This is a genomic window from Sorangium sp. So ce185 (assembly GCF_051526825.1).
In the GTDB taxonomy this organism is placed as follows: Bacteria; Myxococcota_A; Polyangia; order Polyangiales; family Polyangiaceae; genus Sorangium; species Sorangium cellulosum_D.
In genome coordinates this window covers 7,978,147-8,093,489 of record NZ_CP150316.1, presented here as the reverse complement: position 1 = coordinate 8,093,489, position 115,343 = coordinate 7,978,147, and the positions used below count along the sequence as shown (strand labels likewise).

Annotated in this window: 85 protein-coding genes and 1 pseudogene (2 of these 86 only partly in view); 45 read left to right on the top strand and 41 right to left on the bottom strand. The window is 72.3% G+C overall.

Annotation, left to right across the window (positions count from 1 at the left end):
- Positions 1–370, bottom strand: the beginning of a protein-coding gene (locus tag WMF26_RS29650; protein WP_437995432.1) for an SDR family oxidoreductase. 518 nt of this gene lie to the left of the window's left edge; the window shows 370 of its 888 coding nt (coding positions 1–370); the start codon lies at positions 368–370; the stop codon falls past the left edge of the window.
- A gap of 109 nt (positions 371–479) precedes the next feature.
- Between WMF26_RS29650 and WMF26_RS29645 the strand changes: the two genes are divergently transcribed.
- The 6 genes from WMF26_RS29645 (at position 480) to WMF26_RS29620 (ending at position 7,882) form a co-directional block, all read left to right on the top strand.
- Positions 480–1,388, top strand: coding sequence for an AraC family transcriptional regulator N-terminal domain-containing protein (locus WMF26_RS29645; protein WP_437995431.1), 909 nt, complete (start codon positions 480–482; stop codon positions 1,386–1,388).
- A gap of 318 nt (positions 1,389–1,706) precedes the next feature.
- Positions 1,707–2,021 carry a hypothetical protein gene (locus WMF26_RS29640; RefSeq protein WP_437995430.1) on the top strand — a complete coding sequence of 105 codons (315 nt, stop codon included), beginning with the start codon at positions 1,707–1,709 and terminating at the stop codon, positions 2,019–2,021.
- Between the two features lie 130 nt (positions 2,022–2,151).
- Positions 2,152–4,062, top strand: coding sequence for an aldo/keto reductase (locus WMF26_RS29635; RefSeq protein ID WP_437995429.1), 1,911 nt, complete (start codon positions 2,152–2,154; stop codon positions 4,060–4,062).
- A gap of 662 nt (positions 4,063–4,724) precedes the next feature.
- A complete protein-coding gene (locus tag WMF26_RS29630; RefSeq protein WP_437995428.1) occupies positions 4,725–6,023 on the top strand; it encodes a hypothetical protein in 1,299 nt (432 codons plus the stop codon).
- 112 nt (positions 6,024–6,135) lie between these two features.
- Positions 6,136–6,462, top strand: a complete 327-nt coding sequence (locus tag WMF26_RS29625; RefSeq protein ID WP_437995427.1) for a hypothetical protein — start codon at positions 6,136–6,138, stop codon at positions 6,460–6,462.
- A 1-nt stretch (position 6,463) separates the two neighbouring features.
- Positions 6,464–7,882, top strand: a complete 1,419-nt coding sequence (locus WMF26_RS29620; RefSeq protein WP_437995426.1) for a hypothetical protein — start codon at positions 6,464–6,466, stop codon at positions 7,880–7,882.
- 89 nt (positions 7,883–7,971) lie between these two features.
- On the opposite strand, the gene WMF26_RS29615 is transcribed toward WMF26_RS29620, so the two are convergent.
- Complete coding sequence (locus tag WMF26_RS29615) at positions 7,972–8,715, bottom strand: SDR family oxidoreductase (protein ID WP_437995425.1); 744 nt, start codon at positions 8,713–8,715, stop codon at positions 7,972–7,974.
- A gap of 93 nt (positions 8,716–8,808) precedes the next feature.
- Here WMF26_RS29615 and sigJ point away from each other — a divergent pair, with 93 nt between their 5' ends.
- Positions 8,809–9,690 (top strand): RNA polymerase sigma factor SigJ, encoded by an 882-nt coding sequence (gene sigJ, locus WMF26_RS29610; RefSeq protein ID WP_437995424.1) that lies wholly within the window; start codon positions 8,809–8,811, stop codon positions 9,688–9,690.
- Positions 9,691–9,878: 188 nt separating this feature from the next.
- Here the strand turns inward: sigJ and WMF26_RS29605 are convergent, their stop codons facing one another.
- On the bottom strand, positions 9,879–10,634 hold the full coding sequence (locus tag WMF26_RS29605; RefSeq protein WP_437995423.1) for a TetR/AcrR family transcriptional regulator: 756 nt from the start codon (positions 10,632–10,634) through the stop codon (positions 9,879–9,881).
- 100 nt (positions 10,635–10,734) lie between these two features.
- Here WMF26_RS29605 and WMF26_RS29600 point away from each other — a divergent pair, with 100 nt between their 5' ends.
- Both WMF26_RS29600 and WMF26_RS29595 read left to right on the top strand, forming a co-directional pair.
- Positions 10,735–11,835, top strand: a complete 1,101-nt coding sequence (locus tag WMF26_RS29600; RefSeq protein WP_437995422.1) for a Gfo/Idh/MocA family protein — start codon at positions 10,735–10,737, stop codon at positions 11,833–11,835.
- Between the two features lie 192 nt (positions 11,836–12,027).
- Entirely contained in the window at positions 12,028–13,476 is a 1,449-nt protein-coding gene (locus WMF26_RS29595; protein ID WP_437995421.1) for a phospholipase D-like domain-containing protein, read from the top strand.
- Positions 13,477–13,513: 37 nt separating this feature from the next.
- Here WMF26_RS29595 and WMF26_RS29590 read toward each other — a convergent pair whose 3' ends face one another.
- Positions 13,514–14,455 carry a GlxA family transcriptional regulator gene (locus tag WMF26_RS29590; protein WP_437995420.1) on the bottom strand — a complete coding sequence of 314 codons (942 nt, stop codon included), beginning with the start codon at positions 14,453–14,455 and terminating at the stop codon, positions 13,514–13,516.
- A gap of 264 nt (positions 14,456–14,719) precedes the next feature.
- Between WMF26_RS29590 and WMF26_RS29585 the strand changes: the two genes are divergently transcribed.
- Complete coding sequence (locus tag WMF26_RS29585) at positions 14,720–15,496, top strand: glucose 1-dehydrogenase (protein ID WP_437995419.1); 777 nt, start codon at positions 14,720–14,722, stop codon at positions 15,494–15,496.
- Between the two features lie 21 nt (positions 15,497–15,517).
- Here the strand turns inward: WMF26_RS29585 and WMF26_RS29580 are convergent.
- Positions 15,518–15,574 (bottom strand): annotated as a pseudogene (locus WMF26_RS29580) (hypothetical protein); the annotation flags it as partial.
- A 197-nt stretch (positions 15,575–15,771) separates the two neighbouring features.
- On the opposite strand from WMF26_RS29580, the gene WMF26_RS29575 reads away from it, so the two are divergent.
- Positions 15,772–16,920 carry a hypothetical protein gene (locus WMF26_RS29575; RefSeq protein WP_437995418.1) on the top strand — a complete coding sequence of 383 codons (1,149 nt, stop codon included), beginning with the start codon at positions 15,772–15,774 and terminating at the stop codon, positions 16,918–16,920.
- A 78-nt stretch (positions 16,921–16,998) separates the two neighbouring features.
- Here the strand turns inward: WMF26_RS29575 and WMF26_RS29570 are convergent, their stop codons facing one another.
- The 6 genes from WMF26_RS29570 to WMF26_RS29545 all read right to left on the bottom strand — a co-directional run bounded on the left by WMF26_RS29570 (position 16,999) and on the right by WMF26_RS29545 (position 24,938).
- Entirely contained in the window at positions 16,999–17,904 is a 906-nt protein-coding gene (locus WMF26_RS29570; RefSeq protein WP_437995417.1) for a hypothetical protein, read from the bottom strand.
- 76 nt (positions 17,905–17,980) lie between these two features.
- Complete coding sequence (locus WMF26_RS29565) at positions 17,981–19,243, bottom strand: DUF6688 family protein (protein WP_437995416.1); 1,263 nt, start codon at positions 19,241–19,243, stop codon at positions 17,981–17,983.
- A gap of 79 nt (positions 19,244–19,322) precedes the next feature.
- Positions 19,323–19,595: a hypothetical protein gene (locus WMF26_RS29560; protein ID WP_437995415.1), complete on the bottom strand. Its 273-nt coding sequence runs from the start codon at positions 19,593–19,595 to the stop codon at positions 19,323–19,325.
- 12 nt (positions 19,596–19,607) lie between these two features.
- A complete protein-coding gene (locus tag WMF26_RS29555; protein WP_437995414.1) occupies positions 19,608–20,897 on the bottom strand; it encodes a hypothetical protein in 1,290 nt (429 codons plus the stop codon).
- Between the two features lie 66 nt (positions 20,898–20,963).
- Positions 20,964–23,975, bottom strand: coding sequence for an eCIS core domain-containing protein (locus WMF26_RS29550; protein ID WP_437995413.1), 3,012 nt, complete (start codon positions 23,973–23,975; stop codon positions 20,964–20,966).
- A gap of 678 nt (positions 23,976–24,653) precedes the next feature.
- A complete protein-coding gene (locus tag WMF26_RS29545) occupies positions 24,654–24,938 on the bottom strand; it encodes a hypothetical protein (protein ID WP_437995412.1) in 285 nt (94 codons plus the stop codon).
- Here WMF26_RS29545 and WMF26_RS29540 point away from each other — a divergent pair.
- Positions 24,931–25,164, top strand: a complete 234-nt coding sequence (locus tag WMF26_RS29540) for a hypothetical protein (protein WP_437995411.1) — start codon at positions 24,931–24,933, stop codon at positions 25,162–25,164. The genes WMF26_RS29545 and WMF26_RS29540 overlap by 8 nt on opposite strands.
- Before the next feature lie 15 nt (positions 25,165–25,179).
- Here WMF26_RS29540 and WMF26_RS29535 read toward each other — a convergent pair whose 3' ends face one another.
- Complete coding sequence (locus WMF26_RS29535; RefSeq protein WP_061625736.1) at positions 25,180–25,830, bottom strand: response regulator transcription factor; 651 nt, start codon at positions 25,828–25,830, stop codon at positions 25,180–25,182.
- Between the two features lie 595 nt (positions 25,831–26,425).
- On the opposite strand from WMF26_RS29535, the gene WMF26_RS29530 reads away from it, so the two are divergent.
- On the top strand, positions 26,426–30,496 hold the full coding sequence (locus WMF26_RS29530) for an RHS repeat-associated core domain-containing protein (protein ID WP_437995410.1): 4,071 nt from the start codon (positions 26,426–26,428) through the stop codon (positions 30,494–30,496).
- 86 nt (positions 30,497–30,582) lie between these two features.
- Positions 30,583–32,226: a hypothetical protein gene (locus tag WMF26_RS29525; protein ID WP_437995409.1), complete on the top strand. Its 1,644-nt coding sequence runs from the start codon at positions 30,583–30,585 to the stop codon at positions 32,224–32,226.
- A gap of 377 nt (positions 32,227–32,603) precedes the next feature.
- Here the strand turns inward: WMF26_RS29525 and WMF26_RS29520 are convergent, their stop codons facing one another.
- From WMF26_RS29520 to WMF26_RS29505, 4 genes are read right to left on the bottom strand one after another with little or no spacing between them, the layout of a single operon-like run.
- The gene (locus tag WMF26_RS29520; protein ID WP_437995408.1) at positions 32,604–34,244 is read right to left on the bottom strand and encodes an amino acid permease; all 1,641 of its coding nucleotides are present in this window, start codon (positions 34,242–34,244) and stop codon (positions 32,604–32,606) included.
- Positions 34,237–37,911, bottom strand: a complete 3,675-nt coding sequence (gene uca / locus WMF26_RS29515; RefSeq protein ID WP_437995407.1) for an urea carboxylase — start codon at positions 37,909–37,911, stop codon at positions 34,237–34,239. Before uca ends, WMF26_RS29520 begins: the two co-directional genes overlap by 8 nt.
- Complete coding sequence (locus WMF26_RS29510; RefSeq protein ID WP_437995406.1) at positions 37,908–38,579, bottom strand: urea amidolyase associated protein UAAP2; 672 nt, start codon at positions 38,577–38,579, stop codon at positions 37,908–37,910. Before WMF26_RS29510 ends, uca begins: the two co-directional genes overlap by 4 nt.
- On the bottom strand, positions 38,576–39,424 hold the full coding sequence (locus WMF26_RS29505; RefSeq protein WP_437995405.1) for an urea amidolyase associated protein UAAP1: 849 nt from the start codon (positions 39,422–39,424) through the stop codon (positions 38,576–38,578). The genes WMF26_RS29510 and WMF26_RS29505 overlap by 4 nt, the downstream gene beginning before the upstream one ends.
- 385 nt (positions 39,425–39,809) lie before the next feature.
- Here WMF26_RS29505 and WMF26_RS29500 point away from each other — a divergent pair, with 385 nt between their 5' ends.
- Positions 39,810–40,508, top strand: coding sequence for a TetR/AcrR family transcriptional regulator (locus WMF26_RS29500; RefSeq protein WP_437995404.1), 699 nt, complete (start codon positions 39,810–39,812; stop codon positions 40,506–40,508).
- A 97-nt stretch (positions 40,509–40,605) separates the two neighbouring features.
- Entirely contained in the window at positions 40,606–41,169 is a 564-nt protein-coding gene (locus WMF26_RS29495) for an antibiotic biosynthesis monooxygenase family protein (RefSeq protein ID WP_437995403.1), read from the top strand.
- Positions 41,170–41,319: 150 nt separating this feature from the next.
- Here WMF26_RS29495 and WMF26_RS29490 read toward each other — a convergent pair whose 3' ends face one another.
- The gene (locus tag WMF26_RS29490; RefSeq protein ID WP_437995402.1) at positions 41,320–41,784 is read right to left on the bottom strand and encodes a cupin domain-containing protein; all 465 of its coding nucleotides are present in this window, start codon (positions 41,782–41,784) and stop codon (positions 41,320–41,322) included.
- On the opposite strand from WMF26_RS29490, the gene WMF26_RS29485 reads away from it, so the two are divergent.
- Positions 41,738–42,553, top strand: a complete 816-nt coding sequence (locus tag WMF26_RS29485) for a TetR/AcrR family transcriptional regulator (RefSeq protein WP_437995401.1) — start codon at positions 41,738–41,740, stop codon at positions 42,551–42,553. The genes WMF26_RS29490 and WMF26_RS29485 overlap by 47 nt on opposite strands.
- An 85-nt stretch (positions 42,554–42,638) precedes the next feature.
- Here the strand turns inward: WMF26_RS29485 and WMF26_RS29480 are convergent, their stop codons facing one another.
- A complete protein-coding gene (locus WMF26_RS29480; protein ID WP_437995400.1) occupies positions 42,639–43,478 on the bottom strand; it encodes an inositol oxygenase family protein in 840 nt (279 codons plus the stop codon).
- An 87-nt stretch (positions 43,479–43,565) separates the two neighbouring features.
- The gene (locus WMF26_RS29475; protein ID WP_437995399.1) at positions 43,566–44,384 is read right to left on the bottom strand and encodes an aminoglycoside N(3)-acetyltransferase; all 819 of its coding nucleotides are present in this window, start codon (positions 44,382–44,384) and stop codon (positions 43,566–43,568) included.
- Positions 44,385–44,647: 263 nt separating this feature from the next.
- On the opposite strand from WMF26_RS29475, the gene WMF26_RS29470 reads away from it, so the two are divergent.
- Complete coding sequence (locus WMF26_RS29470; RefSeq protein ID WP_437995398.1) at positions 44,648–46,942, top strand: 5'-nucleotidase C-terminal domain-containing protein; 2,295 nt, start codon at positions 44,648–44,650, stop codon at positions 46,940–46,942.
- 9 nt (positions 46,943–46,951) lie between these two features.
- Here WMF26_RS29470 and WMF26_RS29465 read toward each other — a convergent pair whose 3' ends face one another.
- Together WMF26_RS29465 and WMF26_RS29460 are read right to left on the bottom strand one after the other, a co-directional pair.
- Positions 46,952–47,941, bottom strand: a complete 990-nt coding sequence (locus tag WMF26_RS29465) for a hypothetical protein (RefSeq protein WP_437995397.1) — start codon at positions 47,939–47,941, stop codon at positions 46,952–46,954.
- On the bottom strand, positions 47,938–48,492 hold the full coding sequence (locus tag WMF26_RS29460) for a hypothetical protein (RefSeq protein WP_437995396.1): 555 nt from the start codon (positions 48,490–48,492) through the stop codon (positions 47,938–47,940). Before WMF26_RS29460 ends, WMF26_RS29465 begins: the two co-directional genes overlap by 4 nt.
- 199 nt (positions 48,493–48,691) lie before the next feature.
- On the opposite strand from WMF26_RS29460, the gene WMF26_RS29455 reads away from it, so the two are divergent.
- Positions 48,692–49,093, top strand: a complete 402-nt coding sequence (locus WMF26_RS29455) for a hypothetical protein (protein WP_437995395.1) — start codon at positions 48,692–48,694, stop codon at positions 49,091–49,093.
- Positions 49,094–49,235: 142 nt separating this feature from the next.
- Here WMF26_RS29455 and WMF26_RS29450 read toward each other — a convergent pair whose 3' ends face one another.
- Complete coding sequence (locus WMF26_RS29450; protein WP_437995394.1) at positions 49,236–50,330, bottom strand: serine hydrolase domain-containing protein; 1,095 nt, start codon at positions 50,328–50,330, stop codon at positions 49,236–49,238.
- Positions 50,331–50,677: 347 nt separating this feature from the next.
- A complete protein-coding gene (locus tag WMF26_RS29445) occupies positions 50,678–51,760 on the bottom strand; it encodes a phosphotransferase (RefSeq protein WP_437995393.1) in 1,083 nt (360 codons plus the stop codon).
- A 49-nt stretch (positions 51,761–51,809) separates the two neighbouring features.
- Between WMF26_RS29445 and WMF26_RS29440 the strand changes: the two genes are divergently transcribed.
- Positions 51,810–53,009: an acyl-CoA dehydrogenase family protein gene (locus tag WMF26_RS29440; RefSeq protein ID WP_437995392.1), complete on the top strand. Its 1,200-nt coding sequence runs from the start codon at positions 51,810–51,812 to the stop codon at positions 53,007–53,009.
- Positions 53,010–53,094: 85 nt separating this feature from the next.
- Here the strand turns inward: WMF26_RS29440 and WMF26_RS29435 are convergent, their stop codons facing one another.
- Both WMF26_RS29435 and WMF26_RS29430 read right to left on the bottom strand, forming a co-directional pair.
- Positions 53,095–53,958: an N-acyl homoserine lactonase family protein gene (locus WMF26_RS29435; protein WP_437995391.1), complete on the bottom strand. Its 864-nt coding sequence runs from the start codon at positions 53,956–53,958 to the stop codon at positions 53,095–53,097.
- Between the two features lie 59 nt (positions 53,959–54,017).
- Positions 54,018–55,007, bottom strand: a complete 990-nt coding sequence (locus WMF26_RS29430) for an AraC family transcriptional regulator (RefSeq protein WP_437995390.1) — start codon at positions 55,005–55,007, stop codon at positions 54,018–54,020.
- A 69-nt stretch (positions 55,008–55,076) separates the two neighbouring features.
- Between WMF26_RS29430 and WMF26_RS29425 the strand changes: the two genes are divergently transcribed.
- From WMF26_RS29425 to WMF26_RS29410, 4 genes are all read left to right on the top strand, one after another.
- Positions 55,077–56,003 carry a zinc-binding dehydrogenase gene (locus tag WMF26_RS29425; protein ID WP_437995389.1) on the top strand — a complete coding sequence of 309 codons (927 nt, stop codon included), beginning with the start codon at positions 55,077–55,079 and terminating at the stop codon, positions 56,001–56,003.
- On the top strand, positions 56,000–56,716 hold the full coding sequence (locus WMF26_RS29420; RefSeq protein WP_437995388.1) for an SDR family oxidoreductase: 717 nt from the start codon (positions 56,000–56,002) through the stop codon (positions 56,714–56,716). Before WMF26_RS29425 ends, WMF26_RS29420 begins: the two co-directional genes overlap by 4 nt.
- Before the next feature lie 8 nt (positions 56,717–56,724).
- Positions 56,725–57,477, top strand: coding sequence for an SDR family oxidoreductase (locus WMF26_RS29415; protein ID WP_437995387.1), 753 nt, complete (start codon positions 56,725–56,727; stop codon positions 57,475–57,477).
- A gap of 400 nt (positions 57,478–57,877) precedes the next feature.
- Positions 57,878–58,312 carry a YciI family protein gene (locus WMF26_RS29410; RefSeq protein WP_437949493.1) on the top strand — a complete coding sequence of 145 codons (435 nt, stop codon included), beginning with the start codon at positions 57,878–57,880 and terminating at the stop codon, positions 58,310–58,312.
- Positions 58,313–58,466: 154 nt separating this feature from the next.
- On the opposite strand, the gene WMF26_RS29405 is transcribed toward WMF26_RS29410, so the two are convergent.
- From WMF26_RS29405 to WMF26_RS29390, 4 genes are all read right to left on the bottom strand, one after another.
- Entirely contained in the window at positions 58,467–60,038 is a 1,572-nt protein-coding gene (locus WMF26_RS29405; RefSeq protein ID WP_437995386.1) for a glycoside hydrolase family 5 protein, read from the bottom strand.
- A gap of 357 nt (positions 60,039–60,395) precedes the next feature.
- Positions 60,396–60,593, bottom strand: coding sequence for a hypothetical protein (locus tag WMF26_RS29400; RefSeq protein ID WP_437331716.1), 198 nt, complete (start codon positions 60,591–60,593; stop codon positions 60,396–60,398).
- On the bottom strand, positions 60,590–61,564 hold the full coding sequence (locus WMF26_RS29395) for a GAF domain-containing protein (RefSeq protein ID WP_437995385.1): 975 nt from the start codon (positions 61,562–61,564) through the stop codon (positions 60,590–60,592). Before WMF26_RS29395 ends, WMF26_RS29400 begins: the two co-directional genes overlap by 4 nt.
- Positions 61,565–61,776: 212 nt before the next feature.
- Positions 61,777–63,348, bottom strand: a complete 1,572-nt coding sequence (locus WMF26_RS29390) for a PAS domain-containing protein (protein ID WP_437995384.1) — start codon at positions 63,346–63,348, stop codon at positions 61,777–61,779.
- Between the two features lie 568 nt (positions 63,349–63,916).
- Here WMF26_RS29390 and WMF26_RS29385 point away from each other — a divergent pair.
- Both WMF26_RS29385 and WMF26_RS29380 read left to right on the top strand, forming a co-directional pair.
- Positions 63,917–64,444 (top strand): methanogen output domain 1-containing protein, encoded by a 528-nt coding sequence (locus WMF26_RS29385; RefSeq protein ID WP_437949487.1) that lies wholly within the window; start codon positions 63,917–63,919, stop codon positions 64,442–64,444.
- A 9-nt stretch (positions 64,445–64,453) separates the two neighbouring features.
- The gene (locus WMF26_RS29380) at positions 64,454–66,409 is read left to right on the top strand and encodes an ATP-binding protein (RefSeq protein ID WP_437995383.1); all 1,956 of its coding nucleotides are present in this window, start codon (positions 64,454–64,456) and stop codon (positions 66,407–66,409) included.
- 51 nt (positions 66,410–66,460) lie between these two features.
- On the opposite strand, the gene WMF26_RS29375 is transcribed toward WMF26_RS29380, so the two are convergent.
- Complete coding sequence (locus WMF26_RS29375) at positions 66,461–67,048, bottom strand: superoxide dismutase (protein ID WP_437995382.1); 588 nt, start codon at positions 67,046–67,048, stop codon at positions 66,461–66,463.
- A gap of 445 nt (positions 67,049–67,493) precedes the next feature.
- Here WMF26_RS29375 and WMF26_RS29370 point away from each other — a divergent pair, with 445 nt between their 5' ends.
- Positions 67,494–69,329, top strand: a complete 1,836-nt coding sequence (locus WMF26_RS29370) for a sialidase family protein (RefSeq protein WP_437995381.1) — start codon at positions 67,494–67,496, stop codon at positions 69,327–69,329.
- 39 nt (positions 69,330–69,368) lie between these two features.
- On the opposite strand, the gene WMF26_RS29365 is transcribed toward WMF26_RS29370, so the two are convergent.
- A complete protein-coding gene (locus WMF26_RS29365; RefSeq protein WP_437995380.1) occupies positions 69,369–69,950 on the bottom strand; it encodes a MarR family winged helix-turn-helix transcriptional regulator in 582 nt (193 codons plus the stop codon).
- A gap of 401 nt (positions 69,951–70,351) precedes the next feature.
- Here WMF26_RS29365 and WMF26_RS29360 point away from each other — a divergent pair, with 401 nt between their 5' ends.
- From WMF26_RS29360 to WMF26_RS29345, 4 genes are all read left to right on the top strand, one after another.
- A complete protein-coding gene (locus tag WMF26_RS29360) occupies positions 70,352–77,110 on the top strand; it encodes an SDR family NAD(P)-dependent oxidoreductase (protein ID WP_437995379.1) in 6,759 nt (2,252 codons plus the stop codon).
- Positions 77,107–77,841 (top strand): 4'-phosphopantetheinyl transferase superfamily protein, encoded by a 735-nt coding sequence (locus WMF26_RS29355; protein WP_437995378.1) that lies wholly within the window; start codon positions 77,107–77,109, stop codon positions 77,839–77,841. Before WMF26_RS29360 ends, WMF26_RS29355 begins: the two co-directional genes overlap by 4 nt.
- Positions 77,842–77,871: 30 nt before the next feature.
- Positions 77,872–79,440, top strand: coding sequence for an SDR family oxidoreductase (locus WMF26_RS29350; protein WP_437995377.1), 1,569 nt, complete (start codon positions 77,872–77,874; stop codon positions 79,438–79,440).
- Between the two features lie 85 nt (positions 79,441–79,525).
- Positions 79,526–81,001: a cytochrome P450 gene (locus tag WMF26_RS29345; protein WP_437995376.1), complete on the top strand. Its 1,476-nt coding sequence runs from the start codon at positions 79,526–79,528 to the stop codon at positions 80,999–81,001.
- 170 nt (positions 81,002–81,171) lie between these two features.
- Here WMF26_RS29345 and WMF26_RS29340 read toward each other — a convergent pair whose 3' ends face one another.
- The 4 genes from WMF26_RS29340 to WMF26_RS29325 all read right to left on the bottom strand — a co-directional run bounded on the left by WMF26_RS29340 (position 81,172) and on the right by WMF26_RS29325 (position 86,292).
- Positions 81,172–82,011: a GNAT family N-acetyltransferase gene (locus WMF26_RS29340; RefSeq protein ID WP_437995375.1), complete on the bottom strand. Its 840-nt coding sequence runs from the start codon at positions 82,009–82,011 to the stop codon at positions 81,172–81,174.
- A gap of 157 nt (positions 82,012–82,168) precedes the next feature.
- Positions 82,169–82,609, bottom strand: coding sequence for a hypothetical protein (locus WMF26_RS29335; protein ID WP_437995374.1), 441 nt, complete (start codon positions 82,607–82,609; stop codon positions 82,169–82,171).
- A 251-nt stretch (positions 82,610–82,860) separates the two neighbouring features.
- Entirely contained in the window at positions 82,861–84,858 is a 1,998-nt protein-coding gene (locus tag WMF26_RS29330) for an erythromycin esterase family protein (protein WP_437995373.1), read from the bottom strand.
- Between the two features lie 393 nt (positions 84,859–85,251).
- Positions 85,252–86,292, bottom strand: coding sequence for an AraC family transcriptional regulator N-terminal domain-containing protein (locus tag WMF26_RS29325; RefSeq protein ID WP_437995372.1), 1,041 nt, complete (start codon positions 86,290–86,292; stop codon positions 85,252–85,254).
- Positions 86,293–86,464: 172 nt separating this feature from the next.
- Between WMF26_RS29325 and WMF26_RS29320 the strand changes: the two genes are divergently transcribed.
- The 3 genes from WMF26_RS29320 (at position 86,465) to WMF26_RS29310 (ending at position 91,272) form a co-directional block, all read left to right on the top strand.
- Positions 86,465–87,238 carry an SDR family oxidoreductase gene (locus WMF26_RS29320; RefSeq protein WP_437331703.1) on the top strand — a complete coding sequence of 258 codons (774 nt, stop codon included), beginning with the start codon at positions 86,465–86,467 and terminating at the stop codon, positions 87,236–87,238.
- A gap of 156 nt (positions 87,239–87,394) precedes the next feature.
- Positions 87,395–89,206, top strand: a complete 1,812-nt coding sequence (locus WMF26_RS29315) for a hypothetical protein (RefSeq protein WP_437995371.1) — start codon at positions 87,395–87,397, stop codon at positions 89,204–89,206.
- Positions 89,207–89,442: 236 nt separating this feature from the next.
- A complete protein-coding gene (locus WMF26_RS29310; RefSeq protein WP_437995370.1) occupies positions 89,443–91,272 on the top strand; it encodes an ATP-binding protein in 1,830 nt (609 codons plus the stop codon).
- 57 nt (positions 91,273–91,329) lie between these two features.
- Here the strand turns inward: WMF26_RS29310 and WMF26_RS29305 are convergent, their stop codons facing one another.
- Entirely contained in the window at positions 91,330–92,877 is a 1,548-nt protein-coding gene (locus tag WMF26_RS29305; RefSeq protein ID WP_437995369.1) for an ATP-binding protein, read from the bottom strand.
- Positions 92,878–92,989: 112 nt separating this feature from the next.
- On the opposite strand from WMF26_RS29305, the gene WMF26_RS29300 reads away from it, so the two are divergent.
- Entirely contained in the window at positions 92,990–94,018 is a 1,029-nt protein-coding gene (locus WMF26_RS29300) for a LamG-like jellyroll fold domain-containing protein (RefSeq protein WP_437995368.1), read from the top strand.
- A 112-nt stretch (positions 94,019–94,130) separates the two neighbouring features.
- Here the strand turns inward: WMF26_RS29300 and leuA are convergent, their stop codons facing one another.
- Positions 94,131–95,822, bottom strand: a complete 1,692-nt coding sequence (gene leuA, locus WMF26_RS29295) for a 2-isopropylmalate synthase (RefSeq protein WP_437995367.1) — start codon at positions 95,820–95,822, stop codon at positions 94,131–94,133.
- Positions 95,823–96,072: 250 nt separating this feature from the next.
- Between leuA and WMF26_RS29290 the strand changes: the two genes are divergently transcribed.
- From WMF26_RS29290 to WMF26_RS29280, 3 genes are all read left to right on the top strand, one after another.
- Positions 96,073–101,061, top strand: a complete 4,989-nt coding sequence (locus WMF26_RS29290) for an SIR2 family protein (protein WP_437995366.1) — start codon at positions 96,073–96,075, stop codon at positions 101,059–101,061.
- A gap of 344 nt (positions 101,062–101,405) precedes the next feature.
- Positions 101,406–101,966 carry a hypothetical protein gene (locus tag WMF26_RS29285; protein ID WP_437995365.1) on the top strand — a complete coding sequence of 187 codons (561 nt, stop codon included), beginning with the start codon at positions 101,406–101,408 and terminating at the stop codon, positions 101,964–101,966.
- 316 nt (positions 101,967–102,282) lie between these two features.
- Complete coding sequence (locus WMF26_RS29280) at positions 102,283–103,278, top strand: SGNH/GDSL hydrolase family protein (protein WP_437995364.1); 996 nt, start codon at positions 102,283–102,285, stop codon at positions 103,276–103,278.
- Positions 103,279–103,290: 12 nt separating this feature from the next.
- Here the strand turns inward: WMF26_RS29280 and WMF26_RS29275 are convergent, their stop codons facing one another.
- Positions 103,291–104,901, bottom strand: coding sequence for an alpha/beta hydrolase family protein (locus WMF26_RS29275; protein ID WP_437995363.1), 1,611 nt, complete (start codon positions 104,899–104,901; stop codon positions 103,291–103,293).
- 200 nt (positions 104,902–105,101) lie between these two features.
- Between WMF26_RS29275 and WMF26_RS29270 the strand changes: the two genes are divergently transcribed.
- Positions 105,102–105,803: a hypothetical protein gene (locus tag WMF26_RS29270; protein ID WP_437995362.1), complete on the top strand. Its 702-nt coding sequence runs from the start codon at positions 105,102–105,104 to the stop codon at positions 105,801–105,803.
- A gap of 210 nt (positions 105,804–106,013) precedes the next feature.
- Positions 106,014–107,651 carry an IgGFc-binding protein gene (locus WMF26_RS29265; protein ID WP_437995361.1) on the top strand — a complete coding sequence of 546 codons (1,638 nt, stop codon included), beginning with the start codon at positions 106,014–106,016 and terminating at the stop codon, positions 107,649–107,651.
- Between the two features lie 53 nt (positions 107,652–107,704).
- On the opposite strand, the gene WMF26_RS29260 is transcribed toward WMF26_RS29265, so the two are convergent.
- Positions 107,705–108,901: an alpha/beta fold hydrolase gene (locus WMF26_RS29260; RefSeq protein ID WP_437995360.1), complete on the bottom strand. Its 1,197-nt coding sequence runs from the start codon at positions 108,899–108,901 to the stop codon at positions 107,705–107,707.
- 67 nt (positions 108,902–108,968) lie between these two features.
- On the opposite strand from WMF26_RS29260, the gene WMF26_RS29255 reads away from it, so the two are divergent.
- The 3 genes from WMF26_RS29255 (at position 108,969) to WMF26_RS29245 (ending at position 112,268) form a co-directional block, all read left to right on the top strand.
- On the top strand, positions 108,969–109,577 hold the full coding sequence (locus tag WMF26_RS29255) for a CGNR zinc finger domain-containing protein (RefSeq protein WP_437995359.1): 609 nt from the start codon (positions 108,969–108,971) through the stop codon (positions 109,575–109,577).
- Between the two features lie 436 nt (positions 109,578–110,013).
- Positions 110,014–111,228, top strand: coding sequence for a PcfJ domain-containing protein (locus WMF26_RS29250; RefSeq protein ID WP_437995358.1), 1,215 nt, complete (start codon positions 110,014–110,016; stop codon positions 111,226–111,228).
- Positions 111,229–111,386: 158 nt separating this feature from the next.
- Positions 111,387–112,268, top strand: coding sequence for a VOC family protein (locus WMF26_RS29245; RefSeq protein WP_437331689.1), 882 nt, complete (start codon positions 111,387–111,389; stop codon positions 112,266–112,268).
- A gap of 53 nt (positions 112,269–112,321) precedes the next feature.
- Here the strand turns inward: WMF26_RS29245 and WMF26_RS29240 are convergent, their stop codons facing one another.
- Positions 112,322–113,236: an AraC family transcriptional regulator gene (locus WMF26_RS29240; RefSeq protein ID WP_437995357.1), complete on the bottom strand. Its 915-nt coding sequence runs from the start codon at positions 113,234–113,236 to the stop codon at positions 112,322–112,324.
- A 235-nt stretch (positions 113,237–113,471) separates the two neighbouring features.
- On the opposite strand from WMF26_RS29240, the gene WMF26_RS29235 reads away from it, so the two are divergent.
- Positions 113,472–113,957: a DoxX family protein gene (locus WMF26_RS29235; protein WP_437949449.1), complete on the top strand. Its 486-nt coding sequence runs from the start codon at positions 113,472–113,474 to the stop codon at positions 113,955–113,957.
- Positions 113,958–114,231: 274 nt separating this feature from the next.
- On the opposite strand, the gene WMF26_RS29230 is transcribed toward WMF26_RS29235, so the two are convergent.
- Positions 114,232–114,819: a Uma2 family endonuclease gene (locus WMF26_RS29230; protein WP_437949448.1), complete on the bottom strand. Its 588-nt coding sequence runs from the start codon at positions 114,817–114,819 to the stop codon at positions 114,232–114,234.
- A 308-nt stretch (positions 114,820–115,127) separates the two neighbouring features.
- On the opposite strand from WMF26_RS29230, the gene WMF26_RS29225 reads away from it, so the two are divergent.
- Positions 115,128–115,343, top strand: partial view of a hypothetical protein gene (locus tag WMF26_RS29225; RefSeq protein ID WP_437995356.1) — the 5' end (the start) only. It continues 570 nt past the right edge of the window; the window shows 216 of its 786 coding nt (coding positions 1–216); the start codon lies at positions 115,128–115,130; its stop codon lies beyond the right edge, outside the window.

The window sequence follows — 115,343 nt, the reverse complement described above, 5'->3', positions numbered from 1 at the left end:
CCTCGGTGACGACGCGGCCCGGCGTGAGGCGCGCAATGCCGCTGGCGATGACGAGCGGGCGATCGGAGCCCGCGAGCGCGCCGCCGAGCGCCTCGATGGCGCCGCGGTCCTTCGCGCAGTTGTTGGCGTAATCGTTGAAGTCGTCGTGGGAGAACGCGCAGTGGATCACCCCGTCGCAGGCGGCGGCGCCGCGGCGCAGGCCATCGAGGTCCGTGAGATCGCCGCGGTGCACGTCGACGCCGGCGCCGGCGAGCTTCTCGGCGGACGCGTCCGAGCGCGCGAGGCCGAGCACGCGGTGGCCGGAGCGGACGAGCTCGGGGACGATGGCAGAGCCGATGAAGCCGCTGGCTCCCGTGAGGAAGACACGCATGAGAGACCTCCTTGGTTCGAGATCCACCATGGCACCTGCGCGGCGCGCGCGAAATACACGGCCGTCTCCAGTTCTTGCCCGATCGTCTACGCGGGGCTAGGCTGCCCTGGTGATCGCCGCGCGCGAACAGCTGAAGGACCTCATCGCACGGTGGTGCCCCGACGACGGCGTGCACGCCTCGCCGGTGCCCGGAATTTATTGCATCAAAGTCTCGCGCCCGCAGCAGCGCGCGAAGCGGCACTGGCGCGCGTCGATCTGCATCGTCCCGCAGGGCACGAAGGAGATCCTGCTGGAGGGGCAGGTCTATCGCGAGCGCGAGCCGCACTACATCGTCAGCCCGATCGACCTGCCGGTGACGAGCCGGGTCGTGGGCGCGTCGTCGGCGCAGCCGCTTCTGTGCCTGAAGCTGGACTTCGATGCGGTCGCGCTGCGCGAGGTCGCGGCGCAGCTCGACCGCGCGCGGCCGGACGATCTCGATCGCCCGGGGCGCGCGATGTTCATCGGCAAGGCGAGCGACCGTATGCTCGACGCCGCGGTCCGGCTGGGCGCGCTGCTCGCGACGCCCGACGACGCGACCGTGCTCGCGCCGCTCGTGACCAGGGAGCTGATGTTCCACCTGCTGAAAGGCGCCGACGGCCCGGCGATCCGCCAAGTCGTGCGCGCGGGCAGCCAGGCGCACCGCATCGCCGAGGCGGTCCATCGCCTGCAGTCGTCGCTCGACGAGGACGTCGATATCGCCGCGCTCGCGCGCGCCGCGGGGATGAGCCGGGCGGCGTTCTTCAAGCGGTTCAAGGAGGCCACCGCGATGAGCCCGCTGCAGTACCAGAAGCGCCTGCGCCTGCTCGAGGCGCGCCGCCTGATGGTCGAAGAGGGCATGGGCGCCGAGGTCTCGGCCTACCGCGTCGGCTACACGAGCGCCTCGCAGTTCAGCCGCGAGTATTCGCGCATGTTCGGCAACGCGCCGCTGCGCGATAGCCGCGCGCTGAAGCAGGCGTCCGCGGTCGTTCAGGACATGTAGTCCGACCTCCTCGCCCGGCATTCGGGCGTGGCCGCGAAGCCGCGTCGCGCGCTTGTGATCGCGCGTCCTGGTCGGTACGCTGCGGCGATGCGTCTCCGCGCTTGCCTTCTCGTTGCCGCGCTCGCCGGGTGCGGCGGATCCGTGACCACCGTCCCGGAGCCTGGCAGCTCCGAGGGCTCCGGGGGCAGCGATGGCTCGGGCAGCAGCTCGAGCAGCGCGGGCGCTGCCCAAGACGCTGGGCCCGGCGACGCAGGGCCCAGCCGGATAGTTCCACCCGGCCAGACCTTCTCGCAGACGAGATGCGGAGGGGGCGGGCTCGTGCTCTTCGTCGAGATCTGGCCGGACGCCGCCTCGGCCTGCGTGCCGTCATCCAACGTGAACACGGAGGACGTCCTCGTCCTGGGGATCGGGGATTGGGACGGTCAACCGGGCACCTTCGTCGTCGACGTCGAGACGCCTCGGGGCACCGCGCGCGCGAGGAGGGGGCTCGACGAGGTCGAGGGCGAGATCACGGTCGAGCCATTCGTCGGCACCCCCTCGGGCCTCTCGTGGGATCTCTCCGTCGGCTCCGGCAGCACGGACCTCGCCGCGTGCGGGCACTTCGAGGTCACCTCGTGCGATCCAGCCGGCTGAGGTCGGCCTCGCGGAACGAGAGATCGTGCGTCCTTGTCCCGGGCGGGGGTATCGCCCGCGCGCGCGAGCCCCTGCACTCTCGGCGCTGGCGCTTGCGTCGAGCCGCGGACCTGGTTACGTCGGCGCCTCCGTGACGCACGCCCCCTCGCCCTACGGTGTCCTAGGTCACCTCGACGTTCCCCTCGGCCTCGGCCTGCTCCGGCTGGCCACGGAGGGGCGCCCCTCGGAAGACGACGCGATCGCCGTCATCCACGTTGCCCTCGAGCAAGGCATACGCCTCCTCGACACCGCCGACTCCTATTGCCTCACCGACCGCGAGGTCCACTATGGAGAGCGCCTCGTCCGCAAGGCGCTCGACGCGTGGTCCGGCCCGCGCGACGACGTGCGCGTGATCACCAAGGCGGGTCTCACCCGACCCAAAGGGCGATGGGCCCCGAACGGCGGCCGCGACCACCTGCGCCGCACGGTCGAGGGCAGCCTGAAGGCGCTCGGCGTCTCGCGGATTTTCATGCTCCTCCTCCACGTGAGCGACCCCAGGACCCCGCTCGAAGAGAGCCTCGCCGCCCTCGCCGAGCTCCAGAGAGAGGGCCTCATCGAGCACCTCGGCCTCAGCAACACCTCCATCGCCGAGGTCCGCCAGGCCGAGCGGCATTTCCCGGTGCGGGCCATCCAGGAGGAGCTGAGCGTCCTCGATCGCGGCAGCGCCGCCCGAGGCCTCTTCGAGCTCGCCAGGCAAATGGGCATCCCGTTCCTCGCCCATCGGCCGCTCGGCGGTCACGCCAAGGTCGATAGCCTCCTCAAGAACCGCGCGATCAAGCCCATCGCCGCGCGGCACGGCATCACGCCCCAGGAGGCGGCCCTCGCGGCCCTGCTCGATCTCGGCCCGCCGGTCCTTCCCCTGTTCGGGGCGACAAAGCGGGAGAGCGTCGAGTCCTGCTTGCGCGCGCTCCGGGTCCCCTTTGACGCGCGCGATCGAGCCGACCTCTCGAAGACCAGCTTCGCGCCCACGGCCGATGTGCTGGCCTCGGTCGCGCCCCCCGTGGTCCCCGCCGGCCTGCGCAAGCTCGAGCCCGGAGAGGGCCCTGGCGACGCGCCCGAGGTGGTCGTGGTCATGGGGATCCAAGGGGCAGGCAAATCGTCGGAGGTCGCCCGCTACACGGCCAAGGGGTACGCGCGCCTGAACCGCGATGAGCTCGGCGGCACGCTCGACGGCGTGGTCAAGAAGCTCGGGGAGCTGCTCTCCTCGGGGCAGACGCGGGTGGTCCTCGACAATACGTACGGCACGCGCGCGTCGCGCTACGCGGTGCTCCGGATGGCGCACGCGCACGGCGTGCCCGTCCGGTGCCGGTACCTGGCCACGCCCATCCACGAGGCCTACGCGAACGTCGTCCTGCGCGTCCTCGAGCGCTACGGCAAGCTGCTCGGGCCGGAGGACATGGGAGCGCTCGGCAAAGAGGATCCCAACCTGCCGCCGCCGCAGGCGCTCTCGCGGTGGGCCGCGAATTTCGAGGCGCCGCACGCGGATGAGGGGTTCTCGGTGGTCGAGGAGATCGCGTTCGCCCGGCGCGTCGATCCGCTCTTCACGGGCAAGGGCCTGCTCCTCGACGTCGACGGCACGCTGCGAAGGACGAAGAGCGGCGAAATCTACCCGCGCGACCCCGACGACGTCGAGCTCCTGCCCGGTCGGCGCGCGGTCCTGGAGCGCTGGGTCAACGACGGATACACGCTCTTCTTCGTGTCGAACCAGAGCGGCATCTCGAAAGGATCGGTGACCGAAGCGGCGGTCCTGGCCGCGTTCTCGCGGACGATCGAGCTCCTCGGCCTGCCCGTGGCCGAGGTCGTGTACTGCCCGCACCCGGCGTTTCCGGTCGGCTGCTTCTGCCGCAAGCCCCTGCCGGGGCTCGGGGTAGCGCTGATCCAGCGCCACAAGCTCGCGCGAGAGCACCTGGTCATGGTCGGCGACATGGAAAGCGACCGGGAGTTCGCGCAAGCGCTCGGGGCGAAGTACATGACGGCCGAGGAGCTGTTCCCGGGCGCGTGAGCGCCCGCGAGGGAGAGCTGACGGGCGCCCGGCGCGCTCCCCGTGGTGGGCCCCGCGCGGACGCGCCGGGCGCCGGCCCCAGGCTCGCGAGCTTTGCGGCCTGGCGGCTCGCGGTCGTGTAGTCGCGCCCGGCGCGGTCCGAAAGCTCGACCACGCCGATCGGCCGGCCCGAAGCGCTCGATCCCCACCAGCAGCGCGGAGACGGCTCGTTCCAGGGAGATGCCCCGCCTCCGCGAGCAGCGCCCGATCGCGCTGCGGCTGCTTCATGAGCGCGCTCGGATCGACCACGGCTCCGTGGAGCTCGCGGAGCTTCTTTTGTGTGATGCGTGTATTTTGCACAAAATTCCTTGACGCTCCGGGCGGGGCGACTATATGCATAGTACACATATCTGAGACGCAGTCGCGCAAAACGCGGCTCCTTACCAAGCGCCCGGATCCTCCGCTCGTGAAGGATCCGGCTGCCCGGAGGTCTCATGCCTGCTTCAAGACGTTCGCGTTCCGTCGCCCGAGTCTCGCGGTCCGCCCTGACCCTCGCCCTCGCCCTGCCAGCCGCCGCCGCGTTCACCGGCTGCTCCGGGGGCGACGAACCCACGGAGCCCCAGGCTGCCGGGAGCACCCCCACGTTCCACAAAGACGTCGAGCCCATCCTGCAGAGGAGCTGCATGAGCTGCCACTCCGAGGGCAACATCGCGCCCTTCAGCCTTACCGCGTACGACGACGCCAAGGCTGTCGCGGCGCTCATGGTCCAGTCGACAAAGGCGGGCACGATGCCGCCCTTCGCCGTGCGCGACACGGACGAGTGCTCGACCCGTCACGCGTGGAAGGGCGACATCCGCCTCTCCGACGAGGAGATCAGCACGCTGGAGGCCTGGAGCAAGGCCGGCGCCCCCGAGGGCGATCCGAAGGACGCGCCCGCCTCGTTCGTGCCGAAGCGCCCCGAGCTGCCGGGCATGACCCTCGAGGTTCATCCGAACGAGCCCTACGTCACCTCCGGTGAGCAAGACGAGTTCCGCTGCTTCGTGATCGATCCCGGGCTCACCGAGGACCAGTACCTCAGTGGTGTACAGATGGTGCCCGGCAACCACAAGGTCGTTCACCATGGGATCATCTCCATCGATCCGGAGGGGACGTCCGCGAGCCAAGCCGGCCCCGACGGGAGCTTTCCGTGTGGCGCCGGCGACGTCCCGATGGGCTTGGACGTGGACATGGGATCGCTCCAGATGCTCACAGCCTGGGCTCCCGGCACCGACCCGGTCGATCTGCCCGAGGGGGTGGGTCAGCTGATCCCGAAGGGCTCGCTCATCGTGATGCAGATTCATTACCACCCCGCCGGCACGACGGCCGACCCGGACCTGACGCGCATCCAGCTCAGGCTCACCAAAGAGAAGCCGAAGTACGGCTTCCTGTACCACCTGATCGGCAACTTCGACGATCCGGTCAACGAGTTTGGCTTCGGGCTGCTCCCCGGGCCGAGCGACAAGGACGGCGTCGAGTTCCTGATCCCCGCGGACAGCAAGAGCCACGTGGAGACGGAGCAGCTCACGGTCCCGGCCCCGGACTCGCCCGGAGCGCAACAGATGCCGTTCCCGCCGGGCACGCGCATCTATGGCCAGTTCCTGCACATGCACTACCTGGGCTTCGACGAGAAGGTGACGGTCACGCGGGCGAACGGCTCACCCGATCAACCCGAGGAGGAGTGCCTGGCGCACGCCCCGAAGTGGGAGTTCGGCTGGCAGCGCTCGTACTCGTACGACGCGCCCATCGAGACGCTCCCGACCCTCGAGCCGGGCGATGTGCTCCAGATCCGGTGCACGTACAATAACTCGACGGAGAACCCGTACGTGGTCAAGGCGCTCAAGGAGGCGAATATGGTCTCGACGATCGACGTGACCTACGGCGAGGGGAGCACGTTCGACGAGATGTGCGTCGCCGGGCTCTCGCTCGTGTACCCGATGCCCTGACGGGAGCGGAGGCGGGAGAGGGATATCGATCCCTGGTGAACCGACGCGGGGTTGGGCTGCACACGTGCGGAGCCCCCGTGCGCTCCCGGGCCGGAGCGCGTAGGCTTCAGCCATGCCGGAGCGCCCTGCCTACGCCTACACGCTCCCGACCAGCGCGCAGGCCGACCAGGAGACCCGCGAGGCGGCGGCGCGGCGCCTCGTGGAGGAGCGACACGCCGGCCAGCGGTACGGCCAGCACCCGTACTGCGTGCACCTCGCCCAGGTGCGCGCGGTGCTCGCGGCGTTCGGCCACGGCGGCGCGCTCGGCGTCGCCGCCTGGCTGCACGACGCCCTGCAGGAGGGCTTCGAGCAGGCCCTGGCCGGCCTGGGGACGCGCGGATGTGGGCGCGGCTGCGGGCGGCGCTCGGCGACTGACCTGGCCTTTCGCCAGGAGTATTGAGGTGAAGGTGACACGCGGCTTCCTGGGTTCCCTCCTGCTCCTGCTGGCGTGCCAGCCCTCCGCTCCGGAGGGGGGAGAGAGGGCTGTCCTGGTTCCCGTCACGGATGCGGCGCGATGGACCTCGCATGCGGCCTGGCCCACGCAGACGCGGTACCGCCAGGTGGGAGAGTCCTTCCAGGGCACGGTCCATCAGCTCGAGGTGGACGAGGAAGGCCGCAGCTGGGTCATCCGGCAGGACTTCATGTCCCCGCATGACATCACCGGACGATGGGCGCTGGATGTGTATGCGCCCAGCGGACAGCGAGTGCTCACGCTCGAGCGCGAGGAGAACGTCGAGCCCTACCGGTTCGTGCGTCATCCCAGCGGCGAGCTCACGCTCTTCGAGCTGCAGCGCATTCCGGAGACGACCTCCTACCGACTGAGGCTGCGTCGGTTGTCCCCCGAGGGGCGGGTCCTCGCAGCGCGCGGCTTCGATGACCCGGGGCGCCCTGGTGAGTCGCGGGAGTATCTGTTGGACGAGGACGGTGTCGCAGAGGTGGTGGAGAGTCCCGCGCAGGAGCTGCGCTGGGAACGTTCCCGATCGGTACACCTGCGCGCGTTGGCCCTCGGGGAGGAGGCCGCCTTCATCCTCTGGTCCCACGGGGTGAAGCTCTATCGGCTCACGTCGGGGCTCGACGTCGCCTGGGACCTGCAGCTGATGCCGGGCCATGACTGGATGGATAGCTTGGCCGGCCAGGAGCAGCTCACGTTGGATGCGGAGGGGAACCTGCTCGTCGCCTGGAGCATGCATCGAAACGAAGCGGCGGCCTGGCGACAGCACTTCGGCCGTGAGCTTGCGTGGCGCGGCGGACGCGTGGACGTCCTCGTCCAGCGCATCGGTCCCGACGGCCGCCAGCACGCCGCCCAGCTCCATGGCAACGAGCATGACGAACAACTGGTGGGGATGGGCGTCTACCGGGGTGAGCTCCTCATCGGCGCAACGAGCCGTGTGCCCAAGTATGACCGCCCCAATGACACCACCGAGTGGGATCTCATCCTGATGCGTGCGCACATGGAGGATTGGACGTTGCTCCACCATCGCGTCATCGACTTCGCGCGGGAAGACCTCCCGTACGACTTCCAGGTGGACGTGGAGGGGCGTGCCTGGTTCGCGGGTGTCACGGATTTCCTGCAGGTGGACACGAACAGCTGGACGGAGTCCGGCCAGGGCATGCTGCTGAGGATGGATGCCCAGGGTGAGCGGGTGGAATCCCTCCTCCTGAAGGGGCCCCGACAAGTCATCGTGGAGCGTCTGGCGTTCGCTCCCGACCGAAGCGTGCGGTTCGCCGGAACGTATGACGGTCCCATCACCCACACGGACGACAACGATCCCTCGCTGGGGTTCGACCACGTGATGCTTGGCGTGGGCACGTGGCCCTGAGCCCCTGAGGGCGCCGACGCGCCACCTCGCCCCAAATACGCAGGGTCACGCGGAGCTCGCCGGTGACGTCGGATGCCGCGGTCGGTCGCTCACGCGCGCGCGAGCCACGCGTCGAAGCGGAGGGCTCCGAGGCGCGGGGCCGGGCCGGGGGTGAGCGAGCGGTCGTCGAGCAGCGCGCCGAAATACTCGGCCGCGGCGTCCGAGACGACCTTGCGCGGGTCCTTCTTCGCCGCGAGCCACCGGCGGCCGAGCTCGTCGAGGCCGAGCGGCTCGGGGCCGGCGAGCTCGATCATGCCGTTCCTGGGCGGCTCCTCCGCGATGGCTGCCAGCGCGGCCGCCACGTCGTCGGCCGCGATCGGCTGGAGGAGGGCGGGCGTCAGCGTGGCCGTATCGCCCTTCGTCGCAGCGTCGACGATCGCGTTGACGAACTCGAAGAACTGGGTCGCGCGCACGATCGTGTACGGCACCCCTGCCGCGCGGATCGCCGCCTCCTGCGCCACCTTCGCGCGCATGTAATCGCTCGTCGGCAGGCGATCGACCCCAACGATGGAGAGCGCGACGTGATGGCGGACGCCTGCGGCGGCCTCGGCGGGCAGGATCACGCCGGCCGCCCGCTGGAAGAAGCGCATCGCGGCATCGTCCTCGAACGAGGGCGCGTTGACGACGTCCACGACGACCTCGGCGCCGCGGACCGCCTCGGCGACGCCGGCGCCGGTCAAGATGTCGACGCCCGTGGAGGTCGACGCCGGTATAACCTCGTGGCCCTTCTCGCGAAGGATCCCGACCAGCTTCTTCCCGATGAGCCCGCTACCCCCGAACACGACGACCTTCATGACGATTCTCCTGGTTCGCGCATCCCGACCGGATGCTCCGTTGCGGGGAGGACCGGACAGCCCGCCGCCTTGTGACAGGTCGGAGCAAGAAAAGTGACGGCGCCCCGCGTCCCCGGAGGCCCGCAGCCTGCGGCCGACCCGTTCTTCGCGCTCCGGCCCCGGCTCCTCGGCATCGCGTATCGGATCCTGGGCAGCCGGGCCGAGGCGGATGACGTCGTGCAAGACACCTGGGTCCGCTGGCAGGCGACCGATCGGGCGACCGTGCAGGAGCCGACGGGGTTCCTGGTGACCGCCACCACGCGCCTGGCGATCAACGTGGCCCAGTCCGCGCGTGTCCGCCGCGAGGCGTACGTCGGGCCCTGGCTGCCCGAGCCGATCGACACGAGCCCCAGCGCGGAGCTCGGCGCCGAGACGCAGGAGGGGCTCGCCATGGCCGTGCTCGTGCTCCTCGAGAAGCTCTCGCCCACGGAGCGCGCGGTGTACGTGCTCCGCGAGGTGTTCGACTACCCGTACGAGGAGATCGCCGGGATCCTCGACCTCGGCGAGGCGAACGTGCGCCAGCTGCTCGTCCGCGCGCGGAAGCACCTCGCCGGCGAGCGTCGCGCCCCGGTCGGCGTCGAGCAGCAGCGGCGCCTCCTCGAGGGCTTCATCGCCGCCGCGCAGAAGGGGGACCTCTCCGCGCTCGAGCGCCTCTTCGCGGCCGACGTCGCGTCGATCACGGACAGCAACGGACGCGTGCGGATGGCGGCCCGCGCCCCGGTGCACGGCCGCGAGCGCGTCGCGAAGCTCGTCGCTGGCTTCGCGAGCCGTTTCTGGCCGGGCACCACCGTCACGTGGCTGGAGACGAACGGCCAGCCGTCCGTGCTCATCCGCCGGGACGGCGTCGCGGTGGCGTTCGCGGCCATCGACGCGTCCGCCGAGGGCATCGAGCGCATCTACTGGATGATGAGCCCCGAAAAGCTCGCGGCCTTCTAGTACCGCGGACAGAGCTCCCGCCAGGGATCTGCCTCGCGAGCGAAGAGAAATAAACGCAAAGGCACAAAGGCGCAAAGGCGCAAAACTACAAATCTTTTTGCGTCTTTGCGTCTTTGCGTCTTTGCGCCTTTGCGCCTTTGCGTTGAACTCTCTCTCCGGATCCCTGGCCGGACTTCTGGCGGGCGGAGCTATCGCCGCCTGACGGCGCGCGGGCGCTCGCCGCTGCTGCCCGGTGACGCCGCAGCGCCGCCTCGGCCGGCGGCAGGCGCTGGAGCGTCCTTGCGCGCCCGCTTGGGCGAGGCAGGCGCCTGCGGCGGCGCGGAGGGCGTCCGGAGCCCCGCGAGGAAGGTCGCCAGGAGGCGCTGCGCGCGCGCCGGGCCCTCGGGCGGCTGCTGCGCGGCGAGCGCGATGGCCGTCACCAGGCTCACGATGTCGTCCAGGTCGATGTCGCGCCGTATCTCTCCTGCTGCCTGGGCGAGCGAGAGCAGGTGGGAAGCCGCCTCCGAGGCCGCGCAGCACGCCGGCGAGCCGCCGTGGAACGCGACGCCGAGCGAGGTCGCCAGGCCGCGGTAGGTGCTCGCGTGCGCGACGAACGCCGCGATGAACTCCGAAAGCGCGTCGCCCGGCGACGCCGACCCCGCGAGCGCCTGGGTCTTCCGCGCGAGCGCGTGCAGCTGATCCTCGACGGTCGCGACGAGCAGCGCCTCGCGCGTGGGAAAATGCCGGTAGAGCGTGCCGATCCCGACGCCGGCGCGCCGGGCGACGTCCTCCAGCGACGCGTCGGCGCCGCGCTCCGTGAACACCGCGTCGGCGGCGACGAGGAGCCGCTCGCGGTTGCGCCGCGCGTCCGCGCGGAGCGGGCGTTGCGGCGCGCTCGCGCCGGCAGAAGACGGCGCGCTCGCGCCGGCGGACGGAGGCGTCGGGGTCGATCGCGCGGAGGGCATTGCAAAACGGAGGATCCCTCCGTATGTTAAACGGAGCAACCCTCCGGTTATAACGGAGCGGCCCTCCGGTTCGGCCGGAGCGGCCCATCGAGGAGCGACCATGAGCGGAATCAGGGGATCGAAGAAGATTCGCGTGGGGATCATCGGGGCGAGCCCGGACCGCGGCTGGGCCGTGGCGACGCACCTGCCGGCGCTGGCGGCGCTCGGCGGCGCATACGAGCTCACGGCGGTGAGCACCACGAGGCAGGCGAGCGCCGACGAGGCCGCGCGCCGCTTCGGGGCGCGCCACGCGTTCGACCGCGCCGAGCCGCTCATCGAGCACCCCGACGTCGATCTCGTCGTCGTCTCGGTCCGCGCCCCCGAGCACGCGCGGCCCGTCCGCGCCGCCGTCGCGGCGAAGAAGGACATCTTGTGCGAGTGGCCGCTCGGCGTCTCGCTCGCCGAGGCCACCGAGCTCGCCGGGGCCGCCGAGGCCGCCGGCATCCGCACGGCGATCGGGCTCCAGCGGCGCCTCGCGCCGAGCGTGCTCCACCTGCGCGAGCTGATCGCCGAGGGCTACGTGGGCCGGCTGCGCTCGGTGACGATGCACGTCGCGCTGCCGATGGCCGCCGCGCGGCGGCCGCGCGCCGACGCGTACGCGGCCGACGCGAAGAACGGCGCCCACGTGCTCACGATCGTCGCCGCGCACTTCCTCGACACGGTGCTCTCCGCGGTCGGCGAGCTAGAGAGCCTGTCCAGCGTCGTCGCCCGCCAGTTCGACGAGGCGACGGTGATCGAGACGGGAGAGGTCGTGCCGGTGACGGCGCCGGACCAGACGCTCATCGCGGGGACGCTCGTGGGCGGAGCGGTCGTGTCCGGCCATTTCGAGACCGCGAAGCGCAATGGTCCCACCCTGAACTGCACCTTCACGGGCACCGAGGGCGATCTCGTCCTGTCCCACGATCTGAGCCTCTCGGGCGCCCGCGGCGAGGGGCAGCCGCTCCAGCCGATCCCGACGCCCGAGCGCCTGTCCTGGATCCCCCGAGCCGGCCTGTCCGACGACGCGCACCAGATCGCGCAGCTGTATGCGGCCTTCGCCAAGGACCTCGCGGAGGGCACCTCGGTCGCGCCGACGTTCCGCGACGCGCTGAAGCTCCACCGGCTCGTCGACACGATCGCCGAGGCCTCCGCCGCGGGGAAGCGCGTCGCCTGGAAGGGCTGAGCGCGCCGCGCCGGCGCGTCGGTCGACGGCGGCCCGCGGCCTCAAGGGCGCCAGGTGTACGGCGGCGCGACCGTCACCTCGGCCGCCGTCGAGACGCCTCGCCAGTCGTTCGGCCGCGCTCGCCAGGCAACCCCCGCCACCGTCGACGCGGCGCGCGACGGGGCACGAAAACTCTGGCATTGAACGTGTGCCATGACCGCCGCTCGCGTCCCCGCGCGCATCCCCCCGTCGAACGCGCCGCTGCGCGCCGTCGCACGGCAAACCTTCAGTCGGGTCGCTGGCGCGCCGCTCATCGGCGGCAACAGGGTCGATCTGCTCATCGACGGGCGAGCGAACTTCGACGCATGGCTCGCCGCGATACGGGCCGCGCGCACCTCGATCCTGTTCGAGAACTACATCTTCGACGGCGACGCGCTGGCGCGCGAGTTCCGCGACGCGCTCGCCGAGCGCGCCGCGGCGGGCGTCCACGTCAGCGTGCTCCGCGACTGGTTCGGGTGCCTGTGCGCGTCGACGGACCACTTCTGGAGCCCGCTGCGCGCGGCGGGCGGGGAGGTCCGCACCTACAACCCTTTCAGCTTCACCAGCCCGTTCGGGTGGGTGGCGCGCGATCATCGCAAGCTGCTCGTCGTCGACGCCGAGGTCGGCTTCGTCTCCGGCGTCTGCGTCAGCGGCAGATGGCTCGGCGACGCGGCGCGCGGCGTACCGCCGTGGCGCGACACCGGCATCGCCGTGCGGGGGCCGGCGGTGCGCGCGCTCGCCGAGGCGTTCGCCGACAACTGGGCGACCCTCGGCGGAGGCCTCCCCGCCGACCTGCCCGTCCTCACCGACGTTCCGCCGGCCGTCGGCCCCGTGGACCTGCGCGTGGTGGCGAAGCTGCCGAGCACCACCGGGCTCTACCGGCTCGATCAGATGGTCGCCGCGCTGGCGCAGAGGACGCTCTGGCTGACGGACGCGTACTTCGTCGGCATCGCGCCGTACGTCCAGGCGCTGACCGCAGCGGCGCGCGACGGCGTGGACGTGCGGCTGCTCGTCCCGGGCACGAGCGACGTTCCGGCCATCGGCAGGCTGTCGCGGGCCGGCTATCGCCCGCTGCTCGAGGCCGGCGTGCGCGTCTACGAGTGGAACGGCTCGATGCTCCACGCGAAGACCGCGGTGGCCGACGGCCGCTGGGCGCGCGTGGGGTCGAGCAACCTCAATATCGCGAGCTGGCTGGAAAACTGCGAGATCGACGTGGCGATCGAGGATGAGGAGTTCGCCGGGCGCATGCAGGCGCAGTACGAGGAAGATCTCCGCGGCGCGACCGAGATCGTCCTCCACGCGCGGCGCCGCGCGGTCCACGACAGGCGGCGCCGCCCGCAGGGGGCCGGGACCGGGCGCTCCGCCGCGGGCGCCCTGCGCCTCGCCAACACCGTGGGCGCGGCGATGACCAACCGCCGTGTCCTCGGCGCGGCCGAGGGCGCGATCCTGCTCGGCGGGGCGCTCTTGCTCCTCGGCGGCGCCGCGGTCGCCCTGTACTTTCCGCGCCTGCTCGCCTGGCCGCTCGCCGTGCTCGCGCTCTGGTCCGCGATCAGCCTGCTCCTCCGGTACGTCACCCTCGCCCGCAGGGGCGAGGCTCCGGAGTCATCGCCGCGCGCGCCGTGACGCGATCGCGCCCGCCTCGCCCGCCGCCGGCTCACGATCAGCCGTCGAGCTGCCCGGCCGCGCGGCGGAGCGCCTGCGGCGGCTGCCCGAAGGCCCGGACGAACGATCGCCGCAGGCGCTCGCGGTTGCCGAAGCCGCTCTCGCGCGCGACCTCGTCGACCGAGAACCGGCCGGACTCCATCATCAGCCGCGCGGCCTCGACGCGCAGCCGCTCGACGGCCTTGGCCGGCGACTGCCCGGTCTCTTCGCGGAACACGCGGCTGAACTGGCGGGGGCTCAGGTGCGCGGCGCGCGCCAGCTGCTCGACGGACAGGTCCGCGCGGAGGTGCTCCCGCGCGTAGGTCAACGCGGTCTGGACGCGGTCCGACTTCGCGTCGAGGTCCAGCAAGGCCGAGAACTGCGACTGCCCGCCGGCGCGCCGGTGATAGACGACGAGCTTCCTCGCCACCATCCGGGCGACCTCGACGCCGAGGTCCGCCTCCACCAGCGCCAGCGCGAGGTCGATCCCGGCGCTCATGCCGGCCGAGGTCCAGATCGGGCCGTCGGCGATGAAGATGCGATCGTCGTCGACCGCGACGCTCGGGTGCTTCCGCTGCAAGCTGCGCGCGAAGTACCAGTGCGTGGTCGCGCGCCGGCCGTCCAGCAGCCCGGCCTCGGCCAGGACGAAGGCGCCGGTGCACATGCCGGCGATCCTGCGCGTCCGCCGGGCGGCGGCGCGAAGATAGCGCGCCACGCCCGGCGGGCCCGGCGAGCCCTCGGCGTCGCCGGCGACGAGCAGCGTGTCGAACGCGCGGCGCCCCAAGGGCGCCGTCTGGATCTCGACCCCGATCGAGGTCGCCACCGGCCCGCCCCGCTCCGACAGCAGCGTGAGCCTGTACTCCGGCGTCCCCACGTGACGGTTGGCCGTCTCGAACACGGTCGTCACCGCGAGGCTCATCGGGGAGAAGCCGGGGTAAACGATAAGTCCGATGGTCCTCATGGCGCACCCGTCCGCGACGACGCGGATGTCCTGAAATGTTGCATCTTCGACATGTCGGACATGCAGGCCGCAGGTTAGGTTCTCCTCCGTGGGCCGGCAACACCGCCGGCTCCCGTGGAGGGCGAACATGAATCATCGCGAGCCGGCGGCGCGCTTCGGCGCCGGCGCGGCGGCGTGAGAGCGGCGACCCCTCCCCGGTGACGGCGCGGAGCTCCGTCGCCGGTGGGGCCGAGAGCAAGAGACCTCGTTGACCTGGAGACCACCATGCGACTGAAGGGAAAGACGGCATTCATCACCGGCGGCAACAGCGGCATCGGGCTGGCGACGGCGCGCGCGTTCATCGCCGAGGGGGCGAGGGTGGCGATCACCGGCCGCAGCCAGGAGACGCTCGGCGCCGCGGCGGCCGAGCTGGGCGCGAACCTCCTGGCGATCCGGGCCGACGTGCAGGACATCCCGTCGATCGAGCGAGCGGTCGTCCGGGCGGTGGAGGCGTTCGGCAAGCTCGATATCGTGTTCGCCAACGCCGGTATCAGCGGCGCGACCCCGCTCGGCGAGACGAGCCTCGACGCGTTCGAGCGCATCGTCAGGACGAACCTCACGGGCGCGTTCTTCACCGTCCAGGCGGCCGCGCCGCACCTGAACGACAAGGCGTCGATCATCCTGAACGGCTCGGTGCACGCCGTGATGGGCATGCCGGGCCGGTCGGCGTACGCGGCGACGAAGGGCGCCGTCCGCTCGATGACGCGCGTCCTGGCCGCCGAGCTCGCGCCGCGCGGCATCCGCGTCAATCAGGTGACGCCAGGCGCCCACCGCACGCCGATCTGGTCGGACGTCGCGCCCGACGCCGCGGCGGCGTCCGCGCTCGAGGAGCGCCTCGCCACGGCGATCCCGCTGCGCCGGATGGGCGACGCGAGAGAGGTCGCCGCGGTGGTGCTGTTCCTGGCGAGCGACGAGTCGTCCAACGTCACCGGGGCCGAGATCGTGGTCGACGGCGGCATGACCGGCGCCCCGTTCGGCGCGCCGGTGCACGGCGCCCGCTGACCCCACGTTCTGGATCTCGGCGCTCTGCGAGAGGTGCTGCTCGGCCTGCGCAACGAGCTGCTTCATGCGCGCGAGATCGCCGGGAGCGCGCTACGTCAAATCGTTGCCCGATCGCGCCCACGACATAGGGCCCTTGACGTTCGATGCTGTTGCGTCGGAATAATCAAATGGAGCGCGAATCAGGTCCCTGACACGGATTCGACCCGCGCGACCGCGCGGTCGGGCACAGCGCGTTTTCTGGAGCCGCCCGGATGCGCTTTGGTTATTCTTCGGCCATGGCGAGCTTGCGGAGAACGGCGGGGCTCTGGGCGAGCGCACTGCTCCTGGCGACCTGGGGATGCGGGGGAACGACGATCCTGGAGCACGATGGCTCGGCGGCGGCCGGGCCTGACGATCCGTCGAGCTCGGGGACGCACGCGGGCTCGGGCGGTCACGGCGGCGGGCCGAACGCCTCCTCCGGCGCGTGCTCGGCCGGTGAAGCGCGCTGTAACGGGAGCTTCCGCCGCGAGACGTGCACGGAGGATGGCGCCTGGATCGAGACGGACTTCGTGTGCGCACGAACGGTGGCCGTGGATGACGACATCGGGAGCTACTGCGTCACCAAGGCGGACGGCGCGTATCGCTGCTGGGGATCGTCGGAGTCGAGCGACGCGGTCGCTGCCCCGCCGCTGCCCGACGAGATCTACCGGCGCGTCCAGCTCACGCGGCACGGGCTCATCGGGCTCACCGAGGATGGCCGCTTGCGGGCGGCCGAGTTCACGATTCCGGAGAGCCCTTCGCGCGTCGTCTCCTTTCGTCAGACGAACATGGGGGGCGACGTCGGGGTTTGCTCGCTCCAGTCCGATGGCGCGTTCGAGATGTTCCTCTACAATCCGCGCGAGCCGGACGGCCCCTCCACGCGCACCCGATCCGTGGAAGGCGGGCCATTTTCGCGCGTGTACTGCGCGTGGGAGGGTATGTACGCCGCCGTTCGAGCGGACGGCACCGTCTTGTCGGTCGTCGCTACGCCGCCGCCCGGCAACGACTTCGCGGAGCTCGCGATGAGCCTTGGCATCTTCTGCGGCCTCCGGACGGACGGCACCATCTCGTGTCACAGGCCACCCGCCGATAAAGTCGGCAACTTGGACGTGGGGCCGGACCTGCCCGCGTTCCCACCGGGACGCTATCGATCGATCGCCGCGACGGTCGGCGTCGTCTGTGCCATCGACGAGCAGGATGCCCTCGTCTGCAAGCGGTACGACGGTCGGGACATGCCGGTCCCTCCCGCGCGGTACGTGTTTGCGGAGGGCGGCTATAACGTGCTGTGCGCCGTGCGCGCCGACGGATCGACCGCCTGCTTTCGGCACGGCGGCGCGGGCAATCTCGATCTCGAGAACGTGAGCGACTTCGCTCCGGTCGAGCCGCCGCTGGACCCCGGCTGGTGAGCTGACGACGGATTCCAGCGCGCCGCGCGGCGAAGCGCCTCTATCAGCGTCATGATCCGCGCGCCGCGCGCGGCGCGATCAGTACCAGCCGCCGGCCGGCGTCTTGTTGTCGAGCAGCAGCCCGTCGACGGGACAGCCGTTGTCGTCGAGCGGCGGCCCGCATTTTCCAGTGTCCTCGAGGCAGTTGTACGTCTCGCAGTCCGGGCCCAGGACGCAGTCGCTGCCTTCCGGGAGCCGCGGCCCGCACGTCTCGGTCCCGAAGATGTCGCACCGGCCGCTGTCGCATTCGACGAACGTCTCGCACGCCGCGCCGTCGGGCGACCACGGCGCGCAGGTGCCCACCTCGGCATCGGAGTCCGGCTTGACGCAGTGCCAGTTCTCGCAATCGTGCTCGACGGTGCACTCTCCCCCGAGCGGCACCTGCCCCTCGAACACGTCGAAGAGGCAGAGCCAGTCGGCGTCGGTCGCGGCGCACCCGGCGCCGTTCAGCCGATCGACGCAGGCGCGCATCCTGTCGGGGTAATAGACGACGCGCCCCGCCGCGACGGACGCGCGCAGGGTCGGCAGCAGGCGCGCCTGCTGGATGCCGTACCTGAACTGCACGCAGGTCTCCTTCGACGTCGCGAGGAAGGGGTTGTCGAGGGCAGCCGGAGAGCAGCATTCATAGGAGAGGCGGCAGTGGAGCTCCGACTCCACCCTGACGAAGTCCTCGAGCCCGATCCCGCTGGGGTCGCTCCCATCGCCGCCGCAGCCGTGCAGCACGCCGCCGAGCGAGGCGGCGGCGCCGCAGACCATGTGTAAGAATCTGCGCCGGATCTTCGTCGAGCGAGCCGCCGAGGAGGCTCCAGCGCGATTCAATCTGGGTCGATGAACGTCCATGGTATCGAGGCGGATCTCCCGCGCTGGGCTCACGTCGAGCGCCGAGCTCACGTTGAAATAACCGAAGTCGTCTCGCGGCGTGCCGGCGATGCGCGAGGGGAGCACGATGCCGACGTCGTCGAGCTCGCCGCTGCACCCGTGCGCGAGGCGCCGCCCGTCGGCGGCAGCGGCGGCCCGGCGATCAGCGGTACATGCGGTCGATCCTCGCCTCGGGGGCGCGCGTGTCGAGCAGCAGGAGCGCCAGGTAGAACGCCCATTCCAGGGGCTTCATCGCGAGGTAGACGAGATCGGCGGCCCAGGCGGCGCGGATGTACCGGCTCACGGGCAGCCCCAGCCGGTCGTAGAGCCGGCGCGCCGCGCGTCCGAAGCGCGGCCAGCGCTCGTGCAGGAGATCCTCGAAGGCGTTGGCGATCGCGAGCTGGCGATTGACGAGGATCGGCGTGCCGCCCCGCCGCCCGAGCCGGATCGGGCGCACCAGCCAGGCGTGGCCGCGCGCCGCGACGGTGCACAGGTAATGGCAGTCGCCGGGGAGCTCGACGATCGGGAGCTGCGAGAGGGTGTATCCGCAGGTGCGGGTGAAGACCTGGAGCGCGGCCGAGGGATGTCCCAGCCAGGCGGCGTGGACGACGGCGTGGATCCCGAGGAGGACCGGGGAGGCGGCGAGGGCGCGCCAGAGGGTCGGCCGGTGGATGGCGGGCGGCGGCGGGAGCGGGACCTGGGGCGGTCCGGCGCGGTAGGCGGCGTCCGCGCCGGCGAGCGGGGCGGGGGCGCTGGCCTCGACGCCGCGCCGCACGAGGCGGGCGCGGAGCTCGACGGCGTAGAGGGCGATGGTGATGACCGGAGCGACGCAGGGGAGGAAGAGCGGCGGCACGAACAGGCCGGCGAGGACCCAGGGGCCGAAGTGCACGGCGAGGAGGGCGTGCAGGGCGAGGCCGAGGAGCAGGGCAGCATGGATGGCGAGCTCCGCGGGGCCGGGGAGCGCTGCGGGCCGGCGCCGCGAGACGGCGTAAGGGAGGGCGGTGAGGGCGTGCAGGGCGAGGAGGCCGTAGACCTCGGGCTCGGCGAGGGGCCGGAACGCGGTGGTGCCGGCGTCGCACGCCTGGACTTCGCACGCGTGGTTCGCGTCGTGGCTGTAGGCCAAGCCCCACGCGGGCAGGAGGACGAGCGCGAGCACCTCGGAGGCGATCTGGAAGGGTCGGCGGCCGCGGCGGCGGATGGCGCGGTAGGTCCACACCGTGAGGGCGAGCCACCCCGCGATGCCGAGCGCCACGGCGAGGACGACGGCGCCGCCGAGCTGCGCCAGCACGGTCGCGCCGAAGAGCAGCGCCGCGAGCAGGGGCACGCCGTAGCCGGTGGCCACGAGGGCGGCGATGGCGCCGTCCGCGAGGGAGAACGGCTGCTTGGGCGTGGGCTCGGGCGGCCCGGGCGGCGGCTCTTGCGACATGGGGACATCATGGTAATGGCGAAGGCCGCGAGAGATCCATCCGCCAATCCGTCCGGAGCTCCGACGCGTCCGCGGGCAGCTAGCGTTCCATGGCCGCCCGTCCAGGAAACGCCATGACCCGGAGCGTCAAGGCGCCGAATACGCCGTAAGCATGATCGGCTCGCGGCTCGGCCTCGGCCACACCGAAACGGATCGCGTCCACGCCCTCGTAGACCTCGCTCACCGTCCCCACGGAGAGGGCATCTCCGCCATCGAGGAGGTAATCGATGGCTCCATCGACGAGCCGCTCGGCGTCGTCTCCCTCGCTGCGCGAGGCCCTGCACTCGAGATCCGGGAGCGCGAAATGAGCCATCGAGCGGAAATGTCATTGCACCGCGCCCGGGCCTGGCGCGGCGCGCCCTTGCCAGCCCCAGCCGCCCGGCGGCGCCGGAGCGGGGCCCTCCGCCCTCGCGCTCCACGCCTCAATGGCCGGATGGTTGGCGATCAGGTCGTCGTCCGGACGATATCCATGGTCTTCGCCGGTCGCCGCGCGCAGGTTGGCCGCGGCAGCGCGCTGGGGACCGGCGTGCGGGCTCACGAGATCGTGCACGAGATGATGGAGGGTGAGCGGCTCTCCTGCCCGGTATCGGAGCTCGGGATCCAAGGCGCGCGCTCGCGTCCGGTAGGCTTCGACGGCGACATCGCAGGGGGCTCCTGCATGGGCCCATTCCTCGCTCGGTGCACCGACGATGCCGGAAACGACGCGAAGGGCGTCGTCGGCGAGCGACGCACCGTCGATGGCGACCGGCGCGTCGGGGCTGCTCGCCAGAGCGAGCAGCGGCTCGACGAGCGCGGCGGAGCGGAGGGCGGCTGCCGCGTCGAGCGCGAGCCCGGCGGCGAACGCGTCGGGGCTCGAGAGCAGCTTCGCCGTGCGTGGCACCGCGCTGGCGAGGCCGAGCCACGCGAGACGCACGCAGGCGTGGGCGCCTTCCACGCCGCGCGCCGGATCGGCGAGCTCCACCAGGCGTCGCACGCCGGCCTCGTCGCCGCGGAGGCCCAGGAGAAAGGCGGCGTCCACGCGCAGATCGACCGATGTCCACGCAGGCCGATCGGCGTGCCTCCTCGAGGGGCCATCGGCGATCTTCTGGAGCGCGTCGCGCGCCATCCATCGCTCGGCCGCGTACAGCGCAGCGCGCACCGTCTCGAGGTCGCCGTCGGCGAGGATGCGCGCGAGCAGCGCATCCCCCTCAGGCGTCGGGAGGCGGAGGAGCGCGCGGAGGAGCGGACCGTGCGCGGCCGGCTCCGCGAGGGCCCAGTCGTCCCACGCTTCGCGGGGGAGGGGCGCGGCGATGCCCAGGTACGCGAGCGGCTCCGGATCGATCTCCCGCCGCTGCGAAGGGCGATAGGCGTGGAGGAGGAGTGACGCTGCCCGCGTGTCCGGAATCGCGGCGAGGAGCCTGGCGATGGCCGTGCGCGCGTCGCCGCTGCTCCGGGAGAGGCGTCTCTCGAGCGCCTTCAGCGCGTCGGGACCCCCCATCACGAACTGGCGGGCGATCGAGGAGAACCTGCGCGCAGCCCGGCGCCGCTCGTCCGGCGGAAGATTCGCGCCGAGCACGCTGTCGGTCCACGCCTCCACGGCGGAGCCGGCCTGTTCGTCCCAACGAGAACGCCCCACTTGAAGCTCCTTGCTCGTCCCCCCCGCGCGGCGCGCAGGGCCGTGTCGCTCTTGCTCGTGAACAGCTCAGTTGACGATGCAGTATACCGTGCCGACCGGGCCGGTGGTCTGCGTCGTGAGGAGGCTGTGCCACGCCGTGTGCTCGCTGAACAGGAGAAACACGAAATTCGTCTTCCGGTCCGGCCCACCGAGATAAAGCGGCCATTTGTGGTGAATCGCTCCTTGCGTTCCGTTCTCGTAATAACGGCGGAGAGCGGACCAGTTCTCCGAGACATACTCTCCAATGATGGTGCGGTTGCGCTCGGGCGAAGGGACCTTGGTCACGGTGCGGCTCGTCGGCCGGTTGTACGTCGTGCTGGTGGAGCCGCTATCGCCGTGCCCGAGTGTCGCCCAGACCGGAGGAGGCCAGTTGATGGGTATGCTCCCCGAAGGACACCTGCGACGTCGCCGCTCCTCGGCCGGATCGGGCGCCGGTTGCGGCTGAGGGCTCGTCGCCGGCGGCGCTACGGCCAAAGGCGGTGAAGCCGGGCGTCCGCGCGCTGCCTGGGCGCCGAGCGCGCCCAAGGTCCCCGCGATGCGCGGCCCCACGGCGGGCGCGGCCGCGGGGGCCGTCGCCGGGGACACGGCGGGGGCCGTCGCCGGGGACGCGGCGGGCGCCGGAACGGCCTCGACGTCGGGCACGGCGCGGAGCGGGCTCGGCGCGGACGCCGCTTCGGGAGCGAGCTGGCGCGCAGCGCCACGATCGAAGGCGCTCGCCGGCGCAGCGCGGGTCGCTCGAGCGCCGGTGCCCACGACGGGCGCGCGGCTGCCTCCTCCCTGGATCACCCGAGGGACGAAGGGAGGTCGCACCGCGCCAGGCGCCACCTCGCCGGCGACGGCCCGCGTACCGGCGGAGAGCTCGGGAGCCGCGCCGGCAGCCACGCGCGATCCTCCTCCTCCTCCTCCTCCAGCCAGCGGGGCGAACCCGAGGACGATTTGCAGCCACCACATCGGGTCGCTCGCCGCTGTCCCGAGCGCTTCGCCGTACGTGGCTGTCCCCCAGAGCCAACGCTCGCTCGCCGCCTGCGTCTCCGATGGAGGACCGGAGCGGTACATCGCGGCGCCGGCCCCCGCATAGCCCCGGACGTCGGCGATGAACCTATCGATGGAGTCGGGCCCGATGATCCACTCGTTCCATGCGGTCGGGCCGATGAGGCCGGGTTCGGCGCGATGGGCGATGAAGTAAGCGATGGACTCCGATCCATCCGGGCCGACCACGAGCTGAGGAACGATCATGAAGGGACCGCGCCGCATGATCGTGCTGGGCACGACGCGGTCCGTGTGCGGTATCGTCCGGGGGATGTGATAAGGCTGGATCCCCGTGAATGCGCCGGGCGCGATGGGCCGGCCGAAGAAGGGCGCCCCGGTGGATGGCGCCGCCTCGGCCGGCGGCGGCGGTGCCGCAGCGGGTGCGGGGGGCTGGGGGACGTCGCGGCTCCGCACGGTCTCCTCGAGGATGGCGAGCGTGCGCAGCATGGCGTCGTAATCCGGGCTGCCGGCGTTCTGGGGGAGCCATGCGCGGAGCCGTCCGATCTCCTCCTCCATCGCAGCGTCGGACCACCGGGAGACGTCGACGCTCCGCCCGAGGCTGTGCGGCGCCGCCTCGGCCATCGCGGCAGGGGCGCCCGGGGTGGGCGGCTGCGCGCGGGGCGTGCCTCGCCGGGGCTCGCTCTGCGCGGGTTGCTGCGCCGCCGGCGTGCTCACACGGCTTTCAAGCTGGGGCAGCACCGACAACAGCAAGTCTCGCTCCGCGCTGTCCTCCTGGTGCGCCATCAGCCAGCTGCGGATTTCTCGGATCTCGCGCTCGAGTTCGGCCTCCGACAACATCGATGGGTCGACGGTGCCGCTCAGCGAGCGCGGCTGCCGCGAGATGCCGATGCGGGCCCTCCCTTCGACCGCCACAGCCCCTCCTCCGAGGCCTGCGCGCTGGGCCGCGCTGTCCGCTGCCCGCTCCAGGGCAGGCGAGCCGGGCGCTTCCGCACGCTCACCCCCGGCGCCCTGCTGGACGACGTGCGCCAGCTCGTGGGCGATGAGCCGCCGTCCTGCGGCTGTCTCGGGCGCGAACTGCCCGCGATCGAAGACGATATGATGCCCGAGCGTGTACGCGGCCGCATGCACCGACTGCGCCGCGTGGGCGGCGCGGCCGTCGGTGTGTACGCGGACCTGGCTGAAGTCGTGACCGAAGCGCGACTCGAAGAAGGAGCGCACGAGGCTCGGCAACGGCTCTCCACCGTGCTTCGTCGCGCGAGCGGCGGCCTCCGTATCGAGCGTCGCGTCGTCGCCCGCCCCAGGCGCGCGCTTCGTCTGGATCGTGCTCTCGCCCTCTTCGTCGCACGCCGCGCACTTGCGCTGGATCGCGACTGGGCTCCTCTGGACGGATGCCGGCGCCGGCGCGGCCGGCTGCATCACCTGGACGGCGGCAGCGCCCGCTTCTCTCTGGTACGGAGTCTCCGTAGAGCCGATGGTCGCCCGGCGCTGGATCGCCGGCGGTATGACGGCGATGCGGGTGAAATCGAACTGGGGACCGAGCGCGACAGGCCGAGACGATTCGGCTTCGACATCTGCCTCTGGAGCCGCACGCCCGATGCTTGACCGAGGGGCACGGCTGGAAGGGCGCGGCGTGACCGGATCGAGGTAGTTCCGCGTCGTTCCGTTCATGGCGGGCGACGCGCCCGCTTCGGGGCGGCTCGAGGGGGCAGGCTGGAACGTGAGCGATTTCACCGACCGCTCCAGCGCCGAACGTTGCGGTGCGGACTTCGAATCAGGGGAACGTGGCGCCTGGCGACGAGATTTCTGGTCGAACGCGAACATGGCCGAGACCCCCCTGTGGCGCTGCCCCGAACCTACCAGTTTTCGAGGGGCGTGCCAACGGAGTTGCCGCTGCGCTGCGAGCCGGGCGGGCCGCGAAGCGGAGCGGGTGGACGTGACCCTGGGTGTCGGCCGAGGAGTAAAAGACCGAGCGGCGCGCCGGCGCGAGCTCGGGTTCGAGAGGATGGCGGAGAGTGGGATCGTCGCCAGGGTGAGCGCGAAAACCTGCATTGCTCCAATGCGTCCGCCGCCTTTCAGCGGCGGAGCGTCAGGTAGCGCAGCGGATCCATAGCTCCCGGAGCCCGCTTCAATGGGGTCGCCGCCTTTCAGCGGCGGAGAGACCAGATCCCCCGAGCGTCGATCACGCCCTCTCCTCGACTCGCCCAGCCCTTCCGTTTTCTCCGGCCGCGTTGCCGCTCGCGCACTGCCTCACCTTCCGCGCTCGCCTCCCCGCCTCCTGCGCTGTCGCCCCCGCCTCCTGCGCTGTCGCCCCCGCCTCCTGCGCTGTCGCCCCCGCCTCGCTCCACCTCGCCCCCGCCTCGCTCCACCTCGCCCCCGCCTCGCTCCACCTCGTCCCTCACCTCGCCGGTCTCATCCCCGGCTCGTCCGAGCCATCCCCCGCCTCGCACTGCGCATTCCCCGCGGGGCGCTCGCCTTCCGAGCCGGGGGCCGTTCCCGCCGCCCCGGGGGGCCTGCCGCCGTCCCCCGGCGACCCGCCGCCCGTGCCGGGGTCTCCGAGCCACGACGGCCGGCGCTCTTCCCCAATGGGGCGCAGCGCGCAGGGATGAGGAGGGGGCGCCGTCGCTCGCTGCCTGGCTTCTCGGCGCGCTGGCTGCGAGGCGCGAAGCGGTCACCCGCCATGGCGCCGCCACCCGCCCGACGGCACACCTCCCCCGGAATCCCTCGCATTCAGCCGCCTGAATCCCTGGTACGCGATCTGCCATGGCGCCGCGCATGGGAGATGCCGACATCACGTTGCGCCACCTCGCCCGACGGCACCCCGAAGACCTGGTGCGCCCGTTCGTCGCCGAGCGCCGCCCCGTCGAGGTCCTCGGTTGGGTCGACAGCCAGGTCACGAACATCGAGCGCCGCCTCGACAAGGCGTTGCGCCTTCGGATCGGCGGCGAGCCGCGGGTGCTGCACGTCGAGTTCTGCTTCTCGCTCGCGCACGCCGATCATCGGGGAGATGATCATCGAGGCCGAGCGACGAGCCGAGCAACGAGGAGAGGAGAAGGCGATCGTCGCGCTCCTCGGTCGTCTCTTCGCGCGGCGGATCGGGCGACGACCGACGGCCGAGGAAGAGCGCTCGATCGTCGAGCGAGCCCGCGCGATCGGTCCGGGCGAGGTCGAGGATACCTTGCTCGATCTCGAGGGCGAGGCGCTGGTCCGCTGGCTCGCGGAGCCGATGCGCCCATCCTGAACCCCCGCCGGGGCGCTACTCGCTCTTGAGCCAGCCCTGCTGGAGGGCGTAGCGCACGGTGTCCGCGCGGCTCGTGAGGCCGAGCTTCTCCATCGCCCGGACCTTGTAGGTCTCGACCGTGCGCGCGCTCAGGTCGAGGCGAGCCGCGATCTCCTTGATGGCGTGCCCCTCGGCGATGAGCCGGATCACCTCGGCCTCGCGCTCGCTCAGCTCCGAGCCCGAGCCGTGGTCGCCGAAGGTGCGGCCGACCACGCTCGACACGACGTGGGCCGTCATCGACGGGTCGAGGTACACGCCCCCGGCGGCGACGGCGTGGATGGCCCGGACCAGCTCCGCGCCCCGCGCGCCCTTGAGCACGTACCCCGACGCCCCGGCCTTCAGGAGCGGCTGGACGTTGGCCTTGTCCTCGTAGCCCGTCAGGGCCACCACCTGGACCTCCGGGCGCGCCTGCTTGATGCGCTCGGTCGCCTGCGCGCCGCCGAGCTTGGGCATGGTGACGTCCATCAGGACGATGTCCGGCCCGAGCTCCGTGACGGCCTCGACGGCGCTGAGCCCGTCCGCCGCCTCGCCGACGACCGTCATGTCAGGTTGCGCGTTGATCAACGCCTTCAGCCCGTCGCGCACGATCGGGTGATCGTCGACCACGAAGACGCCGAGCTTCGTCATGCCGCTGTCTCCATCAAGATCGGGGGTGGCCGGTCCTCCAGCCGCTCGAGCCTCCGGGGTGGTTCGTGGGGGGCGGGAGGGGGCCGCGTCGGTGTCGGTGACCACGGAGCCCGACCCTAGCACGGCCTCGCCGGAGGCCTGAGGTTCCAGTCCGAATTTTCCCGAGACGCACGGCGCTCCAGGGCAGCCGGCCGACGGCGCGCGCCGGCGGGAGCGAGCTGGACGCGGGGGGAGCGGATAAAATTAGTGATCTCAATTATTTACATCCATGCGTGGGAGCTATACGTGGCGCGGGAGCGATCGCGGCCCGACGCCGCTGGCCGCCGCGCGCGCTGTATCCACGGCCGCAGCGGTGCCCGCGCGCTCGCCGAGAGGTTCGCGTCCCGTCGAGACGTGGATCGGCGCGACGGCTCGTGCACCGCTCCGGAGCCGGAGGGAGACCGGCTCCAGCCTCGCCGTCGGTGTCGCGGTGAGCGGGGCGGGCAGCAAGGGCGCCCCGCCCACGGAGCGGTGCCTCGGGCGGAGCTTACGCACGGCTCTGCGTACAGGTAGCATGGGCTGGCTGTCTCTGCGGTGAACGCGAAAGGATGCCCTCATGGCGCGCACGGCCCCAGTTCCGAACATACCCGCGATCCCTGGCATGAACCCCGGCGTGTTCATCATGGGTGGTGGAGGCGGCGGAGGCGGCGGTAACGGCCGCGGCGGTCGTGGTGGCGCCAACGGTCAGGGCGCCAACGGGCAGAACGGCGGTAACGGGGCACAAGGTGGCGGCAAAGGTGCGAGCGGCTCCGGTCCCGGCGGGGGCGGCGCCTGCCCGAACCCCCGGCACGGCAACCGTGGGGTCAGTGCGGGCGATCCCGTCGATGTCCTCACGGGACGCGTCTATACCCTCCCTGTGGTCGATCTGGCGCTGGGCGGTCCGCTGCCGCTCGTGATTCAGCGCAGCTACTCCAGCCAGGCGTGCGACCGCGACATCGGCCTGGGCCGCGGCTGGAGCCACTCGCTGAGCTGGGAGATCGAGGAGCGTCGGCGCTCCATCCTCCTCCACACGCCGTGGGGGCCGCCGATCAAGGTCCTCGATGTACCCGCCAATGGCGTCGCGCTGGAGTGCGGGCGGCTCTCTCGGCGCCCATGGGGGTTCTCGCTCGTCGACGCGCGTGGCGTCGCGTGGTTGTTCGCGCCCGTCGAGGGATCGCCCCGTTTGTGGCGGCCTCGTCGGATCACCGATCCTGACGGCAACGCCATCACGCTGCAGTACCGTGGCGGATCGCTCGCCGGCATCATCGACAGCGCCGGGCGGCGGGTGCGCGTGAGCCGGCACCGCGATGGCCATGTGAGCGCCTTCGAAGTGCTCGACGCGAGCATCAACCAGTGGATCGCGTTTCGCAGGTATGACTACGAAGCTGACCTCCTGGTGCGGGCGACGGACGGCGAGGGCTTCGACGCCCATTATGATTACCAGGATGGCCTGCTCACCACCCATACGCTGGCAGGAGGCCGGCGGATCCATTACCGGTACGATTCGGCGGGCCGGTGCGTGGAGACCTGGGCGGCGAGACCTGACGGCCAGGATCCCTCGCTGGATCCGTCCGTTCCGGAGGATCTCGCAGATGGTAGGACCCGCGCGAAAGGGATCCTTCACGCCAAGATCGAGCGGCTGGACGACGGCTATGTCGACGTGATCACGTCGACGGCGGTGCTGCGCTACGAGGGCGTAGGCGGCGACTGCACGAAGGCCGTCATCGGCGGTGGCGTCCATACGCGGCAATTTGACGCAACCGGTGCGATCACATCCTACGAAGATCCGCTCCACGCGCAGCACCGCTGGCGTCGCGACGAGGAGGGCAAGCTGATCGAGGCGATGAGTCCCAGCGGCGAGTTGACGGTGCTCGAATACGATGAGCAAGGAGCGCTGCGGCAGGTGCATGATCCGCTAGGCGACTGGGTTCGATACGAGCGCGATGCGAGAGGTCACATTGTCGGCATCGATGATCGAGCCGGACCGATCGTTCGTTACGGCTACACCCAGAATGGCCGGATCGCCGAGGCCACGCTGGCCGACGGGGGCGTGACGCGGCTTCAGTATGATGAGATGGGGAACCGCATCCGGGTCGTCGAGCCTAGCGGGGCGGCGCGCACCATGCGCTACGATTTCTGTGGTCGTCTCCTCGGGTACGTGGACGAGCTGGGTGCAGAGACGAGATACCGGTACGATCGGCGGGGGCTACTCATCGACGTCGAGCACCCGCAAGGCGTCACTCAACGCTTCTCCTATGATGCGGACGGAAATCTCACCAGGATCGTGGATGGCGATGGTCGCGCCACGGAGCTGCTCTGGGCCGGCTATCGGGTGGTGCACGCTGTCCGGCGCGCGGATGGATCCACAGTCTGCTACCGCTACGACCGCGAGCAGCGGCTCGTCGCCATCATTGACGAACGGGGGGACGAGCACCGCATCGAGCGAAACGGGGCCGGCTGGGTTACAGGCGAAACGACGTTCGACGGAAGGCGCGTCAAGTACTGCCACGACCTGCTTGGCCGCATCACCGAGGTTAAGGTGGCCGGCGAATCGATCGAGATCAGCTACGACGGGGAAGGCCGGGTCTGCAAGCGTTCGTACGATGACGGAACGAGTGAGCTGTTCGAGTACGACGCACTGGGCAGGCTCTTGCAAGCCACGCGCGGCGATGTCGCCTGCTCGTACACGTACGACGCACGCGGGTGCATCACGAAGGAGGTGCTCGACGTCGCGGGGCATCGTTTCGAGGTGGAGAACACCACCAACTCGGCGGGGGACCGAGTCTCGCGCTCGACTTCCGTGGGGCACCGCGAGCGCGTGGAGTATGATAGGATGGGGCGTCCGCTCGCAATCCGATTGGACGGCGACGCCACCGTGAGGATGCGGTACAACGCCCTTTGGCAGGAGTCGCGCGAGTTGCCTGCTGGTGGGGTCATCCACCACGACACCGACGCGCTAGGCCGCGTACGCCGGGTCTCGGTGCAGTCGCCGCGTCGGCGGCCGGTCGTGAGCGAGGGGCAGCCCGACTGGGTGGGAGCGATCGAGGATGGGCGCACCATCGATCGAGGTTACGCCTACTCGGCGGGCGGTCATCTGCTCGCGACACGAGACGAGCTGCGAGGGGCGTCGCGCGAGCACCGCTACGACGCGCTCGGGCGCGTGGTGGAGACAATTGCTGACGGCCGTCCTCTGGAGTCATATCATTATGACGGCGGAGGTGCCGTATACGATGGTCGCCATCGGGTTTACGGCTCGGGTGGTCGGCTGCTACGGTGCGACAACGTGGAGCTGCGATACGACGGCAGCGGCCGGGTGGTGGAACGGCTTACCGACGCCGGGAAGACGTCGTACGCGTATGACGGGCGGGGGTTGCTCACATCGGTCACGCTCCCGGATCGGTCAGAGGTCCACTTCGTTTATGACGCGTTCGCCCGGCGTGTACTGAAACAGGTGGTGCGCGATGGAGTGACGTTGTCGCAGACCCGCTATGGTTGGGACGGAGCCGCGCTCGCCTATGAACGCCTGGAGCGAGTGGTGGGTGTGGAGCGCGTGGTGCGCGAGCGCTTCTACGCGCAAGAGCCTGGGGGGCTCTTGCCACTCGCCCACCGCGACGTGGTGACGGTTGCGTCCGGGCGGCGGGAAGGACCGTGGGTGTTTTACGTGTGCGCACCGAACAATGGTTTCCCAGAGCTGCTCCTCGACGAGCACGGCGAGGTGCTCCAGGAGATCGAGCGGACCGTCTGGGGGAAAACATCCGTTGCGCAGACGGCGCTCCGGCATCCGGGTCAGTACCACGACGAGGAAACAGGGCTCTTCTGGAACGGTTACCGGTACTACGATCCAGACATCGGGCAGTACCTGAGCCCGGAGCCACGAGGGATCGAGGGTTCCTTGAGACCCTACGCGTACGTCGACTCGTTTCCGCTCTGGTGGATCGATGTCGACGGCGCGATGCGTGCCACGGTGCAGAGCACGCGGACGAACAGCTCCGGGACGCGGAGGCCGAATCAACCCACGACCGCCTCGAGCGGCGGGGGGGCGCCCCTGCATCCGGCCGTCGCCGCGGCGCTACCGCCGAGCCAGGCTCGCGATCCCGCGCTGGGCGACAGTCCGCCTGCGATCGGGTCGTGCGCTGAGCCGGCCGCGCTGAGCCAGCGGCTGTACGAATTCCAGCGAAGGACCGGGCGTATGTGCTACCCGACCTCGCCGGACGATCAGGCGTGGCGGCAGAATCTCTCCGACGCGCTCTCGGAGATCCACGACAACGACGGTATCGCCAGCAGTGACGAGGATGGGCCCGCTGCGGCGTGCCCCAACTGCACGCAGATGATCGGGCGGCTGTGGGCGCTCGCCGGTCACGAGCAGGGACCACCCTCAAATGTCGTCGCGCGTGGGCGTGAAACTGGCGTCGCCAATCCGCGGCCGGCCGTCCGGACGAGCCGGCCGTCCCAGCAGTATCTCGACAATGCCGCCGCGAATGCGGGTATCCGGCAAGATGCGCCCCCGACGCGCCCCGTGAGGCCCGGTGAGGGGCGGCTGCCTCAGGGCGGGCAGAGCTATCCTGCGGCGCAGCCGTTCCCCGAACAGAACCTCGGCGTGTGGCAGCACGACGACCAGAACGGCTGGCAGCGTCTACCGGGTACGTGATGGAGCTCTCCGATTCCGCTCGCGCCTTCCTTCGCGCCCGCGCCCGCGGCGATGCGGGCTGGACGCGCCGCCGGCTCACGTCCTGGATGCTGAAGCGTGGAGCCCCCGCGTTCCACGAGCACGTGCGCTGGGAGGAGACGCTCGCCCAGCTCGTCACGCAAGAGCACCTCGCGCCTGGCCAGGGCGGGCTCCTCGAGGTCGACGATCTGCGCTTTGGCAGCGTGGGGCTCTTCCAAGCGCAGCCGGAGTGGCTCGTCGAGCGGCGCGCCGGGGGACCTTACGTGCTCGTCGGCGCGTCGGCGAGCTCTCGGGCGAGGCTTTACCTGGACGCCCACGGACGGCTCTTCGAGCGCCGCGGCGCGCTCTGGCGCTGTGTTGCGGGTTCTCCCTTCGTGTACCTGGAGCGCCGTGTCGCCCGCGAGGGCGAGCGCGTCGCGCCCTGGTCGATCGAGATCCCAGGCCGCCATGGCGCCGCGCTTGGCAGGGTGCTCTCGATCCAGCGGTTCGACCCTGCGTCGGACGTGCTGGCCGGCGCCTGGGCGGACGGTCGCTTCTGCGTGCTCGACGGCACGGCAGACTGGCCTTCCGCTCCGGCGACGACGATCGTCGTCAGGGGCTTCGGAGCCGTGGCGGAGCTGCTCGACGCGCTGGGCGAGCTGGACCTCCCCGTCCGCATCGCGCCCTCTGGTCATGCCATCATCACGGAGCTCCCTGCAGCGGAGGCGTCTGCAGCATCGGGAGAGGCCACGGCTGAGGCGCCGCTGGTGGTGAGCCGGCAGTATGCGGCGCCCACGGACGCATGCAGCGGCACGGTCGTGCTCCGGGCGGGAGCGCTCGTGCAGGAGGTGCGGGACGAGCGCGGGATCGCCGTCGAGCGCGGGAGCTTTTCGGCGACGGACGTCACCCTCGCGCGGCGGATGCACGCGTCGGAGGCGCTGGCGGCCCGCGTCTCACCGGAAGCGCGCGAGTACCTCGATGCGGGTCGTTATGTGCGCGACCCGCGTCGGACCTGCTCGGCAGGCGCGCTCGCCGAGGCGCTCGCGCGCTACGGAGTACCCGCGTTCCCAGGTGCGCTCGAGTTCGAAGGGTTGCTCGGGGGGCTTCTGTGTGAGCCGGGTGGCTTCGGTCACCGCTTCGGCACCCTGGACATGCTGCTGCAGTACGAGGAGAGCGGGATTTCAGGGAAGAGCGCTCCGTCGCAGCGCGGAGGTCTCGTCGTGCACGACGCGTGGCCGCGGGTGAGCTGGAAGTGGAGGCAGCTCGTGCCGGTCGGCGACATGGTTGATACGCGCCTGTACGTGGGCGAGGACGGTCTGGTGGTCGGGCATGTGTGGGAGATCGACGCCGTGCATCCGGTCGCGGCGGGGGCGCTCACGTTCCTCGAGGGGCTCGCGGCGCGCCGCACCTTCCTCGGGTTGCGGTTGAGGGAGGCGCGGATCGACGCAGACATGGGCGAGGCGGTGGGCGTGGCGCTCGGGCTCGAGCGGTGCGCGCGTGCCTCCGATCGCGTCCGCAGCTTCTGGCAGGGGGAGGAGATCGTCCTCTGGGCCAGGCACGCCGTGGCCGGCGAGCCGGCGGAGACGCGGATCGCGGCGGGCCATCCGGAGCTGCTTGCCGCGGCGGGGCGCGCGGCGCTCGCCGCTGCGCCGCGGGCGATGCTCCGCGCGACGCCCGCAGCGTTCGAGCACCTGCGCCATCTCGGCGCGCGCGTGGAGCGAACGTCGTTCTGAGGGGAGCCGACGGCTGCGGAGCTGGCTTCGATAGGGCCGCCGCGCTTCAGCGGCGGAGCGCTGGGCCCGTGGGAAAGTTACGCGGGTCGCTGTTGAAGAAGGTGGATCCGCATCGCAGCCTCCAGGCGGGCGCGGAGCCCGGGGTTCGCCGGGCCCGCGAGCGAGCGCCGCGTTCTTGCGCCCTGTGCTTCGGGAGAGGGGCCCTCAAGCCCGCAGCACCTGCTCCCGCCACCCGTGCGTCGTACGAGACGTACGGCCGAACTTAGTAAGACTGACTAACTTGTTCGTGGCCTCAACCCCTCGGCGAGCCTCCTGCCTCGGCTCCCCGGCGGGCGCCCGTCCAGGACCGCGCGACCTCGCCGCCGGAACAGCCCGCCTCAGGAGATCAGCGACGCCGAGCTCTCCCGCGGCGGGCTGACGGCGACCCGCTCTCCGCTCGGCCTCTGCGTCGCCGCGAACACCGCGAGCCCCACCGCGATCGTGCCGGCGACCCCGATCACCGGGAAGTACTCCATCCACGTCGACTCGCCGTCCCGCCGCGGCCACGCGATGTTCGCGATGAGCGCGACCCCCCACGCGACGGCCGCGACGTTCAGCGCCAGCCCGGCGCGCCCGAGGGAGAACACCCCCGACGGGGCCCCGGAGCTGCCCGGCCACCCGCGCAGCCGGCGGAGGAGCATCCCCGCCGTCACGAGCAGGTACGAGAGGTTCACGAGCAGCACGGCCGTCTCCGTGATGAGCACGAACAGCTGCGCCTCGCCATAGTTCACGACGAGCATGCCGCACGCGAGCGCGCCGACCGCGATCGCCGGAGCGACGGGCGTCTTCGTGCGCGACGACACGCGCGCGAGCGCCGGCGCGCACGGCAGCGCCCCGTCCCGCGCCATCGAGAACGCGAGGCGGGAGGCGCCGGTCTGGATGGCCAGCGTGCAGACGCATACCGCCAGCGCCACGTCGACAAGGAACACCTTGCCCAGCGTCGGGCCGAGGGCGCTGACGACCACGTAGGCCAGGCCCTCGGTCGCGAGGCGGCCGTCGGTCAGGCTCGGCGCCGCCATCAGCGCCGCGAGCAGGAGCAGTGCGCCGCCCACCCCGGAGGCCACGACGGCTTTCAGGATCGCCCGCGGGATGATCCGCCGCGGGCTCTGCGTCTCCTCGGCCAGCGATCCGGCCGAATCGAAGCCGTAGAGCACGTACGCCGGCATGAGCGCTGCCGCGAGCAGGCCCGCCGCCCCCGTGCCGAGCGGCGGCGACGGCCCGTAGATCGGCTCGAGCACCACCGCCGGACCCCGCACCGCGTGCAGGAACAGCGCCCCGATCAGCAGCACGACGCCGCCGAGCTCCGCCATCACGCCGACGTCGTTGACCCAGGCCATCGCCCGCACCCCGGCCATGTTGATCGCCGTCGTCAGCGCGACGAGCCCCGCGCCGAGCAGCACGGCGTTCGCCGCGCCGTCGCGCGACGTGAGCGACGGATCGCCGCCGAGGAGCTGGAACCCGCCCCAGACGCTCGGCAAGATCGCCTGCAGCGCGATGGCCGCCGCGGCGACGCTCACGACGTCGCCGACGAGCTTCAGCCAGCCCGCGAGCCACCCCGGAGCGCCGGGCGACACGCGGCGCCCCCACTGGTAGACCGAGCCGGCCACCGGGTAATGCGAGCCCACCTCGGCGAGGTTGAGCGCGACCGCGAGCTGGCCGAGGAAGACCACCGGCCACGTCCAGAAGAACCGCGTCCCGCCGAAGGCGTAGCCGATCACGAAGAGCTGGAAGACGGTCGTGAGGATCGAGACGTAGGAGAAGCCCGCCGCGAAGGCCGACAGGCTCCCCAGGTCGCGCCGCAGCTCCTGGCGGTAGCCCAGGCGCGCGAGGTCGTCGGCGTCGCTGCTGCCTTGCGCCGGGTTGCCCGCGCCGAGGGCGCCGTATGCTGCCGAGCCCGCGCCGAGCGCGCCTTGCGCGGCGGTGCCCGCGCCGGCCGCGCCGCGGTGGTCCGGCGTCCCTGTCGAGATCGGATCACGCATGGGCCGACACCCCCACGAGCGGCTGGCCCGCGCTGACCATCTGGCCCGGGCGGCAGCCGATCCAGTCGACCGCGCCGGCCACGTCGGCCACCACGGCGAACTCCATCTTCATCGCCTCGAGCACGGCCACGCGCTGGCCCGCCTCGACGCGCTGCCCCGGCGCCACGTCCACCTTCCACACGCACGCGGTGAGCGGCGCCGTCACCGGCAGCATCCCGGCCGGCAGCGCGTCCTCGTCGGCCGACGAGGCGCCCTCGAGCCGGGCACCCGCGCGGCGCACGCGGTCGAACTCGCCGTCCGCCTCCCAGCGGCCGCGCTCGGCGTCGAACGCCGCCCGCTGCCGCGCCCGGGCCGCGCGGATGCTGTCGGCGTTGTCGTCGAGGAAGCGGTGGTGCTCGCCCAGGTCGAACGTCGCCTCCTCGATGCGCACCTCGCCGCGCCCGGCCACCATGTCGGCGCGGAGCTCGAGCAGCTCCTCCGGCGACACGAGGTGGAAGCGGAGCTGGTCGAAGAACCGCAGGAGCCACGGCCGCTCGCGCGTCGTCTGCCGGAACGGCCGGTGGCGGCTCCAGACCGGCACCGTGCGGCCGAGGAACTGGTACCCGCCCGGCCCCTCCATGCCGTAGATGCACAGGTACGCGCCGCCGATGCCGACCGCGTTCTCGGGCGTCCACGTGCGCGCCGGGTTGTACTTGGTCGTGACCATCCGGTGCCGCGGGTCGATCGGCGTCGCGACCGGCGCGCCGAGGTACACGTCGCCGAGGCCGAGCACGAGGTAGCTCGCCGCGAGGAAGAGCTCCTGGACCGCCGCGATGTCCGGCAGCCCGTTGACCCGGCGGATGAACTCCAGGTTGCTCGGGCACCACGGCGCGTCGTCGCGGACCGTGCGCATGTAGCGCTCGATCGCCTCGCGCGTCGCCGGGTCGTCCCAGCTGAGCGGCATGTGGACGACGCGGCTCGGGATCCGGACCTCCTCCGGGGCGGGCAGGTCGGCCTCGGCCTCGCGGAGCAGGTCGAGGGCCTTGGCCACGGTGAGCCGCGCGCCGTCGACGTGCACCTGGAGCGAGCGGATCCCGGGCGTCAGGTCGACCACGCCGGGCACGCGCATCTCCTCGAGCCGCGTCATGAGCAGGTGCGCGCGCACGCGCAGGTCGATGTCGAGCACCGGCGGCCCGAACTCGACGAGCACGTAGCGGTCGCCGCTCTGGCGGAAGACGACCGCGGGCCGGCCGTCGCGCGCCGGCACGCGGCCGAGCACCGGCTCGCCGCGCCTGCGCCGTGCGCCGCTCGATCCCGCGGCGGCCGCGCCGTTCGTCGCGCGCGCCGCGGCGCCGTTCGCCGCGAGCCCGCGACGCGTCACGAGCTCGTCGCTCCGCCGCGCCAGCGCGTCGGCCTCCGCGGGCAGGATCGACCGGAACCGCACCTTGTCCCCGGCGCTCAGCTGGCCGAGCTTCCACCGCTCGGCCGCGGCGACGGCGAGCGGACACACGAACCCGCCCAGGCTCGGGCCGTCGGGGCCGAGGATGACGGGCATGTCGCCGGTGAGGTCGACCGCGCCGATCGCGTACGCGTTGTCGTGCAGGTTCGAGGGGTGCAGCCCCGCCTCGCCGCCGTCGGTGCGCGCCCACGCCGGCGCGGGCCCGACGAGGCGGACGCCGGTGCGGGCCGAGTGGTAGTGCACCTCCCACTCGGCCGCGTAGAGCTGCTCGATCCCCTCGTCCGTGAGGAAGTCCGGCGCCCCGTGCGGCCCGTCGAGCACGGCGAGCTCCCAGGACCTGCCGATCTCCGGCCGGGCCTCGGCCGGCAGCGCGCCGGGGGCGAGCGCCGGGTCGACCTCCTCGCCGAGGCGCAGCACGTCGCCCGGGCGGAGCGGCCTGCCCGCGTGGCCGCCGAAGCCGCCGAGCGTGAACGTGGCGCGGCTGCCGAGGTGCGCCGGCACGTCGATGCCGCCGCGGATGAGCAGGTAGGCGCGCGCGCCCGGCCCCCGCACCGGCCCGCACGCCACGGTGGCGCCCGGCGCGACCTCGACCGGCGTCCACGGCGCCACCTCGGCCCCGTCGACGAGCACGCGCATCGCGGCGCCCGCGACGCACAGGACCGCGCGCCGGTGGAACACCAGCGTGGGCCCGTGCACCTCGCACTCGAGCCCCGCGGCGCCGGCCGGGTTGCCCACGACGCGGTTGCCGAGGCGGAACGACAGGTCGTCCATCGGCCCGCTCGGCGGCACGCCGACCGACCACAGGCCGAGCCGCCCGGGCCAGTCCTGCACGGTCACCGCGCCCGGCGCCGCGGTCACCTCGACCGCCTCGGGGCGGAACGGCAACGACGCGAACGTGCCGGTGTGGTGCCGGACCCCGCGGAAGTCGGGGTGATCGAGCGCGGCCGCGACCCACTCGCGGTTCGTCTCGATCCCGCCGAGCCGGGTCTCCCCGACGGCGGCGCGCAGCGCCGCGACCGCCGCGGCCCGGTCCGCGCCGCGCACGAGCAGCTTGGCCAGGAGCGGATCGTAGAGCGCAGAGACCTCGGTGCCCGTCTCGACCCACCCGTCGACCCGCACGCCGGCGCCCTCGGGGTAGCTCACCTCGGTGAGCAGCCCCGCGCTCGGCAAGAACCCCCGCGCCGGGTCCTCGGCGTAGAGCCGCGCCTCGATCGCGTGGCCGGAGAGCGGCGGATCGCCGCCCTCGAAGAACGCCGTGTCGCCGGCGGCGATGCGCAGCATCCACGCCACGAGATCGATGCCGGTGCAGAGCTCGGTCACGCCGTGCTCGACCTGGAGACGCGTGTTGACCTCGAGGAAGTAGTGCTCCGCGCGGGCGGGATCGACGAGGAACTCGACGGTGCCCACGTTCCGGTAGGCGACCTTCGCGGCGAGCGCGCGGGCCGACTCCGCGAGCGCCGAGCGCAGCCGGGGCGGCAGGTCGGGCGCGGGCGCCTCCTCGAGGACCTTCTGGTTGCGGCGCTGCACCGAGCAGTCGCGGTCGCCGAGGACGAGGACGTTGCCGCGGCCGTCGCCGGCGATCTGGACCTCCACGTGCCGGGGCGCCGTCAGGAAGCGCTCGAGGAACACGTCGCCCGAGCCGAAGTTGGCGCGGGCGAGGCGCTGGACCCGCTCGAACGCGGCGGGGAGCTCCGCCGGCGCGTCGCACCGGGCCATCCCGATGCCGCCGCCGCCCGCGCTCGCCTTGAGCAGCACGGGGTAGCCGATGGCCGCGGCCTCGGCGGCGGCGTGGTCCGCGTCCCGGAGCACGCCGGTGCCCGGCAAGAGCGGCACGCCCGCCTCGATCGCGAGCTCCCGCGCCCGGTGCTTGCTCCCGAACGCCTCCATCTGGGCGGGCGTCGGCCCGATGAAGACGATGCCCGCCTTCTCCACCGCGCGGGCGAAGTCCTCGGATTCGCTGAGGAATCCGTAGCCCGGGTGGATCGCGTCGGCGCCCGCGCGGCGGGCGGCGTCGACGACGGCGTCGATGCGCAGGTAGCTCTCGGCGGGCGTCTGGCCGCCGAGGCGGACGGCGTGGTCGGCGAGGCGTACGTGGAGCGCGGCGCGGTCGGCGTCGGAGAAGACGGCGACCGACGCGATCCCGAGGCGCCGGAGGGTGCGGAGGATGCGGCACGCGATCTCGCCGCGGTTGCCGACGAGGACGCGGCGGAAGGGCGGGGGGGCGCTCATGGCCGCACCACCGCCATGCGGATCGGGGTCGGGTTGAAGCCGTTGCAGGGGTTGTTGATCTGCGGGCAGTTCGAGACGAGGAGCAGCAGGTCGAGCTCGGCGCGGAGGTCGACGTGCTTGCCGGGCGCGGACAGGCCGTCGACGATGCCGAGGGTGCCGTCGGCCTCGACGGGCACGTTCATGAACCAGTTGACGTTGCCGACGAGGTCGCGCTTGCCGAGGCCGTACGGCGCGGCGGCCATGAGGAAGTTCTCGACGCAGGCGTGCTGGTGCTTCGTGTGGTGGCCGTAGCGGACGGTGTTCGACTCGCACGAGCAGGCGCCGCCGGAGGTGTCGTGCCGGCCGCAGCTGTCGTCGGTGATGGTCATCATCACGCGGCCGCGGTTCGAGCGGAGCTTCGCGCCGGTGGTGAGGAAGATGTTGCGCTGGGCGACGATGGTGTCGGCGGCGCTGTAGCGCTCGGCGGTGTCGGCGAGGACGTAGGCGAGGAAGTCGACGGCCTGGTTGCCCTCGAGGTCGATGACGCGGAGGATCTCGCCGGCGCGGACGATCTTCGCCCACGGCGCGCGGGCCGGGACGATCTCGTCGGAGAGGAGGGCGCCGGGCAGGCCGGCGAGGGCGGGGTCGCGCAGGGCGGCGACCGGCTTTCCGGGGGCGGCGGGGCTCATCGCGCGCCTCCTGCCCGGAGGGCGACCGCGAGCTCCTCGGCGGTGTTCTCGAAGGCGCGGCGCGCCTCGGGGGTGGCGTTGCGCACGGGGTCGTCGTCCGGGGCGGGGCGGCCGCGCCAGGCGGTGAGGCGGACCTTGCCGGCGCGGTAGGCCGGGCGCGGGTCGAGGCGGTGCGGCACGGCGGCGACGCTGACGAGGACGTCCTGCTCGGCGCGGAGGAGCACGTGGGCGCCCGGCCGGGACGCGTCGGGGAGGAGGGTGATGGCGCCGTCGGCCTCGATGCGGACGCCCTTGAAGAGGTTGATGGGCGTGGGGAGGTCGCGCTCGGCGAGGCCGTGCTTGGCGAGGGCGAGGAGGAGCCGCTCGCGGCCGGAGCGGAGGGCGCCGCCGTGGGCGTCGCTGCCGTAGCGGGAGGCGATCTCGCCCGGGAGCGAGGTGCCGCAGAAGGTGTCGTGGCGGCCGGCGGTGTCCTCGAGGAGGGAGGCGAGGGCGCGCCCCATGTCGGAGAGGAGCAGGTAGCCGGGGCCTGGATAGGCCTGCCACTGGAGCTTTACGGTGTCGGCGAGGCAGAGCCGCTCGATGGGGCGGTCCGCGCGGTGGAGCATGAGGGCGACGCAGGTGTCGCCCTCGACGTCGACGATCCGGAGCCGGCTGCCGACGGGGAGCGTGCGCGCCGCGTAGCCGCCGGCGCCGAGGGTCTCGTCCCAGAGGACGTCGCGCGCTTCCACGCCCGGGGGCGGGTCGCCGATCGACGTGCTCGGCACGGTGGGTTGCGTCTCGACGACGCTGCCTTCCTGGGCGCGCGCGTGCGCGCGCGCGGCATACGTTGTGGCCGTTTCAGACATCGCCCGCCTCACTTTCGATAGAGAATCGAAACTACGGGTCGACTATCCGGGGGCGGGGTTTCCGGCCTGTTTCGCGGGGGTAAAATGCAGGGTGCGGGCGATTTTTCCCGGTGGCGGCGCGGGGGGACCTCGCGGCCCCAACCTGGGTGCGCGGCCTCAACCTGGGTGCGCGGCCCCAACCTGGGTGCGCGCGGCCTCAACCTGGGTGCGCGGTCCCAACCTGGGTGCGCGGCGGGAGAGCGGCTGGCGCAGGGACGCGAGCGCGGATAGATCAGCGCGACGGCCACCCCGGGAGACGATGAAGACGGAGATTCCCCCTGCTCAGAGCGCCGAAGGAAGGCAGAGCGCCGAAGGCAGTCAGAAGGCCGAAGGGAGCCCGCGCCGCATGGGCCGGCCGCGCAAGGCGCCGCAGCGCAGCGAGCTCGCGCCGCGCGAGCAGATCCTGGAGGTGGCGGGCCGGCTCTTCGCCGAACGCGGGGTCGTCGACGTGTCGATGCTCGAGATCGCGCAGGCGGCGGGGCTCCGGCAGTCGTCGCTGTACTACTGGTTCCGGCGCAAGGAGCTGATCGTCGCGGAGATCTTGCAGCAGGTGAACCGCCTGCCGCTCTCGTACGCGCGCAGGCTCGAGGCGAGCGGCGGCGCCGCCGACGTGCAGCTCTGGCGCTTCGTGCGGTTCGACGTGGAGACGGTGTGCGGCTTCCCGCTGGAGATCACGGAGATCCACCGCTTCAGCGAGCGGGATCCGGAGGCGTTCGCGACCTACTGGGCCGAGCGGCGCGCGCTGACCGACGCCGTGGCGGCGATGATCGGGCGCGGGGTGGGGGAGGGGACGTTCCGCGAGGTGGACGCCTACCTGTGCGCGCTGACGGTGCTGGCGCAGGACGAGAGCGTGCAGAACTGGTACCGCCCCGGGGGGGCCGGGCGCATCCACCCGCTCGTCGCCGGCGACCCTGCCGCGCTCGGGTACCGGCCGGAGCAGATCGCGGAGCTGGTCGCGGACCAGATGGTCGGGGGGCTCCTGGCGCGGCCGTCGCGGCTCGCGGCGCTGCGGCGGACGGCGGTCGCGGCCGACGGGGAGGGGTAGCGGGATAGCCCTCCTTCCAGAACACGGCCACCACCCCGGGCGCTGCGTGCCCATCGGAGATCGCCCGGTCGCGACGGTCTCGTGCATACTCGGCCCCATGACCGCCCCCGCTCGACCGCAATACGCCTCGGGCCGCGCCCCTCTCGCGCTGGCCGCGCTGCTCGCCGCATGCGCCGTGCTCGGCTGCGCGTCCACCATGGAGCAGACGCCGCCAGCCTCCCCGGATCCCGCCGTAGCGGCCGCCCCGGCGCAGCCCGCCGCAGCCCCCGCGGCGCCGCCCGCAGGCCCCGCGCCGCCCGCAGGCCCCGCGCCGCCCGCCGCCACGCCGGCGCCGTGCGCGGCGCGCGTCGCCCGCGTGTGGCACGGCCGCACGCCGAGCGACAAGGCCGAAGGATATACGGCCTATATCTCGAGCGCGCTCCCCAAGTTCCGCACCATCCCGGGGAACCTCGGCTATCAGCTGATGCGCGAGACCGTGGGCGCGGAGACGCACTTCATGGTGATCAGCTACTGGAGGTCGCGCGACGACATCCGCGCCTATGCCGGCGACGACATCCGCAAGACGCGCCACCTCCCGCGCGACGCCGAGTTCCTCATCGACCCCGAGCAGACCGTGGTGAACTACGATCTCCCGGTGATCGACCTCGACTGCCCGAGGTGAGCGGCCCCGGACACGACGGTGGGGCGGGGCGGAGGAGCGACGATCGATTCCCCACGGCGTCGCCGTGGGCGAAGAGCTCGGCGCCGTGGCTCCCGTCCCGCCCGTAGCCGTGGCGGCGCCTGCCATCCGATGTGCCGGCCAGCGAATCGCTCAACGTCGGCGGGCGCCTGCCTCCACGTCGCTCCAGACGGCGTTGCCGTCGCTCGGCGTCACGAAGAGCACGCACACATCGTCGGCGATGTGCCCCGAGTGCGCCGCGCCGCGCGGGATCAGCAGCGCTTGACCCGGACCGACCTCGGTCACCTCCGTCGTGCCGTCAGGCAGGTTGACCGTGAACGTCGCGCGCCCGCGGAGGATCACGAGGAGCTCGTCGCCGCCGTCGTGCCGCTCCCAGGAGCCGTCGGTGCTGCCCGCCGCCTTCGTCACGACACCGACCATGCAGGGGCCGCTGGCCGCGTACGACCCGAGGATGCGCGGCGCGCCTGGATGCGTCAGAGGGTCGATGGCGCCGGCGAACTCGAAGGCGATCACGCCGCGCTTCGGCGCGCCGCCGCCGGCGTGAGCGCCGGTGACCGGCGCGGCGGGGCCGTGGGTCTCTAGAGTCGTGGTCTTCATGATGAACGTTGCCTCCTGCGTGGGGTTGAGTCAGTCTACGAATGTTGATTCGTGTTCGCTATTCGCGTTGATGGAGGCGCGCGCTGCGATGGGCACACACGAGACAAACCCGCGTAAGACACCGCGTCAGACGCGGTCGCGGGCGACCGTCGACGCGATCGTCGAGGCGACGATTCGCGTTCTGCTCGCCCGTGGGTACGACGGGACGACGACGATCGCGGTGGCGGCGCGCGCCGGCGTCAGCGTCGGGTCGCTCTATCAGTATTTCCCGAACAAGGAGGCGCTGGTCGCGACGCTCGTCGAGCGGTACGCCGCCGCGATCGTGGCGCGCGTCGAGGGCGCGCTGGCCGACGCGGATCCGGCGGACCCGGAGGCGGCCGTGCGCGCCTTCGTGCGCGCCGGCCTCGATGCACAGCGGATCTCACCGGCGCTGCACAAGATCCTGATCGAGCAGGTGCCGCGCGTCGGCCGGCTCGCCGAGGCGGCGGAGACGAGCCGCAGGCTCGCGGTGTTGCTCGAACGCCACCTGGCGCCCCACCGCGCGCGCCTCGCGGTGCCCGACGTGCGGATCGCTGCGTTCGTGGTGGAGACCGCTCTCGAGGCGCTCGGGCACCGCGTGATCATCGAGGAACCTCATCTGATCGGCACGGCGCAGCTCGAGGCCGAGGCCACGACCCTGGCGCTCGCCTACCTCTTCGGGCCCCGCGCGCCGCGTCGGAGGTCGGGCGCCCTGGCGGCGACGCGACCCAGGTCGACACGGCCTGTCTGACCCGGCTGAAGGGCGCGGCCCAGGTCGGAGCCGCGCGCGATCCGACCCAGGTTGGGGGCGCGGCGGGGGGACCTCGACCGCCCCCTTACCAGCGGAGCTCGGCCGGCAAGAACTCTGCGATCAGGTCCTTGTAGAAGGGCTTCAGCCGCTCCACGTCCGGCGGGGCGTCGGCCTTCGAGTAGAGATCGTACGGGTTGAACCGCCGCACCCACGCCATCATCCGCCGATCTTGCTCGTTCATCAGGTGCCCGTACGCGCCCTCGCGGTGCGCCGCGTAGAACGAGTGATAGCGGATCATATAGAGCGCCTCGAGCGGCAGGTGGTCCTTCACCACATGATACAGATACTCGTCGTGCCCCCACGACATGTGCACCCGGGAGAGCCCCGCGCCCGCCTCGTAAATCCCGCACGGCGTCTGGTACGCCGGGCTCGCCATGTCCGGGTTCCGCGCGAACAGCTCGGGGAAGACGACCCGGTCCGAGTACGCGCAGCCCACCGGGAAGGTGTCGCCCACCACGGCCCACTGAGGCTCGCCCCACGTGCACAGGATCTTCCCCGCGTCGTGGATCAGCGCGGTCAGCACGAACCACCGCGGCTGCCCGTCTCGCCGCGCCGCCTCCGCGGACTGGAGCGCATGCGCGATCTGCGACAGCTCCGTGTCCGGATCGCTGTCGTCGACCAGCCGATCGAGCAGCTCGAGCGCTTCCCACATGCCCATCCGGCGCCGGTCCAGGCCGAGGTACTGCCGCTGTTTTTCCTGCACGAAGGCGAGGGTCTGCCCCTCGTGGTTCAGCCGGTAAAGCTCCTTCACGCTCGGCCGCACCTCGGCGCGGTAATCGCGGAACGCCGACGCTCCCTGCTCTCCCGCTGGTCCGCGCGCGGCGCTCCCCTCCACCCCCGACGCCTGCTCCCGCTGCTCGCCCATCGCTCCGGCCATAGCGTACCACCCCGTCCAGCGCCAGCGGCCTCATCACCAGGGCCGCGCAGCGCGCTGGCCCATGCATGAGCTCGCCTACCCGCGATTCCGCGGCAGCCACCCGACCGCGTAATCCACGAGCGGCCGCTGCGGCATCAGCAGGGCGGTGGCGGCGCCCGCGCGGCCGCGGCGCACGAGGCCGGTATCCCGGTCGAAATCGGCGCCGAGGCGGTCGAAATCGCCGCTGTCGGTCGCGACGTCGTCGAAGCTGACCCGCCTTCGCGCTCCGTCGACGAGGATGGGCGCGTGGCGCACCTCGATCCGTTTGCCCGGGAAGTCGGTGCGGTACTCGGCGAGGTGGATCGAGGTGTTGTTGCCGTGGCCGACGCCGAGCAGCAGCACCCAGCCGTCGAGATCGTAAATGCGGGCCAGCGGCGAGCCCTCGCCGAGGTCGTACGAGAGGCCGTGGTTCGCCGTGACCGCCTCGGCGTGCCGGCCCCAGGCGGCGAACGACGCGAGCGGGTGGGCGCTCCGCCGGACGCCGCGCTGCTTGCGGAACGCCTCGGGGATGGCGCCCATCTGCCGCGTCGGCGTCAGATCCGGATCGTAGGCCGGCATGGTCTCCCGGATCGTCTCCCACCACGCCTCGGGCACGGGCGGATCCTGCCAGAGCGCCGGATCGGACAGGCCTGCCGACTGCGTCGGCATCACCAGCGTGCCCTCCGGCGTCAAGGCCTCTTCCAGGGCCAGGATCACCGCGACCGGCCCGCCGCAGACCCAGCCGAGCTTGCTCAGCGACGAGTGGACCAGCAAGGTCATGCCGGGCCGAACGCCGAGGGCCGTGAGCTCCGCGACGAGCGATGGAACGGTGACGAGGGTTTCCGGGTGCGTCTTCAAGACCTGATGTTCGCTCATGCTGCGATCTCGGCCGCACCCACGCCCGCGATTCCGTCCCATACCGCAAGGACCGAGCGGGGGTGCGGCGCCGGGGTCATCCCAGAGGTGGTATCACGGGCGCGCCGAGCCGGTCCAGGCGAGCTCGCTGGTGGGACCCGTGGGGCGCATCGAGCCCTTGATCCGAGCGCGCAGCGATGCGACAACATTGCTACACACATCCAATGGAACTGTAACCGCGCGAAGAGGCATCCGCCGCAGCAGCGCTCGACGAGGAGCTCACGATGAAAGGTCGATTCGGACGGCATGCGGCGATTTCCTCGGTGATCCTGGCCATGAGCGCGCTCTTCGCCTCCGCGTGCGGGGATGACGAGGGCGGCCCGAGCGCGCCCTCCTCCAGCGCCTCGGGTTCGGGCGGCGCGGGGGGAGCGCCCGCGACCAGCGCCTCGGGTTCGGGCGGCGCGGGGGGAGCGCCCGCGACCAGCGCCTCGGGTTCGGGCGGCGCGGGGGGAGCACCCGAGACCCCGAGCGGGTCCACGGCCGAGCTCGCGCTGCTGGAGACCACCGATCTCCACAGCAACGTCCTCAGCTTCGACTACTTCAAGCTGGTCGCGGAGCCATCCATCGGCTTCGAGCGCACCGCGACGCTCATCCACCAGGCGCGGGCCGAGATCCCGAACCACCTCCTGATCGACAACGGCGACACCATCCAGGGCACCGTGCTCGCCGACTACCAGGCGCTGGTGGATCCGATCGCGTGCGGCGAGACGCTGGCCATCTACAAGGCCATGAACCACCTGCGGTTCGACGTCGCCGGGATCGGCAATCACGAGTTCAACTACGGCCTCCCGTTCCTCTCGCAGGTGACCCACACCCCGTTCGACGTCGAGGGGCTCGATCTCGCGGGCTCCGCGGCCTGCGCGGGCCCCGACTTCCCGCAGGTGAACTCCAACGTCTTCAGCCTCGAGACGAACGAGACGATCTTCCCGCCGTCCGTGCTCATCGCGAAGACCATCACGGCGACGGCGCCGGACGGCGGCACCATCGAGAGCACGCTCCACGTCGGCTTCATCGACATCACGCCGCCGACGATCATGAGCTGGGACAAGAAATGGCTCGACGGCAAGGTCTTCGCCAAGGGCGTGCAGGAGGTCGCGGCCCCGCTGATCGACGATCTCCGCGCGCGGGGGGCCGAGATCGTCGTCGCCATCGTCCACGGCGGCCTCGACGACGCGCCTTATGCGCCCACCCTCGAGAACCAGGCGTGGCACGTCGCCCATGTGCCCGGCGTCGACGCCATGCTCATGGGCCACTCGCACCAGATCTTCCCGAACGCGAGCAGCACCGTGCCCCAGTTCGACCTGCCGGAGGTCGACAAGGACGCGGGCACGGTCGCGGGCGTTCCCGCGGTCATGCCGGGCTTCTGGGGCCAGCACCTCGGCGTCATCAAGATGGGGCTCACCCACGACGGCGCGCGCTGGACGGTCGACACGGCGAAGACGGTCGTCGAGGCTCGGCCGATCTCCACGACCTGCCAGGGCGGGCTCCCCGCCGCGTGCGACGCGATGGAGCGCTGGCGCACGGGGGCGCCCTGCGCGTTCGCGACCCGCTGCGACGCGCAGCCGGACGCGACGAAGATCGTCGTCGAGGCCGACCCCGCCATCGCGTCGCTCCTGGAGGCCGAGCACCAGGCGACGGTCGCCTATGTCCAGACGCCCATCGGGACCACCGATTTCGAGATGTCGTCGATGTTCGCCGACGTGGGGGATGTCAGCGCCATCCAGATCGTCAACCAGGCTCAGGCGGACTACGTCGCGCGTTACATCAAGGAGAACCTGCCGGAGCTCGCGTCGCTCCCGGTGCTGTCGGTGAGCGCGCCGTTCAAGTCCGGCTTCCAGGGAGGCAACGATTACACCGATGTGCCGGCGGGGGGCATCGCGATCAACAACGCGGCCGATCTCTACCTCTACGCGAACACGATCCAGGCGGTGAAGGTGACCGGCGCGGACATCCTCGACTGGCTGGAGCGGGCGGCGACGCGCTTCAACCAGATCGACCCGAGCGAGACGGCCCCGCAGCCGCTCATCAACACCTCGATGCCCGGGTACAACTTCGATATGTTCACGGACGAGCGGATCTCGTACGAGATCGACGTCACGCAGCCGCTCCCGCCGGCGGGGATGAAGGCCAGCGGCCGCATCAAGAACCTGACGTGGAACGGGGAGCCGATGGATCCGGCCGCGGAGTTCATCGTGGCGACGAACAACTACCGCGCGAGCGGCGGCGGCGGGTTCCCCGGCCTCGACGGCTCGAAGACGATCTACGCCGCGCCGGACACGAACCGCGACGTGCTCATCGCCTACATCAAGGAGATCGAGGATCTCACGCGCGCCACGCACGGATCGGACCGCAGCTGGCGCTTCGCCAGGGTCTCGACCATGGGCCTCGTGACCTTCACCTCGGCCCAGAACGCGCTGCCGAAGGCGGAGGCCGCCGGGCTAGACAACATCTCGCTCGTGGAGCAGGACGACGGCAGCGGGAAGATGCTGTCGGTGTACGCGATCGACCTGAGCCGGTGACGATCGCGTTCACCCCGCGTTCGGATGAGCACACGCGCGCTCCAGCGCGGGATGCTCGCGCGGGCACGTCGCCGGGGCTGCGCGGTCCGCGCTCACCCCGAAGGCCGCGACCGTGAGCACCGCCATGAGGGCGCCGAACACCACGAGCCCCATGAAGACGGCGATGCCGAGGTGGAGCGCCAGCGTGGCCGCCACCCAGAACCGGCGGCTGCGCCGCGGCCAGATCAAGAACGCGTAGCCGGCCTCGACCAGGACCACGAGCCAGCCGGCGATCACCGCGATCCAGGGGTGGTCTGCGAGCCAGGAGAAATCGACCTGGCGATAGGCGGGCAGCATGACCGACCGCCAGATTGCCTCGCCGTTCCACCATTGCTCGCCGGAGGCCTTCCAGAGCCCGCTCGCGAGATAGGAAATGCAGAGGTGCAGCTGGACGACGCGCAGCGAGAGCCGCGTGGTCGCCGGCGGGCCTATGGGCACGCGGGCGAGCCGGCGGTCCAGCGAGAGCGCCGCCCCCGAGGGCATCCAGATGAGGTAGAAGAGAAAGATGTTGGCGTAGTTGTCCGCCCCGTAGTTCGTGCTGTCCGCCGTCATCATCAGCATCAGATGGGCGAGCCAGGCCAGCGCCGCCGCCGCCCTCGCCCGCCACCCGAGGAGGAGCGCGACGAGGGCGAGCGTGTAGAGCGCGCCGGTGCCCGTGACGATGGCCGCCTCGCCGACGCCCAGCGGGGCGAGGCGGTCGATGAGCGAGCCGATGCGGACGAGGTCGGTCCTGGCGAGGACGTCGTTGAGCGGCCCCTGGAGGATGCCAGACCGCCCGTACAGCTCGAGGAGCGCGGGGCCGACCATCGCGGCCTGGACGAGGAGCACCGACGCGAGCCCGATCCGCAGCACCGCGAGGGGCACGGCGGAGGCAGGGGCCAGGGCGAAGCGATCGAGCCAAAGCCACGCGCGCGCGAGCGCCGCCCGGGCGGCGCGCCGAGGACCCGCGCGGCCGTTCACGGCGCCTCCTGGTCCGCCGCCCGGGCGGCGCGGAGCTTGGCCTGGGGGACGAGCTTCGCTCGATAGTGCAGATCACACGTGAGCTCGTCCTGCTGGCGATACTCTCGCATCGGAGCGACCTCGCATTCCTCCACGCGCACGACGACGCTGGCGGCCGCAGGGTGCCTGGCGAACATCTTGCCTGCCCAGGAAGCGGCCATGATGCGCTTCAACGCCTGATCCTCCTCCAGCCAGAATCTATCGACGATGTTCCCGGCCCGCAGCCTCGCTTCTGCGTTTGCCCCAGACATGAGGCGGTCGATGGTCACCGCCCCCGTCGCGTCCATGACCTCGAACGTGGCCGTGGGTGGCGAGCCGACGCCGGGAGCGAAGAAGGCATACCCGCTGTCGGCGCCGGAGAGCGTCCCGTAGGCGGCGACGGCGGCCGCCAAAGGGCCTCGGTCCCGGAGGTCGACTTGCAACGCTCCGACGATGATCACGAGGCCGAGGTGCCCCGCGGCCGCGGCCAGGAGGACGAGAGCGCGTCCCCGGCCGATCGTCTCTGTTCCCATGGCTTCTCCCTCACACCCGGTTCCGGTCGCCGCACACGCCCTCCGGCGAGCTCGGGCGCGGCGGCCGGAGGACGACCGGGGATCCGGGGCCCACGTCCCGATCCGCCGGCCCGTGAACGATCGGTCAGCGATCGTCCGCGAGGATCACGACGGGAGCCTGCACTGCTCCGTACGGAGCCGCTCCGGACAGCGAGCGCCCGTGATGGTCGCCATGGTGATGGTGGCCGTGATGGTGATGGCCGTGATGGTGATGGCCGTGATGATGGTGGCCGTGGTGATGATGGCCATGGTGATGATGCCCATGGTGATGATGGCCATGGTGCCATTGGCGTCCCTTCACTCCCTCGGCGGGGACCTGGACGGGCACCTCCTCGACGAGCGCGAGATCCTCGACAGGCGTGGTGGTGTCCGCCGCGGCGAGCTGCGCGCTGCCGAGCACCGCCGCGGCTGCCGCGAGGATGGCGATCAGTTCTATGTGCTTCATCGTCGACTCCTTCTACATGGCGCGCCCGACAGGGGGGCCACCGAGCCTGGCGATGCAAGCGGTACGCCGGTTTGGTCGGAACATTGGGTGACAGCGGCGCTGTCGGCATCAGGTTGACCCCGAGGCCGCTGACCTCGCGACAAGGCGTCCTGTTCGACCAGCGATTGCCCCCCCGCGTGGACAGCGAGGGGAATCTGGCGGGAGAGGGGCGCGCGGAACTCCTGGTGAACGACGGCGTCGTCGTGGAGTGCCGATCGACTCACGGCATCGTCAGGATGCGGGATAGATCGTCGACGATCTTCTCTGCGTCGCCGTCTTCGTGGTTGACCAGCACGGTGATGGCAGCATCGCGCTCGACCGCGTGGTACGACGCAGACACGAAGCCCCACATGCTGCCGCCATGCCCGTAGGTCGCGCCGGCCGGCGACGAGCGCTGGGCCAGCCCGAGGCCGTATTCCAGCAGGTCAGCCGACAGGGCGTCGGCCCCGGTGGTCATCTCCGCGAGCTCGGCCGGGCCGAGCAGCCCGCCGTCGAGGAGCTGGACGAAGAACGCGGTGAGGTCGTCCGTGTTCGACACGAGGCCACCGGACGTCCACGCGGACGACGGATCCACGGCGGACGTCGTATCGACGAGCTCGCCGTCATACGACCCGTAGCCGCGCACGAGCCCCGGCACGGCGCGCTCCGCGCCGTCGAGGTAGGTGTTGGCGAGGCCCGCGGGCTCCAGGATGCGGGTGTGCAGCAGCTCGACGACGGGCTTCCCGGATACCGCCTCGAGGAGGAGGCCAGCGACGATGTAGTTCGTGTTGGAGTACTCGAAACCCCGCCCCGGCTCGAAGCACGGCGGCTCTCTGGCCGAGAAGGCGATGAGCTCCTCGGGGGCCCACACGCGGGTCGGGTCGGCCTCGACGGCGCTCAGGAAGCCGTGGGTTTCTGTGTAATTGAACAGACCGCTGGTGTGGTTCAGGATCTGACGTATCGTGATCCGATCGCCGCCGGGGATACCCGGCACGTACCTCGATACGTCATCATCGAGCGACAGGTCGCCGTCGGCGCGGAGCATCAAGACCAGCGTCGAGACGAACGTCTTGGTGATGCTCCCGACGCGAAAGAGATCCCCTGGCTTCATCGGCGTCCCCGTCGCGACGTCCGCCATGCCCGCCGCGCCGCGAAAGGAGCATCCTCCGACGTCCACGGCCGCGGCGGCGCCGGGGAGCCGTTGCGCGCCGATCGCCGCGTCGAGCGCCGCCTGAAGCCTGACGGCGAGCCCGTCGCAGTCCGCCGCGCCGCTCCCCGAGCCCGGTGCGCCTCCGACTCCGCCGCTGTGGTCGCCGTCGACGCCGGCGAGAGCCAACGTGGAGCCGGAGGGGCCGGCCGCACAACCAGCGAGCGACGGGATGATCGAACAAGCGATCCAGGTAAGCGGGTAACGGACACGACGCATCGACCAGATCTCCAGATCCCCCCGCGGACGTTGGACACGGGACACCGAGGAGGCGTGACCCGGACAGGCACGGACGCTTCGCGCGTCGGGCGGCGGCAAAAGACGGAAGAGCGCCTTGGATGTCAACCGATTTTCATATGCATTGTGAATTCACGCACCGACGCGGGCGCGTCGAGGCGACGCTGGGCCGCGCCCGGGCGCCGACGAGCCCCTCGGCGTGGACAGCCGCGAGCCCGGCGTCCTCAGACCACTCGGCCCTAGCGCGGAGCGATCTCCGCGATCCCGCAGGCGAGCTCGGAGAGCACCGTCACGGCCGCGCCGTACCGGCCGGCGTCCTCGGAGCTGGCGTTGCCCTGGAGGCTCCGCCGGTAGACGCCCTGGGCGATGGCGGCCAGGCGGAAGACGCCGAACGCCATGAAGTACGGCCACGACGCGATACCGTCTCGACCCGAGAGCGCGCAGTAGGAGGCGACCATCTCGTCCTCGGTCGGGATCCCGAGCGAGGCGACATCGACCCCGGCGAGCCCGCCGCGGCCGGGGAGGTTGATGCGGTAACCCATGCAGGCATACGCGAGGTCGCTCACCGGATGTCCGAGCGTCGAGAGCTCCCAGTCGAGCGTCGCGATCGCCTTGTGCGGAGGACCGGGCGAAAAGACCATGTTGTCGATCCGGTAGTCGCCATGGACGAGCGTCGTCTCGTCATTCGACGGGACGTTGGCGGCCAGCCAGCGCATGAGCGCCTCCATCGCCGGGACCTCGCCCGTGCGCGAGGCCTGGTACTGCTTGGACCAGCGGTCGACCTGCCGCGCGACGAAGCCGCCCACCTTGCCGTAATCCGCGAGCCCCACGGCGGCGTAGTCGACGCGGTGGAGGGCCGCGAGGACACGGATGTAGTCTGCATAGATCGCGCGGCGCTCCCCGGCGGTCGCGACCTCGGGCAACGTCGGGTCCCAGAAGATCCGCCCGGCGGCGTACCGCATGACGAAGAACGGCGTGCCGATCACCGAGACGTCCTCGCAGAGGGCGAGCGCGTCCGGAACGGGCACCTCCGTGTCGCGGAGCGCGCGCATGACCCGGTACTCGCGCTCGACGGCGTGCGCCGAGGGAAGGAGCTGGCCCGGCGGCTTCTTTCGCACGACGAGCTCGAGATCTCCGCCGTCCCCGCCGGCGACGCCCACCCAGTACGTCGGGTTCGACTGGCCGCCTTTGAACTGGGCGACCGTCACCGCGCCGCCCGCGCAGCCTTCGACGTGCTCGGCGAGCCAGCGAGCGAGGGCCGCTTCGTCGAGCCGGTGCGCCTCGCGGGGCGCGCGGGTGTTGGTCGGCGGCGTGAGGGCCATCGCGCGTCCGACCCTATCACGCGGCCCTGCGGCTTCCTATACTGCCGCCGTGACGATCTCCTTCGATCTGCCCCCCGAGCTGGCCGAGCTCCGCGGCCGCGTGCGCGCGTTCGTCGACGCGCACGTCATCCCGAACGAGCGCGCGATCCTCGAGGAGGACCGCGCAGGGCGGAAGGACACGCTGACGGCGCTCCGCGAGCGCGCGCGCGCCGAGGGGCTCTTCGTGCCGCACCTGCCCGTGGAGCACGGCGGGCTCGGGCTCGGCGTCATGGGCATGTGCGCGCTCTTTCGCGAGATGGGCCGCTCTCCGCTCGGCGCGGCCTGCTTCAACTGCGACGCGCCGGATCAGGGCAACATGGATCTCCTGCTCAAGGCGGCCTCGCCCGCGATCCGCGCCAAGTACCTCGCGCCGCTCGCGCGGGCCGAGGTCACGAGCGCGTTCTCGATGACCGAGCCCGCCCCCGGCGCCGGCGCCGATCCGTCGAACCTGCGCACGACGGCGACCCGGATCGACGGCGGGTGGAAGATCGACGGCCACAAGTGGTACACGACCGGCGGCGGCGACGCGGCGTTCCTCATCGTGATGGCGCGGACGTCGGACGATCCGCGCACGGGCGCGACGATGTTCGTCGTCGATCGCCGCGCCGAGGGGGTCGAGCACGTGCGCGACATCCCCGTGATGAGCCCGCCGATGCTCGCGCACCGCGAGGCCGAGCTCCGCTTCCACGCCGTGCGCGTCGGCGACGACGCGGTCCTCGGCGGCGTCGGCGAGGGCTTCCTCCTCGCGCAGCGGCGCCTCGTGCCGGCGCGCCTCACGCACTGCATGCGCTGGCTCGGCTGGGCCGACCGCGCGCTCGCGATGTGCCGCGACTACGTCCTCACGCGGGAGAGCTTCGGCAAGACGCTGGCTCACCACCAGATGATCCAGAAGAAGTTCGCCGACGCGGCGTCCGGCATCCACGCCGGCAACCTGATGACGCTGCACTGCGCGGCGTTGCTCGAGCAAGGCAAGGAGAAGGAGGCGCGCCCCTACGCGTCGATGGCGAAGAACCACGTCGCGCGCCTCCTCTGCCAGGTGCTCGACGACGCGATCCAGATGCACGGCTCGCTCGGATACAGCGAGGATATGCCGTTCTCGCTCTGGTACCGCTTCGCCCGGTCCGCGCGCATCGCCGACGGCCCGGACGAGGTCCACGATGTCGTCGTCGCGCGCGACTTCCTGCGAGGCGCGTTGACGACGCTGATCTGAGAGGGACCCCGAGGGCCGTTCTACGCCGGGGCGGACAGGCGAGGCGCCTCTGCCGGCGCGCCGCGCTCTGGCGGACGCGCGGTGGTCAATCGAGGAAGGCGGGGAACCGAGGCAGGGCCGCGAGGTCGTCGGGCTCGTGCTGCACCACGAAGCGGGCATGGGCGGCGCCGATCAGCGCGTCGAGGCGCTCCATCGAGCGGACGGACTCCTCGCGATCGGTGTTGAAGGGAGGCACCCGGCGATGCTGCCAGTTGGCGTGGGTATGGCAGACATCCCCCGAGATGACGAGCGTCCCCGCGCGCTTGAGCCGGAGCACGAGGCTCTGGTGGCCCGGCGTGTGCCCGGGCGTCGGCACGATCCTCACGGCGCCGTCGCCGAAGATGTCCGCCTCGCCGTCGAGGAGCTTCAGCTTCGCGCTGCGGTAGGCCGAGAAGAGCTCCGGCTCGACGGTCGGCGGCGGCGGGGTCGCCGTCGCCCACTCGAGCTCTCGGCGGTTCAGGATCCACGTCGACGAGGGGAACAGGTTGGCGTTGCCCGCGTGATCGACGTGCAGGTGCGAGAAGGCCACGTAGTCCACGTCGGCGGGCGAGAGGTTCAGCGCTCTCAGGTGCTCGCGCAGCGGTGTGTCGACGCGGAACCGGATCCCCGTGCGCTCGTGCACGACGCCGCCCTTCGTCTGGGCGATCGTGTCGTCGATCCCGGTGTCCCACACCAAGGTGCCGCGCGGGTGCCGGATGACGTAGCACGACGCGACGAGCTCCCTGGCCCGGGGCTCGTCCCCGAAGGCGCTCATGTCCGCGATCTCGGCGCGACCGCAGTCGAGCGCGTAGAGCCGCACGTCCTCGGGGGGCTCCGGCCCCGCCTGCGGCGGCGGGGGCGCCTTGGCGCCCGCGGCGCACGAGGGGAGGAGCACGAGGAACAGCGCGATCAACCATCTTTCAAGAGACATCCTGATTCTCCTCACGCCCGCTGCCAGCGCGGGCTGTCGTGTCGTTCGTGCCTGCTTTTTCAGGGAGCCCTGGCGCGCGACGCCCGGGAGCCCTCGTCGCGGCCCTGCCGGCGCAGCGAGCTCGGCGGCACGCCCGCGAATCGCTTGAAGGCGCGGCTGAAGGCCGCCTCGGAGTCGTAGCCGAGCCGCACGGCCGCCTCGGCGACGGTCACGCGGTCGTCGCGCAGCCAGCCGCTCGCGACGTGCATGCGAAAGCGCGCGAGGTAGCGCGCGGGCGGCGCGCCGACCAGCGCCGCGAACCGCTCCGAGAAGATGGAGCGCGACATCTTCGCGACGTCCGCGAGCGACTCGACCGACCACGGGTCGCCGGGGCGCTGGTGGATCGCGGCGAGCGCGCGGCCGATCTGGGGATCTCGTATCGCGGCGAGCCAGCCGTCCGCGTCCTCTTTGCGGGACTCGACCCACGCGCGGACGACCCTCGTGATCACCACGTCGGCGAGGCGCGTCATCACCGTGGCGGCGCCGACGCGGCGCCTGAGCACCTCGTCGGCCATGGCGTCGAGGAGCACGGGCAACACCCCGTCTTCCGCGCCGCCGCCCCGCACGAGGAGCATCGGGGGCATCAGCTGGAGGAGCGGGTGCACGGCGGGCTGGGCGAAGGTCACGCTGCAGCACACGAGGATCGTCCGCGCGCCGGCGCCGCCCGCGCGCATCGCGTAGGCCCGGTCGCCGATCTCCTCGAGCGGCATCTCGTCGAGCGGCGTCACGCGCCCGCGCGCCCTGTCCGCGAGCGCGTGGCCGGTCCCGCGCGGCAGGAGGGCGACGTCGCCGGCGTGGAGCAGGATCCAGCCGCGCTTCGGCGCGCGCAGCCAGCAGTCGCCGGAGACCACGAAGTGGAACCGCGCCTGCGCCACCGGCGGGAGATCGATGCCCCAGGGGCGCGTCAGCTCGCAGCGGCCGTAGGTGCCGTCCGAGAGCCGGAGGTCCTGGAGGACCTCGCTCAGCGCGTCGGGGGAGAGCGCCTCTTCGCCGGACGAACGGTCATGCATCGGCGACAAAGTAGCATGGAACGGCCGCGGCGGCGGCTCCACGCTGCGGGGCAGGAGGCATGAAACACGATGCGTGCACTTGTCTATGACCCCAGCCAGCCACGTGGCCTTCGCTTCGCGGACGTGCCGCCGCCGGAGCCGGCGCCCTCGCAGGCGCTCGTCGAGGTCCACGCGGTATCGCTGAACTTCGGGGAGGTGGCGTTCCTCGGCGAGATGCGCGAGCCCGGGGAGGTGCCGGGGTGGGACGCCGCGGGCGTGGTCGTCCGCGCCGCGGCGGACGGCTCTGGGCCGAAGGAGGGGACGCGCGTCGCGTCGTTCGGTCGGAGCGGGGCGTGGGCCGAGCTCCGCGCGGTCGACACGTCCGAGCTCGGCGTGGTGCCGGACGCGGTCGACCTCGGCTCGGCTAGCACGGTGCCGGTGGCGGGCGTCACGGCGCTGCGCGCGCTGCGCGCCCTCGGGCCGGTCGTGGGGCGGCGCGTGCTCATCACGGGCGCGTCGGGGGGCGTGGGCCGCTACGCCGTCCAGCTCGCGCGCCGCGCCGGCGCGCACGTCGTGGCCGCGGTGGGGAGCGCCGCGCGCGCCGAGGGGCTGCGCGCGCTCGGCGCCGACGAGATCGTGGTCGACCTGGCGGAGGTGAGGGAGCCTGTCTTCGGCGTGCTCGAGAACGTCGGCGGCGCGCAGCTCGCCAAGGCGCTGAGCCTCGTCGAGCGCGGCGGCTCGGTGCAGAGCATCGGCATGGCGTCGCGCGAGCCGAGCACCATCGATTTCGAGCAGGAGCGGCGGCGCGCGGGGGACAGGCGCGTCGAGGTCTTCGTCGTGGGCGCCGGCTTCGGGCTCGACATCGCGTACCTCGCCTCGCTGCTCGAGCGTGGAGCGCTGGATCCGCAGATCGGGTTTCGCGGCGGCTGGGAGCGCGCGCCGGAGGCGGCGGCGGCGCTGCTCGATCGGCGGGTCGCGGGCAAGGCGGTGCTGGAGATCCGGAGGGAAGGACGATGAGCGAGCTGTCGAATCAGACGGTGGTGGTCGTGGGCGCGAGCTCGGGGATCGGGCTCGCGGCGGCGCGCGCGGCGGCGGCGCGGGGCGCCAGCGTGGTCATGCTCAGCCGATCGCGGTCGAGGCTCGACGAGGCGGCGGAGAGCGTCATCGGGACGAGGCGCGCCATCGCCATGGACATGCTGGATCCTGGCGCGGTCGATCGCGTGATCGGGTCGATCGAGGCCGTGGATCACCTCGTGCTCACGGCGGTTGCGGACGAGCTCGCGAGCCGAGCGCCGATAGGCGCGATGACCGGCGAGCAGGTCGAGCGCAGCTTCGACAAGCTGCGCGGGTTCGTGAACGTCCTGCGGGCTGCGGCGCCGCGCCTGCGCGAGGGCGGCTCGGTCACGCTCGTGGCCGGGGCGTCGGCGGTGAAGCCGCCGCGCGAGGGGTTCTCGGTGCTGGCGGCGGCGAGCGGGGCGATCCTGAGCTTCGGAAAGGCGCTTTCGCTGGAGCTCGCGCCGATCCGCGTCAACGTGCTGATGTCGGGGGTGGTCGACACGGCGATCCACGCTGGGCGGCGCGAGCAGATGAAGGCGTGGGCCGAGAAGGACCTCCTGGTCCGGCGCTTCGGCCAGCCGGAGGACATCGCGCATGCCATCGAGTTCTTGATGACCAACCCGTACATGACGGGCCACACGCTCACCGTCGACGGTGGCTTCGTGGCGATCTGAGGGGGATCATGGAAGCGAAAGGACATGAGGGCTCGCTCGAGGGCCGACGTGTCGTGATCGTCGGCGGCACGAGCGGGATGGGGCTCGGCGCGGCGAGGGCTTCGGCGCGGGCGGGAGCGGAGGTGATCGCGGCGGGGCGGCGGCCGAGGGCGGAGCGCGCGGCGGGGGCGCCGGGGGACGCGCGCGTCGGGCACGAGACGGTGGATGTGACGGACGAGGGCTCGGTGAAGGCGATGTTCGAGCGGATTGGAGCGCTCGATCATCTCTTGATCAGCGCCGCGCCGGAGCCTGGCTCGTGGGGGGCGTTCCTCGAGCAGGACGTCGCGGGGGCGCAGCGGTACATGAATGCGAAGTTCTTCGGGAGCTGGGCCTGCGCCCGTTACGCGGCGCCGAGGATGCGCGCCGGCGGTTCGATCACGTTCCTGACGGGCGGCGCGGCGGTTCGACCCCGCGCGGGGGCGTCGATGGTGTCGGCGACGTTTGCGGCGCTCGAGACGTTGGCGCGCGGGCTGGCGATCGAGCTTGGCCCGCTGCGCGTCAACGTGATCCGTCCGGGGTACACCGACAGCGAGATGTGGAGCTTTCTCGACGATGCGGCGCGCGAGCAGCTCCGGGAGCGGGTGCGGGCGGCCATGCCTGTCCGGCGCATGGGGACCGTGGAGGACATCGGGCACGCGGCGGTGTTCTTGATGACCAACCCGCAGGTGACCGGCTCGGTGTTGGACATCACGGGGGGCGAGACGCTCGTGGATGGGTTGTAGCGGGCCGACGACCGGGGCCGACCCGGGTTGAGGTGGCCGGACCCGACCCAGGTTGAGGTGGCCGGCCGGACCCGACCCGGGTTGAGGTGGCCGACCCAGGTTGAGGTGGCCGACCCAGGTTGAGGTGGCCGGACCCGACCCAGGTTGAGGTGGCCGGACCCGACCCAGGTTGAGGTGGCCGACCCAGGTTGAGGTGGCCGGACCCGACCCAGGTTGAGGCGATCTGAGCCGCCAACAGTGTCGCAGCAAAATTCTTTCACCGCGCTATTCTGTAGGCGTCGAACAAAACCTCGCCCGCCCTGTCGATCGCGCGTCCTCTGGTTCGTCGTGACGGCAGTGGCACGGCTCAGCCGGTCGAGATCGCCCGGGCGCCTGCGTCCCATCGGAAGGAGACACGACGATGCGATTCATCATCACCGCAGCACCGGGCACCAACGAAACCAAGGCGGACGCGGATGGCCCTCCGGACGAGGAGCTCTTCGCCGCGTACATGAAATACAACGAGGAAATGATGAAGGCCGGCGTGCTGATCGCCTCCGAGGGGCTCAACCCCGGCGGAGCCCGCGCCCGCGTCGGGATCTCCGGGGGGAAGCGCACCGTCCTCGACGGTCCCTTCGTCGAGACGAAGGAGCTGGTCGGCGGCTTCTACCTGATCGAGGTGAGCTCCAAGGAGGAGGCGATCGCATGGGCCTTGCGCTGCCCTGTCGGGTTCGGGAGCGACGAGGTGCTCACGATCCAGCAAATGACCGAGCTCTCGGACATCCCCCCGCGGTTCAGGGAGATCATCGCCGACGTGGCGCCGACCTGGAGCGCATCGTTCTCGAGGGCGCGGTAGGCTCAGCGGCCGCATCCTCGCTCACGCGGACGTCGCCGCGAGCGCGCCCCGGGAGCTCCAGCGCCCGCCGGCCATCGGCCGCCGCGCGATCCGCATCAGCACGGCCATCGGCGGAGCGCTCTCCTCGGAGCGACGCTCCGCTCCGCCACCCGGGTCAAGGCGCCCGGAGCTTCTCCTTGACCCACCGCCCCGACTCGGTGAGCTGCCCATCCGACCACGGGCCGCCCGCGCTCGCCCCGGGCCTCAGCGCGGCGCAGGACTCGTTCTTGTCGACGATGGACCAGTTGAGCCAGCTGATCTGGTGGCTGTCCAGGAAGTCGAGCCACCGCTGCGCCTCGCCGAAATCGAGCGAGCCACTGCCCGTGTTTTCGCAGGTGCCCCACTCGGTCACGAACAGCGGCAGGCCCGCGGCCAGCGCGTTCGACGCCTTGGTGCGCAGCGCATCTCGGTGCGACGTGGCATAGAAGTGCAGCGTGTAAGCGACGTTGTCGTCGCTCGTGATCCGGTTCCTGGCGGCCACGTCCACGTCCTGCGACCAGGTCGGCGTCCCCACGATCACGAGGTTGTCGGAGCCGGCGGTGCGGATCACGCCGATCACCTCCTCCGCATAGGACTTCACCTCTGCCCAGCTCTCGTAGTCCGGCTCGTTGAAGATCTCGAAGATCACCGCGGGCTCGTCGCCGTACTCCGCGGCCATCTCCCCGAAGAAGCGCTTCGCTGCGTCCTTGTTCCGGATCGCTTCGTGATCGTGCCAGTCGATGATCACGTAGATCCCTTTGGCGATCGCGGCGTTCACGATCGCTCGGACCTTGTTCTTCTCGGCCTCCGGGGTGTGGACGTAGCCGAGCCCCTCCGCGCTGGCGGCCATCGCGGCGCGGACGATGGTCACATCCCAGTCGTCCACGAGCGTGTTGACGGCGGAAGCGTTGTAGAACTTCTCTCCCTGCCAGATGCTCCAGAACATGCTCATGCCCTTGAGCTGGAGCCCTGCCCCGTACTCGTCGACGACACGGTTGCCCATCACCTTCAGGCGGCCGTGCCGCTCGACCGGCGTTCCCGTGGCGGGTCCCGTCCCGGTCGACGTCGTCGACGTCACGGCGCTCGAGGTGGACGTCACGCTCGAGGTGGACGCGTCGCCGCCGCCCATGCCGCCGGCGCCGCCGCCCGAGGAGGCCGACGCGGAGGTCACGGCGGACGTCGACGAATCGCCGCCGCCCATGCCGCCGGTGCCGCCCATGCCGCCGGCGCCGCCCATGCCGCCGGCGCCGCCGCCCGAGGAGGCCGATGCGGAGGTCACGGCGGACGTCGACGAATCGCCGCTGCCCGAGGAGGCCGACGTGGACGCTACGGTGGAAGCATCGCCGCCGCCCGCGCCGCCGGTGCCGCCACCCGACGATGCCGACACCGACGCGTCGCCGCCGGAGCCGCCCGATCCACCGCCGGAGGAGGCCGACGTGGACGCGGCGGTTGACGCGTCGCCGCCGCCGGAGCCGCCACCCGAGGAGGCCGACGCGGACGTGTCGCCGCCGGTGCCGCCAGCGCCGCCGGTGCCGCCAGCGCCGCCGGTGCCGCCAGCGCCGCCCATGCCGCCAGCGCCGCCGTCGCCGCCAATGCCGTTCCCCGAGGAGGCCGACGTGGACGCCGAGGTCGACGTCGGCGCGTCGTCGCCGCCCCCCGAGGACGTCGATGCCGTCGAGTTGCCGCCCCCTGAGGCCAAGTCTCCCAACGAGCCATCACAGCCGAGCAGCATCATCGCCGGCAACGCAAGATGCAGAAAGCCGCGCGTCCACCTCGGCCCAGCAAACAACCCAGTCGTCACGTCGTGGCTCATGGTCCTCTCCAAGGAAGGCATCTCGACCGATGCGCCCGGCGTCGAGCCATGGGCATCAAGCAGGCGCATCAGCGACGAAGAATGGCTTCGCTGCATAGCAGGACCGCCCCGAAGGGTGAAGGCGAAAGTAGGAGATTCGTCGACTCGGTCGCACAGGTCGCACAGGCCGCACAGGCCGCACAGGGCCGCACACGCCTCCCACGCTCGGTCCCGCGCCCTGCCCGGCCCCGCGCGGCGCGAGCGCCCGCGCCCCTACGCGCGGCGGAGGATCTCCTCCAGCGCGTGCTCCAGCCGCCGCTCGACCTCGGGGTCGTCGAGCGCGGGCGTGATCTCCTCGGGCACCACGCGCGCGCGCATGATGATCCGCGCATAGATGAACGCATTGCGCGCGCTCGGAGGGTCCTTGTCGCCGAGGCACGAACGGAGCAGCTGGTACGCTCTGCCCTTCACCACACCTCCGTTGCGCGGGCGCGCTCGACCGTGGCGATGATCCGGCGAACCGCGGCGGACGCGGTCTCGTGCGCCGCGAACGCGTCCCGCACGACGTGCGCCGCCCTGGCGGCGACCCCCTCGCCGAGCGTGCCCTGCAGCACGCCCTCGGCCAGCCGGACGAGCGGGCCGATCTCGACCATGTCCCGCGCCAGCGAGCGCGTCGCCAGGGCGATCTCCGAGGCCGTCTCGGCCGGGAACGAGCGCGAAATCAGCATCGCGTCCTCGGCCAGCTCCGTCGCGATCGCGAACATGTCCCGATAGCAGTCGACCGCCGCGCGCAGGTCGTCCAGGCTCAGCGCCGCCGGCGGCGCCTCCGCCAGCGTCGCCGCGGCGCTCTGCGCCTCGGCGAGCACCGGAGCGATCGCCCCGAGCGCGTGCTCCAGCAGGCGCGCGCTCTGCTCGAACCGCGCGAGCCGCTCCTTCAAGGTGCGGCTCGGCGGCGGCGCGTCGCTCTCCATCGCCTCGATCCGCGCGCCGACCTCGGCGGCGAGCTGCTTCAGGCCCTCGACCACGCGCGGCCCGAACCCGCGGGGCACGACGTCGAGCACGCAGAACGAGCCGACCACGTGCTGGCGCACCCGGATGGGCACCCCGGCGTAGGCGCGGATGCCATACCGCTCGACGAGCTCCTTGGGCACGCGCTCGTCCATCAGGGCGTCCTCGACGACGAGCGGCGCCTCGTGGCGGACCACGAGCTGACAGAACGAGTTGCTCCGCGAGGTGGCGCAGCTCACGCACAGCTCCGGCGGCAAGCCGCGGTGCGCGCGGAACAGCTGGATGTGGCGGACGATCAAGCTCACCAGCGCCATCGGCGTCTGCGCGAGCTCGGTCGCCCGCTGGACGCAGGTGTCGAGGATGGCGTCCGCGTCGTCGCGCAGCAGCACCTGGTGCAGCTCGGCGAGGCGCGCGGGATCGTTCAAATCGGCCATGAAGAGTGCTCTTGCCGGGGCGAGAGGGCAGATTCTGACTCGAGCGCCGCCAGGAAGCAGCCGCGCGTCGCGCGCAGCTTACCGCAACCGAGCGCCGGGGGCCGCACCCACGGGGCCGCGGCCGGCGAGCTCGACCGATGTGCGCTTCAGGAGGCATGACGCGCCGCCGAGCTCCGGGTCGCCCGGGCCTCGCGCGCCGGGCGCGCCGCGGCTCACGCGCGCGCCCGGACGACCGAGACCCCGAGCTGGCCGAGCACGTGGCGGAGCGCGGCGCGCAGCGTGCTGAACGTGCGCAGCTCGCCGAGCTCGACGCCGAGGCCCACCAGCGTCCCGCTCACCGCCGGCGAGATGCCGGAGAGCGCGCACGTGGTCCCGAGCAGGCGCGCGGCCCGCACCAGCTTGAGCAGGTGGTTCGCGGTCGCCGTGTCCACGACGTCGACCCCGGTGAGATCCACGATGGCGAACCGCGCCCGGTTCGCGCTGACGGCCTCGAGGAGCGCGGTCATCATCTCGGCCGCGCGGACGCTGTCGACCACGCCGATGATCGGCATCGTGAGCACCCCGTCCCAGATCTCGATGATCGGCGTCACCAGGGCCTGGATGGTCCGCCGCTGGCGCTCGATGAGGTGCCGCTGCTCCTTCAGCGCCAGCTCGTGCCGCTGCCGCTCCCGCTCGGCCGTGATGTCGGCCTGGATGGCCACGAAGCTCGTCACCTGCCCCGACGCGTCGCGCACCGGGGTGAGCGCCATGCGCATCCAGGCGCGCGCGCCGCCGTCGCGCTCCGCCGGGAACTCGACCGAGACCTCCCGGCGCTCGGCGACCGCGCGCGCGAGCTGCTCGGCCGCGGCCGCGTCGGCGATGCCGCCCACGAGCCGCAGGAACGAGGCGCCCAGGAGCTCGGCCACGGGCCGCCCGGACAGGCGCGCGAAGGCGGCGTTCACGTACGTGACGGGCAGCTCCTCGGCGGCGCTCGCCGCGACGAGGATGCCCTGGGAGGCCGCGCCTATCGCCTGCGCCAGCAGCTCCCGGTCCCGCTCGACGCGCCGGCTGTCCGTGATGTCCCGCGAGACGCCGACGGTGCCGATCACCTGGCCTCCCTCGCCCCGCAGGGCCGATTTGACCGTGGTCAGCGTCCGGATCGCGCCGTCGTGGCGCGCGGCCGGCTCCTCGTCGATGACCAGCCGCTTGCCGGTCTCGAACACGTACAGGTCGTCTCTCACGTACTGCTGCGTGAAGTCCGGCTCGCTGCGCGGAGAGTCGATGAGGCCGCGGAGCTCGGCGTTGGTCATGCCGTAGAGCTCGCGGAACGCCTTGTTGGCCCAGAGCACCCGCGACCTCGGGCCCTTGACGAGGACCATGTCCTCGATGGCATCGAGGATCTGTTGATACACCTCCTCCGCGAGGAGGGGCCCGGCCGCGCGGCGCGGCCTGCCGGTGATGTCCTCGAAGACACCGTACGCGAGGTCGCCGCGATCGTACGTCGAGGCGCGGAGGGCGAGCAGGCGCGTCGAGCCGTCGCTGCCGAGCACGCGACACTCGAGATCCGCGGTCGAGGGGCCGGGGAAGAGGCCGCCGAGCGTCGAGCGCACCTGCGCGCGATCGGTCTCGACCACGATCTCGTCGAGCGGCTTGCCGGTGAGATCAGGGGCGGACCGGCCGAGCGCCCGCGCGCACGCCGCGTTCCACTTCACCAGGCGGCCCTCGGCCGTCACGACGCAGAAGGGGTGCTGGCAGGCCTCGAAGAACAACTCGAAAGAAGGCTGCGCGGTCGCTTGCGTGTTCATAGACCTCGCTCGCTGGGGAGACTCACCCACAGGGCTGTGCTGTAGAGCTGCGCATCGATCTCCGCAGGCCCCCCCTGGGCTCGACGCGCCTGTCTCTGTTTATACCAGCTGGCCCTGTTTCGATAGAGCCATGGAGAACGCGGGGAGATACGTTCTCGCCGTCATCGCCGATCAGTTCCTGACGTAACGCGGGCGCGCTCGCCGTCGTCGGACCCGAGCTGCGGTGTGCGCACCGGACCGAGCGAGCGCTCCTGCGCCGATCTCGATTCCTGCTCTCGGCCCCTGGGCATCTGCGCTTCGAGCGCCTCGCTGGAACCGAATGCGCGCCTGCGCGTCGCACGCCTCGTGCGCCGGCGAAGGTGTCGCGCCGCTGTCTCGGCGGCGCCTGCAGCGCGAGGTCGCCGGGCTCCGGATCTCCGCATCACGCGACGCGGGTCGGCTTTTTTTGTGCAGCAACGAATTTCCTGTGTCATGGTCGGTCGGGGCTCGGCGCTGGTCATCGCCTCGGTTGGCCGGGGCAGCGCATGGTAGACACAGACGTGCATCCGGTAATGAGGAGGGCTTCCCGATGAGCAGCGCAGCAGAGGCCGTACGGCGGTTACCTGTAGAGCTCGATAGAGATCGTTTTCTGCGGCAGCTCCTGCGCGAGCTCGCCGGCACGTTGCAGGAAGTCGTCGGCCTCGATCAAGCGTCGGGGTTCGTGAGCATCGTGGGCCAGAAGATCGGCGACAGGCTCAACGAGCAGTACCGGTCGGGGCTCCGGGCCGAGGCGCTCACACGCGAGCAGGTCGCCCAGGTGCTGGTGGACCTCAAGCGGCGGATCCAGGGGGATTTCTATGTTATCGAGGAGAGCGACGACAAGCTCGTGCTCGGCAACCGCGCGTGTCCGTTCGGCGAACTGGTGAAGGACCGGCAGGCGCTGTGCATGATGACGTCGAACGTCTTCGGCGTCATCACCGCGGAGAACCTGGGCTATGCGCGCGTCGTCATCGAGGAGTCGATCGCGCAGGGGCACGCCGGCTGCCGCGTCGTCGTGCACCTGAAGCCGCCGCTTGACGACGACGCGCCGGCAGGTCAGGAGTATTTCAAGGGATAAGCGCGCGGCATGTGGATGCTCAGCTTCGGCCAGCTCGCCGACGTGCTGCCCGAGCCTGTGCTGCTCGTGTCGACCGACGGGCTCGTGGTCGCCGCGAACCAGAGCGCCCGTAAGGCGTTCGGCGGCGCGAGCGAGGGTCAGGCCCTCTTCGCGCTCTGCTCCGACGCGCGGGAGCACGTGGAGGGATTGCTGAGGCGCAGCGCGCGCGTGCGCCAGCCGACGATCGGCACGCTCACGCTCCACCAGGGCCGCCGCTATCGCGTCGAGGGCGCGGTCGTGCGCCCTTCGTCGGAGGGTCAGCCGGGGATCGTCGTGCTCCGCTTCGTGCACGAGCAGGCCGCGCTCTCGGCGTTCGTGGAGCTCAACCGCACGCTCGAGCACCTGCGGCGGGAGATCACGGCCCAGCGGCGCGCCAGCCGGGAGCTCGACCGGCAGCGCGAGTGGCTGCGGGTGACCCTCGTCAGCATCGGAGATGCGGTGATCGCGACCGACGTCGACGGGCGCGTCGTCTTCATGAACCCCGTGGCGGAGCAGCTCACCGGCTGGACCGAGGGCGAGGCGACCGGTCGGCCGGTGACGGAGGTGTTCCACGCCATCCACGAGGCGACGCGAGAGCCGATCGAGAACCCCGCCGGGCGGGTGCTGCGGGAAGGGCGCATCGTGGGGCTCGCCAACCACACCTTGCTCGTGACGCGGGGCGGCGGCGAGACGCCCATCGACGACAGCGCGGCGCCCATCCGGGACGCGAGCGGCGAGGTCATCGGCGCCGTGCTGGTCTTCCGTGCGATCGCCGAGCGCCGTGCGCTAGAGCGGCTCGCGGAGCAGCGCCTCGCGGAGCTCGTGCTGGCCGATCGCCGGAAGAACGAGTTCCTCGCCATGCTCGCGCACGAGCTGCGCAATCCGATGGCCGCGATCCTCACGGCCACGACCCTCCTGCGCACGCCTGAAGAAGACCCGGAGGCCGGGTACGCCGCTCAGGTGGTGGAGCGCCAGGTCCGCCACATGGCGCGGCTCGTCGACGATCTCTTGGACGTGGCGCGGATCAGCCAGGGAAAGATCTCGCTCCGCATCGAGCTCGTCGACGTCTCGCGCGTGCTCCAGCGATCCGTCGAGACCAGCCGCAAGCTGATCGAGGTTGGCCGGCACGAGCTCCACCTCTCCATCGCGGGGGACCTGCCGCCCGTGCAGGGGGACGCGACGCGCCTTGAGCAGATCTTCTGCAACCTGCTGAATAACGCTGCCAAGTACACGCCGCCGGGCGGTCACGTCTGGCTGTTGGCGCGCGGCGATCACGATGAGGTGGTCGTCTCGGTGCGCGATGACGGGGTCGGCATCGCCCCTGAGCTCCTACCGTATATCTTTGACGTCTTCGTGCAAGGCGATCGGTCCCTGCACCGCTCCCGGGGCGGGCTCGGCGTCGGCCTCGCGCTGGTCAGGCGCCTGGTCGAGCTGCACGGCGGGTCGTGCTCGTGCGTGAGCGCGGGGGTGGGGCAGGGGGCCGAGTTCATCGTGCGCCTCCCGGCGGTGCGCGGAGAGGTCGTGGCGGCGGGCGCCCGCGAGCGCGAGCCGGCGGCGGGCGGTGCGCGGCTGCGCATCGCCGTGGTGGACGACAACCACGATGCGGCCAACCTGCTCGCCGTCTCCCTGAAGCGGTGGGGACACGACGTCGTGGTCGCGCACGACGGGCTCGAGGCGCTGGAGCTCCTGCGGGCGCACAGACCGGACGTCGCGGTGCTGGACATCGGCCTGCCCGGGATGGATGGATACGAGCTCGCGCGGCGGCTGCGGCGCGAGCCGGCGCTCGATCGGTGCACGCTCATCGCGGTGTCCGGCTACGGCCAGGACGCCCACCGAAAGCGCGCCGTGGACGCCGGGTTCGATCACCACCTGCTGAAGCCGGTCGAGCCATCGGCGCTCATGGCGCTGCTCGCGGGGGTGACGCCGACGGGCGGCCCGGCGCGGTAGCCTGATCGCTCTTCATCGTCGCCGGCAGCCGCTCGGCCTGCTCGGGCCCTGCTACGACGCGGCGCGGAGGTTCCTGGCGACGGCGTCCCAGCTCACGAGCCTGTCGAGGAACACCTCCAGGAAGCGCTGTCGGTTGTTGCGGTGATCGAGGTAATACGCATGCTCCCAGACATCGCACGTGAGGAGCGGCGCCGCGCCGGTCGTGAGCGGGGTCTCTGCGTTCGGCGTGTCGACGAGCCTGCCCTTGCCGCCGTCGAGCACGAGCCACGCATACCCCGAGCCGAAGCGCGCGACGCCGGCGGCGATGAAGTCGCCGCGGAACTTCTCCCAGCCGCCGAGCCCCGCGATGAGATCGCCCACGTCCCCCGAGGGCGGTGGGCCGCCGCCGTCCGGCCTCATGCCCTCCCAGAAGAAGGTGTGATTCCAGACCTGAGCTGCGTTGTTGAACACCGCGCCAGAGCTCGCGCGCACGAGATCGACGAGGCTCGCGTTCGCCTCGGGCTTGCCGTCGATCAGGCTCTTGAGCTTCGACATGTAGCCCTTGTGGTGCTTCTCGTAATGAAACTCGAGCGTCTCCCGGCTCATGGCGGGCTCCAGCGCGTCCTTGGGGTAGGGGAGCGGTGCCACCTCGAAGTCCATGGTGTCCTCCTTCTCTCGTTCGTGCGCGCTCCGGCGAGGTTTGCGCCCTTCGACTCTCGAACCCGCGGCGCTGCCCGTCAATCCGCGCTGGCGCCGATGCGCCCCGGGCGGCGATGGAGGCGTCCGCCCGCTCCGGCGCTCGCGCGCCAGCGCGCGGAGCGAGCTCCTGAGTCGGTTCATCTCGTGCGGCGGCGCTCCAGAGGGCGTCCGAATCAAACGTGGAGTTCGTGGGTTCTGCGAGTTGCACCACCCTTGGTGGACAGGTAGTATGAAGAACTCTCCGCGATCTCGAGATCGCTCGGCCGGGCGAGGGAGCCGCCGCGCCGGGCGCAGGTCGTCGCGGAGCGCTCTCTTCAGCGGCAGCTCCTGGCTGCCGCTCCGACGCGGACGATGAGCGCGAGCGCGATCGTGTGCTCGACGGAGTCGTCCAGTCCAAGGAGGTCTCATGCGTTCCTCACGATCGAACATCGTTCATCTCGCGCTGCTCCTCGCGGCGGTGCCCGCGCTCCCGGCGTGCTCGCAAGAGCCGGAGCGCGACGAGGCGCCGCTCGCGGAGAGCCACGATCTCGCGCTCGGCACCGTGATGAAGAACGGCGTTCCGCTGTCCACGCGCGACGCGAGCCTCAACGCGCCCACGACGCTCGCCGGCCGCGAGCGCGCGACGATCGCCGAGCGAGCGGTCCGGTATCACTGGCCGGAATATCCGCCGTCGATCCGGACGATCGGAGAGAACGTTCAGGTCAACGACCCGGCGCTCGACCGGATTCACGTGCTTCGGACCGACCCACCAACACGCCCCTTCGTCAACGTGACCCAGAGCGAGACCTCGATCGCCGCGCATGATCGCAACATCGTCGTCGCCTACAACACGTCCGCCGGCGTGGAGCCGGTCGTGGAGGGCGGCGCGGTCGTGTTCCAGAGGATGTTCTTCTCCGGCTTCTCGACCTCGAACGACGGCGGCGTGACCTGGGAGAGCGGCTTCATCCCCCCGCTGCCCGGGAGCACGAGGACGCTCGGCGATCCCGTCGTGCGCTCGGATCGCCGTGGGGTATTCCATTTCGTCGGGCTCACCGAGGACGCGGAGGGCCAGGGGGGCGTGCAGGCCAACCGATCGACCGACGGCGGCCGCACGTGGACCGATGCGGTGTTCGTGGCCCAGGACGACGGGGCCGACAAGAGCTGGCTGGCCGTGGGCCCCGATCCGGTACGCCGGCGACGCGACAACCTCTACGTGACCTGGACCAGCTTCCAGCCCCCGGAGGCGCCCGTCCGGAGCGAGCTCCGCTTCGCGCGCTCGACCGACGGCGGCGTGACCTGGACATCGAAGGTCGTCTTCGTTCCCGAAGTGGAGACGGAGCCCGCGCCCCTGCAGGACGCGATCCAGTTCACGAACCCCTTCGTGGATCCCGACGACGGCACGCTCTACCTGCCGTTCCTTCAATTCAGCGACCTGGACGCCGATTTCATAAGGATGCTGGTGTCCCGTGACGCCGGCGAGACGTTCGAGTTCGTGGAGTTTAATCTCCCCGGAGCCCCGGACCCGACCCTCCTGCCCGTGGTCCAGCCCGGCGAGCGCATCGATTGCGGCGATGACGGCGGTGTCCGCCTGGCCATCACCGACGGGCCGCGCCGCGCGGGGCGGGGCGGTTTGCCCACGTATGTGCACGCCTCGCGCCTCATCGTCCAGCCGACGCTCGCGGCGCGCGGCGGGGTCGTCTACCTGGCCTGGTCGGCGTCCACCAGCGAGACCGTCGGCGAGGCGGACTCGGGCTCGAACATCTTCCTCCTCCGCTCGGACGACCGCGGGCGGACGTGGACGCGGCCGATCCCCGTCACCTCCACGGCCGGGGAGAACATCCATCACGTGCTCCCGGCCGTGACCGTCGGCAACGACCCGAGCCACGTGCACATCGTTTACTACACGCAGAACCGCGACAGGTCCGTCGACGTGGAGATGGCAAGCTCGTTCGAGCGCGGGGCGTCGTTCGGCGACGGCGACAGGCAGCACGTCACGGACACCTCCTTCCGCCTCGCGCCGACGAACATCCCGCTGGACCCGCCTGTCGATGACAACTTCCCGACGACGAACTTCGATCGGGTCGTGCGGCCGTGTTACTGCCTCGGCGAGTATCTCGACGTCACGTCGGAGCGAAGAAAGCTCTATTCGGCCTGGGGCGACCTGCGCAATCTGATCAGGGAGCCACGCCACCCCAAAAACCCGATCTCGGGTCAGAGGCACTCGCAGGCCGACGTCTTCTTCCAGGCCTTCCGGGAGCGCTGAGCGCTCCTCGCACGGCGCTCTGGCGGCGCCGCGCCGTCGTTATCGCGCCTCCGGCGATCGTCGCTTCGCCTTGCGCTTGGCCGGCCGCGCCGGCCGTTCCGGCGCCGGCGCCGGCGCCGGCGCCTTCGCCGGCCGCGCCGGCCGCTCCGACGCGGGCGCCTTCTCGGGGCGCGCGGCCAGGGCCACGACGCGGCCGAGCTCCTCGCGGAGCGCGTCGGCCTCGCTGGGGCCGAGCCGCTCGCGGACGTGCTTCTGGGTCCGCTCCCACAGCGGGAACGCCGCCTCGATGGCGCGCTCTCCCTGGCGCGTCAGGAAGATGAGGCGGACGCGCGCGTCGTCGGGCGCGCGCGCGACGCGGAGCAGGCCCGCCCTCTCCAGCGGCGCGAGGTTCCTCGTGAGCGTCGTGCGATCCATGACGAGGCCGTCGGCGAGCGCGCCGAGCTTCACGCCCCCGTCGCCGCACGTCGCGACCGCGACGAGCATCGTGAGCTGCGTCGCCTGGAGCCCCGACGGCCGCAGCGCCTCGTCGTAGAGCCGCGTCAGCGCGCGCGACGCGCGGCGCACGCGCACGAGGGCGCACTGGCTCGCGATGATCTCGGAGGCACGGGCAAAATCAACCACAAGTGTATCTACACCGTTTCGGGTCGAGCTGCCATCTGGGACGTCCCGAACTGCTTGACATCTGTACAGGTGCAGGTACACCTATCCCTACGATGCGGGGCGGCATTCCCCGCTTCATCGCTGGCTCGTCGCCGGGTCCTGGAGGCCCCGGCGCGCGCTGACCGATCCGTCGGTCGATCGCTCGATATTCGCTGCCCGGGCCGCGACGGCGCCGAGGCGCGCGCCCGCGGCTCGGGTGCGCGGCCGGCGGCCGTGGGCCCGCGCCGCGCATTTTAGGTGTAGGTACACTTATTTCGACAGCCCGGACCGCGGGGCGGCGAGGGACGCACGGAGCATCGGCTGGCACGCGGTGCCAGGCGTGCGTCGACGCCGCGCGCGAGCGGGCTGCGTGGAGAGGATCCATGGGCGAGTTCTTCGTCGTTCCGTACTGCGTGAAGTTCGAGGACAGCATGGCTTACGGGAGCCATCACTACCTCACCAACTTCCGCTTCCAGTGCATCGCGCGCGAGACGCTCTACTTCGCCGAGGCCGCGGACGGCTCGCTCCCGCACGAGGACGATCGCGCCGCGATCCGGCTGCTCACCACCGAGGGCTACAGCCGGAACCTCTCGCCGGTCCGCGTGGGCGAGCGCGTCGCGATCTTCATGACCCTCGGCGCCGTGACGCGCTCGAGCGCGTACGGGTACTTCCGCACGGTCCGCTTCGACGGCGAGCCCGTGGCGTGCGGCTACCAGCGGATCGTCGCCGTCGGGGCGACGAGCGACGAGCTCGCGCCGCTGCCCGGATCCGTGACGATGCACGTCGGGGCGCTCGACGAAGAGGTGCCGCACCAGCGCTTCGTCGAGCTCGCCCTGCGCGGCGGCTCCGCGCTGCGCGAGCTCTTCCCCGAGCGCCTCCTCCGGCACGCCGTCGAGGTCGCGCGCGCTCCGCTGCACGCGTCGCGCCCGCACCGCACGCAATGGAGCGCGGCGGGCGCGGCGGGCGCGGCGGACGAGGCCGCGCCAGGGGAAGCGCCCGCGCCGGCGGGCCGCGGAGGCGCCGCGAAGGTCGCCCTGCTCCTGCCCGGGCAGGGCTCGTTCGACCTCCGGCTCCTGCGCGCGCTCCACGCGCGCTTTGACGCCGCGCGCGCGGCCGTCGCCGAGGCCGAGCCCGCGGCGCGGGCGCTGCTCGGCGCGTCGCTCGCGGCGCTCGTGGCCGCCGGCGAGGAGGAGGCGCGGGCCGCCCTCGACGCGTGCGCCGACCTCGATCAGCTCGGCATCCTCGTCCAGGACTACGTCGCCGTCGCGCTGCTCCGGTCCGCCGGGCTCGAGCCGGACGTCGTGGCGGGGCACAGCCTCGGGGAGATCGCGGCGCTGGCCGCCGCGGGGGCCTTCTCGCTCGCGACGGCCGCGGAGCTCGTGGGCCGACGGGTGCTCGCCCTGCGCGGCGCGCCGCCCGGCCGCATGCTCGCGGCGCACACCGGCGCCGAGCGGCTGCGCGACGAGGTGCGGGCGCTCGGCCGGGACGACGTGTTCGTCTCGGTGATCAACGCGGCCGACCAGGCGGTCGCCTCGGGCACGGCGGACGGCATCGCGGCGCTCGAGCGGCGGCTCGAGGGCGCCGGCGTGCGGGCGACCGTGCTCGCGAGCCGCTACGCCTTCCACTCGCCCCTGCTCGCGCCGGCGGTCGGCCCGTTCGCGAGCGCCGCCCTGCGCGCGGGCGCGGCGCGGCCGGCGCTGGCCACGTACTCGCCGATCGATCGCGTCCACTACGGCGAGGGCGCGCTCGCGCCCGCGCGCCTGCTCCCCATGCACCTCGTGACGCCGCTCGACTTCGGAGCGGCCGTGCGCGACCTGCACGCGGCGGGCTGCCGCACCTTCGTCGAGTGCGGCGGCGGCAGCGCCCTGACCGCCCTCGTACGACGGAGCGCGCCGCCGGGGCCCGACCTGCGCGTGATCGCGACGTTCCGCGCCGGAGAGGACGTGGTGGCCGAGCACCGGCGCGCGGTCGAGGCGCTGCGCGCCGCCGGCCACGCGCTGACGGCGGTCGCGGCGCTCCCCGGGGAAGAGCGGGACGACCGCCGCCCGCGCGAGGGCGCCGCGCCGGCGAGCGCCGCGGTGCCGGCGAGCGCCGTCGCGCCCGCGAGCCCCGCCGCGCCCGAGGCGAGCCCGCACGACGACCCCGCCGCGCCGGCGGGCGCCGCGCCGATCGCCATCGTCGGCATGGGCGCGGTGCTGCCGGGGTCCGGCGGCGTCGACGCCTACCTCGCGCAGCTGCGGTCGGGGACGTGCGGCATCGCCGACACCGGCGCGCGACACCCGGAGCTCGCGACCGACTTCCTGAGCGCCGGCCGCGCCGCCGACAAGACTTACAGCCTGCTGGTCGGCACGGTCGACGCGCTCGGGCCGTACGCCGAGCGCACCGGGTACGACGCGCGCACCCTCGCGCGGCTGCCCAAGACGGCCCGCATGCTGGCGTGCGCGCTCGCCGAGGCAAAGGCGCAGGCGGCCGTGCTCCGCGACGGCGCGCCGCTCCGGATCGCGTGCCTCCTCGGGTCGACGGCGGACGGCTCGATCGAGCACGACGAGGCGACGCTGCTGCTCGGCGTCGAGCGCGCGCTCGCCGGCGTCGCCGCGGACCCGGCGGACCGCGCGGCCGTCGCGGAGGCCCTGGCGGGCGAGCTCGGGCTCGACGCGGAGCGCCGCGCGGCGTGCCGCGGCCACGTCGAGCCGCTCGCGCGCGTCGTGCGCGACGTCGTGCGCGAGGGCGTGCGCACCGTGGTGGTCGACGCGGCCTGCGCGTCGTCGATGCACGCGGTGCACCTCGGCGCCGCGATGCTGCGCCGCGGCCTCGCCGACGTCGTGATCGCCGGCGGCGCCTACCAGCCCGGCCCGACCAACGCCTGCCAGTTCTCGCAGTTCGGCGGGCTCTCCGCGACCGGCAGCCGCCCGTTCGACGCGTCGGCCGACGGGGTGGTGTTCGGCGAGGGCGCCGCCGTGGTCGTGCTCGAGCGGCTCGACGACGCCCGCGCGCGGGGCGATCGCGTCGACGCGGTGCTGCTCGGCAGCGGCGTGTCGAGCGACGGCCCGAGCCCGTCGGTCACCGTGCCGCAGAGCCGCGGGCAGAGCCTGGCCATGCGGCGCGCCTACGCGGCCGCCGGCGTGGCGCCGCGCTCCGTGCAGTACGTCGAGGCGCACGCCACCGCGACGCCCGTCGGCGACGCGACCGAGCACACGGCGCTCGCCGAGGTGTTCGCCGGCGAGGACGGCGCGCCGCGCATCGCCCTCGGCAGCGTCAAGTCGCTGCTCGGCCACACGGGCTGGACCGCGGGGGTCGCGTCGCTCATCAAGGTCGTGCTCGCGATCCGCGAGCGCACGATCTTCGCGCAGCACGGGTTCCGGGCGCCGAGCGGGCGCATCGACCTCGCGCGCTCGCCGTTCGCCATCCCGACGGCGGCCGCCCCGTGGACCGCCGACGGCGGCGCGCCGCTGCGCGCCGGGCTCGACAGCTTCGGCTTCGGCGGCACCAACGCCCACCTCGTCGTCGAGGAGCACCGGCCGGGCCGCCACGCCCCGCGCCCGCGCCCGCGCGGCGAGGCCCGCGCGCTGTGCGTCGTCGGGCTGGGGGCCGTGTTCCCCGGCGAGGGCGGCGCGCCCGCGGACGCGCCCTCGGACGCGCTCGCGTTCGACGAGCGCGCGCTACGGCTGCCGGCCCGCGCGCCGGTCCTCCCGGACGCGCTCGAGGCGATGGACCCGACGCAGCTGCTCGCGGCGATGGCCGCGGAGAGGGCGCTCGCGGCGCTGCCCGCGCGCGAGCTCGGCGAGCGCATCGGCGTCGTCGTCGGCCACGAGGGCAAGACGCGCCGCGGCGCGCGCGCGAACGAGCGGATCTTCGCCGATCGCGTGGCGCGGGCGCTCCGCGCGCGCGGCGTGAGCCCGGCGCTGGCCTCCGCGACGGTCGACGCGCTCCGCACGGGCTCGCCCGCGACGGGGCCGTACACGCAGCCGGGCAACATGCCCAACGTCATCTCCGGGCGCGTCGCCAACGTCTTCGGCCTGCGCGGGCCGAACTTCGTCGTCGACACCTCCGAGGCCTCGCTGCTCGACGCGCTCGCGGCCGCCGATCTCGTGCTCGACGAGGACTGCGAGGTCGTGCTGGCGGGCGCCGTCAACGCGTTCAGCGACGACGTCGCGCGCGGCGCGTCGGCGACCCGCGATCCGCGGCCGGTGGGCGAGGGGGCGCTGCTCGTCGCGCTGTGCACCGAGGAGACCGCGGCGCGCCACGCCTTTCCGGTGCTCGCGCGCCTCCGCGTCGCGCCCTCCACCGCGGCGGGGGCGGCGGAGGGCGTTCTCGCCGGCCGCGAGCTCCTGGTCAGCGGGCCGGGCCGCCCGCGCGCGCGGCTGCGCGGGGCCGAGGGCGCGGTCGAGCTCCTCGAGGCGATCCGCGGCGCGGGCGCGCACGGCGCCGCCGCCGCCGTGCGATGGCCCTCGGACGCCCGCGCGGTCGAGGTCGCGCCCCCCGAGGGCGTGCGCGCGGCGCCGCCGTCTCGCGTCGCGCCGGCGCCAGCGCCCTCGGGGTTCGCGACGGGCACGCCGATCCACTGCTACGTCCCCGAGATCGCGCGCGTGCCGGCCGCAGGTCCCGCGGCGCGCGTCCCGTCCCGCGTCCTCTACGTCTGCGCCGACGCGGCCCTGGCCGCGGACGTGCGGCGCGCCGCACGCTCCGCCGAGGAGCGCGCGCGCGTCCTCGAGCTCGCCGGCGACGCGGCGCTCGACGCCGCGCGCGGGCTCGCCGCGCCGGCGTCCGAGGCCGCCGGCGGCGGCGGGCCGTCGATCGACGCCAGCGACGAGCAGCGGCTGAGCGCGTCCCTCCGGGCCCTCGCGCCCGATGACGTCGACGCGGTCGTCGTGCTCACCCGCGCCGAGGACGCGCGCGCGTTCGTCGACGGCGCGCCGGGCTCGTACCGGCCGGCGCTGCGCGCGCTGTTCGGCGCGGCGCGCCGCTACTACGACGCCGTGGCGCGCGGCGACGTGGCCTTCGCCGCTGTCGTCGTCGGCGCGGTGGACCCGGCCGGGCGGCTCGCGCCGGCGAGCGGCGCCGTCGGCGGCTTCGTGAAGTCGCTGGCGCGCGAGCTGCCGGGCGGCGACGTGCGCGTCGTCCACACGGACGCGCAGGACGCCGCGGCGGCGCTCGGCGCGCTGTTCGAGGAGTGGCGGCGCACCCGGCCGGCCACCCCCGAGGAGGTGGTCGATCTCGGCGGCGTGCGGCACGTGGTGCAGCTCGCCCGCCCCTCCTCGGCGCCGCCCGCGCGCGCGGCCTCGCCGCTCGGCCCCGACGCGGTCGCGCTCGTGACGGGCGGCGCGCGGGGCATCACGGCGCAGTTCGTCGAGGCCTTGCTCGATCGCTTCGGCTGCCGCGCGGTGCTCCTCGGCCGATCGCGGCTGGAGGACGCCCCCCCGCGCACGCTCGCGATGACCGACGCGGAGCTCGACGCGTACGAGCGGGACTTCTACGCCGAGGCGCTGCGCGAGGGCCGCGGCGTGCGGATGGCCGCGCTGCGCGAGCGCTACGGCCGCATCCGGGCGGCGCGCGAGGCGCACCGCGTCCTGACCCACCTGCGCGCGCGCGGCGGGAGCGTCGATTACCACGCCGCCGACGTCACGAGCGCGGCGGACGTCGAGCGCGCCGTGGCCGCGGTCGCGGCGGCCTACGGCCGCGTCGACCTGATCGTGCACGGCGCGGGCATCCAGGTGTCGAGCCGGCTCACGTCGAAATCGCTGGAGCTCTTCGAGCGGATCGTCGACACGAAGCTCGCGGGCCTCGGCCACCTCCGGCGCGCGCTCGCGCGCCACCTGCCCGCCGCCCGGCCGCACGTCCACCTCGTCACGTCGGCGTTCAGCGTGCTCGGCAACGACGGGCAGCCCGACTACGGCGCGGCCAACGAGGCGATGAACCGCGCCGCCGCGTGCTTCGCGGCCGAGGCGGACGCCGGCCCGTGGTCCAGCATCGCGTGGCTCGGCTGGAACGGCGTCGGCATGACCGCCGGGTCCGAGTACAGCGCGCTCGGCGCGGCGCGCGCGCTCCGGGGCATCGAGCCGGAGGAGGGGCGGCAGATCTTCCTCGACCTCGCGGCCGAGCGCCCCGTCGGCGCGGCCCAGGTGCTGCTCACGGACAGCGAGATCGAGCGCTTCGCCCCGCGCATCGCGGCGTCCGGCCCGCGCGCCGCCGCCGCGCCCGGCCCGCGCGCCGCGGCGGCGGGCGCGCCGGGGGGCCCAGAGGAGCGCGCGTGGACGCTCGATCCGCGCGTCGATCCGTGGCTCTCCGACCACCGGGCGCGCTCTTCCGCGGTCGCGGCCGGCGCCTTCCTCGTCGAGCTGGCCGTCCGGCACGCGCTCGCGGCGGCCGACGCCGGCGCGGTGGTCCGCGAGGTGCGCGACGTGCGCTTCCTCGAGCTGCTGCGCCTGCCCGACGACGCGGCCCGCGAGGTGCGCACGGTGACGACCCGGAGCGAGCGGCTCGACGGCGGCCGCGTCGCGTGCGCCGTCGAGGTGCGCGGCGACTTCGTCCACCGGTCGGGGCTGGTCCTCCGCGCCGGCGTGCCCTTCGCGACCTGCGTCGTCGAGCTCGGCGCGATCGACACAAGCCGCGACGTCATCGCCCCGCGCCACGCCGGGCGCGTCGACGGGCCGGCGTTCCGCGATCCCTACGCGAGCCCCGGCGCCCCGCTCCGGCACGCGGGCTGGTTCGACCACCTCGGCACCTTCGTGCTCGGCGCCGCGCTCACGTCGGCCCGGTTCCGCCCCCCGAAGGACCGCGCCCTCTCGCGCCTGCGCGCGGCCGCCACGCCGTTCCTCCTGCTCGACGCCCTCCTGACGCTCGGCGTCCTGCGCCGCGACGAGGCGGGCGCGTTCCCGGTGTGCGCCGCGGGCGGCGTCGACCGGATCCGCTTCGGCGCGGCCGCGAACGACCTCGCGATCCGCGACGCGGGCGGCCCGGTCCGGCTCGTCGCCGCGGCCCCGACCGCCGCGGGCGACCGCGTCCTCGGCGCGTGGGCGCAGGCGCTCGACCCGGCGGGCGGCGTGCTCCTCGACCTCGAGGGGCTCGTGGGGCTCGCGGTGGGCCGCGTGGCCGCCGACGCGCGCCCGGCCGCGCCGGCGTCGCTGCCGCTGGGGGCGCCGTGACGCCGCCGCTCGCGATCGCGGTCGTCCGGGCCGACGAGGCCGCGGCGGCGCGCCTCGAGCCTTACCTGACGGCCGGCGAGCGCCGCGCGTGCGCCGGCCAGCGCGCCGCCGCCCGCCGGGCGCAGTCCGCGTGCGCGCGCGTCGCGGCGAAGTGGCTCCGGCTGGAGCTCGCCGCCGGCCGCCGCGCCCCGCTGGTCGCGCTCGACGCGGCCGCGCTCGAGGCGCACCCGCGGGCGGACTACCTCGCCTGCGCCGTCACGGGGCCCGGCGGCGGCCCTCCGCGCTTCGAGGACGGCGCGCTCGCGCTGTCGCTCTCCCACGCGGGCGACCTCGCGGCGGCGGCGGTCACCACGGCGCGCGCCGTCGGCGTGGACGTCGAGCGGGTCGAGGCGCGCGCGGCCGCCTTCGCCGACGAGCACTTCACGCCGCGCGAGCGCGAGGGGCTCGCGCGCGGCGCCGCGGCGGGCGCCCCGCGCGCCGCGCTCGAGACGTTGCTCTGGAGCGCGAAGGAGGCGCTCTACAAGACGGGGGCGCTCGATCTGCCCGCCCGGTTCTCCTTCCGGGACATCGACGTCGCGTTCCCGCCGGGAGGCGCGCGCCTCGCGCCGCCCTCCGTCCGCGCCTTCGCGCTGACCGCGCGGGGCGCGCAGTTCTTCGGCCGGGCCGTGCTGACCGGCGCGTTCGCGCTCTTCGCGACCGTGCCGGTCCCTCCGGCCACCGCTCTTGGATGAATGGCTCTCAACAACCACGAGGTTTCGACGATGCAGGCTCAAGATCTCCTCGAACACGTTCGCTCCGTCTTCGTGCGCATGACGCGCTACCCGGACGAGGTCGTCGTCCCCGACGCCGACCTGGAGCAGGACCTCGGCATCGACTCCGTGAAGCGCGGAGAGATCCTCGCGACGCTGCGCGCGGATTTCGGCCTCTCGGACGCGCTCAAGGCGACGCCCGACGAGCTGCGCACGGTCGCCCGCGTGAGCGACCTCCTCTCGCGCACGCTCACGGCGCGCTCCGACGTCGCGCCGTGGGCCGACGTCGCGGGGGGCGGATGGCACGCGAACGGCCATGTGGAGCCCGCCGGACAGATCGGCGGGCACGTGGAGCCCGCCGGGCGGGCCAACGGCCACGCGGAGCCCGCCGGGCAGGTCGGGGGCCTCGCGGAGCCCGCCGGACAGGTCGGGGGCCTCGCGGAGCCCACCGGGCGGGCCAACGGCCACGCGGAGCCGGCCAGCGGATCCACCGCGAGCAACGGCGCGGCGAGCGCCGCCGCTGCGGGCGAGGCGCTCCGCGCCGTGGTCCAGGCGCTCTCGGACGCGACGCGCCACCCGGCCGAGCTGCTCGTCCCCGACGCGCGGCTCGAGGAGGACCTCGGGATCGACCGCCGCCGCCGCGACGAGGTCCGCGCGCTCCTCCGGCAGCGCGGCGCCCTGCCGGACGGCCTCGCGGGGGCCCTCGACGAGGCCCGCACGGTCGGCGACCTCGCGCGCCTCCTCGGCGCGCCGCCGCCCGCCCAGGCCGCCTCGGCGCGCGCGCCGGCGGCCCCCGCCGCGCGGCGCGCGACCCCGGCGCCCGGGGCCGCGCTCGCGGGCAAGACGATCCTCGTGACCGGATCGAGCCGCGGGCTCGGGCGCGCCATCGCGACGAAGCTCGGGCGCGCCGGCGCGCGGGTCGTCGTCAACAGCTTCCACTCGCGCGACGACGGCGACGCGGTCGCCGACGAGATCCGCGGCGCCGGCGGCGACGCGGTGCACGTCTGGGGCTCGGTCGCCAACCCCGCGCACGTCGACAAGCTCTTCGAGGCGATCGCGCGCGACGTCGGCGAGCTGCACCACTTCGTCAGCAACGCGTCGAACGGCCGGTTCGGCCCCCTCGAGCAGACGACCCCGGAGCACTGGGAGCTCGCGTTCCGCACGAACGTCATCGGCTACCACCAGTGCGCCCTGCGCGCGGCGCGCCTGATGGAGCGCCACGGCGGCGGGCGCATCGTCGCGCTGTCGTCGAACGGATCGTCGCGGTACCTCGAGCACTTCGGCGCCATGGGCGCGGTGAAGGCCGCGGTGGAGTCGCTCACGCGCGCGCTCGCCGTCGAGCTCGCCCCGCGCAACGTGCAGGTCAACTGCGTCTCCGCCGGGCCGATCTACGGCCACGTGACGAGCAACTACCCGGATCACGAGCGGATCCTCCCGTACTGGGAGTCGCGCACGCCGGGCGGACGGCTCTGCACCGAGGAGGACGTCGCCGACGCCGTGCTGCTGCTCCTGTCGGACGGGGCGCGGATGATCAACGGCGCGACCCTCACGGTCGACGGCGGGGGCTCGCTGTGCATCTGACGGCCAGCGCCGGGCTGCGCTCGGCCCGCGTCGGCGCGCGCCGGCTCGCGTCGGCTTCCTTTCAGCTCGTGGAGAAGGAGGACTCATGAGTGCCAATCTCGATCGGCAGCCCCCGGGCCCCGGCCCGCTCGCCAGCCTGCGGTACCTGGCGAATTTCAGGACCGGCGACATGCGCCATTACGAGGACCTCTTCGCGAGGTACGGCGACGTCGTGCGCCTGCGCGCGCCCGGCGCCGAGGACTTCATCATGGCGTTTCACCCGAACGACATCGCGCATGTCCTTCGCGCGAACATCCGGAACTACCCCAAGGGCAAGCGGTATCACGAGCTCGCCCACGTGCTCGGCTGGGGCCTCGTGAACAGCGAGGGCGAGCTCTGGCGGCGCCAGCGCCGGCACGTGCAGCCGCAGTTCAACCACGCGAACACGCTCAAGTTCGTGCCCATCATCGTCGACCACATGGAAGCGGTGCTGCGGCGCTGGGACGCCCATCCGGGGGAGTTCGAGCGCGACATCAACGACGACATGATGGACGTGACGTTCGGCATCGCGGGCGAGGCGTTCTTCGGCGCCGCGCTGCAGGCCCACACGGACACCGTCCGCGAGGCGTTCAAGTACGCGCTGTCGATCGCGCTCAAGCGGATGTACTCGCTGGTCAACCCGCCCCTGTCGTGGCCTCTGCCCAGCCACGTGCGCTTTCAACGGGCCATGCACCGCGTGCACACCGTGATCGACGACATCATCGACGGCTACCAGCGCGGCGCGGGCGACGCGGACAACGTGCTCGTGCGCCTCATGAACTCGGTCGACCCCGAGACCGGCGCCAAGATGGATCGCGCGCAGCTGCGGGACGAGATCAAGACCATCCTGATGGTCGGGCACGAGACCTCGAGCGTCACCGCCTCCTGGGCGCTCTACCAGATCGCGCGGCGCCCGGAGGTGTGCGCCCGGCTCACCGACGAGATCGACCGCGTCCTCGGCGGCAGGGCCCCGACGGCCAGGGACTTCGAGTCGATGCCGTACCTCGCGATGGTCTTCAACGAGTGCCTCCGGCTCCTGCCCTCCGTGCCGTTCATCCTGCGCAGCCCGCTGGAGGACGACGTCCTCGGCGGCTACCGCGTCGCCGCGGGGTCGACGGTGGCCATCGTCCCGTGGGTCACCCACCGGCACCCGGAGTTCTGGAGCGATCCGCTGGAGTTCAAGCCCGAGCGCTTCGCGAACCACCGGCGGAGCGCGGACGACAAGCTCGCCTACATCCCGTTCGGCGCCGGACAGAGGATCTGCCTGGGCGAGTTCATGGGGCAGCTCGAGGGCAAGATCATGGTGGCGATGGCGCTCCAGCGGTATCGGCTCCGGCTGGTGCCGGGCTTCGACCCGCGTTGCCGCGGCTTCATCTCGCTGCAGCCGGTGAACGGGATGCGCATGATCCTGAAGCGCCGGGAGCCGGTGAGGACGGCGCGCCCGGCGCCGGCGGGGCGGGCGGAAGCAGCGGAACCGGCGGCGGCCGAGCCCCTCGCGGCCGCGATGCGGGCCGGCGGCTGCCCCTTCGCCGCCCGGGCCTGACGGGCGGGCAGTGCTCAAAATTGAACATGAAGGCGGGAGGGCGGGAAGAAGAGATCAATGTTCTTCCTGCCTTCCCGCCTTCATGTGAACTCTCTCCGGGCAAATTTGAGCACTACCGACGGGCGCATCGATGAGGCGCTCCCGAGCCCCCTCTTCCCCGGGGGCAGGGCTCACGCGAAGGACTTGCTGAGCTCCGCCTGCGAGTACACGGCCACGAGGCCCGCGCGCTCCAGGTTGCGTTGCGAGGTGCTCCCCGCCTGCGCCACCGAGTAGGCGAGGTCGCACCCGGCGTCGCGGGCGTGCGCGAGGCGGGCGTCGATCAGGGCGCGCTGCACGCCCCGGCCGCGGTGGGCCTCGAGCGTGCCGCCCGCGAACAGGAGCGCGACGCGCTCGTGCACGTAGACCGCGCCGACGCCGGCGACCGCGCCGTCGGTCGACGACGCGAAGAAGTACGTCGACCCGGGGTCGTGGAAGCACGCGTCGAAGATGTCGCCTCGATCGGGCTGCGGCCCGCCCGGCGCGGCGAACGCGGAGAGCGAGGCCGCGACCCACGCCGCGCCTTCGTCGCGCGCCGCGCGCCGCACGACCACGCCGCCGTCCGCGGCCGGCTCCGGCCCCTGGACCTCGGCGTCCGGGGCGAGGGTGCGCATGAGCACCGCGTCGAGCGAGTCCAGGCGGAAGCCGCGCTCCCCGAGCCGCGCGAGCAGCGAAGGGTGGGCAAAGGGCGAGACCAGGATGCGCGCCGCCGTGCCGCGCGAGGCGTAGAAGTCCTCGAGGGCCTCGACGTCGCGCGCCTCGACCGGGCCGCTCATGCCGAGGCCGGCGGCGCGCGAGAGCCGGATGTGCGGGGCGACGAACGCGGCGCGGCCGCCAGCGATGACGGCGACGGCGGCGCGCCGCGCCGGGAGCCGCGCGGCGACCTCGAGCGCGGCGGCCTCGACCTTCGCTGCCTCGGCGGCCTCGATGCGGGCGGACAGGGCGCGATCGACGAAGACTGGCCGGGGTGTCACGCGGGAAGCGTAGCGCGAGAGACGGCGGCGCGGACGCTCCCTGTCGTTCTCGCGGCGCCGCGGCGCTGGTCCTGGGTGAAGCGCATGGTGACGACGGGAGCGCCCGCCCAAGCTCCGGTCCCGTTGACCGTACGCCGCGGAGCGTTCCGCGCGCCCCTCAGGGGATCTCGACCTCTGCGGAGCCGATCTTCACGGGATCGTTCGGCTCGTTGAGGTTGTCCCAGCGGCGGTAGAGCTCGACCGCGACGGCTCCCTTGCCCAGGCCCTTGATCGTCATGCCGATGTCGTACCGGCAGTCGCACCCGGCGACGCCGCTCGGGTCCATGTCGACCGGCTGTACGAGCACGTCGACCTTGCCTCCAGCGATCCGGACGAAGCCTTCGACCTCCTGCGCGCAGCGGAAATGCGCGGCGCCGTAATCGACGTGAACGGCCCCGCGCTCGGGCGTCGCCGCGAGCGTCTCCTTCACCGTCGTGTCGTACGCGCTCGCCGTGCACTCGCTCTGGGTGAGCCCCTCGATCGCCTCCGCGTCCTCCCAGCCCTCGGGCAGGTCCGCCCCGCATCCGACCGCCAGGAGCATGCCAGCTCCCATCATCATGTTCCGCATCTCGTCCCTCCGGCCGGCGACCGACGCAAAGCGCGTTCCAGCGAGCGCAGCAGCGATCTCGCGCTGCGGCGGCCGGCGCGTCGCGACACCACGGTCGCGGGTGTGCCACGCAGGGCGCCCGCGCTCCGCGGCGTCGTCATCCCGGCGGCGGCGCGACGCCGTCCTTGCGCTCGAGCGCGGCCGCGACGGCTGGGCGGTGCATCTGCTGGAGCGCGGACGGCCCTGAAGACGACGAGGGCGCGCTATCTCGGCGGGTTCGGCCGGGCCCGCGTCGTCTTCTGCACGAAGATCACCGCGGCGAACCGGTCCACGAGGCGGGTGGGGCTGCTCATCTCCGCTTCGCCGCTGAAGACGGCGCCGATCTCGCGCATGGGCCGGGGTCCGGCGAACCAGGCGGCGACGGCGCCGGCGGGCAGCGTCCGCAGGTCGAGGAATGCGATCGGGTAGCCGGCGCGCGTGAACGCGGTGCTGACGTCAGCCTCGGGCGGCGGGCCCACGGTGAACTCGCGCAGGCGGCGGTCGCCGCCGGTCCAGTCGATGGCCTGGAATGAGCCCTCCGAGAACATGAAGCCGATGGGCAGGTACTGCTCGCCGTACTCGGCGGCGAGATGCGAGCCCATGCTGACGAAGGGCTTCATCTCGTAGGCGATATGGCCGTTATGGGCCCAGAGGACGATCTTGGCGCTCGGGCCCTCTTGATCGAGCAGCCAGCCGACGTTCTCGGCCATCGCTCGGTCGCGTACGTTGAATCCGCTCACGTTCCCCTCCGTGGCGTCGGCCTCGAACATGTCCGCGGCCTGCTGCGCGATGCGCGCGTCATGCAGCATGTCGGCCCACTCCGCGGCGCTCGACTTCTTCTCGTAGTCGTCGCGCCTCTCGGTGATGCGAGCGACCACGGCGTCGAGCGCGGCGCGCGCGGACTTGCGCTCCTCGGCCGACAGCTTGGTCCACGCGGTGCTCGCCTCTATGTGGCCGAAGACGGCCAGACCGGGCGGCAGCGTCTTGTGGTATTCCGGGTCGACCTTCTCAAGGTACGCGGCCACATTGGACCAGGCGACCTTGGTGACCTGCATGTCGAAGCCGGCGAAACGAACCTTGTCCTTGTGCTTGGAATGGGCGTTGTATGCGCGCATCCACTCGATGAGCGCCAGCACCTCCTCGGTGTTCCAGGTCCAGAAGTACAGACCGGCGAGCACCTCGGCCGCGCTGCCTCTGCCGTACAGCACATACTCGTTGACCTTGCGCGCCTCGGGCTGGTTGGCCTCGATGGCGAACAGGCGAAAGCCCTTCTTCTCGACGAGGTACTCGAGCATGCGGTGCTTCATCTGGAAGAACTCGCGCGTGCCGTGCGTGGCCTCGCCGAGGGCCACGACGCGCGCGTCGCCGATGAGCGCGTCGAGCGGCCGCATGTCGTCGAAGCCGTGGCCGGCCTCGACGGCGGCGAGCGGCACGGCGCTCTTCTTGACCCACGCGACGACCTCGGCGCTCGGCGGGCCGGGGAAGGTCGCCTCGAGATCCAGGGTCTGATCTTCGCTCTTCTCGGTGAGCACCGGCGCGCTGACTGCGCCCTCGGCGAGCACGGTCAGCAGGTAGCCGCTGGCCGCGGGCAGGCGCGCGCGGTAGGAGCCGTCCGCGCGGAGGGGGACGACGAAGCTGTCGCCCATCAGATCGCTGATGCGCATGGCCAGGACGTGCACCTCGCCGGTGGGCTTGCCGACGAGCCGGACCCTGCCAGTCAGCGTGAAGCCGGCCTCGCCGAGCTCGATCCGGGCCTCGGTAGGCCTGTCGACCGATCGCGACGTCCAGTAGGCGGCGGTGCCGCGCTCGCTGGTTGCCGTCAGCGCCCAGGTCCCGCTCGGGATCTCGACGCCGAAGCGGCCGGCGACGTCGGTCCGCACGATGCGCGCGGGCTTGAGTGTCTCCTCCCTGATGGCTGCGACCACGGCGTCGGCGACCGGCGCGCCCGCAGCGTCCACGACCACGCCGCTCAACGTCACGGTCTCCGGCGCGGCGACGTCCTCGTTGGCAAGCTGGAGGTCATGCGCCCGCGCGGAGCTCGGTGCCTCGGCGCGCAGGCTGCGCTCGCCGGGGTGCTCGATGGCCCGATGAGCCGCCTCGGCTTCCTGCCCGCTGATGGACCGGCCAACGGGCGTGGGCGCCGGGAGCGGGCGCCCGGCCCAGGCGCTGATGACTGCAAGAACGGACGCCAGGAACACGGCGAGAGCGGCGCGATATCGCATGACACAGCAAACGTAGTCAGAGCCGGGACCCGCGCCAGCGGCCGGTGCAATCGTCCACGCCTCAAGCACGCTCGCTGAGTCCGCGCGCTACGACAGGAACAGCAATCGTCGAATCGAATGCCAGCGTGCGCGTCCCGAGCATGTCCGTGACCGCGCTCCGCATCGTCCGCGCGGCCACCGGCCTTAACCCGGCCGATCTGACCGAGGAAGCCCTCGCTGGGCACGACCCCCCGGGAACAAACTCCCGCGCTGCGGGCAATGGCCGCCAGGACGAGCGCAGGGCACAGGACCGCCTCGCTGCTGGTATAACGGTCGTCGTGACACCCCTCGCCGCCCTCGCCCTCTCGCTGTGCTCGTGCGCGGCGAGCTCGACCGCCGGCGCGCCCCGCTGCCTCACCGGCCCCGCGCCGAGGGTGGGGCGGCCGGCGGCGGACGAGATGCTCGCGCTGATGCGGCGCGAGCGGGACCGGGCCGAGCGGGCCCCCTCTCCGCTGGTCCGCGGTCCAGGACGACCTTTCCTCCCGCCCCGTCCGCCCCTCGCAGGGCGCGACGTGCGCGCGGCGCTGCGTGCGAGTCCGCAGACGGCGGCCAGCCGAAGAACCGGCGGTACTCCCGGCTGAACTGTGACTCGCTCTCGTAACCCACGTCGTGCGCGACGGTCTTCACCATGCCCCCGGCGTGGAGCATCTGGCGTGCGCGCGTCAACCGGAGCGCCTTCATGTACTGCAGCGGCGAGGAACCGGTCATCGCCTTGAAGTGTGTATGGAACGTCGGGACGCTCATGTGCGCCAGCTGCGCGAGGTCGCCGATCCTCATCCGCTCTGCGAATCGCGCATTCATATGGCGGAGGACGTGGGCGAGCTGGCTCACCGGGCCCTCCGCGAGCGCCCGGAGCGAATCGCCATACGGCCCGTCGAGCACGAGAAAGAGCATCTCGCGGATGGTCTGCCGCGCGAGCGCTCGCGTACGCCGCTCATCGGTCAGGCAAGCCAGCAAGCGGGCGCCGGCGTCCTCGAGGTCGCGCCGGAGCGGCGCGCGAAACACGCCGCGCGAGGGGCGCGCCGGCTGGGGCGCGGGCGGCGCGTCCTCCTCGAGGAGCAGCTCGCGCAGGAGGGCGAGCTCGATCTCGACAACCACGGTGAGCACGGGCTCGGCGGCCGACGCGACGGTCCTGCAGAGCATCGGCAGCGGTGAGGTGACCACGAGGTAGTGGCCGGCGTTGTACGCGAACGCCTTGTCGCCCAGGATTGCCTGTTTCTCTCCCGCGCCCACGAGGATCAAGCTGGACGGGTAGAGGGTGGGCGTGGGCGGCTCCGCGACCGTCACGCGGTAGACGACGACGCCTGGATAGCGCGTGCCGTTGCAGCCCTCGTGGCGCGCCAGCGCGGCGATTCCAGCAGCCAACGAGTTGCCCGATCGAGCGGCTCTCGACATCCCCTCATCCTACCCACCTGGCCGAGAGGGCGCCAGGAGCTTCGTCGCCTCGCTCATAGGATCGAGCATGCCTTTGATAGTTCCGTGTCTTCCGTTTCCGGCCGTCGCGGCTATCTATTGTCGCGTCGACGGGCCGCGCAGGTGAGCGCGGCCCCAACGAGAGGAGTGAGACATGGTTCAGCAGGCCCAGGGCGCGCTCGCGGGACGGGTCGCCGTCATCACAGGCGCATCGAGCGGGATCGGGGAAGCGGCGGCGAAGGCGCTCGCCGCCCGCGGCGCGCGCGTGGCGTTGCTCGCTCGCCGGAAGGAGAGGCTCGATGCGCTCGTCGACGCCATCCGGAAGGGCGGTGGTGAGTCCGCCGCATGGCAGGTCGACGTGACCGATCGGAGCGCGGTCGAGCGCGTGGCCTCCGAGGTCATCGAGAGGCACGGGCGCGTGGACATCGTCGTGAACAACGCCGGCGTCATGCTGCCGAACCCGATCGAGGCCAGGCGTGTCGAGCAGTGGCAGCAGCAGATCGATCTCAACATCACGGGCCTCATGAACGTCATCGGCGCGTTCACGTCGGCGCTCGTGCAGGCTGGCTCCGGCCCGGGGCCGGCGGATCTCGTGAACATCTCGTCGATCGCCGCCAAGAACATCTTCCCGGCCTTCGCGGTGTACAGCGGGACGAAGGCGTTCGTGACCCACCTGTCGATCCACCTCCGCGCGGAGCTGGGCTCCAAGGGGGTGCGCGTGACATCCATCGAGCCAGGCATCGTCGGCACGGAGCTGCAGAGCCACGTCGACTTCCACGGCGCGCGCGATTGGCTCGAGGGGTCGAAGTCGCAGATGGAGTGGCTCACCCCCGAGGACGTGGCCGAGGCCATCGCGTTCACCGTGAGCTTGCCGAAGCGCGTCAACCTCCAGCAGGTCACGATCATGCCGACCGGCCAGCCCTCGTAGGTCGGGTCCACGCGGGCCGTCGCTTCGAGGTGCGGTGAACGACCTGGGTCGGGTCGCGGCGGACCGCGGCTGGTCGCGTCGCCGTGACGCTGCGCGGCCCGACCCGGGTTGCGCCGCAGGGCGCAGGGCAGCCTCGCCGCTGGTACAACCGTCGTCGTGAGACGCCTCGCCCCGCTCGCCGCCCTCGCCCTGTCGCTGTGCTCGTGCGCGGCGAGCTCGACCGCCGGCGCGCCCCGCTGCCTCACCGGCCCCGCGCCGAGGGTGGGGCGGCCGGCGGCGGACGAGATGCTCGCGCTGATGCGGCGCGAGCGGGACCGGGCCGAGCGGGCCCCCTCTCCGCTGGTCCGCGCCCGCATCCTCGAGGCCATCCCCGGGCTCTTCCCGGACACGAGCGGCCTCGCCCGCGCGCCCCGCTGCAGCGACGAGCTCGCCGACGAGAGCGCGGCCGCGCTCCGCGGCGAGCCCCTCGTGTTCTCGCGCCTCCTCGTCGCCCGCCTCCGCACCGCGCGCGACCCCGGCGCCCTCCTGCCGCTCGTCACGCGCCGCGAGGAGAGCATCACCGCGTACCAGCTCGGCCCGGAGGAGCCGGGGCCGGCGCCGCCGCGATCGCTCGTCAGGTCGCTCGCCCTGGCGAGCCTCCCCGCGCCGTGGCTCATGAGCCACCACCCGGAGGGCCGCCAGCTCCTGCTCGACCGGCTCCGCGACGGCGGCGACGCGCGCGAGCAGCTCCTCCTCCACGGCGCCGCGGCCGCGCTGCTCCAGGAGGCGGCGCGGGGCGATCCGGCGCGCGCGCAGCGCGGCGCGGGGCCGTCGCTGCTGCGCGCCTGGGTGCCCGACCTCGCGCGGCGCCTGGAGGGCCCGGCGGACCGGATCTCGCTGGAGCTCGCGATCCGCCGGCTCGCCGACGTGGGGGCCTACGGAGCGCGCTTCGGCGTCGGGCCCGAGGCCAGGGCGCTCGTGGACCGGGTCCTCGCGGCGCGCGGCGAGCTCCCGATCGCGCGCGGGATCGCCGGGGCGGCGCGGGACCTGGCCGAGGTGGCGCGCGGGGCGCTCCACGACCTCGAGGTCCCGCGGCGATCGGCCGCGCCGGCCGACCTCCCGCCGCCCCGGCGCGACCGCTTCCGGGTCTTCGGCGACTGGCTCGACGCCGAGCCCGCGGGCGGGAAGGTCGCGGCCGCCGACGCGCTCGCGCGCGTGCGCGACCTCGACGGCGAGCTCGCGATCCTGCGCTTCAACCCGTCGCGGTGCCGCGTGCTCGAGGAGCTCGGGCTGTGGCTCCCGCCGGACGAGGCGTCCCGGCGCTTCGACGCGCTCGTCGCCCCCGTCTTCGACGGCGAGCGCGTCCGCCTGAGCACCGAGGCCCTCTGCCGGATGCGCGTGGCGCTCCGCCTCGACGGCGTGGACGAGGCGCGGCGGGTGAGGCTCCTGCTCCGGCTGCTCTCCGCGACGCCCGCGCAGATCGGCCCGCCCGAGACGCGCGGCGACGATCCGCACCCCGCGCTCGCGACGCCCATCGACGCGGCGTCCGTCGCGGCGGAGGCCGCGCGCGCGCTCGACCGGAACCTCGGCTGGATCGATCGCCACGCGGACCTGCGCGCATGGCTCGAGGCGCAGGCCCTCGCGCCGGTCCCGCCCGGCGGGCCGGCCGCAGCGCGGTGGCGCCTCCTCCAGCCCGCCTTCGAGCGCGTGGTCGCCCTGCACGCGTCCGGCGGCCCGACGGCGCGGCCGGAGGCGGCGCGCGCGATTTTGCGCGCGTGGATGGAATCGATCCGCGCGGCGGAGGCCCAGCAGCGCGTGGCCGACGCGCGCGTGGCCGACGCTCTCGCTGGCGAGGGGGTGAAGGCCCGCCTCCGGGCGCTCGGCGAGCACGGGCAGCGCGCCGGCCTCGCCGAGGAGGTCGGCGCGTTCCTCGACGAGCGAAGCAGCGAGCGAGCGGCGGTGGTGGCGTCCTATTTGCTCTCGCTCTAGCGAGCCCGGCGCGTCGCGGGCGTCCGCCTTGCCGTTCGTGCGGCGGAGAAATCCTCGCGCGCGGATTTCGCGTCGTCGAATCGCGCGCTGCCGGGCGACGCCGGCGTGCCAGGCGCACCGCGCCGCCTGCGTCGCCGGGGGCGGCGCGCCGCGGATCCTTTTTCATGCGCGGCGCCGATCGGAGCGGCGTGCTTGCGGTCCGGCCTGCGCTACGCTCGTCGGCGCCCGGAGCCTCCATGCAATCCTTCGATGGGCAGCCCACCTCCGCAGGGTCCGTCTCCGAGTCCGCCTCGCGCCGCCACGAGCGAGTGGTGGAGCGGCTCCTGCGCTTGCAGCGCATCACCGCGGCGCTCGCGGGGGCCCGCACCCTGACCGAGATCGCGAGCACCATCATCGATCAAGGCATGCCCGCGCTCGACGCCGAGGTGGGCGTCGTCGCGATCCTGTCCGCCGACGGCGCCTCGCTCCGCAACCTCGGCTTCAAGGGCGTCCCTGTCGACACCGAGGAGGCCTGGGCCGAGGTTCCGGTCGATTCTCCCGTGCCGGTCGCCGAGGCGGCGCGCACGGGCGCGCCCGTCATCGTGCCCACGCGCGAGGAGCGGAACGCGCGCTATCCGGTCCTCGCCCGCGTCCACGGCGTGGAGCACGGGGGCGCCGTGGCCGCGTTCCCGCTCGTCCTCGAGTCGAGGACGGTCGGCTCGCTCGGGTTCTGCTTTCCGGCCGCGCGCGCGTTCGACGACGACGATTACGCATTTGTCCTCTCCATTGCCCAGCAATGCGCGCTCGCGGTCGAGCGGGTGCGCTGGCACGAGGTCGCCGAGCAGGAGATCGCGCACCGCCGGGCGTCCGAGGAGGCGCTGCGCGCGCGCGAGCGGGAGCTCACGGCCCTCGTGGCCGAGCTCCGGCAGACCCAGGAGGCGCTCCGGGAGGCGGATCGGCGCAAGGACGATTTCCTGGCGATGCTCGCCCACGAGCTGCGCAACCCGCTCGCGCCCCTCTTGAACGCCGTCGAGCTGATCAAGGCGGCGGGCCCGCCGACGCCGATCGTCGAGCGCGCGCGCACCATCATGGATCGTCAGATCGGGCACATGTCCCGGCTGGTCGACGATCTGCTCGACATCTCGCGCATCTCTCGGGGCAAGATCACGCTGTCCATCGAGCGCGTCGATCTTGTCGAGCTCGCCCGCGCCACGGCGCTCGATTATCGATCGCTGCTCGACGCGCGCGGCGTGCGCTTCGAGCTCGCGCTGCCGCCCGCGCCGGTATGGCTGCAGGCCGACCCGACCCGGCTCGCCCAGGCGATCGGCAACCTGCTCCAGAACGCGAACAAGTTCACGGACGACGGCGGCTCCGTCCGGCTCTCGATCGCGCCGTCCCATCCCGCGCGGGGGGTCGTCTCCGTCGAGGTCGCGGACACCGGCATCGGCATGGAACCGGCTGTCCTGGAGCGGATCTTCGAGCCGTTCGCCCAGGCCGACCAGAGCCTCGCCCGCAGCCGCGGGGGCCTCGGGCTCGGGCTCGCGCTGGTCAAGGGCGTGGTCGAGCTGCACGGCGGCAGCGTGCGCGCCGCGAGCGCTGGCCTCGGCCGTGGCGCGGCGATCACGATCACGCTGCCGCTGGGCGCGGCGGCCCCGCGCGCGGCGGACGCGCGGCGCGCAGCGGCGAGCGCGAGCGCGAGCGCGAGCGCGCGGCGCATCCTGATCATCGAGGACAACGTCGATGCGGCCGACAGCCTGCGCATGCTGCTCGAGCGCCGCGGCCACGCCGTCGCCGTGGCGCACAGCGGCGACGACGGCGTGGCCGCCGCGCGCATGGCGCCGCCGGACGTGATCCTCTGCGATATCGGCCTCCCTGGGGCGACGAACGGCTATGGCGTGGCGCGGCTCCTGCGCGCCGAGAGCGCCATGAGAAAGACGCTCCTGGTCGCGCTCACCGGCTATGGCCAGGACGACGATCGGAAGCTCGCCCGCGCGGCGGGGTTCGACGCGCACCTGACGAAGCCGGTGGCCCAGGGCATGCTGGAGCGGCTCCTCGCCGAGCTCGCGCCTTTGCCCGAGTCGGCGTGAGCGGGCGCGCTGCCGGCGAGGCGCGGCGGCCCGGGGCGGCGGCGCGCGTGCGCTGGCTCAGGCTCGGACGACGGTGATCTGCCGCCCTCCCGGCGTCATCGCCGGCGCGGCCGAGAGGCGCTGCGCGAGCGGCGGCGCGTCCGGCCTTCGATCGAAGATCACGAGCCAGCCGGCGGTGAGACCGAGGCCGGCCAGGTAGCCGTCGATCTGGTCCAGCTCTTCTTTGAGGGGGTCCGGCTCCGCAGGTCGCCACACCTTGATCTCGATCGCCAGCGTCTCGCCCCGATACCGCACGCAGAGGTCCATCCGCCCGCGCCCGACGGCGTATTCGCGCTCGATGGAGCCCCCGTTCACGACCCGGTGCAGGAAGGCCATGAGGACGAGGTGCGGTGCGATCTCGTGATACGGCGCCGTCGCGAGCAGGGGTTCCCCGTGCTGCCGCCAGAAATCGAGGAACGCGCGCAGGAGAGCCTCTCTGTCGAGGCGACCGTCGGGCGTGAGCCATGTGGCCGGTATCTGCGGCAAGGCGTCGCGCGTCCCCCCGGCGAGGGCCCGCACGATGATCTCCCGGTAGATCGGGTTTGCCACGGTGAGCCCCCCGAGCTCGGAGCGGCGCAACAGGCCGAGATCCACGACGAAACGGCGGTCGTCCTCCGGCACGTGGCCGGGCGTGCCGCCGGCGAGCATCGGCTCGACGATCGCGCGTACCCGGGGCTCCTGCAGCCGGTCCATGAGGCTGTCGAGATGCGTATCCTGCCGTCGAATCAGGATCTCCTTGGCCTGCTCGACGTGATCGGCCGTGATCGGCTGCGCCGGATCCTGTACCAGCACCTCGGTGAGCTGCTGGGCCAGCGCGTTGACGAGCCAGGGCTGGCCCTGCGTCAGGTAGAAGGCGCGGTCCACCGCCTCGGGGAGGAACACCTGGCCTGTCTCGCGGGTGTGCTGGCCGTAGAGCTCCGCCACCTCGCCCCTCGTGAAGTTGCGCATCGTGAGCGACTCGGCCTTGATGTTGAACGGGCTCGCCGTGCCCAGGCGCCCGGAGCTGCCGGACGCGACCTTGTAGTCGCGCACGTCGCGCAGGCCGATGAGCGCCAGCGACCAGGGGAAATGCCCCGGGCGCGTGGGGTACCCGGCGCGGATCTGCCGCAGGGCCGAGATGAGCGCGTTGTCCTGGAGGGCGTCGATCTCGTCGAGGAAGACGACGAGCGGCCGGGGCGCCGTCTCGGCCCAGGCGCGCAGCGCCGCGCTGAGGCGGCTGCCAGGGGGCGCGTCCGGCCATGGCGGCGGCTGGAGCTCCGGCGGGAGCCATGCGGCCGTCCACCCGCGCCACGACTCGAGGATGGCCAGCTCCGCGGCGCCGAGATCGTCGGGGAAGGGGGCGCCCTGCTCCATCGGGAGCAGGACCGACACGTACCGGCCCTCGGCCGTCAGCTCACGCCCCAGGCTGAGCAGGGTCGTCGTCTTGCCGACCTGCCGCGGCGCGTGCAGGACGAAATAGCGCTTCTTCTGGATCAGCCTCCGCACGTCCGGCAGGCGAGCCATCACGGGCAGGGTGTAGTGGTCGGCGGGATCGTTGGGGCCGGCCGTGTTGAAGGAGCGCGTCACGGGCGAAGCTTTCGGCCGGAGGGCGCCGGCGGTCAAGCCAGGCCGGGGCCGTGGCCGTTCCCGGGGCGCCGCCTTCCTCCTGGTGTGCGCGTGGCGTTAGGATGCGGCGCACATGAGGGCGCGCCTTCGGATTGCCTTGCTCCCGTTCATCGTAGCGTGCGCCCCCGAGCTGCGGCTCGGCGAACTCCCCGGCTCGGCCTCGGGCGCCGGCGGCGGCGGGAGCAGCGCAGACGGCGGCGGCGCTCGCGCCGGCTCGGGCGCGGGCAGCGGCGGGGACGGCGCGGCGGGCGGGGGAGCCGCCGGCGCCGGCGCGGCGGCTGGCGGCGGGGAGGGCGGCTCGGCCGGCGGAGGTGCCGGAGGGCTCGATTGCGCGCTCGACGCGTCCTGCCTCGCCGACGACGGCCTCGTCGTGCGGTATTTCCTCGACGAGGCGGCGACCGGGAGCGCGCCCGCGCAGGTCGAGGACGCCGCAGCGGCGCCGATGCCGCTCGCGCTGACGTACGGGCCGGAGATGAGCTTCGCCGCCGACGGCGCGGCGCACCGCGGGCTCTCCTGGACGGCGGCCGGCGGCGACGGCCGTGCTTCCGCCCTGATCGACGGCACCAAGATCCAGAGCGCGCTGCAAGGGACCACCGCCGGCACGATCGAGGCCGTGCTCCGCATCGCGGAGGTGGTCGAGGGGGGCTCGCGCATCGTGCATATCGGCGTGGACGCGGAGGGCGGCCGCCTCACGCTCCGATCGGAGACGCCCGGCCAGATCGTGCTCTGGTGGAACGGCGATTTTTGCGGCGGCGCCTGGGAGGCAGAGCTCCCGGAGCGCGCGGTGATGCACGGCGTGTTCGATTCGACCGTCCAGGAGCCCGCGGCGGATCGGGTCCGGCTCTACATCAACGGGGTACCGGCCCGGCGGCGCAATTCGGTCGGCGGCTATTGCGGGATGCACGTGAGCGTGCCCCCGCTGGGCGCGACGCTCGATTTCCCCGACGGGCGCCACCTCGTCCTCGGCAACCGCGAGCTCGGCGGGCGCACCTTCTCGGGCGCCCTGTATTACGCGGCGCTCTACGCCAGGGCGCTGACGGCGGCGGAGATCGAGCGCCACGCCGCCGCGCTGCTCCACAGCGACGACCGCCCGGCGCCGTGACCGGCGATGGGGCGGCTCGCCTCGTGTCCGGCAGGGGACCTCGCCCGCTCGATCGGCGGAGCGCGAAGGCCCGGCGCGCTCCGCCTCACGAAGAGGCGAAGGCCGCGCCCGCTCACTCGGCCGAGAGCGCGAGCCGCGCCGGCTCCGCCGGCCGCGCCCGGTTCCACGCGGAGGCGACCGCCGCGAGCGACGCCATGACGGCGTCCGGGTGCGTCCCAGCCCCGAAGCTGCGCTTGCGCCCGATCGAGAGGGCCACGTACGCCGCGGACTCGGCGCCTGCGCCCCGCTCGATCGCGTGCGCCGCGTGCCCTTCTATCGCGATCGCGACCCCCGCGTGGCGCGAGAGCGCGCTCGCGAAGGCGTGGACGGGGCTCTGGCCGGCGGCGCTCATCGCGTGGGGGACCCCGCGTATCTGCACCTGGAACTCGTGTCGTTCCCCCGCGCCCTGGCCGCTCGTCCTGTGCCCGACGACCCGGAGCGGCCCGCCGCGGTTCACGTACTCGCGCTCGAAGATCGCGAGGATCTCGGCCTTTTGCACCTCGCCCTCGGTCCGCTCCGCCCTGCGCTGCACCGCCTGGCTCAGCTCGATCGCGAGATCCTTCGGCACCGCATAGCCGTACTCGCGCTCGAGCAGGTAGGCCACGCCGCTCTTGCCCGACTGGCTGTTCACGCGGATCACCGCCTCGTAGCTGCGCCCCACGTCTTGCGGATCGATGGGGAGATACGGCACCTCCCACGTCGCGCCCCCGCCCTCGCGCAGCGCCTTGAACCCCTTCTTGATCGCGTCCTGGTGCGAGCCCGAGAAGGCGGTGTACACGAGCTCTCCGACGTAGGGGTGGCGCGGGTGCACCGGCAGCCGGTTGCAGTGCTCTGCCGTCTCCTTGATCGCCTGGACGTCGTGGATCTCGAGCTCCGGATCGACCCCCTGGGAGAACAGGTTGAGCGCCAGCGTGATGAGATCCACGTTCCCGGTGCGCTCGCCGTTCCCGAACAGCGTGCCCTCGACGCGGTCGGCGCCCGCCATGACGGCGAGCTCCGCCGCGGCCACCGCGGTGCCGCGGTCGTTGTGCGGGTGAACGCTCAGCACGATAGCGTCGCGCTGCTTCAAGTTCCGGTGCATCCACTCGATCTGATCCGCGTAGACGTTGGGCGTGGCCATCTCCACGGTGGCCGGCAGGTTCAGGATGATCCTCCGTGACGGGCTGGGCTGCCACACGTCCATCACGGCCTCGCAGATCTCCTTGGCGAAGTCGAGCTCTGTCCCCGTGAAGCTCTCGGGCGAGTACTCGAGCACGACCTCGGTCTCGGGCATGCGCGCCGCGAGCTCCTTCACGAGCCTCGCCCCGCGCACGGCGATGTCGACGATGCCCGCGCGATCCAGGCCGAACACCACGCGTCGCTGGAGCGTGGAGGTGGAGTTGTAGAGGTGCACGACGGCGCGCCGGGCCCCGCGGATCGCCTCGAAGGTCCGCTCGATCAGCTCGGCGCGCGCCTGCGTCAGCACCTGGATGGTCACGTCGTCCGGGATCAGCCGCTCGTCGATGATCCGGCGCACGAAGTCGAAGTCGGGCTGCGACGCGCTGGGGAAGCCGACCTCGATCTCCTTGAACCCCATCCGCAGGAGCTCGTGCCACATGCGGAGCTTGCGCTCGTGGCCCATGGGCTCGACGAGGGCCTGGTTGCCGTCGCGCAGGTCCACGCTGCACCAGCGCGGCGCGCTCTCGATCACGCGGCTGGGCCAGCGCCGATCGGGCAGGTGGATGGGCTGAAACGGCTTGTACTTGTGGACGGGCATCGTGGACATGACAGGACTCCCTGAAAGCTGAAGATGGGAGTCGTCGCGACGACGATGCGAGGACCCCCACCGGGACAAGGAACCGACGGGGGCCAGGCTGCGAAGATGGACGTCGTCAGCAGCGCGCGCAGAGCCCCCGAGGCCGTAGGCCTAGGCAGGGGCGAAGGGCGCGCGCGGGCAGGACAGACATCGCGGAGCAATCTAGCGAACATCGTCTTGCTTGTCCAGCGGCGCGGCGCGCGCGATGGTGGTGGCATCGATGACGATGCTTCCGGAGCCAGGGAATCGTGAGCACGACGAGACAATCGATCCGGCGCTCCACGACCTTCGCAAGGCCTACGAGAGCGGGCAGCTCGTCGTGTTCGTCGGGGCCGGCGTCTCGGCCGCGGTCGGGCTCCCCGACTGGCGGAGCCTCACCGAGCAGATGACGGAGCGCCTCAGGGCGCGCGGGGCAGGGGCGGGCGTCCTCGCCGAGATCGAGGAGCTCGCGCAGACGCGCCAGTACATCGAGGCGCTCTCGGCGGTGAAGCTCGCGCTCGGAGCGCCGGAGTTCTGCGCCGCCGTCGAGCAGGCCCTCGACGACGGCGGCCGCGACGTGCCCGAGGTCGCGCGCGTCATCGCCTCGATGAGGCCCAGGCTGCGGGCCGTGCTCACGACGAGCCTCGATCGCCTCCTCGACCGGGCGTTCGAAGGGGAGTGGGACGTCCTCGCGCGCGCCCCGGCCGACATCGCGTCGCGCCGCAGGTACATCCTCAAGCTCCACGGCGCGCTCCGCGAGCGCGACACATGGGTGTTCACCCGCGAGCAGTACGACCGTGCGATCTTCGCTTCGCCGGGCCTCCAGTCCGCCGTGAGGGCGCTCTTTCACGCGTGCCCGATCCTCTTCGTCGGCTTCGGCTTCGCCGACGACAACCTCGATCAGGCGCTCGGCGAGGTCCGCGCCCTGGCCGGCGAGCAGCCTCCGCCGCACTTCGCGCTCCTCGTGGACGACGCCCTGACGCCGTTCAGGCGGCGCAAGCTCGAGGCCGCGGGGATCAGGGTCATTCCCTACGAGAACCCGGACGGCGCGCACGCCCGCGTGCCCGCGATCTTGCGCTGGGTCGCCCAGGGCGAAGGCGACAGCGCGGCCGCGGCGATCGGCGCCCGCGGCATCGAGCATAGCGACTTCCTCGCGCGCGTGGAGCGCGTCTGTCGTCTGAAGGAGCCGGAGGACGCGACGATCGAGCGGCTGCCTGCGCCCGCGCCCTTCGGCGCGCTCCTGCGCGTGTCGGCGCGCCGCGGGCGCATCGTGCGGACCTACCCTGTCGCCGCCATCGAGCAGCGGGTGACCGACGAGATCCTGAAGGCCTTTCTGGAGCGCGTCGACGCGCCGTACCGGCGGGACGACCCGGGGCTGATCTCCACGCTCGTCTACCGCGGCAGCAGCGCGCCGGAGGCGCTCGTCCGCGCGGCGGAGCGGGCCCGGGTCAGCGTGGAGAGCTTCATCGAGTATCAGGGGCTGCTCGACTTCACGCACTACCTCGAGCGGCAGACGCAGCGGCTCGCGAGCGATCCGGTCTATCCGCCCTCGCTCTACGTCGATCAGCGCCTCACCTTCAAGGTGGGGATCGACGAGGCCGAGGAGGGGGACGCGCTCTCGACGGTCTCGGAGTGGCTGGATTCGCCGCGCGGTCGCTTCATCGTCATCCTGGGCGACTTCGGCACCGGTAAGACGTTCCTGCTCCACGAACTCGCGCGGCGCATGGGGGGCGCGGGCGGACCGGTCGTGCCGGTGCTCGTCGAGATGCGCTCGCTCGAGAAGGGCCGCACGCTCGAGGAGCTCCTGGCGCAGCATTTCGCGAGGGCGCGGTTCGAGCGGTTCCAGATGGAGTCGTTCCTCTACATGCTCTCCGAGGGGCGGATCGCGCTCCTGTTCGACGGCTTCGACGAGCTCGCGCTGCGCGTGAGCTTCGACCGGGCCGAGGAGCACTTCGACACGCTCCTCCAGGCGGCGAGCGGGAACGCGAAGGTCGTCGTCACGAGCCGCACCCAGCACTTCCTGTCGGACCGGCGCGTCGAGACGGCGCTCGCCCGGCGCGCGGGCTCGATCCCCGGCTACCGGATCGCGAAGCTCTCGCCGTTCACCGAGGACCAGATCCGCCGCTTCCTCCTGAACCGCCTCGGCGGCGAGGCCGTCGCGGAGCGGCGCTTCTCGCTGCTCGGCGGGGTGAAGGACCTGCTCGGGCTCTCGCGGAACCCGCGCATGCTGGGCTTCATCGCGGGCATCGACGAGGGCAAGCTGAAGGAGGCCGGGGCCAGCGAGGGGGAGGTCACGTCGGCGGAGCTCTACCGGCTGCTGCTCGACCAGTGGCTGCGCAAGGAGGACGAGCGGGCGCACCCGAGGGGCGCGCAGGTCGGCCTCACGCTGGAGCAGCGGTCGAGGGCCGTCACCGAGCTCGCCGTGCAGCTCTGGCAGCGGGGCGAGCGCGCGGCGGACGTGAGCGCGCTGCCCTCCGAGATCCTGGCGGCTGCGCAGGAGCTCGCGAAGAGCAAGCTGGATCCCGGCGTCGTCGCGCACGAGATCGGCGCGGGGACGCTGCTCGTCCGGGACGAGGAGGGGAGCTTTTCGTTTATCCATCAATCGGTGCCGGAGTGGCTCGTAGCGCGGCGCGCGGCGGAAGAGGTCGCGGCCGGGGGTGAGCCCACGCCGCTCGGCGTGCGCGAAATGTCCGAGCTGATGGCCGACTTCTTCGCGGCGCAGGCCGGCGCGGACGCGGCGGTGAGGTGGGCCCGGGCGGCGCTCGCCTCGGGCTCGAACGAGGCCGCGAAGAAGAACGCGCTGCTCGTCCTCAAGCGGCTCGGGGTCGAGGCGCGCGTGGGGGTGAACCTGGCTGGTCACGACCTCAGGGGGCGCGATCTATCGCGGCAGGACCTGCGGGGCGCTGACCTGACCGGCGCCGACCTGACCGGCGCGCGGCTGGTCGAGGCCGATCTGCGGGGCGCGTCGCTCGAGCGCGCGGTGCTCCTCAGGGCGGACCTCTCGCGCGCGCGCCTCGGGGGAGCGAACCTCCGGAGCGCCGAGCTCTCGTTCGCTCGTCTCCTCGGCGCCGAGCTCCGCGACGCCTCGCTCGCGGGCGCGCGCCTGCGCGCCGCGGAGCTCGTCGGTGCCGAGATCAGCCCGGGCGCGCTGGACGGCTGCCTCACGACCGGCGCTGCCATGCCGGAGCCGGAGCACGTCGAGCCGATGATCGCGCCTGCCTCCGACGGCCATGCCGTGGCCTTCAGCCCAGACGGCGAGTTCCTCGCTTCGGGTCACGCCAACGGCACGGTCCGGATCTGGGACCTCGCGACCGGCGTCGTGCGGGTGGTCCTGGTCAGCCATGAGGGGAACGTCCACAGCCTGGCGTGGAGCGCGGACAGCAGGACGCTCGCCACGGGCTCCGGCGACGCCACGGTTCGTCTGTGGGACATCGCGAGCGGCACTGTCCGGCGCGTGCTCCGGGATCACTGGGGCACGGTGACCAGCGTCGCGTTCAGCCCCGATGGCTCGATGCTCGCCTCGGGCTCGGAAGACGCGACCCTCCGGCTCTGGGATACGGCCAGCGGCGGCGCCCGGCGCGTCATCGATTGTCGTCCGGGCGCGGTGTCGGACGTCGCGTGGAGCCCGGACGGGACGACCCTCGCCTCCGCCCACGAAGACGGCTCGGTCCGGCTCTGGGATGCCGGGAGCGGCGCCGCTCGGGGCGTCCTCGCCGGTCACCAGCGCCGCGTGCAGAGCGTCGCGTGGAGCCCCGACGGCGCGACGCTCGCCTCGGGCGCGTACGACTCGACCATCCGGCTCTGGGATGCTGCGACCGGGGCTGTCCGGCTTGTCCTCAGGGATCATCGGAGTTGGGTCGTGACGCTCGCATGGCGGCCGGACGGAACGACGCTCGCCTCTGGCTCGTACGACTCGACGGTCCGGTTGTGGGACGTCTCCACCGGCGCGGCTCGGCTCGTGTTGCGGGGCCACGGGGGGCTCGTCGCGGGCGCGGCGTGGAGCGTCGACGGCGCGACGCTCGCCTCCACGTCCCGCGACGGGACGATCCGGCTGTGGGATGCCTCCACCGGCGCGAGCCGGCTCACGTTGAAGAGCCTCTCGGACGTCGTCTGGTGTGTCGCGCTCGACCCTGCGGGGGAGACGCTCGCTGCGGGCTCGCAGGCGTCAGGTATCTGGCTGTTCGACCCGGTGGCCGGCACGGTCCGTCGCCGGATCGATGTGCCCACGCGCCTCTGGAGCCTCGCCTTCAGCCCGGACGGCGCGACGCTCGCCTCGCGCTCCGAGGCCGCCACGGTCCGGCTGTGGGACGTCGCTACGGGCGCCGCGCGGCTTACCCTCCAGGGCGGCGGCAGCATCGCCTTGAGCATGGCCTTCAGTCCCGATGGAGCGACGCTCGCCACCGGCTGGCAGGGATCGGACCTCTGGCTGTGGGACACAGTCACCGGGGAGCGCCGGCTGACATTCAAGGGTCACAAGGCCGAGATCTGGAGCGTGGCCTTCAGCCGCGACGGCGCGACGCTCGCCTCCGGATCGAGCGACGCGACCATTCGGTTATGGGACGTCGCGACCGCCGCTGTACGGCACGTGCTCGCGGAGCACACCAACCTGGTCCGCAGCGTCGCATGGAGCCCTGACGGAGCGACGCTCGCGTCCGGCTCTTTCGACTCGACCGTCCGGCTGTGGGATGCGTCGAGCGGGGCTTGTTTGCTCGTCATCACGCAGCATCATGGCTGGGTCATGAGCGTGGCCTTCAGCCCCGACGGCGCGCTGCTCGCCTCCGGCTCGGGCGACTGCACGGTGCGGCTATGGGATCCGGCGACGGGCTCCTGCCGCCGTGTCCTCAAAGGACATCAGAGCGGCGTCACCAGCGTCGCCTTCAGCGCGGATGGGCGCATTCTCGTCTCCGGATCGGCCGACTCCACGGTGCGGCTCTGGGACGTGGCGACGGGGGCGTGCCTCGTTGTCCTCCTGTGCATGCCGGAGGGCTGGGTCGCGTTCACGGGCGACGGGCGCTACAAGCTCGGCGGCGACACGGGGCGCGCGTTCTGGTACGCGATCGGGCTCTGCCGGTTCGAACCCGGCGAGCTCGATCCTTATTTGCTCTCTCTCGAGCGCCTCCACGAGGGCGAGCCGTTCTATGGTCCGGCGAGCGGCGATTTCTTCTCCGACAGCGATAACACACTCCCCACCGACATGAGCGGCCCGTTCACGAATCCGGGCGCCTCGTGAGGTGCTGCGCATTCTTGGGCTCGCGTCGGCTCATGTGTTCCTCGGCGGAGCACGGCGGCTACCACGAAGCGTCGAGCAGCGCGTTCTGCCGGTGCTTGCCGTTCCCACGACATGGACAGCGCGTGTACGTGGGAGCGCACACCTGCGCTCTGGCGTGCCCCGCGCGACGCGGACGTCCGCGCGAATGTTGAGGCCGCGGTCGGCCCCTCCTCGTGTACGATCGCCAGTCGGGCACTCCAGGCACGAGGGGATGGAGCATGCGAGAGCGCGCGCGAGGACGGGCGGAAGGTTCGAATCGGCGGTCGCTTGAACGATGGTCGCTGGCTGTCGCGGCCGGGACGACCATGGCCGTCTCCGGCTCCGGCCAGGCATGGGCCGACGACGCCTCGCCGCCCGCTCCGCCGCTCTCGCAGGAGCAGCCCCCGCCTGCGCCGCAGGCGCTTCCGCCGCCCGGCTTCTACGGCGGCCCCGCCGCTCCGGCAGCGGGCCCGAAGGTGCTCCCCTGGAGGGAGGGGGAGCCGGTGCCGCCCGGCTATCACCCGGAGACGCGCGTCCGCAAGGGGCTCGTGATCAGCGGCGCGATCGTCTTCGGGACGGTCTACCTGTTCACCGCGATCGGCGGCGGCGACGCGGTTTACCGCGGCTCCCCGGGGTATGCGGCGCTGTTCGTGCCGTGCGCGGGCCCGTTCCTCACCCTGGCCACGACCAACCAGGACGATCTCGAGACGATGGGCCTCGTCCTCGACGGGCTCGTCCAGATCACGGGCGCCGCCTTGCTCCTGCCCGGCCTCTTCGTGCCGAAAACGGTGCTGGTCCGCGACGATGTCAGCGAGCCCATCGTGCTCCCGGCGCCCATGGCGTTCGGTTCGAGCAGCGCCGGCCTCGGGCTCGTCGGTCGCTTCTGAGCCGCCCGGTCCGGCAGGCCGAGAGGTATCCCTCGGCGGGTCGGCGACCCGTCCGGCAGGCCGGGAGGTCTCCCTGAACAGGTCGACGACCCGCCGGGGAAGGCTCCAGGGGTCGCTCGACGGGTCGGCGTCGTGGTTGCGCAGGTCGCTCGGCGTCTTTTCAGGGGTCGCTCACCTTCCGCGCAGGCCAGGAGGTGTCCCGATCCGGGTCGTCGACCTGCGCCGCGACCCTGGGGGCACGCTGGTACCGCCCGCCGTATCGCGCGCCGTACAGGTCCGAGCCCGTACTTCGGGAGCGGCGCCGCGTAGGCCTCACGTGCATGCTGCAAGAAGTCCGCTGCCGCCATCGCCGCCGGTTCGCGAGCCATCGCTCGACCAGGTTTGGCCAGGACGAGTAAGACGAGTAAGTGGGGGCAACGTGTGCGTGAAACCGCGGGTGACGTCGCAGCCAGGTTCGGATCGACGGCGCGTCGCGAATCGACGAGTCGTCCACGTCACCATGACTCTCGGCGGAGCCCATGGTCAGCCCGCGAGGAGCGACTCGAAGGAGACCCAGCTCGGCGATCGAATGCTATCCTTCGTGATGCGCTCGATCCGCTCATTTCTCCTGCTCGTCTCGCTCCTGCTCGGCGGGCTTCTCCTGCTCGTCTTGCCTCTGCTCGGTGGCTGTCAACGGAGCGCGCCCGCCGGTGCCAGCGAGGATGCCGCACAGACGCGCGGGGGCGAGGAGATCCGCTATCTGGCGCTCGGCGACTCATTCACGGCAGGGACCGGGAACCAGCCGGACGACGCGTTCCCCTCGCGTCTCGCCTCGCTTTGGCGCGCGGACGGCCGCCGGGTGACGCTCAAGAACGTGGCGGTCAACGGCTACACCACCGAAGACGTGAAAGAGCAGGAGCTCCCGGAGGTGGCGCCATTTCGCCCCACGTTGGTGACGCTCGCGGTGGGCGCCAACGACTACCTGCATGGCTGGAGCGCGGACGTGTACCGAGCGCAGCTGCGGGTGCTCTTCCGAGCGATCATGGATGCTGGCGTCGCGCCGAGTCGGATCGTGGCGCTCCCGCAGCCGGATTGGTCGCTCTCTCCGGTCGCCGCTTCGTTCGGAGATCCGCGGCAGATCGGCGCGGACATCGTCGCCTTCAACACCATCCTGCGCGACGAGGCGCGGGCCGCCGGCGCGCGTTACGTCGACCTGTATCCGCTCATGCACAAGCAGGCGGAGGCGAACATGCTCGCCAGCGACGGCCTGCACCCCTCGGCGCGCGCGCACGCCGAGTGGGCGGCGGCGCTCTACGAACACGTGGAGCCCTGAGGTCGCGGGCCGCTACCGCTTCCCGTTCTTCTCGCGGTTCACCAGGTCGAGGAGCTGCACGGCGACGGCCTTATCCACCCGGAGCGGCATGACCCCGAAGCTCTCTGCCACCGCGTCCTGCTCGAACAAGAAGCGCCGCAGCACGTCGCTCGGATAGTCCTCGAACGGCAGCGCAAACGCTCCGTATGGACTGCCGTCGAGCGCCAGCGCGTGGTGCGACCGTGCGCCGACGCCACGGAGCTCGTGGCACGTGATGCACCCTTGTTCGCCGAGCAGCGCCTCGCGCAGTCCGCCGGTGAGCGAGCGCAACGGCGCGAGCGGATCGCCTCTTACCCAGCGAAAGCTCGCCGCGTCGAGCCCGAATGCCGCGAGCGTCCCGCTCCGCAGGTCCGCCGGCAGCGGCATCCGGAAGTGCAGGAACGCGCCGAGCGGCCGGATCATCATCGGCAATCGCTCGTCGCTCTTGATCCACGAGTAGGCGCGCTTCATCCGGTAGAAGTCGACGAGGCGGTAGAGATTGTCCTCGTCGTCGAGCCCGACCACGATGACCGGCTGAGTCCTCTCCAGCACCTCGCGCGGGAAGTACAGTCGCTCGCCCCGGAGGTTCGAGACCACCAGCCAGTCCCCTTCGCCGACCTCGGACCTCGGCCGCTGGGCCAGGTAGCCGAGCAGATCGATGGCCTGATAGGTCTTGCCGGGCAAGGGGGAGCGCTCGAGGCCCGCCTCGCCGAGGAGAACCATCATCGTCTCCCGCAGCGCGTCGTCGACCGGGTAGGTGGTGATGGGCCGAGGATCCTTGCGGAACTCCGACGCGTCGAGCGGCGGCCGCGCACCCCAGCGGTGGAGCACGCCGAAGGGGTCGTCGATGGAGAGCTCGTCGAGGCTCGAGGTGATGAAGGTGAGCACCAGATCGCCAACCGGGTTTCCCCTCCCGCCCCAGTCCAGGATGCTGTGCGCGTCGCGCATGGGCACGATGAAGTAGTCGACGTCGCGCGCGCCCGCGTTCAGGAGCGCGTGCGCGAAGGGGCGAGCCTTACGCGCCCAGCCGACGTCGTCCTCCTCGCCGAACAGCATCAAGAACGGTGGCGCATCGGACCGCGCGTACGTGATGGGCGAGGACTCCCTGAGATCTTCGACCGAGCCCGCGAAGAACGCCGCGTCGGGGTCCCCCTCGAGCACCGCCCCGCCGAGGTCGTAGGTGCCACGCAAGACGATGACACCATCGACGCGTTCGGGATCCATGCCGGCCCCTTCGAGGAGCCGCCGATCGAGCGCGAGGATGGACGCCATCCACGCGCCGAGGCCGCGACCGACGAGGACCAGGCGCGTCGGGTTGCGCGCGCCGGTCACCTCTTGCACGACCCGGGCGACGTCCGCCGCGCACGCGCGCAGCGTGTAGCCCGTGTGGATGTTGAACGAGACGGCGGCGACGGCGACCCCCTTTCGCTGCAGGGCGTCGCCGACATTCGCGGCGAAGGCGAGTCGCTCGTCGGGCTGCGAGGGCTCGTTCCCCTGCAAGAAGACGACCAGCGGGCCGCGCTTGCCCGCCAGCGGCGGCGCGTAGAGGTCGACGCTGACGTTCGGCCCCTGAGGCCCCAGCCACTGCACCCAGGCATACGTCACCGTGACTACGGAACTGGCTCCGGCTCCTACGCGCCGCCCGACGAGGTGTGCGCCCAGGGCGAGAAGCGCCGCGAGGAGCCCGAGGCCCAACGCTTTCCGTATTCGCGAACCCATCATCGAGCCTCTTGTGCTCGACGTTTGGCGCGGCAAGTAGGTATCGGTCGCCTCCCGGCGACACAGAGGTGAGCAAAGCGTGAAAGTTGTACAAGCTGGGCATCGACCGCGTGCCCCACGAGCTCTTCGACCATCTCAAGGCCGACGACGGGGCGGCCTACGTCATGGGCATCCAGCTCCGCCTCCGATCGAATCTGTTCGTCGTGGGCGAGCTTCACAATTTTGAGCTTGAAGCCCTCTCGGCCGATCCGCTGTCGATCCGGTCGTGCGGGGGTATCGTGCCCAGTCTCGAACCTCCCTATCGGGATGGACGCTGCTTCGATGCTCCGGCCATTGACGCGCTCGAAGCGCTCATGGCAGCGCGAGGGAAGTCAACGCGGCTCTCGACCCCGTCACCCGGAGGAGGGCCATGCGTAGGTGGAGAATCCCCGTCGACGACCTCGTCGATCCGAACCGCGGCCCGACCCGCCGCCGGCGCGCTGCCGCTGGCGGCCCGTCCGCTGCCCGACGCGCCGGGCACGCTCGCCTGCGCCCTGGAACGCCATGGGACGCGGACGGACCGGCGCGTCCAGCCGCCGAAGGCGCACCTGCGTTGCAGATGTACTGTCGATTTGCAGGGAAAACGGCGCGCTCCCGGTCGCCGCCTCGTCGAGCCGCTCGCCGCGCCGTCGGCTTGTTGCTTCGCCGGGGCGCGCGACGACGATTTGCCGAGGGAGTTCGCGTCGCTGCGGGGCGCTCCACGCGCCCGCGCCCGGACCGCGCTTGACAGGTCCCCGGCGACACGATGACTTCGGGAGGTGAGGTTCTTCTCCACTTATCTTCGTTGGGCAGGATTGGCCTCGTCCCTCGCCGCCGCTGCTTGCACCCCGACGGCGGACCCACCCCTCGGCCCACCGAGGTGGTCGGCCGGGACGGGTGACGCCGGCTCGGGGTCCGGCGGCGACCTGAATTTCGGCGACGTCACCGGCGGCGGGACCGGGATCGGATGCTCCGCGGACATGAGAGACGTCGTGGACGCCGAGGGAAACGTCGTCGCGGTGTGCCCGCCCGAGCTGGGGTGTTTCCAGGGGCAGTGCGTCCCCGCGTGCGAGGCCGCGGAGAAGGCCGGCGGATCCATCGGGTGCGATTACCTCGCGCCGTCGCCGCCGTTCTTCCAGAACGAGCTCGACGCCTCCGTTTACAGCGGCGCGTGCCATGCGGTCTTCCTCGCGAACACCTGGCCCCGCCACGCCAGGATCCGCGTCGCCTTCGGCGGCGAGTCGCTCGACGCGAGCGCGTTCACCTACCTCCCGAGCGGCATCGGACCGAGCACCACGTACACGCGCTTGCCCGAAAGCGGCATCCCGCCGGGCGAGGTGGCGGTGCTGTTCCTGTCGCACCGGCCGGGCGCGGCGAGCTCCTTCGGGTCGCTCGAGTGCCCGCGGGCTCCGGCCGTCCTCGCCGACGTCGCGGTGCACGACAGCGGCACCGGCGCCGCGTTCCAGGTCGCGTCGGACACGCCCGTGTCGGCGTACGACATCCTGCCGTACGGCGGGGCGAAGAGCTTCCTCCCCAGCGCCTCGCTCCTGTTCCCGCGCAGCACGTGGGGCAAGAACTACGTCGCCCTGGCGCCGCATGCTCGCGGCCTCGGCAAGTCGTGGTTGATGATCGTCGCCGCCGAGGACGACACCACGGTGGATCTCGTGCCCCCGTCGAGGCTCCCCGGCGGCGGCGGGGCCCCGGGCGCGCCGGCGAACGCCGCCACGCAGGTGACGCTCGGCGCCGGCGACGTGATGCAATGGATGGGCGCCGACCCGAGCGGGGCCGTCCTCCAGTCGAGCAAGCCCATCGGCGTGTGGACCGGCAACACCTACCTGCAGGTGGCCACCGACACCTCCCCGGCCGGCGGCGGTCAGGACGCCGCCCACCAGCAGATCGCGCCGGTCAGCGCCCTCGGCAGCGAGTACGTCGGCGCCGGCGTGGTCTCGCGGCTGGCCTCGCAGGAGCCGGAGAGCGTCGTCTACCGCCTGCTCGGCGTGGCCGACGGCACGGCGCTCTCGTGGGATCCGGCGGCGCCTCCGGGCGCGCCGGCCGCCCTGGCGGCGGGCGAGGTCGCCGAGTTCGAGGCGACCTCGCTGTTCTCGGTGCGGTCGCAGGACGGCGATCACCCCTTCATGCTCACGCAATACATGCCCGGCGCCCCCGCCTGGACGCGCCCCGGCTGCGTGGCGGAGATCCCGATCGCCGGCTCCCCGTGCATGCTCGGGGACGAGGAGTGGGTCATCCAGCTGCCGCCGGAGCAGTTCCTCGAGCGGTACGTGTTCTTCACCGATCCGACCTATGCCACGACGAGCCTGGTGATCACCCGCGTCAAGGGCCCGAACGGCTTCGCGGACGTGGAGCTGAGCTGTCTCGGTCCGGTGACCGGGTGGCGCCGGGTCGGGGCCGCGGGCGCGTTCGAGGTGGCGCACGTCGATCTGAGCCGCGGCTTCGTGGGCGCGAGCCCCGCGTGCGAGACGAGCTTGCACGAGGCGCGCAGCGCGGGCGCCTTCGGCGTCACCGTCTGGGGAACGGACTTCTACGCCTCGTACGGCTATCCCGCCGGCGGCAACGTCGAGAGCATCAACGACGTCGTGGCCCCGCCGGTCCCGCGGTAGCTCCGCGTTGCCTGGATTCATTCCCGGAGCGGGCGGCCCGATGCCGCTCGGGCTCAGCGGGGGAGCCGCTCCATGAAGCGCGTGATGTGCTGGGCGATCTCGACCGGCCGCTCCTCCACGGCGAAGTGCCCTGCGTCGAGCCAGTGGAGCTCCGCGGCGGGGAGATCCCGGAGATACGCCTTCGCGCCGGCGCTGATGAAGTCCGCGTCGTTGCGCCCCCACACGATGAGGGCCGGCGGCTTCCGGGCGCGCAGGAACGCCTGCCACGACGGATAGCGATCGACGTTCGTCTGGTAGTCCTGGATGAGCTGGACCTGGATCGCGCGCTCCTCCGGGGTGGCCAGGAACGCGAGGTCGTGGGTCCAGGCGTCGGGGCTCACGCGATCGCGGTGCGCCACCGGCACATGCCGGAGATATTGCTCCTGCTTGACCCCCTCGGCGCTGACGAGCTGGGCGACCGCAGCGGCGCTGGCCGGGGACCGGTCCTCGTGGGCGTGCCGAATGCCCACCCGCAGCGCCTCGGACAAGCCTTCGACGTAGGCGTTGGCGTTCTGCACGATGAGCCCGCGCAGCCGCTCGGGGTGGGCGAGCGCGACACGGAGCCCGACCGGCCCGCCGAAGTCGTGCATGTAGATCACGTACCGCGTGAGCCCGAGCGCCTCGGTGAAGCCGGTGATGTGCTCCGCGAGGAGGTCGAACGTGTACGTGACCTCGGAGGGGGAGGGGCGTTCGCTGTAGCCCGATCCCAGGTAGTCCGGCGCCACGACGCGGTATCGGCCCGAGAGAAGGGAGAGCAGCTCTCGGTATTCGTGGGACGACGACGGGAAGCCGTGGAGCAGGAGCAGCGCGGGGCGGTCGGGGCGCCCTGCTTCGCGGTAGAAGATCTTGCGGCCTCGCACCTCGACGGTTCGGTAAAACGTCTTCTCCGGCCAGACCGCCTCGGGCGCTGCCGCTGGGGTCCGGTCTCCTGCCGGCGCGTCGGCCGGCGCGTCGGCCGGGGCGGCGGCGTGGCGGCTCGGCGCGAGCGACGGCCCGGCGCAGCCCACGAGCGCGACGACGAGGGCAGCGGAGGCCAGCCCGCCCGCGGCCCGGCCGAGCCGCGCGAGCCCGGAGCGCCGCCCAGCCGCGGCCTCCGTGGGACCGGCCGCGCCGTTCGCGGCGGGCATGTCCACGGATCTCGCCGGCTCGACCTCCCGAGCTCGCGCCGCCGATCGCCCAGGCTCCCCATCCACGTTCTCCTCGCGGCTCATGCTAACCTCCGTATCGAACTTTTGACGGTTATGCGGCCGGTGTGCTAACCAGTCAAGTGGGTGATCGATGGTTAGCGGAGCGTCGCGTTTCCTCTGGGTCGGCCATCATCGGGCGCTCGACTTCCTCAACACCGAGCCGGTGCAGCGCGGCGGCCGGGTGGAGCTGCTCCCCGACCTGCGCGGCCTCGTCGACTGGTCCAGGGAGGCGGGCTTCCTCGATGGACCGACCGCGGCGGGCGCCCTCGATCGCTGGGAGGGGTCGAGCGAGGGGGCGAGCGCCGTCGGGCAGGCGCATCGGCTCCGGGCGGCGCTGCGCGCGCTGATCGAGCAGCCGCGCGAGCCCGGAGCGGCGGCAGCGGGCGCGCTCGACGTGCTCAACCAGGCCCTGCGCCTCGACGCGGGGTACACGGAGGTCGTGCGGGCGCGCGCCGGGTTCGCGCGCCGGGGCCATGCGCGGATCGACGAGCCGGCGCAGCTCCTCGGCCCCATCGCCGAGGCGGCCGCGGGGCTCCTCTGCGATGTCGATCCGGAGCTCGTGAAGCGCTGCGGGAACCCGGATTGCGTCCTCTATTTCCACGACACGTCGAGGAACCACGCCCGGCGCTGGTGCAGCATGGAGCTGTGCGGCAACCGGATGAAGGTGGCCGCTCACTACCACCGGCATCGGGGCGGTTAACGGCGTGTCGACCTCGGGGCGCTGGCAAGCACGCCGACCACGGCAGCCCGAGGCGACTCGGCACGAGGAAACGACGCGCGCACGCCGCACGGCGGCCCGCCGTGGAGCATGTTTCGAAGCGTTCTTGTGAACGGGGTTCGAAGCGTTCTTGTGAACGGCGCTCGAATGCGTGGAGTCCCCTTGGCGGCGGAGCCAGCTTGACCCTCGCGCGTGCGTCCAGCATAGTGCCCGTGTGCGCTTCTTCCGTTTCTCCTGAGCGACACGCCGTGTGAGCTGCCCCTCGCCCCCGGGCGAGCGCGGCCTCGCGCGGCGTGCGTGTGCGTGCTGAACGGGCGCCGGTGTGCGGCGAGCGGCCCACTGCAGGGCCCTCGTCGTTCGGCGCCTCCCCATCCGCACGGCGTGGCCGACGTCCCGGTCCACGCGAGGAGAACGGCTTGTGTCGAACACCATCAGCTTCCATCGCCATGCCCGGCGCGAGCTCGATCGGGCCGTCCGTGGCGCCTTTTCGGAGCTCGCGGGCGACCTCGAGGCGCGCTCCGCCTTCGCCTCTTTGCTCGGCCACGCCCGCGAGCGCTCGACGCTGCTGAGCGCCGGCCGCGACGCTGCGTCGCGCGCCGCGGCCGTCCGGGCGCTCAAGAACCTCGCGCGCCACCACGCGGCGCACGTCGCCTCGGCGGCCACCTGGGCGGGCGGCGACGCCGGCGTGAACGAGCTGATCCACGCGCTCGCGCAGCACGTCGTCGGCCGCTACGCCGTCCCGCGCGGCTTCGTCTCCGTGTGGCTCGCCGACGATCCGGAGCCGCAGCGCTGGTTCATCGAGCACGCGAACGGCCGGCCGTTCCGCGAGATCGCCGGGCTGCCGGTGCGGATGACCCGCCGCATGGAGCACATCCTCCTGACCTCGCCGCCGCACCTCTCGCTGCAGGCGGCGATGCGGCGCGCGGAGATCCTCGCCCTCGACGGCCCGCCGGAGCTCGTCGACACCATCCTAACGACGGACCTCGCCGCCGATCTCGGCCACGGGGACCTCTGGCGCCAGGCCTTGCGCTTCTTTGCTCGGTACTGGGACACCCTCGGCCCGATCCGCGTCACGACCATCATCGACTTCCTCTACGCGCGGTGCGTCCGCCCGACCGAGATCGCGACCGACGCGGGGCTCTCGATCAAGGGGCCCCCGGATCCCGAGTTCTCGCTGGCCGGACGGACGCCTCAGTCGCTCCTGCGCATCGTCGACGCCTGGCACGCCGAGCTCGCGGTTCGCCGCGGCACCGGCCGGACCTGGCCGGCGTCCACGCTACAAGGCTTCCGCTACGCCGAGCCGCCGAGGCCGGAGGCCGAGGAGGGGCCGACCGAGTGGTGGATCGCGGAGCTCCTGAGCAGCGGCGAGCTCGTGGCCGAGGGGCGCGCGCTCCGGCACTGCGTCGCGAGCTACGAGGATCGCTGCGTGCGCGGCGTCTCGAGCATCTGGTCGTTGCGCCGTCAGGCCGGGGAGGCGGCGCCGGCGCGGCGCTTCACGATCGAGGTCGATCCGCGCGCGCGGGCCATCGTTCAGATACGAGGGTTCGCGAACCGCCGCGCCGACGGGCATCCGCGGCGGATCATCGGCATGTGGGCGGAGCGCGAGCGCCTCACCGTGGCCAGCCACGCCTGAGGCGCGCGGCGGGGCGCTCGCCGCGCGTCGGTCGTCGCGGACCCAGGTGCCGTCGCCGCTCACGCTCCCATGGCTGTTCTCGCGAGGGTTGCCGAAGGTCCACCCACGGTTTCCAATTTGTCCAATACGGCGGCGCGCGCGGACGACAGGATCGGCGCATGAAGATCATCCGCAAGATCATCCTCATCCTGGTCATTTTCTCCCTCGGAGGCTGCATGTCCCAAACCACGGAACCGACCCCGGACACGGGGGGCCCCAATGCCACCTTGGCCGTCGTCCGCTACCAAGTCACGGACGTCGATCGCGCCGTTCTCTTCTACACCGAGCGGCTCGGCTTCGCGCTCGACATGCAGTCCGGCACGGAGTTCGCGGCGGTCTCGCGCGGCGACCTGCGCTTGCTCCTGAGCGGACCCGGCAGCTCCGGCGCGCGCCCGATGCCCGACGGCCGCGCTCAGGTCGCCGGCGGTTGGAACCGCGTCGTCCTCTATGTCGGCGACTTCGCCGCGCTCATCGATCGACTCCGTGCGGCAGGGACACCCTTCCGAAACGACATCGAACGCGGCGTGGGGGGCGCGCAGATCCAGATCGAAGATCCCGACGGCAACCCGGTCGAGCTCCACGAAGCATCGGCGGAATCGGCCTCGACCGCGGGAGGTCCCAATGCCACCTCGGCAGTCGTCCGCTACCAGGTCACCGATGTCGATCGCGCGGTTCTCTTCTACACCGAGCGGCTCGGCTTCGCGCTCGACATGCAGTCCGGCACGGAGTTCGCGGCGGTCTCGCGCGGCGACCTGCGCTTGCTCCTGAGCGGACCCGGCAGCTCCGGCGCGCGTCCGATGCCCGACGGCCGCGCTCAGGCCGCCGGCGGTTGGAACCGCGTCGTCCTCTACGTCGACGACCTCGCCGCGCTCATCGATCGACTCCGTGCGGCCGAGACACCCTTCCGGAACGACATCGAGCGCGGCGTGGGGGGCGCGCAGATTCAGATCGACGATCCGGACGGCAACCCGGTCGAGCTCCACGAGGCATCGGCGGGTTAGCAGCGCACCGGGCAGAAATTCTTATTGTGGTCGCATCCTTCGCAGTCGCCGGATCAAGCCACTTTACCTCGAGGCCGCGCGCGTTGCCGGTCCCTTCCGCGCGCCTCATCCGGCGCGGCCAACGCGGCGATGGCGATGTGGTGCAGCTTGACGTGCTCGCCGGAGGACTGGGCGATGAGCGCGGTCGGCGAATTGCCGGAGAGGGCCACGAACTCGCGGATCAGGTGCGACTGATCGCAGAACCCCGACTCGGCAGCGAGCCGGGCCCAGTCCGGATCGCGCTCCCTCTCGGCCCGCGAAAGCGCCCGCCGAAAGCGTGTGATCCGAGCGAAGGCCTTCGGGGCGAGGCCGGTCTCGGCGGTGAACACATCGATGAGGCGGCGGTGGCTGATGCCGAGCGTGGCCGCGACGTCGGCGACGCGCCTTTCGCCTCCCTCAAGCGCCGCGATCGCGTGCGGCACCAGGGGATGACCGGGGCGCGCAGCCGAAAGGCGGTCGAGCAACGCGCGCTCGAGCAGCGCGAAGCGAGCGCGCGGATCCGGCGCCGCGCACAGGCGCTCGCGGAGCTCCGCCGCTCGTCGCCCCCACAGGTCCGCGAGGTCGGCGTGCATGTCGGTCAGCGCGCCGGGCGGCGCGCCGAGGAACGGCCACGCGCCGCCGGGGCGGAACTGGACCCCGACCATCGACGCGTGCTCGCGTGTGTCGACGCCGAAGGAGGCCTGGTACGCGCCCGACACGGCGGCACCGGCGTGGCGGCGAAGGGTGGGGCCGTCGTAGATGCGAAGCTCGTCCTCGTCGAGGTTGACGACCAGCTGGAGGGTACCGGAGGGCAGGATGCGCTCGGCCGCGTGGGGCGGCGCAGCCGAAAGGTACCAGAGCTCGGCGACGTGCGCCGAGAGCGGCGGACCCGGCACGTGGCGGACATACAACACGAGGACATTGTGGCCGACGATGACGTCGCCGGCCACATCGCTGCGCGGCGATCGCCTGCGTCGCTCTGTCGCTCGGCTCCGGCGCACACGTTGGGTCGCTCGTCGGCGGCCGGGGCATCGGCGGCCGGGGCGTCGGCGGCCGGGGGACCATCAAGGCACGCTTCAGGATTGTCGGCTCGCCGGTCGTGCTCTACGGCAGGGTGCCGAGCTTGACGAGATTGCGAGGACCGTCTACGCGCTTCGATAGGTTCTCAACGAAGGGCGGGACGAAATGATGAAACACTTGCGCAAGATGCTCGATTCCGAGGCACCCGCGGCAACGCTCCTCATTCGCCTCTCGGTCGGGGCCGTCTTCTTGTCCGAAGGGATCCAGAAGTTCATGGTTCCAGCGGAGCTCGGCGCCGGACGGTTCGCCAAGATCGGCATTCCCTGGCCGGAAGTCATGGGACCTTTCGTCGGGGTGGTCGAGATCGTCTGCGGGGCGCTCGTGCTCGCGGGGCTCCTGACCCGGTTCGCCGCCGCTCTGCTCGTCATCGACATGGTCGTGGCGCTGGTCTCGACAAAGCTCCCGATCCTGCTCGGCCGAGACATCCTCGGCTTCCACGTGCGCAAGCTGCCGCAATACGGCTTCTGGAGCATGGCCCACGAGGCGAGGACGGACTGGGCGATGCTGTTGGGCGCGCTCTTCCTCGTCCTCGTCGGCGCGGGGCGCTGGTCCCTCGACACGCGCTTGGCACGGCGCCGGAGCGCGCTCTGAAGAAGAGCTCCTCGACGCCCACGGCGAGGACCCCTCCGTCTTTCGCCTTCCGTCTTCCGTCTTCCGTCTTCCCTCTCGCGTGCGCGTGCGCGTGCGCGATTCCCTGGAGTCAGCGCGCACGCGCACGCGCACGCGCACGGAGGACGAGCACGGAAGACGAAGGACGAGCACGGAAGACGAAGGACGAGCACGGAAGACGAAGGACGAGCACGGAAGACGAAGGACGAGCACGGAAGTCAGAAGACGTCTACATGAAGGCTACGCGAAGACCGCTCTAGGTTGCCTCGTCCCCGAAGAGCGCGTCCATCTCCAGCTCCACCTCCCCGAACGGCTCTGCCCTGACCCGCTCTCCGCGCTCGGCGGTGAGGATCAGCAAGTAACCCTCGGACGTCCACCGGTAGACGGTCAGCGTCTGGTCCTCCGGATCCACCATCCAGTAGTGCGGTACCCCGCATCGCTGATAGACGCGCATCTTCTTCACCCGATCGAGGCGCGCGGTGGAGGGCGACAGCACCTCGCATATCCAGTCGGGCCGGACGGAGATCGGCGTCGTCCTGGGCAGCTCGGGCAATCTCTCGCGCAGCCATCCGACCACGTCGGGGCGATAGACCTGATCCTCGGCGAACTGCACCTCGGTCTCGGTCGTTATCCACCAGCCGCCCGGGAGCCGCCCGCCCGGCCGCCGGTCGTACGGATCACCGATGCGGCCTCCGAGGACGCGCTGCGCCCTCCCGTGCGGGCCGCTGGGCATGGCCTTGCGCACGAGCTCGCCGTCGACGATCTCGTGAAAGCGCTGCTCCTCCGGGATGGCCAGCAGATCGGCGAGGCTGGCCCGGGGCCCGCGCTGGACGGCGACCGACATCCCGCCAGCATACCGCGCGACGCCGCCGGCTTGCAGGCCGGCTGCGGCAGGCGCCTGGCAGAGCACCGACGAGTCCCCTGCGCGCGGGGGGCTCTGGCCGCAGCGGGCGGGCTGCCACAACTTCGCCACAACCTCTCCGCGTTCGTTCCTCGTCGCGGGCGCGGGCGCGCCTCGCGCGGGGGGTACTCCCAGCGAGGCGTGCGGCGGCACCGCGCAGGCCGAGCTTCCCGGGGGCGATCGCGCTCCGACGATCGCCAGAGGAGGCTCGGTCGAGCGTGCCGCGCAGCGCTCACCCCCACGGAGGTCCTGTGCAGGCGCAAGCTCCCTGTCTCCTCATCCCCCCATCCTCGACGGAGCCCGGCACGGAAGCCGGCGCTCCCGAGCCGGCGGCGTCCCGGATCGACTCGCCAGCGCCGCCCGCGGCCGGCGCAGCCGTCGAGCCCGCGGCCGGCGCAGCCGCCGAGCGCGCGACCAGCGCAGCCGCCGGCGCGGCCGCCGCCGAGCCCGCGGCGCGCGCCGCACAC

Bases quoted from the DNA above. Each gene is read 5' to 3' on its own strand.
- WMF26_RS29560 (WP_437995415.1), bottom strand. From the start codon at position 19,595: ATGGCTCATTTCGCGCTCCCGGATCTCGAGTGCAGGGCCTCGCGCAGC.
- WMF26_RS29630 (WP_437995428.1), top strand. From the start codon at position 4,725: ATGAGCTGCCACTCCGAGGGCAACATCGCGCCCTTCAGCCTTACCGCG.
- WMF26_RS29230 (WP_437949448.1), bottom strand. From the start codon at position 114,819: ATGTCGGTCGCCGTCCAGCGCGGGCCCCGGGCCAGCCTCGCCGATCTG.
- WMF26_RS29535 (WP_061625736.1), bottom strand. From the start codon at position 25,830: ATGACGAAGCTCGGCGTCTTCGTGGTCGACGATCACCCGATCGTGCGC.
- WMF26_RS29510 (WP_437995406.1), bottom strand. From the start codon at position 38,579: ATGAGCCCCGCCGCCCCCGGAAAGCCGGTCGCCGCCCTGCGCGACCCC.
- WMF26_RS29565 (WP_437995416.1), bottom strand. From the start codon at position 19,243: ATGTCGCAAGAGCCGCCGCCCGGGCCGCCCGAGCCCACGCCCAAGCAG.
- WMF26_RS29335 (WP_437995374.1), bottom strand. From the start codon at position 82,609: ATGATGATGGGAGCTGGCATGCTCCTGGCGGTCGGATGCGGGGCGGAC.
- WMF26_RS29435 (WP_437995391.1), bottom strand. From the start codon at position 53,958: ATGTCTCTTGAAAGATGGTTGATCGCGCTGTTCCTCGTGCTCCTCCCC.
- WMF26_RS29320 (WP_437331703.1), top strand. From the start codon at position 86,465: ATGGTTCAGCAGGCCCAGGGCGCGCTCGCGGGACGGGTCGCCGTCATC.
- WMF26_RS29330 (WP_437995373.1), bottom strand. From the start codon at position 84,858: ATGCGATATCGCGCCGCTCTCGCCGTGTTCCTGGCGTCCGTTCTTGCA.
- WMF26_RS29260 (WP_437995360.1), bottom strand. From the start codon at position 108,901: ATGAGCCGCGAGGAGAACGTGGATGGGGAGCCTGGGCGATCGGCGGCG.
- WMF26_RS29595 (WP_437995421.1), top strand. From the start codon at position 12,028: ATGACCGCCGCTCGCGTCCCCGCGCGCATCCCCCCGTCGAACGCGCCG.
- WMF26_RS29585 (WP_437995419.1), top strand. From the start codon at position 14,720: ATGCGACTGAAGGGAAAGACGGCATTCATCACCGGCGGCAACAGCGGC.
- WMF26_RS29350 (WP_437995377.1), top strand. From the start codon at position 77,872: ATGCAGGCTCAAGATCTCCTCGAACACGTTCGCTCCGTCTTCGTGCGC.
- WMF26_RS29420 (WP_437995388.1), top strand. From the start codon at position 56,000: ATGAGCGAGCTGTCGAATCAGACGGTGGTGGTCGTGGGCGCGAGCTCG.
- WMF26_RS29625 (WP_437995427.1), top strand. From the start codon at position 6,136: ATGCCGGAGCGCCCTGCCTACGCCTACACGCTCCCGACCAGCGCGCAG.
- WMF26_RS29500 (WP_437995404.1), top strand. From the start codon at position 39,810: ATGGGCCGGCCGCGCAAGGCGCCGCAGCGCAGCGAGCTCGCGCCGCGC.
- uca (WP_437995407.1), bottom strand. From the start codon at position 37,911: ATGAGCGCCCCCCCGCCCTTCCGCCGCGTCCTCGTCGGCAACCGCGGC.
- WMF26_RS29385 (WP_437949487.1), top strand. From the start codon at position 63,917: ATGAGCAGCGCAGCAGAGGCCGTACGGCGGTTACCTGTAGAGCTCGAT.
- WMF26_RS29245 (WP_437331689.1), top strand. From the start codon at position 111,387: ATGAAGATCATCCGCAAGATCATCCTCATCCTGGTCATTTTCTCCCTC.
- WMF26_RS29490 (WP_437995402.1), bottom strand. From the start codon at position 41,784: ATGAAGACCACGACTCTAGAGACCCACGGCCCCGCCGCGCCGGTCACC.
- WMF26_RS29525 (WP_437995409.1), top strand. From the start codon at position 30,583: ATGCTGAAGCGTGGAGCCCCCGCGTTCCACGAGCACGTGCGCTGGGAG.
- WMF26_RS29410 (WP_437949493.1), top strand. From the start codon at position 57,878: ATGCGATTCATCATCACCGCAGCACCGGGCACCAACGAAACCAAGGCG.
- WMF26_RS29545 (WP_437995412.1), bottom strand. From the start codon at position 24,938: ATGATCATCTCCCCGATGATCGGCGTGCGCGAGCGAGAAGCAGAACTC.
- WMF26_RS29550 (WP_437995413.1), bottom strand. From the start codon at position 23,975: ATGCAGGTTTTCGCGCTCACCCTGGCGACGATCCCACTCTCCGCCATC.
- WMF26_RS29300 (WP_437995368.1), top strand. From the start codon at position 92,990: ATGAGGGCGCGCCTTCGGATTGCCTTGCTCCCGTTCATCGTAGCGTGC.
- WMF26_RS29520 (WP_437995408.1), bottom strand. From the start codon at position 34,244: ATGCGTGATCCGATCTCGACAGGGACGCCGGACCACCGCGGCGCGGCC.
- WMF26_RS29600 (WP_437995422.1), top strand. From the start codon at position 10,735: ATGAGCGGAATCAGGGGATCGAAGAAGATTCGCGTGGGGATCATCGGG.
- WMF26_RS29470 (WP_437995398.1), top strand. From the start codon at position 44,648: ATGAAAGGTCGATTCGGACGGCATGCGGCGATTTCCTCGGTGATCCTG.
- WMF26_RS29370 (WP_437995381.1), top strand. From the start codon at position 67,494: ATGCGTTCCTCACGATCGAACATCGTTCATCTCGCGCTGCTCCTCGCG.
- WMF26_RS29380 (WP_437995383.1), top strand. From the start codon at position 64,454: ATGTGGATGCTCAGCTTCGGCCAGCTCGCCGACGTGCTGCCCGAGCCT.
- WMF26_RS29615 (WP_437995425.1), bottom strand. From the start codon at position 8,715: ATGAAGGTCGTCGTGTTCGGGGGTAGCGGGCTCATCGGGAAGAAGCTG.
- WMF26_RS29505 (WP_437995405.1), bottom strand. From the start codon at position 39,424: ATGTCTGAAACGGCCACAACGTATGCCGCGCGCGCGCACGCGCGCGCC.
- WMF26_RS29325 (WP_437995372.1), bottom strand. From the start codon at position 86,292: ATGTCGAGAGCCGCTCGATCGGGCAACTCGTTGGCTGCTGGAATCGCC.
- WMF26_RS29285 (WP_437995365.1), top strand. From the start codon at position 101,406: ATGGCCGTCTCCGGCTCCGGCCAGGCATGGGCCGACGACGCCTCGCCG.
- WMF26_RS29445 (WP_437995393.1), bottom strand. From the start codon at position 51,760: ATGGCCCTCACGCCGCCGACCAACACCCGCGCGCCCCGCGAGGCGCAC.
- WMF26_RS29430 (WP_437995390.1), bottom strand. From the start codon at position 55,007: ATGCATGACCGTTCGTCCGGCGAAGAGGCGCTCTCCCCCGACGCGCTG.
- WMF26_RS29575 (WP_437995418.1), top strand. From the start codon at position 15,772: ATGGCGAGCTTGCGGAGAACGGCGGGGCTCTGGGCGAGCGCACTGCTC.
- WMF26_RS29255 (WP_437995359.1), top strand. From the start codon at position 108,969: ATGGTTAGCGGAGCGTCGCGTTTCCTCTGGGTCGGCCATCATCGGGCG.
- leuA (WP_437995367.1), bottom strand. From the start codon at position 95,822: ATGTCCACGATGCCCGTCCACAAGTACAAGCCGTTTCAGCCCATCCAC.
- WMF26_RS29540 (WP_437995411.1), top strand. From the start codon at position 24,931: ATGATCATCGAGGCCGAGCGACGAGCCGAGCAACGAGGAGAGGAGAAG.
- WMF26_RS29395 (WP_437995385.1), bottom strand. From the start codon at position 61,564: ATGGCCGATTTGAACGATCCCGCGCGCCTCGCCGAGCTGCACCAGGTG.
- WMF26_RS29390 (WP_437995384.1), bottom strand. From the start codon at position 63,348: ATGAACACGCAAGCGACCGCGCAGCCTTCTTTCGAGTTGTTCTTCGAG.
- WMF26_RS29375 (WP_437995382.1), bottom strand. From the start codon at position 67,048: ATGGACTTCGAGGTGGCACCGCTCCCCTACCCCAAGGACGCGCTGGAG.
- WMF26_RS29425 (WP_437995389.1), top strand. From the start codon at position 55,077: ATGCGTGCACTTGTCTATGACCCCAGCCAGCCACGTGGCCTTCGCTTC.
- WMF26_RS29460 (WP_437995396.1), bottom strand. From the start codon at position 48,492: ATGGGAACAGAGACGATCGGCCGGGGACGCGCTCTCGTCCTCCTGGCC.
- WMF26_RS29415 (WP_437995387.1), top strand. From the start codon at position 56,725: ATGGAAGCGAAAGGACATGAGGGCTCGCTCGAGGGCCGACGTGTCGTG.
- WMF26_RS29265 (WP_437995361.1), top strand. From the start codon at position 106,014: ATGAGAGACGTCGTGGACGCCGAGGGAAACGTCGTCGCGGTGTGCCCG.
- WMF26_RS29290 (WP_437995366.1), top strand. From the start codon at position 96,073: ATGACGATGCTTCCGGAGCCAGGGAATCGTGAGCACGACGAGACAATC.
- WMF26_RS29480 (WP_437995400.1), bottom strand. From the start codon at position 43,478: ATGGGCGAGCAGCGGGAGCAGGCGTCGGGGGTGGAGGGGAGCGCCGCG.
- WMF26_RS29475 (WP_437995399.1), bottom strand. From the start codon at position 44,384: ATGAGCGAACATCAGGTCTTGAAGACGCACCCGGAAACCCTCGTCACC.
- WMF26_RS29590 (WP_437995420.1), bottom strand. From the start codon at position 14,455: ATGAGGACCATCGGACTTATCGTTTACCCCGGCTTCTCCCCGATGAGC.
- WMF26_RS29360 (WP_437995379.1), top strand. From the start codon at position 70,352: ATGGGCGAGTTCTTCGTCGTTCCGTACTGCGTGAAGTTCGAGGACAGC.
- WMF26_RS29605 (WP_437995423.1), bottom strand. From the start codon at position 10,634: ATGCCCTCCGCGCGATCGACCCCGACGCCTCCGTCCGCCGGCGCGAGC.
- WMF26_RS29495 (WP_437995403.1), top strand. From the start codon at position 40,606: ATGACCGCCCCCGCTCGACCGCAATACGCCTCGGGCCGCGCCCCTCTC.
- WMF26_RS29530 (WP_437995410.1), top strand. From the start codon at position 26,426: ATGGCGCGCACGGCCCCAGTTCCGAACATACCCGCGATCCCTGGCATG.
- WMF26_RS29235 (WP_437949449.1), top strand. From the start codon at position 113,472: ATGATGAAACACTTGCGCAAGATGCTCGATTCCGAGGCACCCGCGGCA.
- WMF26_RS29345 (WP_437995376.1), top strand. From the start codon at position 79,526: ATGAGTGCCAATCTCGATCGGCAGCCCCCGGGCCCCGGCCCGCTCGCC.
- WMF26_RS29310 (WP_437995370.1), top strand. From the start codon at position 89,443: ATGCAATCCTTCGATGGGCAGCCCACCTCCGCAGGGTCCGTCTCCGAG.